Below are 114,076 nucleotides of genomic sequence, written 5' to 3'. Positions count from 1 at the left end.
GTAGGACAACCCTTCGACGTAGGCGAGAAATACCGTTTCACGCTGGGCCTCGGGCAAGGCATCGACGCGGCGGATGACCTGTGCCGCCAACACGTGGGTCTGGGCCACGGACTCTCCATCGAACGACAAGGCCTGGTCGGCATCCACTTGGCCCTGGCCTTGTCGCACCCGCTGGGCACGGACTTCGTTGAGCCAGATCGAGTGCAGGATGCTCAGCAGCCAGCGGTCCATGCGCGTCCCCGGCTCGTATTGCCCGGCCCGCTCCAGCGCCCGCACGCAGGTGGCCTGTACCAGGTCATCGGCGATATGCCGTTGCCGGGACAACAGCAGGCCGTAGCGCCATAAACGTGCCAAGTGCTGGTTCAGTTCCGTTCGTATTGCCTGATCGCTGGCGATGGCGACCTCCGTCCGCTCGGGTTGTCAGGTTTTCGATGATCCGTTGATGGCTTCGGCCAGGTCCTGGTACTCCTCGCACTGGGTATTGCCGCAGATGGATTTGATCTGCTGCAGTTGCTCCTGCGCAAGGTCCAGCCGGCCCTTGATCACATAGGCCTCGCCCAGGTATTCGCGGACTTGCGCGTATTGCGGGTCGAGTTTTACCGATTGCAGGTAATAACCGATGCCTTCGTCGGTGCGTCCCAGTTTACGCGTGGCGTAGCCGCGATAGTTCAGCGCTATTGCGGTATTTGGCTGTTTCAGCGTGTCGAGCAGGGCCAGGGCTTCTTCATAACGCCCGTCCTTGGCCAGTTGATAGGCATAGTTGGTGCGGTCTTCGTCAGGCACCAGGTTGCTGGTCTGCTTGACGCACCGCTGCGATCTTGAGTCGAGCACCTGTCCTTTCGGGCAGTTGGGTCTGGAGGGCGGCTCGTCACCGCCGCCACCGCCGTTGGCCAGGGCGGGGGAGCCGGACAACGCAACGGTCAGCAACAGCGGGGTCATCAGAACAGCAAAACGACTATTCATGGGCTTTGCTCCACAGGTTCATGGGTTTCAGATCAGGTCGCGCCGGGCCAGGCGCAGTGCAAGGTTGATGTGATGAGAACACCCCAGCATGCACAATTATTCATTATGTTCTGGCGGCCGATTGCGAACGGGCATGGTTTTGTGTGCGCTGAAGATCCCTGTGGGAGCGGGCTTGCTCGCGAAGGCGGAGTGTCAGGCAGCATCAATGTTGATTGACCCACCGCCTTCGCGAGCAAGCCCGCTCCCACAGGGGATTTTTGTTCAACCCAGCAGACGAATTGGTGCACCCGCCGCCCAGGCCTGGATGTCCTCGATCATCTGCGAGAAAAACAGCCGGTAGTTCTGTTGGCTCACATACCCGACATGGGGCGTGGCCAATACATTGTCCAGGGTTCGGAACGGATGATGAGCGGGCAGCGGCTCCTGCTCGAAGACGTCCAGTGCCGCACCGGCCAGTCGTTGCTTCTGCAGCGCCTTGATCAGCGCCGCTTCGTCGACAATCGGTCCACGGGCGGTGTTGACCAGCAGCGCCGTGGGCTTCATACAGCCCAGGGCTTGTGCGTCCACCAGGCCCCGACTGCGGTCGCTGAGCACCAGGTGCACCGACAGCACGTCGGCCTGTTCGAACAGTTCCTGCTTGCTGACACGGGTCACACCGGCTTGCGCCGCACGTTCGGCGGTGAGGTTTTCGCTCCAGGCGATGACCCGCATGCCGAACACCTGGCCGAATTGCGCGACGCGCTGGCCGATGCTGCCAAGGCCGAGGATCGCCAAGGTCTTGCCGTGCAGGTCGCCGCCCAGGCCTTGTTGCCACTGGCCGGCACGCAAGGCATTGGCTTCGGCCACCAGGTTGCGGGTGGCGGCCATGATCAGCGCCCAGGTCAACTCCGGCGCGGCGTGTTTGTAGCTGTCGGTGCCGCTGACCCGGATGCCCAGCGCGGCGGCGGCTTTCAGGTCCAGGGCGGCGTTGCGCATGCCGCCGGTCACCAGCAGTTTGAGCCTGGGCAGGCGGCGCAGCAGGTCTTCGTCGAAGCGCGTGCGCTCGCGCATGACGCAGATCACCTCGAACCCGGCCAGGCGCTCGGCCAGCGTCGGGTTGTCGGCGGGGTAGTCATGGAGAAAACTCACCTGGCCGACGCTGTCCAGCGCCGACCAGTCCACCACATCCCGCGCCACATCCTGCCAATCATCAAGCACTGCAATCTGCACAGGCATCAGCCTTTCCTCTTCAACGCACGGGGTTGGTCTTGTTCAGCCAGGCGAGCAGGGCCTGGTGGAATTGTGCCGGTTCTTCCATCTGTGGCGCGTGGCCCATGCCCGGGAATTCGACCAGCGTGGACCGGGGAATCAACTTCGCCACTTGTTTGCCGAGGACGTCGTAGTGCCCGATCTTCGCCTTGACCTCGGGCGGGGCGATGTCACTGCCGATGGCGGTGGTATCGGAGGTCCCGATCAACAGCAGGGTCGGCATCTTCAGGTCCTGGAATTCGTAATACACCGGTTGAGTGAAGATCATGTCGTAGATCAGCGCCGAGTTCCACGCGACTTGCGTATGCCCAGGGCCTTTGTTCAGGCCGGCGAGCATGTCGACCCAGCGATCGAATTCCGGTTTCCAGCGGCCGCCGTAGTAGGTGCTGCGTTCGTAGTTGCGGATACCGTCGACGCTGAGCTTGAGTTCGCGTTCGTACCATTGGTCTACCGTTCGGTAGGGCACACCGAGGGCTTTCCAGTCTTCCAGGCCGATGGGGTTGACCAGTGCCAGTTGCTCGATCTGTTCGGGGTATTGCAAGGCATAGCGAGTGGCGAGCATGCCGCCGGTGGAGTGCCCCAGCAGGGTGGCTTTCTGAATGCCCAATGCCTTGAGCAGTTGCTGGGTGTTCGTCGCCAGTTGCTGGAATGTGTACTGATAGTGCGCCGGTTTGCTGGAGCTGCAGAAGCCGATCTGGTCCGGGGCGATGACCCGATAGCCGGCGTCGCTGAGGGCTTTGATCGAGCTGTCCCAGGTGGCGCCGCAGAAATTCTTGCCATGCATCAGCACCACGCTGCGTCCATTGGCCTTGCCGTGGGCGGCGACGTCCATGTAACCCATTTGCAGGGACTGGCCCTGGGATTCAAAGGCGAAGTGCTTGAGCGTGTAGGGATAGTCGAAACCTTGCAGCTCAGGGCCGTATTCCGGTGCTTGGGCGTGGGCGATGACGGGCAGGGCGGCGGTCAACAGCAGGCTGGGCAACCAGCGGGGGAAGAGTCGCGACATGGGGAGGCTCCATGGAAAATCCGCCGATGCTGGATCGGCTCGATTAGGGCGGCATTAAACACAGGCAATCGCCGCCCTCGATGGTTCAACCCATCCAGCCCAGCGTCGCCACGGCCAACACGCCGTAACGGGCGCCTTTGGCCAGGGTGACGATCAGCAGGAAGCGCGCCAATGGCTCGCGCATGACTCCGGCGACCAGTGTCAGCGGATCGCCGATCACCGGGAGCCAACTGAGCAGCAATGACCAATGGCCGTAGCGCTGGTAATGCAGCCGGGCTTTTTCCAGGTGCCGGGGGCTTACCGGAAACCAGCGTCGGTCGCGGAACCGTTCGATCCCGCGCCCCAGCCACCAGTTGAGCAGCGACCCCAGCACGTTGCCGAGCGTCGCCACCGCCAGCAGTGCCCAGAGCCAGTAGCGGTCGCTGAGCAGCAGTCCCACCAGCACGGCTTCGGATTGCAACGGCAGCAGCGTGGCGGCACCGAATGCCGCGAAAAACAGCCCGAGGTACGCGCCTGGCATCAATGGGCGGGGTAGTCCGCGACCACCAGGTCAGTGCCGTCCTTTTTCAGGCCTATGACCTGATAGGCATCGCTCATGCCGTCCATTTCCATGCCGGGCGAACCCATGGGCATGCCGGGCGCGGCGACGCCCAACAGATCGTCGCGCTTGCTCAAGGCCAGGACCTGGTCGGCCGGGACGTGACCTTCGACGAATTTGCCATTGATCAACGCGGTGTGGCACGACGCCAGGCGTGGCGGCACGCCGTGCTGTTGCTTGAACTCGCTCATGTTGGCTTCGACGTGGTCTTCGACCTTGAAACCATTGGCTTCAAGATGGCTGATCCATTTTTTGCAGCAACCACAATTGGCGTCGCGATGAACCTCGATCGGAATGAGGTCGGTGGCCTGGGCCAGGGAGGACATGAACAGGGCGCTCAGGGCGATCAGACGCAGAGGGTTTCGCATGGGATTCGTCTCGGCTAACGGGCAAAAAAACGCATTCTGACCCTTTTTATTGGTCAGGCATTCAAGGAGTGTTTCGAATTGCTACGAGGGTCTGCCATTCGATGATGGTAGATCAATGCTGACAGGTAGATGAGGCGGACATTACAAAATTGTCAGGTTGAAGTGCCGAGGTAAGTTTCGGTGTTGATGTAAGCCAATTAGTAAATATGTAGGAAAGGTCTGAAGGGCTATTCGTAAAGGTGCTAAGTTTCGATAAACACTAACTTTTACAGCATGTATCTGAATTGTACGAAAATTGTTAAATCTCTAAATTAAAGTTTTGTGGCGTTAGATTGCAGGTCGATACTCCGGATCACCTAACTTGGCCAGATAAGGAGTTTTCAATGACTATCGGTTATACCGGCGCCTGGACCCCGAAGGCGGGTCTGTTGGTTCGAGAAACCACCAGCAAATCCGAGTCAGTTCCCCAGAGCGTCAAGATCAGGCAGATGCTTGCCCTGGTGGGCGACAATCCAGTCGAGCTGGATACAGTGAAGATGGACAAGATGAAATTGCGCAAGCAGATGAAGGGATTTGATCCCACTAATATTTCAGTCAAATCCATGGGTAGTCTCAGTGTCTTTCTGAAAGAACGTGGCCTGATCAGTGATGTAACGGCAGTCACGCTGAGCAATGCCGGTGACAAGTTCGACCGGTTTGGTATCAAGGACCCTGATGCGAAGTTCAATGCACTGGAATATTTCGCGACGCAACTGGAAAACATCCAGAGCAACAACCTTAAGGGTAACAAGTACGCCAACTACTTGGTTCCCGAGTTCAAAAAAGCGATTTACGTGCTGCAAAACCTGGAAGCCTACGGTAAAAGTAACGGCCCGATGGCGAGACCAGGCAGGGTTATCTCGGAAGAGGCCTGACACTCTGTTGCCCGGCCCGCTCGAGGCATCGAACGGGCCGGCGACCCTTAACGATCGAGCAGTTTCATGACTTCCTCCGGATAACGCAGGCCAGCGGTGGTATTCGCCGCAAAGACCGCGTTCAGCGCCTGCAGTTCTTCAGCGTTCAGCCTCACCTCCAGAGTCGCCACGTTTTCTTCCAGGAATTTGCGTTGCTTGGTGCCCGGAATCGGAATCAGGTAGTCACCTTGGACCAGCACCCACGCCAGCGCCAGTTGGCCCGACGTCACACCTTTCTTTGCCGCGAGCGCCTGGACTTGCTGCACCAGCAGCAGGTTCTTCGCGAATTTTTCGCACCGGAAATGCGGGCTGAAACGGCGATAGTCGTCTGCCGCGAAATCATCCGGGCTTTTCCATGCACCGGTCAGGAACCCTCGGCCCAGCGGCCCAGCGGCCTGTAAGGCACAAAGGCGACGCCCAGACGCCGCACCGCCAGTTATCCCGGCGGGTGCGTGTGTTTGTCGACTGGCTGGTGGAACTCTGTGCCCAGCCCGGCAATGACTTTTACAGGAAGGATTCAGGACGTTGATCAGCGGTTAACGATGGGGGTAGTAACCCGGTCCGCCATGTTCGTAGTAGTGATCGTGATGCCAGCCCCCATGGGGGAAAACAATGCAACCGCTCAGGGGCAGGATGGCCAGCAGGGGAATCAGCAATGTGATTCGACGCAACATTTCAAAGTCCTCATGGTTATCGCCGCAATGAAGCTAAAACTCTTCATCGGCTGTAACATGTGACCCCGCTTGTGGCCGCTTATCCCGGGAACAGGGTATGTGCTTGGCAAGCGTCTTGATACAAACCGGATACATTTTCAGATTCAGGAACCCGCAATGACTCAGTCGCAACGTTTGAAATACTCGATTCTGATCTCCCTGGTGGTGCTGGGGATCATGTTTGGCCTTTCCTGGTTGCAGAACACCGGCGTCATCAGCGAAAAAATGTTCCAGTACATCGCCATTGGCGTGGCGGTGATCGTGGTCGTCATCAATGGCGTGATGCGCCGCAAGGTCAAGCCCTGATCATTCGCTCACTGGTTGCGCAGGATGGCGGCAGCCTGTGGATGCAGGCTGTAGCTTTTGTCGGGGTTTAGCACAATCACGCCTTCAATGCACAAACGCTTGAGCACTTCGCGCACGCTGAGAAAGGACAGGGGAATGTCCAGGTCCAGCAATTGGCTGTGTACGCCACGCACGCCAAGACTGCGGTCGCTTTCGGCGGCCGTCAGCAGGGCATCGATGACTTTCAGGCGGATCAGGCTGGTGCGCAGGCCATAGCTCTTGAGCAGGACCCGGATCCGCTCGTTACCGTGGCGATCGGTATGCGGCTCGAACACGCCGACTTCCATTGAAGTACCCTTTGGCGCGTTGCTACCGTCCGTTGGCAGTTGCGAGTTGTACATTGCAAAACTCCTTTTCAGAGCCTGATCAGGAAAAATGGGGCGCTCTTGCATGTCTAGACGTATGAGCTCCCCAAATCATGAAGGCTCGAATGTAGAAATTTTGTCGACGGCGTGTGATCAGTCTGTCAGTTCGCACGACAAAGCGCGGCAAAACCCTAAATTATTGATGTGAGCTTCGTCCCTACAGGGAGGCACTGCGCGCGTGGGTGCGCGCAACAGCGGCCATCGTTTTTTCGATCAGGAGCGAGCGTGATTATTTCCAGCCAGTTAACCAGGTTGAGCCTGGCGGGTGTGACTCTGGGATTGAGCCTGGGGTTGAGCCTTGCGGCGAGCGCGAGCGATGCGCCTGCGCCAACGAGCGCGGACATCCGCCGAACCAGTTTCGGCGTGCCGCACATCCGCGCCGACAACGAGCGCGGGCTGGGCTACGGCATCGGCTATGCCTACGCCCAGGACAACCTGTGCCTGCTGGCGAACGAGATCACTACGGTGAACGGCGAGCGTTCGCGCTATTTTGGGCCGGACCAGTTCACCGTCGAGGCGCGTGAGAACCTGGTCAGCGATCTGTTCTTCACCTGGCTCAACACCCCGCAAGCCGTCGCCGCTTTCTGGCAGGCCCAGACTCCGCCGGTGCGTGAGTTGATTGAAGGCTATGTGGCGGGGTTCAACCGTTCCCTGAGCGAACGTCGTGCCCAGGGGCTGCCGCAACAATGCCAGGGCGATTGGGTGCGGGACATCACCCCGTCGGATCTGGTCAAGCTGACCCGGCGCCTGTTGGTCGAAGGGGGTGTCGGCCAGTTCGCCGAAGCCCTGGCCGGTGCCACGCCGCCCCAAGCCGTGGCCCGGGCGTCGAACGCCCAGGCAGCGTTCCAGGTGGCCGCCACGCGCATGCAACGGTTTGCCCTGGATCGGGGCAGTAATGCGGTCGCGATCGGCAGCGAACGTTCCTTTAATGGACGCGGCATGTTGCTGGCTAACCCGCACTTCCCGTGGGTGGGCGGCATGCGTTTTTATCAGATGCACCTGACCATTCCCGGCAAGCTGGATGTGATGGGCGCGGCGTTGCCCGGCCTGCCGCTGATCAACATTGGTTTTAATCAACATCTGGCCTGGACCCACACAGTGGATTCGTCCAGGCATTTCACGCTGTACCGCCTGCAACTCGATCCCAGGGATTCGACCCGTTACTTGCTCGACGGCCAGTCCTTGCCGATGGACAAGCAGACCCTGACCGTCAACGTCAAGCAGGCGGACGGGCAGGTCCGGGCGATTTCCCGCGTGGTCTACAGCTCGAAGTTCGGTCCGGTGGTGCAATGGCCGGGAAAACTCGATTGGGATCATCAGTACGCCTTCAGCCTGCGCGACGCCAACCTGGATAACGATCGCGTCCTGCAGCAGTGGTACGCGATGAACCGCGCCGAAAACCTCAGGGATTTCCAGGACTCGGTGCACAGGATCCAGGGCATTCCGTGGGTCAACACCCTGGCGGCGGACGATCAGGGGCAGACGCTGTACATGAACCTCTCGGTGGTGCCCAACGTCAGCGTCGACAAGCTGGCGCAATGCAGCGATCCGCGGATCGGTCTGCAGATGATCATTCTTGACGGTTCCAACAGTGCCTGTGCCTGGGACATCGACCCGCAGGCGCCACAACGGGGCATCTATGCAGCGGACAAACTGCCGCAGCTGCTGCGCAAGGATTTTGTCCAGCACTCCAACGATTCGGCGTGGATGGCCAATCCGGCGCAACCGCTGACCGGCTACTCGCCGCTGATCAGCCAGGACGGCCAGCCTCTGGGCCTGCGTTCACGCTTTGCCCTGGACCGTTTGAGTACGCTGACCGGGGCCGGCAAGGTCGCGGTGGCGGACTTGCAGCACATGGTCATGGACGATCAGGTCTATCAGGCGGCTCAAGTGATGCCGGACCTGCTGCAATTCTGCGCGAAGGATCTCGGTGCCGATGCCAGAACCCTCGCGCCACTGTGCGCCAGCCTCAAGGCCTGGGACCGCAAGGCCAACCTGGGCAGCGGTCTGGGCTTTGTGCACTTCCAGAATGTCATGGAGGCATTGGAGCCGGTGCCGGACGTATGGCGCGTGGCGTTCGATCCGCAAGACCCGCAACACACCCCGAGTGGACTCGCCGTCGATCACCCGTCAGTGGCCAAGGCGCTACGCACAGCGATGCTGGCTTCGGCTGAGCAGGTCAAGGCGTCAGGCCTCAAGCCGGACACTCGCTGGGGCGACATCCAGGTGGTCAGCAGTGGCGGGCAACAGACGCCGATCCATGGCGGGCCGGGCACGCTGGGTGTCTACAACGCGATCCAGAGCGTGCCGCGCAGCGATGGCAAGCGCGAGGTGGTCAGTGGCACCAGTTACCTGCAAGTGGTGACCTTCGACGAAAACGGACCGCAAGCCAAGGGGCTGCTGGCGTTCTCGTTGTCGAGTGACCCTGCTTCGAAATTTTCACGGGATCAGACGCAGGCCTTTTCGCAGAAGCAATGGAGCGTGCTGCCCTTCACCGAACAGCAGATCACGTCCGATCCGCAGTATCAGGTACAGACGATCCGCCAGCAGGATGCCAAGGTCGTCGCGCATTGAGGTAATGTAGTTTTAGTGGAACGCTGAAGGCCGCACCCCGCAAGGGTCGCGGCCTTTTCAGCTTTTCGGGGTCTTTTGCGGGATCGCGTTGACCACCAGATTGCCATTGTCATTGCGGGTCAGGTAGACCGGCAGGACCCGCGGCAGGGACTTCACCAGGCCGTTGATCTCTTTGATGTTGTAGATGCCACCGATATGGATCGAACCGGTGCTGTTGTCGGCGACCATCAGCGGTTTGTCCAGGTAGCGATTGATCAATGGCAGCGCATCGCTCAGCGCCAGATCGTCGAGCACCAGCTTGCCCTGGCGCCAGGCCAGCGAACTGTCATTGTCGTAGGTCTGGCTGATGCGGGGAGTGAAGTCTCCGCCGCGATAACTGGCCTGCATCGCCGGGTCGAGGCGCAAACCGTCGCCGGGCAGGTCGGTGTTGCTGCTGACCAGTACCGAACCCTCGATCAGATTGACCTTGACCTGGTCTTCATACATCCAGACGTTGAATTGGGTGCCGGTCACACGAATCTTGCCTTCGGCCGCCTTGACCACAAAAGGGTGGCGGGTGTCATGGCTGACCCTGAAGTACGCTTCGCCTTTCTTCAGCGTGACTTGCCGCTGATCCTTGTAGTTGCTGTACGTCAGCTCGCTGCCCAGGTTCAGTTCCACCTGGCTGCCATCCTTCAAGGTGACCGTGCGAACATTGTCGGTGGCTTCGAAATGCTGGTACGCGTTCGGTACCCAGCCCAGGTGCCAGCCGGCATAACCGGCCAAAGGCAGCGCCAGGGCACAGACTGCCGCGGCAATGGCCAGGCGGCGCCACGGAGTTTCGGGTTGCGGGCGAACCAGCGGCAGGACGGGCGCGGGGCGGGGCAGGTCGCCGGCGACATCCCATATTTCCAGCATCGCTTCGTATTCGAAGGCATGGAGCGGATGCGCATTTCGCCATTGTTCGAACGCCTGGCGCTCCTGCGTTGTGCAGTCATTGGCGTGCAGACGCATGCACCAATGCGCAGCGGCATCGGTGATGGCGTCGTATTCGGCTTCCGAGAGCGTGTGTTCGGTCATTGGCTCATCCTGATTTCGTGCATTCTAACCTTGGGGACAGTCTGCGAGAACATCAGTCATGGCAATTAACTATCAATGTGTAACTTTTTTTCAACGCCTCGCCTCTGGAATCTCTGCTGGCGTAAAAACAATCAAACTGATTACCCCTGTGCGGTCAGGGCCTTTGAGCGGCGCAGATCCGGGGATCTGCGCCCTGTGATTGGCGGATCAGGTTCCGGAGGCCGATGTGGCCGGCACCGGGTCCAGTTGCCGGCCCATTTCGCAGATCAGGAACGCGAGCGAATCGGCATTGTGCAAAATGACGTCAGCCCTGAAGTTCGCATTTTGCCCGTCCAGGAATGCATCCCGTGCCTGCTCCATGGTCCTGCTGCCCGTTAACCTCAGAATGGCCTTGCCGATGTGATAGGCCGCCGGGATCGAATCCAGGCTGATCCACGATTGCAGGCTGCTGTTCCAACGCGCAAACAGTTCCTCTTTCGGCGTGTTCAGCGACAAGGCTTCGCGCTGGAATTTCAATTGGGACTCTTTCATGGCTTCACCGTAGGCCGTGATCGGCGTCACCAGATCGCTGAACGGGCGCCGGGCTTCAAGGGATGCAATGTCCACGGCTGCGGAAAACAGGTGAGCGAACTCGTGAATCAGCGTGGCGGCCTGGCTGTGGCCGTCGACGTTGAAGGGCTCAGTCAGGCAGGATTTGTACCAGTCGAGCTGTTGATCGAAGAACTTTTCGGTGAAATGCACGTGGCGCTTGAGATCCTTGTCCAGGACAAACGCGATGAGGTTGTCCTGCGGGTCCCGGTTTGAACCCACGATAAAACGATGGGAGTTCATCCAGTCTTCATCGGGGTCGACCAGCGCGTTGCAGATGGGGAGAATGGCGTCCTTGATCTTGTCGAGCAGCGCTGCGTTGACCTGGCCGACACCAAAGAAGCCTTTGAGGAAGGTGTCCAGCCGGGTGCCGGGGACGAATCTGCGCAGTTGCGTCATGTTGTGCAAACTGTTGAACGCGTAATAGCGTGCCATGTCGATGGCCTGCACGATCATTCGGGCTTTATCGGGATGCCTGGCGCGAATGTCTTCCATCCCCCGGGCCTCGATGTTCAGCACCTCTCCGGCGATACGGGCATGAGCAAACTGGTTGTGCATTTTCGACATGGCCTTGCCGAAGTGCACCGTATGAATGTCCGGGTCGATCACTAGTTGCTTGTTTGGCGCCGTCAGTAATACGGGGCCTTGTTCCTTGTCCTTGATCATTCGCCAGGCCGGCCCGGTCTTGTCTACGCCGTAGACCTTGCCGGCGATGGGGGCGTAGGTTTTTTTGCTCGTCGCATCGAGGTAGGTGCCGTCAGCGTTGTTTTTCGTCAGATTCTTGAGTTCGACCGTGGTTTCGAACGGTTGCAGCCGCGTACGCAGCGGTGCCGTCGAATCGATCTCGGACCACTTTGGCGCGATGATCGGTGTGGCGACCGGTGCGCCAGGGTTTTCCTGGGTTGCCTGGGCCGTGTCGGTCCATCCTTCGAGCGACAGCCTGCCCAATGAGATGAGTTGCGCTGCACCGGCGATGAACTCCTCCAGCGCAACTTTCCAGTGATGATCCTGCAGGGCTTCTGCAGAGTTGCGGGCATCCTTGTAGGCGTTCCAGAGAAACTGCGCATAAGCGAGTTTGCCCGGTAACAGGCCGAGGATGCGCTGGATGCCGGAGCCAAACAGGTGTTTGACGGCCTCCCAGTCCGCCTGGCTTGCCGTGTGTAACTGGCTGCCAAGCATTTGCGACAGCAGTCGGGTGTTGTCGTGGAACAGCTGGGTGAGCAAGTTGCCGTCGATGGGGTTGGACCCGAGGGTGATCTCACTCGATTGCCCAACGGTCGAGCTGAACAGGTTGCGGAAGGCGGACTGCTCGCTGTCCGGCAGGCGCCGTAGCAACATGTCCTGCAAGGGGCCCGGCGTGTTCAGCGCCGAGACAAGGCTGGCCTCAGTGTCGAATTCGATAAAAGGCGAGCCGCCAGGGTGGTAAGGGGCATAGAGGATCTGCGGCCCGGCCTTTGCGTTGCCGGGGCCCACCAGGTACAGGCCCAACGCTTTGACAGCGGCGGCGCCGGTGGTCTTGATCAGCTCCAGTGGCCGGGCAATCGCCTGTGCTCCCTGCACGGCTGCTCGGGCCGTGGCGTCCGGCATGTCGAGCACCTGTCGCAGCAAATCGAACGCGCTGCCGGATAGCCTTTGCAGCAGCTTCAGTTCGTGGGCGTGTTGCAGCAGTTGCCAGGGCAGTTGTTTGACGAAACGCTGCATCCGGCTTTCGGCGTCGGCCGTTGTACCGGACAACGTCTGCGTTACCAGTGCTGCGTAGCTTTGCACAATGTTCAAAGACTGCAGCAGTTGACGGACCGCGGCCTGGTCCAGCCCCTCGGGCAGTGCCTGGGTGGTTGTCGAGGAAACCTGGAATCCGGAGCCTTGCGCGACATTGACATGGTTCAGGGCGAACTCGGTAAGGCTGCGGGCGGGACCGGTCAGGTTGAGGTCGGGAATGATTTCAATATCGTCGGGGTCCAGCGTAATGGCCGGGAAGCGATTGCCGAGCAAGGTCGTCAGCCGTCCATGCACATACGACCTGAGGGGTGTGATCCCGTGCAGGTAGTCTTTGTCCTCCTCGACGCTGTTGCGGTATTGCTCCAGCAGCTCAACGTGCAGCCGCTGATCTTCAAGCGGGGCCATTCCAAGCCATGCGGGCAGTGACTGTTGCAGGGTGATCGCCCGGGCGATCGAGGTGGCTCTGCGCAAATGGGTGTTGATCCCGGCCGTAGCCAGCGCTTTCAGCGCCTTTTTCTGCTTCGTGTCGTTCAGTTCCAGGCCGCGCGTGTGTTCGCAGCGAGCCAGAAAGTGATCGATGGAGGATCGTGCGACCTGCTCCAGTACTGATCCTTCAATCAGCCGCAGCGGACCCAGCGAGTAGCGTTGGTGGAAGACGCGTTGGCTCGGGGTGAGGTTTTCCAGTAGCGCCATACGTTGTTGCGGGTCGAGCAGGCGCCGGTTCAGTTCCTGCCTGGCACGGCTGATGTTGTCAAACACCTCCAGCCCCTCGGCGGGCGTCCACAGGATCGTCCGGCCGGAATGCGAGGGGTCGAGTCCGCCGCGCTCGGTCAGGAGCAGGCAATGGGCGAGCGGCAGGACATCCCGCACACCGGAGCACTCAAGGGTCAGTGAATAGGCATCGGGTCGGAACCCCTTCAAGGAGCGACGGTTATGTCTGTCGGCCTGATCCGGGTTGAACACCGTATCGACGATGGCCCGGTCCGCATCCGCCAATGTCGCACTGAGTGTGCGCAAGCTTGCCTCGCCGCGGATGCCGACGGAAAGTGCATGGGCCAGGCGCGGCTGCAGGTTTTCCAGGTAGACCCGCTGCAACGCCAGTGAAGTGATCGGTTGTGCGGCGAAGTCGGCGTTGATCAGCGTTTCGATGTCACTGAAGCTCTTGACGAACGCTGCCGCCGTATCGGCCAGCACCATGGACGGATGCTGGTCGCCGGACAACACCGGCCGCGTGCTCCAGCGTCCGTCGGTCTCCAGCTTCAGCAGCCGCTCGTTGAGCATCGAACGGATATCCAGCGCCTTGTCGAACAGGGCGTGGATGTCGACGGCACCGTCACTGTGGCGGAACACCTGCAGGCTGTATTCGGTGTTCTGCAGTTGCTTGGTGACGATGGCGTCGAAGAGCTTGCTGAAGATCGCGCCGGAGATTGCTTCCCCAGTCACATTCGGCCGGTCAAAACCAATGAATCGCTGGCGTTCGTCCAAGCTCAGCAGGCCATAGAGTTCGTCCTCGTGACCGGCCGCGCCGAACTTGCTGCGCACGGTATCGCGCAAGTCCTGGTAGTCCTTGAGCACCTGCAAACCTTCGGTGGGCGTGTAGAGAAACGCATGACTGGCGCTGACCATCAGTGAACCGGCCAGCTCGACGTAATTGGCCTGGTACTCCCACAGGCGCACGGTTTCGACCGTCATCGATGTGTTCGTCCGGCTGGCCGTCGAGATCAACGCGTGCAGATCCTGGTTTTGCTTCGGGGTGATGATCCCGGCTTCGCGCTTGAGCAGCAGTTGCCCGCGCGCCTGATCGGCGATGACCCGGCCGAAGAGTGCGCGACGCGAGGCGCCATTGGCGCTCGCCGCGTCCCAGTATTGTTCGAGCTGCCCGATCAGCAGGCTGACCAGTTTGCGCGAGACAGTCGTGACCGCCGTCTCCCAGTGTCCCTGATCAGCGTTTGCCGGGGACTTTTTCGGGTGGGAAAACTCATGGGCCTGCCCGGAGGGCCAACGCTGATGGCGATAGTGCAGGAGCACGGCATCACTCAGCGACAGGGAGTTGACCCAAGGTCGCGTCGGACGACTTGCATCCTCGTTACCGTCAGTCGCTGCCAGATAAAAATTCACCCGGGTCTGGCTCTGATCCACACTGGGAAAAGACGCCGTCAGTTGTTCAGCCAGCAATGCATCGAGCAGCGACGTCAAGGACGGTAGCGCCTTGAGTTCATCGAGCAGGGCCTGGTCGTTGAGTTGCTGATGGCGGGAGAGGGTGTTGCGCTGGTCCTCGAACACGTCACCCTCAATGGTCTGATACTCCAGCCCGATATCGGCGGCAGCCACCACGGCCTTGCGTTGTGCTAGCGCCATGAAGGCCAGCAGTTCATTGTCTTCGTTGGCTGCTTCGAGTTGTGCTGCCAAATGTTCGGTCAGGACCGAACGACTGGTGAATTTCTGTATACCGGCGTAGGGGGTGTAGAGAATCACGCCATTGTCATCCGGCGTCGCGGTCAGCAAAAAACTGCCGGCCAGCGCCACGGGTTCCTGGCCAGGGATCTTCAGCAGGATTTTTTTCGCCAGCATGGGCGGCGTCTGCTCATCGCGCAGGGCCTGGCTGGCCAGTTCGATATGGCTGAACCATTCGAAATCCTTTTGCGCCAGCCCGTGGGTTTGGCCAAGTTCTCGCCAGAGGCCGGGCATCGTCAGTGCTTCGGGGAAAAACAGCGGAGTTACGGGTGTAGACATCGTCGAGTCTCGCTCAAGGGGCCACTCAAGGGCGCCTGTGGGTTGAGCATCGAGACTAAAAGCCGGTGCGTTGATGCAGGTGGTAAATAGATAACGCACGGGGCGTGGGCATTGGTGACACGGATATACCTCATCGCCCCCTGAGCGAAAGGTTGACAGGTCGCTCGTCGCGCGTTGTTAATCGGCGGGTCTTTGTACGCTGTTGTTCCCTCCAATAATCATTCTGGAGCTTCAGATGTCTGCGCCACACGATCACGCCTCTACTGCCGTCTCGTCACACCTGTCACTCGAAGCGCTGAGCGCTTTGCTGGAAAAGATTTTTCTGCGTCATGGCACCTCCGCCGAGGTTGCCAGGGTGCTGGCACAAAACTGCGCCGGCGCCGAGCGCGATGGCGCCCACAGTCACGGGGTGTTCCGGATCCCGGGTTATGTTTCGACGCTGCAAAGCGGCTGGGTCAATGGCCAGGCCGTTCCGGTGGTCGAAGATGTGGCTTCGGGATTTGTGCGGGTCGATGCCGATAACGGTTTTGCGCAACCGGCCCTGGCGGCGGCGCGCGAATTACTGGTGCAGAAAGCCCGAAGTGCCGGCATTGCGGTGCTGGCGATCCGTAACTCGCACCATTTCGCGGCCTTGTGGCCGGATGTCGAACCCTTCGCGTATGAAGGGCTGGTGGCGTTGAGCGTGGTCAACAGCATGACCTGCGTGGTGCCCCACGGTGCCGATCGACCTCTGTTCGGTACCAATCCGATCGCCTTCGCCGCGCCCCGGGGTGACGGCGAACCGATTGTCTTCGACCTCGCCACCAGCGCCATTGCCCATGGCGACGTGCAAATTGCCGCACGCCAGGGCGAACGCTTGCCGCAAGGGATGGGCGTGGACAGCCTCGGCCAGCCGACGACCGACCCGAAAGCGATTCTTGAAGGCGGCGCGTTGCTGCCATTTGGCGGACACAAGGGCTCGGCGTTGTCGATGATGGTCGAGTTGCTCGCGGCGGCACTGACCGGCGGCAATTTTTCCTTCGAGTTCGACTGGAACAACCATCCAGGCGCCAAGACGCCCTGGACGGGCCAGTTGCTGATCGTGATTGATCCGGACAAGGCCGCGGGGCAAAGTTTTGCCCAACGCAGCCAGGAACTGGTGCGGCAAATGCACGGTGTCGGCCTGAAGCGTTTGCCGGGTGACCGGCGTCATCATCAGCGCGCCAAATCGCTGGCCAACGGCATTGAACTCGATGCCCGGACGCTGGCGAACCTGCGGGAGCTGGCGGGGGAGTGATTCGGGGTATTGGCAAATAATGTCTAATTAACGCAACCCCTGTAGGAGCGAGCCTGCTCGCGATGGTCGTTAACGATTACGCGGGAAATCTGATTCCCCGCGGTGCCCTCAAGTCCATCGCGAGCAGGCTCGCTCCTACAGGGTTTGCGTTTTTTGATCGGAACGCTCAGCGACGCCCCAGCAACAACCCCACCACCAGACCAAACCCGGCGGAAATCGCCACGGTTTGCCATGGATGCCCGCCGATATAGGTTTCAGTGGCCTCGACCGCCGGCAGGGTGCGGTTGCGCACGCTGGTCACCGAATCCCTGGCCTGCTGGAGTTTCAGGGCGATTTGTCCGCGAAGGGTGTCCGCTTCTTCCCCGACCAGTGAGGCGCTGCTTTTCAGCAGTTTTTCCGACTCTTCGATCAACGATTGAAGTTCGCTGAACGCTTGATCCTTGATTTGATCTTCGGCAGCTTGCGCGGCGGTTTTGCGGGCCATTGAAGTACTCCTTGCGGGTAAGTGGACAGTGAACAATGGAGTCTGCGGCCGTCGGAAAAGTTGCAGCTATTTTGCCCGGGAAGGTCATCTTGCTGAAAAACCGGCGCAGGACATTTCGCCCTACAGTGTAAGATGTCGCCAATTTTACGCAGCAGGAAATTCCCATGAGCTTCAATCTGGCCGACAAACCCCTCGCCGAGCGCGCTGCGCTTGAAGACGAGAAATCCCGTCTGTTCGAACTCTGGCAAAACAACCTGGGCAAAGCCAAGGGCGAGGCCGCACGGTTGTTTGGTGAACGGGCCAAGCGCAAAGGCAAGTGGGCCGAATGGGTGCGTGCCGAACTGGACGGCATGTCGCCCCCGGAATACGCCAACATGGTGCGCAGCGAAGTCAATCGCCTGATGGCGGCCAACAAATAACATTGGTTGTCAGGCGAAACTCGCGACAATCGCCTCGCGCACTTTCAAAACGACCGGGTCAAGCTGGGTGCTGGTGCGCCAGCCCAGTTCGATCGGGTAGCGCGGCAAGGCCAAGGGGCAGGGCAGCAGTGCCAGGCCGCTGAGCGTCGCGATGCTTCGGGCGGCATGGGCCGGAATGGTCGCCACGGCCTGGCTGCCCTTGAGCAAATGCGGCAGCGCGGCAAAATGCGTGGTCGAGGCGCACACCCGCCGACTCAGGCCCAGCGCCGCCAATCCTTCATCGGTAATCCCGATAAAACCGCCGGACGACACCAGGATGTGCTCGCGGGCCACAAACTCCTCAAGACTGATGCTGCACTGGCCCTTGACCAGGCTCGACGGGTCCGCCAGGCACAGATAACCACCTTCTCCCAGCACCTGGCGGCTAAGCAGCCGCTCGGCAAAGCCGCCTGCGGTGATCGCCAGATCAATGCTGCGCTCCATCAACGCCTGGGCAACGATCTGGCTGTGGGTCTGGCGAAAAATCAGGCGCAACTTCGGCGCGCTCCGGGCGATTTCCTCGATCAGTCGTCGGCCGTAGGCAATTTCGAAATCGTCCGACATGCCCACGGTGACCGAGCGGCCTTCGTACTGCTGCGCAGCCGGGTCAACCATCGCCAGGCTCTGCCGGCATTTATTAAGGGCCTCGCTGACCACCGGCTTGAGCTGATTGGCCTTGAGCGAAGGCGCCAGGCCGCGCCCGGTGCGCACGAACAGTTGATCGCCATACACCTCGCGCAAGCGGCGCAAGGCTGCGCTGACGGCCGATTGCGTCACGCCCAGGCGCAAGGCGGCCCGGCTGGCGCTGGACTCTTCGTGCAGCGCTTCGAAGACTTTGAGCAGGTTGAGGTCGATGTTGGTGATATTCATCTGGTTCATATCATTCAGCAGTGAATCGGTCTTTATTGATGATCACGTGGCGCCGGAGAATGAGCAACCCCTGATGCGAATGGAGATTTCGTGATGCCCAAATCAATCGTTGCGGCTTTGCAGATTGGCGCCTTGCCCGGTGGCAAGGCCGATACCCTGGAACAGATCCTGTCCTATGAGCATGCGATCATCGAGTCCGGTGCCGCGCTGGTGGTCATGCCGGAAGCGCTGCTGGGCGGTTATCCCAAGGGCGAGGGTTTTGGCACCCAGCTTGGTTTTCGGCTGGCGCAAGGTCGCGAAGCCTTTGCCCGCTATTTTGCCAACGCCATCGACGTGCCCGGCGCGGAAACCGAGGCGCTGGCCGGCCTGTCCGCACGCACCGGGGCGAATCTGGTGATCGGCGTCATCGAACGCGCCGGTAGTACCTTGTACTGCACGGCCTTGCACTTTGATCCGCAGGCCGGGCTGCTGGCCAAACACCGCAAGTTGATGCCCACCGGTACCGAACGGCTGATCTGGGGCAAGGGCGATGGTTCGACGCTGCCGGTGATCGACAGCCAGGTCGGGCGCATCGGTGCGGTGGTGTGCTGGGAAAACATGATGCCGCTGCTGCGCACGGCAATGTACGCCAAGGGCGTGGAGGTGTGGTGCGCGCCGACCGTGGACGAACGGGAGATGTGGCAGGTCAGCATGCGCCACATCGCCCATGAGGGGCGTTGTTTCGTGGTCAGCGCCTGTCAGGTCCAGGCATCGCCCCAGGCCCTGGGCCTGGACATCGCCAACTGGCCGGCGGATCGGCCGTTGATCGCCGGCGGCAGCGTGATCGTAGGGCCCATGGGCGACATCCTCGCCGGGCCGTTGCGAGATGGCGCCGGTCTGCTGACCGCGCAGATCGATACTGACGACCTCGTGCGCGCCCGCTACGACTATGACGTGGTCGGTCACTACGCTCGCCCGGATGTGTTCGAGCTGACCGTGGACGAGCGCGCTAAACCGGGGGTGCGCTTCACTTCCTGAGGCTTGAGGGCTTTGGCCAAACCAGTCAGACAACTTGATAACTTTGACCATTGCCCGCCACCCCACGCAGAGCGAGTATTTCCCTGTTGATTACGGTTCCCCACAACCTAATAAGAAACACAGGGATTCTGGCAATGCGCGATTACTTGTCTGCTACAGATCAGTTCAACTATCAGCACACCGTCGACGCCGCACTCGCAGGCGATCTGACGGCGCTCAACGCCTGCGTCGAATGCTGTGACCGGCATGCCTTGCCGGGTCGCATCGCGCTGTTCTGGGAGGGGCGCGACGGCGCCAGTGCGAGCTACACCTTCACTGATTTGCAGGACAAGGCCGCGCGTTTCGCCAATTACCTGCTGGCCCAGGGCGTGAAGAAGGGCGACAAGGTCGCCGGCCTGCTGCCACGCAACATCGAATTGCTGATCACCGTGTTTGCCGCCTGGCGCATTGGCGCGGTGTATCAACCGTTGTTCACCGCGTTCGGCCCCAAAGCCATCGAGCACCGCCTGAGCTGCTCTGGCGCCAAAGTGGTGGTGACCGACGCGGTGAACCGGTCGAAACTCGCCGAAGTCGCCGACTGCCCGGCCATCGTTACCGTCACTGGCCCCAAAGGGCAGGGCCTGGTGCGTGGCGATTGCAGTTTCTGGGCCGAGCTGTCCAACTATTCCGCCCACTGCGAACCCGTGCTGTTGACCGGCGAAGATCCGTTCCTGCTGATGTTCACCTCAGGCACCACCGGCCCGTCGAAAGCGCTGTCTGTGCCGCTCAAGGCCATCGTTGCGTTCAAGAGCTACATCCGCGATGCGGTAGATCTGCGTCCTGAAGACGCCTTCTGGAACGTCGCCGACCCGGGTTGGGCCTACGGCATTTACTACGGTGTCACCGGGCCCCTGTCGATGGGGCATCCGATCACCTTTTACGATGGCCCGTTCACCCTCGAAAGCACCTGCCGGGTGATCAACAAGTACGGGATCACCAACCTCACCGGTTCACCGACGGCCTACCGTTTGCTGATTGCCGGCGGCGATGAGTTCGCCAGATCGATCAAGGGCAAGCTGCGCATCGTCAGCAGCGCCGGCGAGCCGCTGAACCCGGAAGTGATCCGCTGGTTCGCCGACAACCTCGACGTGGTCATCCACGACCACTACGGCCAGACCGAGCTGGGCATGGTGCTGTGCAACCACCACGGCCTTGAACACCCGATTCACATGGGCGCCGCCGGTTTTACTTCGCCGGGCCACCGCATTGTGGTCCTCGATGACGAATACAAGGAACTGGGTGTTGGCCAGCCCGGCATCCTGGCCATCGACCGCAGCCAGTCGCCGATGTGCTGGTTCGCCGGCTACGAAGGCGGGCCGACCAAGGCCTTTGTTGGCCACTATTACTTGAGTGGCGACACCGTCGAGTGGAACCCGGACGGCAGCATCAGCTTCGTCGGTCGCAGCGATGACGTGATCACCACCTCCGGCTACCGGGTCGGTCCGTTCGACGTGGAAAGTGCGCTGATCGAACATCCGGCAGTGGTCGAGGCCGCCGTGGTCGGCAAGCCCGATCCTGAGCGTACCGAACTGGTCAAGGCGTTCGTCGTGCTCAGCCCGCAATACCGCGCAGAACCTGCGTTGGCCGAAGAGCTGCGCCAGCACGTGCGCAAGCGCCTGGCGGCGCATTCGTACCCCCGTGAAATCGAATTTGTCAGCGAGTTGCCGAAAACCCCAAGCGGCAAATTGCAGCGCTTTATCTTGCGCAACCAGGAAATCGCCAAGGCTCAAGAGGCTGCGGCGAAGAACCTTCCAGCTTGAAAGGGAAACAATGATGCAGATCGAGAACAAGATTTTTATCGTCACCGGTGGCGCTTCCGGCCTCGGTGCAGCGACGGCCGAGGTACTGGTCGCCGCTGGCGCGAAAGTGATGCTGGTGGACATGAACGCCGAGGCCGTTGCCGCCCAGGCCCAGCGCCTTGGCGCGCACAGTGTGGTGGCGGACATCAGCAACGAAGCGGCGGCCGAAGCGGCTGTGCAGGCGACGGTCGAAGCCTTTGGCGGCCTCAATGGCCTGGTCAATTGCGCCGGCATCGTGCGTGGCGAGAAGATTCTCGGCAAGAACGGTCCGCACTTGCTGTCCAGTTTCAGCCAGGTGATCAACGTCAACCTGATCGGCAGCTTCAACATGCTGCGCCTGGCGGCAGCGGCGATTGCGCAAACCGAAGCGGATGCCGATGGCGAGCGCGGCGTGATCATCAACACCGCGTCTGCTGCGGCATACGACGGTCAGATCGGCCAGGCGGCCTACTCGGCGTCCAAAGGGGCCATCGTCAGCCTGACGTTGCCGGCGGCCCGTGAACTGGCGCGCTTCGGTATCCGCGTGATGACCATCGCCCCGGGCATATTCGAGACACCGATGATGGCCGGCATGACCCAGGAAGTCCGCGACTCCCTGGCCGCTGGTGTGCCATTCCCGCCGCGCTTGGGCAAACCGGGCGAGTATGCCGGGCTGGTGAAGCATATTATTGAAAACAGCATGCTCAACGGCGAGGTGATCCGTCTCGACGGTGCCTTGCGCATGGCCGCCAAATAAGGAGGATTTGTCATGACACTGTCCAACGATCCAATTGTAATCGTCAGCGCCGTCCGCACCCCCATGGGTGGGTTCCAGGGCGAACTGAAAAGCCTGACCGCACCGCAACTGGGTGCTGCCGCGATCAAAGCCGCCGTTGAACGTGCCGGCGTTTCCAGTGACGGTATCGACGAAGTGCTGTTTGGCTGCGTTCTGCCGGCGGGCCTTGGCCAGGCCCCTGCGCGCCAGGCGGCACTGGGTGCCGGGCTGGATAAATCGACCCGCTGCACCACCCTGAACAAGATGTGCGGTTCGGGCATGGAAGCGGCGATTCTGGCCCACGACATGCTGGTGGCCGGCAGTGCCGACGTGGTGGTCGCCGGTGGCATGGAAAGCATGTCCAACGCGCCTTACCTGCTGGACCGCGCCCGTGCCGGTTACCGCATGGGCCATGGGCGGGTGCAGGACTCGATGTTCCTGGACGGCCTCGAAGACGCCTACGACAAGGGCCGTCTGATGGGCACCTTCGCCGAAGACTGCGCCGAAACCAACAGCTTCAGCCGTGAGGCCCAGGACGCGTTCGCCATTGCCTCGACCACCCGCGCGCAACAGGCGATCAAGGACGGCAGCTTCAAGGCCGAAATTGTCCCGCTCACCGTGACAGTCGGCAAAGAGCAGGTGGTGATCAGCAACGACGAGCAGCCGCCAAAAGCCAAACTGGACAAGATCGCTTCGTTGAAACCGGCGTTCCGCGAAGGCGGCACGGTGACGGCGGCCAACTCCAGTTCGATCTCCGACGGTGCGGCGGCATTGGTGCTGATGCGCCAGTCCCAGGCACAGAAACAAGGCCTGAAGCCGTTGGCGGTGATCCATGGCCACGCCGCGTTCGCCGACACCCCGGGGCTGTTCCCGGTGGCGCCGATTGGCGCGATCAAGAAATTGATGAAGAAAACCGGCTGGTCGATCAATGACGTCGATCTGGTGGAAGTCAACGAAGCCTTCGCCGTGGTCGGCATGGCCGCGATGACTCACCTGGAAATCCCCCACGAGAAACTCAACGTGCACGGCGGCGCTTGCGCCTTGGGCCACCCGATCGGGGCGTCCGGTGCGCGGATTCTCGTGACCTTGCTGTCGGCCCTGCGCCAGAAAGGCCTGAAACGCGGCGTCGCGGCGATCTGCATCGGTGGCGGTGAAGCGACGGCAATGGCCGTGGAATGCCTGTATTAAGACCTCTGTAGGAGCTGCCGCAGGCTGCGATCTTTTGATTTTTTGGCAGTCTCGAAACCGCTAAAGAATCAAGGTCAAAAGATCGCAGGCTTCGCCAGCTCCTACAGGTGGCAATTAAATTCTAAGGATTCACCATGATCCCCAATGACGACCAGCAACAAATCCGCGACATGGCCCGGGATTTTGCCCAGGAACGGCTGAAACCCTTCGCTGCTGAGTGGGACCGCGAACACCGCTTCCCCAAGGAAGCCATCGGTGAGATGGCCGGTTTGGGCTTCTTCGGCATGTTGGTGCCGGAGCAGTGGGGCGGATGCGACACCGGTTACCTGGCCTACGCCATGGCGCTGGAAGAAATCGCCGCCGGCGATGGCGCCTGTTCGACCATCATGAGCGTGCACAACTCCGTGGGTTGTGTGCCGATTCTCCACTACGGCAACGACGAGCAGAAGGAGCGCTTCCTCAAGCCGTTGGCCAGCGGCGCGATGCTCGGCGCTTTCGCCCTGACCGAGCCCCAGGCGGGTTCCGACGCCAGCGGCCTGAAAACCCGAGCGCGCCTGGAAGGTGATCACTACGTGCTCAACGGCTGCAAGCAGTTCATCACCTCCGGGCAGAATGCCGGGGTGGTGATCGTGTTTGCGGTGACCGACCCGAACGCCGGCAAGCGTGGCATCAGCGCGTTTATCGTACCGACCGATTCGCCGGGCTATAAAGTCGCGCGGGTCGAGGACAAGCTCGGTCAGCACGCCTCCGACACCTGCCAGATCCTCTTCGAGGACGTGAAGGTGCCGGTGGCCAACCGTTTGGGCGAGGAGGGCGAAGGCTACAGGATCGCCCTGGCCAACCTGGAAGGCGGCCGCGTCGGCATCGCCTCGCAATCGGTGGGCATGGCCCGCGCCGCGTTTGAAGCGGCTCGCGACTACGCCCGTGAGCGCGAGAGCTTCGGCAAGCCGATCATCGAGCATCAGGCCGTGGCGTTCCGCCTGGCGGACATGGCCACCCAGATCGCTGTGGCGCGGCAAATGGTGCACTACGCCGCCGCCCTGCGCGACAGTGGCAAGCCGGCCCTGGTCGAGGCATCGATGGCCAAGTTGTTCGCCTCGGAAATGGCCGAGAAGGTATGCTCCTCGGCGCTGCAAACCCTCGGCGGATATGGTTACCTCAACGACTTCCCGCTGGAGCGGATTTACCGTGACGTGCGGGTGTGCCAGATCTACGAAGGCACCAGCGACATTCAGCGCATGGTCATTTCGCGCAACTTATAAAAAAGCAGGCCCTCTGTAGGGGCTGCCGCAGGCTGCGATCTTTTGATCTTTAAAATCAAAGTCAAAAGATCGCAGCCTGCGGCAGCTCCTACAAGGGATCTGGCCTTATGTGAAACAGGAGTTGTTTATGAGCTACGAAACGATTTTGCTGGAAACCCACGGCCGCGTTGGCCTGATCACCCTCAACCGCCCTCAGGCGTTGAACGCGTTGAACGCGCAGATCGTCAGCGAGCTGAACCAGGCCCTCGATGGTTTCGAGGCGGATGCGAACATCGGCTGTATCGTCCTGACCGGTTCGAAAAAGGCGTTTGCCGCGGGTGCGGACATCAAGGAAATGGCCGAGCTGACCTACCCGCAGATCTACCTCGACGACCTGTTCAGCGACAGCGACCGCGTCGCCAACCGCCGCAAGCCGATCATCGCGGCGGTCAACGGTTTTGCCCTGGGTGGCGGTTGTGAGCTGGCGCTGATGTGCGACTTCATTCTGGCCGGCGACAACGCCAGATTTGGCCAGCCGGAAATCAACCTGGGCGTGTTGCCGGGCATGGGCGGCACCCAACGACTGACCCGCGCCGTGGGCAAGGCCAAGGCCATGGAAATGTGCCTGAGCGGGCGTTTGATCGATGCCGTGGAAGCGGAGCGTTGCGGCATTGTGGCGCGGATCGTGCCAAGCGATGAGCTGCTGGACGAAGCGCTGAAAGTCGCGGCGTTGATCGCCAAAAAGTCGCTGCCGATTGCGATGATGGTCAAGGAAAGCGTCAACCGTGCCTTTGAAGTGAGCCTGGCCGAAGGCGTGCGCTTTGAGCGTCGGGTGTTCCATGCGGCGTTTGCGACGCAGGATCAGAAGGAAGGCATGGCGGCGTTCATTGCCAAGCGTGAGGCGGAGTTCGTCGGTAAGTAATGCGGCGTCTTCGCTGACGCTATCGCTGGCAAGCCAGCTCCCACAGGGTCCGGGGTGTACACAACATGTGTGAACAACCGCGAACATTGTGGGAGCTGGCTTGCCAGCGATGCCTTTAAGGCTTCAAACCAGTTTACAGCTAAAAGATCGCAGCCTTCGGCAGCTCCTACAGGGCTTTGTGTAGGAGCTGCCGAAGGCTGCGATCTTTTGCTTTTAAACCAGGTAATTCTTCAGTTCGCGGGCAATCACCATCCGCTGAATCTCGCTCGAGCCTTCGTAGATCTGCGTGATCCGCGCATCCCGGTAGTACTTCTCCACCGGATAGTCTTCCAGATACCCATACCCGCCATGAATCTGAATCGCGGACGAGCAGACCTTTTCCGCCATTTCCGATGCAAACAGCTTGGCCTGTGACGCCTCCGACAGGCAGGGCTTGCCGGCCGTGCGCAGGCGCGCGGCGTGCAGGATCATCAACCGTGCGGCGTTGAGTTGCATGTGCATGTCGGCCAGCAGGTTGGCGATGCTCTGGTGCTCATTGATCGTCTTGCCAAATTGCACCCGGTCCCTGGAATAGGCCAGCGCCGCTTCGAACGCCGCGCGGGCGATGCCCAGCGCCTGGGCGGCGATGCCGATACGGCCGCCTTCGAGGTTGGACAGGGCGATGGCCAGGCCTTTGCCGCGTTCACCCAGCAGGTTGGCTTCGGGGATGGTGCAGTTGTTCAGGGTGACGGCACAGGTGTCGGACGCGCGGATACCCATTTTGTGTTCAGTGCGGTCAACGATAAAACCGGTGGTATCGGTCGGTACCAGGAACGCCGAGATGCCACGTTTGCCCAGGTCCGGATCGGTCACGGCAAATACAATCGCCAGCTTGGCCCGCTTGCCGTTGCTGACGAATTGCTTGGCACCGTTGATCACCCATTGGCCGTCGCGCAGTTCGGCGCGGGTGCGCAGGTTGTGCGCTTCGGAACCGGCCTGGGGTTCGGTCAGGCAGAAGCAGCCGATGACCTTTCCGCTGGCCAGGTCCGCCAGCCAGGTCTGCTTCTGTTCTTCGCTGCCGTAGTTGAGCACCGGCCCGCAGCCCACGGAGTTGTGGATGCTCATGAAGGCGCCGGTCGCACCGTCGCCGGCGGAAATCTCCTCTACCGCCAACGCATAGGCCACGTAGTCGACATAGGTGCCGCCCCATTCCTCGGGGACCACCATGCCCAGCAGGCCCAGTTCACCCATCTTCGCCACCAGACCGTCATCGATCCAGCCGGCCTTTTCCCAGGCCTGGGCATGGGGCGCGATTTCGCCACGGGCAAAATCCCGGGCCATGTCGCGGATCATCACTTGCTCTTCGCTCAATTCGATATCGTGCATGGCTCAGCCCTCGTTCCGGTCAAACCCGCTGAAGAAGCTCGCCACGTGTTCGGCGTCCAGCGCCTGAAGAGTGGGCGGGTTCCAGCGTGGTGTCTTGTCTTTGTCGATCAGCAAGGCGCGCACGCCTTCGATCAGGTCGCCGCGCTCGAACCACTGGCGGTCCAGGTGCAGCTCAAGGGCGAAACATTGTTCAAGGGGCAGCTCGCGTCCGCGACGGAGCATTTCCAGGGTGACGCCCATGGCCAGGGGCGAACGGGTTTCCAGCAGGTCGGCGGTGGTGACGGCCCACGCATGGCTGTCGGCGACCGTGACCTGGCGCAGTTGCTCCACAATACTCGGCACGTCGGGTTGGGCGAAGAAGTGGTCGATGGCCGGACGCAACGCATTCAACGGCGCGTCGGGCAGTTGCTGCACGGCGAGTGTTGCCAGCAGGCCTTGCAGGTCTTTAAGCGGCGTGTCGTGCCATTCGAGCTGGTCGAGTTTTTCGTCCAGAGTGCCCAGTTTGTCGCTTTCGAGGTACCAGTCGGCCAGGCCGCAATACAGCGCATCGGCGGCACGAATCTGTACGCCGCTGACGCCCAGGTAAATCCCCAGTTCACCGGGAATGCGCGGCAGGAAGTAACTGCCGCCGACGTCCGGGAAATAGCCGATGCCGACTTCCGGCATCGCCAGACGGCTTTTTTCGGTGACCACGCGCAAGTCTGCGCCTTGCACCAGACCCATGCCGCCGCCGAGGACAAAACCGTCCATCAGCGCCAGCACCGGTTTGCGGTAATGGTGGATCGCGAGATCGAGGGCGTATTCCTCGACGAAGAAATCTTTGTGCAGGGTGTCGCCGCTTTTGAAGCTGTCATGCAGCGAACGAATGTCGCCGCCGGCGCAGAAAGCTTTTTCGCCGGCACCGCGCAGGACCACCGCATGCACGTGCGGGTCGTGGGCCCAGGCGTCGAGCTGGCGCTGCAGGTTGCGCACCATGTCCAGAGTCAGGGCATTGAGGCCGGCGGGGCGGTTGAGGGTCAGGTGACCGATGTGGTTGCGAACCTCGGCCAGCACTTCGTTTTGCATGGCATCCATGGACAGCGGCCCATTCGATGTAACCTGAGCAGTCATCACTAACTCCCTGCTTTTATTGTTCTTTATCGAGATGCTCGCGCGCGAGCGATGGCGGATCGTATCAGTGCAAATTTGCCTTGTACAAGCCGGATAAGCGCAGGTTATCTGTGCATTTTTGCATGCAGATGTCCGGCATTGTTACAGCGTAGACCACGGCGGTTTCAGGCAAACGCCGCGAGCAGATCCTCTTCGAAGGCCTTCTGCGCATCCCCGGCCACCTGCGCCCGGTGCCGGGCCAGGTGAAACGCGACGTCGAAACTCATGTCGTTGCGCACCGACCGCAGCAATCCCTTGTCTTCCCAAGAGCGGGCAAAGTGGCTGGGCAGATAACCGATATGCTTGCCGGACAGGATGAAGGCGAGGGTGCCTTCGACCTGTTCCGAACGGGCCGAACACCGCTCGCCCTGAAAGGGCTCGTCACTGCGCAGGAAACGGTAAGGGTGACCGACCCGGTCGCTGGCCTGCAGGTCCTGGTCGTCCGGGTTCGCGTGGGTGAACAGTGGATGGCCGGGGGCGCAATATAGGTGCTGGGTTTCAATGAACAGTTCGCGGTAGTCAAACGCGCTTTGCACCTGCGAGAAGTAGCCGATGGCCAGGTCCAGCCGCTGTTGCAGCAGCAAGCGCTCCATCTCGCCGGGCATGGCGCTGATCAGCTCGATGCGCACCGACTCGTCCCGTTCACGAAAGCGCCGGATCGCCTCGGCCACCCGCTGCAGCACCGACTGATCCAGCGCCTCGGACAGGCCAAGGCGCACTTCGCCGATCAAGCGCCCGGCGACGCCGTTGGATTGATGGCGGAAGGCTTCGATGGACTCGAACAAGCCACGGGTGGCGCTGAGGAGTTGCTCGCCCTTGGGCGTGATCCTGAAGCCGCCTTTACCGCGACTGCACAGTCGATAGCCGAGGCGGGTTTCCAGCTTGGCCATTTGCTGGCTGATGCTCGACTGGCTCAACCCCAGTTGGCCCTGAGCGGCGCTGAAACCGCCGCACTCCACCACGCTGACAAACAGACGCAACAGGTGCAGGTCCAGATCATGCAGTTGGCCGAGCATCAAACATTACTCCGTCATAAAGTCAGGTTAATTAACTTGATATTTCACCAATGTATCCGACGACGCATCCTGCAACCACTTCCTCTGGTCAGGTGTTCGTCATGGCTCCCATGTTCAAGCTGTGTTTACCCGCGTTATTCCTTGCCATGGCCGCATCGGTCCAGGCCGAGGACAAGGTGGTCAATCTGTACAGTTGGGCCGATTACGTCGCCCCCGAAACCCTGCAACGGTTCGAGCAGGAAACCGGCATTCATGTGCGCTATGACACCTTTGATTCTTCGGAAGTGCTGGAGACCAAGTTGCTCACCGGCGGCAGCGGTTATGACGTGGTGGTGCCGTCCTCCAGCGTACTGGCCCGGGGCCTTGCCGCTGGGGCGCTGAAACCGATTCCCCACGAAGGCCTCAAGGGTTACGCCAACCTCGATCCGGATTTGCTGGAAAAGCTCGCCGCCGTCGATCCCGGCAACCGCTACGGCGTGCCTTATACCTGGGGCACCCTGGGTTTGGGCATGAATGTCGAGGCGCTCAAACAGCGCTTGCCGGACGTACCGCTCAACAGCCTGGATCTGCTGTTCAAACCCGAGTACGCGAGCAAGTTGAAGGATTGCGGCATCGCCATTCTCGATTCGCCCCAGGAGGTGATCGGGCTCGCTCTGCATTACCTGGGTAAAGATCCCTACAGCACCGACAAGAACGATCTGTCAGCCGCCGAGGCGTTGTTGCATCAGCTGCAGCCTAACGTGCTGTACGTCGCCACCGGGCGGCAGATCAGCGACCTGGCCAATGGCAGCGTGTGTTTGGCGTTGACCTACAACGGTGACGCGAGCATGGCTGCCGACCAGGCGCGCAAGGCCAACAAACCCTATGAAATTGCCTACCGGATTCCCAGGGAGGGCACCCTCGTCTGGCAGGACAACCTGGCGATTCCCAAGGACGCGCCGCACCCCGAAGCCGCCCGTGCCTTTATCGAGTTCATGTTGCGCCCCGAGTCCGTGGCGGCGCTGACCAACACCCTGTTCTTCGCCACGGCGAACCAGGCCGCCACGCCGCTGGTGGATGAAGCGGTGCGCACCGACCCGGACATCTATCCGTTGGCCGATGTGCGCGAGCGGCTGTACGCCGACCGCAGCATGAACCTCAAGGACCTGCGTCAGCGAACCCGCCTGTGGACCACTTTCCGTAGTCGCCAATAACAAAAAAGGAGCCTTCAATGGACGTCCCGATGCAGAACGATCAAGCCCTTACCCGTGACAGCCTCTATGGCACGGCCGCCGAAAGTACCTACGCCGGCATCACCAGTTTCATGCGTCGCCGCTACAGCCGTGACTTGCGCGGGGTCGACGTGGCGGTCAGCGGTGTACCCTTCGACACCGCCACTAGCAACCGTCCTGGCGCACGCTTCGGACCACGGGGCATTCGCGCCGCCTCCGCCGGGATCGCCTGGGAGCGGCACTGGCCGTGGGCCTTCGATCCGTTCGACCATCTCGCGGTGATCGACTACGGAGATTGCAATTTCGATTACGGTTCGCCGCAATCGACGCCGGAATGCATCGAGGCCCACGCCGAGCACATCCTCAACGCCGGCACGGCCATGCTGACCTTTGGCGGCGACCATTTCATCACCTATCCACTGCTCAAGGCCCATGCCCGCAAGCACGGGGCATTGTCGCTGATCCACTTCGATGCCCACAGCGACACCTGGCCGGACGAAGAGGGCAAGCGCATCGACCACGGCACCATGTTCTGGCACGCGGCCAGGGAAGGGCTGGTGGATCCGTCGCGCTCGGTGCAAATCGGCTTGCGCACCACCAATGACGATCACCAGGGCTTTCAAGTGCTGGATGCGCGACAGGTGCATCGCCGTGGTTGCGAAGCGATTGTCGAAGCGATTCGCGCGCGGGTCGGCGATAACCCGGTGTACCTGACCTTCGACATCGACTGCCTCGATCCGGCATTCGCTCCGGGTACCGGAACACCGGTGTGCGGCGGCCTGAGCACGGTGCAGGCGCTGGAGATCCTCGGCGGCCTGCGCGGGATCAATCTGGTGGGCATGGACGTGGTGGAAGTGGCGCCGGCCTATGACAGTGCAGAGATCACCTCGCTGGCGGCCGCGATGCTGGCGATGGAGATGTTGTGTCTGTATGCGGCCAGGCATAAGGTCGATAAGTAGTACAGGGTCGAAATGTGGGAGCGGGCTTGCTCGCGAAAGCGGTGTGTCATTCAACGACAATGTCGACTGATACGACGCCTTCGCGAGCAAGCCCGCTCCCACAGTTTGGATTTGTGTCAGGCGACGGGAACGATTGGCAGATCGAGAATCCGGCCACCGCTGAAGCGTGCAGATGACCCGTTAATGGATTCGTGCGGCACACCTTTGGACACTTCACTGCCGCCGTCCAGTCGCGCCATTTGCTCAGCACTCAACTGCACATCCAGCGCCCCCAACGTGGCGTCCAACTGTTCACGTGTCCGCGAACCGAGGATCGGAATCAGCGCCGTGGTCGAGCGTTTGGCCTTTTCCCGCAACCAGGCAATGGCCATGTGGGTCGGGCTGGCGTCGAGTTCGGCGGCGACGTCGATCAAGGTGTCGAGCAGGGCGGTTTCGCGGGCACTTTTTTCAGAATGAATCAGCACGCCGAGCTTGTTCGCGCGGTTGGCGCCTTCGCTGTTGCGATATTTACCGGTCAGGAAGCCGCCACCCAGCGGCGACCACAGTGTCGCGGCCAGGCCAAGGGCTTCGGCCATCGGCAGCTGTTCGCGCTCGGCGGTGCGTTCGGCGAGGCTGTACTCGACCTGGATCGCAGCGATCGGCGCAAAGCCACGTACTTCGGCCAGCAGGTCGGCGCGGGCGATGCGCCACGCGGGGAAGTTCGACAGCCCGGCGTAGTGGATCTTGCCGGCACTGACCAGGTCGTCGAAGCCGCGCAGGATCTCTTCCATGGGGGTGACGCCATCGCTCATGTGGGCCCAGAACAGGTCGATGTGATCGGTCTTCAGTCGTTTAAGGCTCTCTTCGACGGCGCGCACCATGTTCTTGCGGCTGTTGCCGGTGTGGGAAATACCGGCCGCCGGTGTAGTCCCCAGGGTGTATTTGGTGGCGATGACCAGGCTATCCCGTTCCGCCTGGATGAATTCGCTGAGCATGGCCTCGGACTGCCCGCCCTGATAGCCATTGGCGGTGTCGATGAAGTTGCCGCCGGCTTCCAGGTAGCCATCAAAAATGCGCCTGGCTTCGTCACGCTCGGCGCCATGGCCCCAGCCGGTACCGAAATTACCGGCGCCCAGGGCCAGTTCGGACACTCTCAAGCCGGTTTTACGACCGAAAACTTTGTAATGCATGGGATAACTCCAGAGGGATGACGACAGGATTTATAGATGATGCATGACATGTATAAAATATGATGCCAATCATTTAAATCGTCAAGGTGCATTTCTTTCCTGCACAAAACCGCCGATCGCCGGTCACGACATCAATGCGCAATGGCATACTGCCGCCCATGACTATCGAATCCCCCTTAAGCGCCTGGCAGCACGCGATCGAGCAAAAGGGCTTCGTCCAGGACGAGGCCCAGGAGCATGCCGTGTGGGCGCTGCAAAAATGCCACGAAGCGCTGCATGAAGGCCGCTCAGCCGTTTCCGGCGTGTACCTGTGGGGGCCGGTGGGGCGGGGTAAGACCTGGTTGATGGACCAGTTCTACCAAAGCCTGCGAGTACCGGCGCGGCGCCAGCACTTTCACCACTTCATGGGCTGGGTGCACCAGCGTTCGTTTCAACTGACCGGCACCGCCGACCCGCTCAAGGCGTTGGCCCGTGAGTTGTCCGAAGAAGTGCGCGTGCTGTGTTTCGACGAGTTGTTCGTCAATGACATCGGCGACGCGATCATTCTCGGGCGCCTGTTCCAGGTGATGTTCGAGCAGGGCGTCGTGGTGGTCTGCACCTCCAACCTGCCGCCGGACCAGTTGTACGCCGACGGCTTCAATCGCGACCGTTTCATGCCCGCCATCGCCGCGATCAAGCAACACATGCAGGTGATCGCGGTGGATGGCGGGGAAGACCATCGCCTGCATCCGGGGGCCGCTTCCCAGCGCTATTGGGTGTCCGAGCCGGGCACGCCCGGTGCGCTGGGTGAGGTGTTCCAGGCGTTGAGCGACGGCCAGTCGGAATCGTGCGAGCCGGTCCCGGTCGGTTACCGCTCGCTGGAGGTGGTCAAGGCCAGCCCGACCGTACTCTGGACCCGCTATGCCGCGCTGTGCGAGCAACCCTTCGCGGCCATGGATTTCATCGCCCTGTGCGATACCTACGGCGCTATTCTGTTGGGGGACGTACCCAACCTCAGCGCGCAAAAACGTGCCGGGCGCATCGCCCGCGGTACCGAGGACGGTGTCGAGCGGGTGGAAGCGGGGGACCGCGAGCTGCCGCAATTGTCGGTGCATGACGACGGCGTAAGACGTTTCATCGCGCTGGTGGACGAGTGCTACGACCGCAAGGTGCCGCTTTACCTTGAGGCGCAAGTGCCGATGGCAGCACTTTACACCGAGGGTTATCTGGAATTCCCGTTCCGCCGCACCCTCAGTCGATTACAGGAAATGCAGTTGCAACGGTTTGCCGAAGTCTGATCGGGAGCAGCACACATGAATCAGCCCCTGTCGCACCACCTGCTGACCATGGCTTATCAGAATGCCTGGGCCAACCACCGACTGGCCAAGGCCTGGAGGCAGTTGAGCCCGCAGGAGTTGATCGCCGCACGGGTCAGCTTCTTCCCCAGCATCCGTGCGACCCTCAACCACATCCTCACCTGCGACTGGTTTTATGTGGATGCGCTGGAGCGCGAAATGCGCGGCGATGATCCGCATCCCGATTGCCGGGTGTTTTTCAAGGAAGACGAACCCTGCCTCATCGCGTCGGACCTGGTTCGTGAACAGGCCCATGTCGACCGTCGATTGATCGCTTACTGCGAGCAACTGCGTGACGCCAGCCTAGGCAAAATCGTGACCATCGCCCGCGACACGCCGCAACACGACAGCCGTTTGCGCCTGCTGTCCCATTTGTTCGAACACCAGATCCATCATCGCGGGCAGGTTCACGCCATGCTCAGCGGCACCACGGTCAAGCCGCCGCAACTCGACGAGTTTTTCTGCTCCGGCGAGTCACACTTGCGGGCCGAGGATTTTGCCGAGCTGGGGTGGACGGAAGCGTTGATCTGGGGCGTTTGAACGCCAAAGAATTGCGCGGTGGTGATTGTAGATACCCGGGTGCTCGCGCTATGGTCCGCCGGTACTCCAGCGTGAAATACAGGCTGGGGGCTACTTCATGTGTGATCGAGGATGGAAATGGACTCCGCAGAAATTCTTGTGCTTCAGGCCAGTTACACCAATCCGGTGCATGCCGAGGCTATTTGTCTGGTGTTGAACCACTACGCCGAGGACCCGATGGGGGGCGGCCAGCCGTTGCCGGCCCATGTCCTGGAGCAACTCCCGGCAGAGCTTGCCAGGCGTCCCCACGCTTTCAGTGTGCTGGCCTTTGTCGGGGGCGAGCCGGCCGGGCTGGTCAACTGCTTCGAGGGCTTCTCGACCTTTGCCTGCCGGCCGTTGGTCAATGTGCACGACGTGTCGGTGGTAAAAAAATTTCGCGGCCTGGGCTTGAGCCAGAAGATGCTGCAAAAGGTCGAGGACATCGCGCGTCAGCGTGGCTGCTGCAAGCTCACCCTGGAAGTGCTGGAAGGCAATGCCGTGGCGCAGGGCTCGTATGAAAAAGCCGGTTTCGCCGCCGGCATGTTCGACCCGGCCCATGGACGCATGCTGTTCTGGACCAAGAGCCTCTAACTCGACAGAACGTTTTTTTGGGTTTTTCACTTTTCTCGTGGGTGCGGTTTCCCTGTAGGAGCTGGCGTAGCCTGCGATCTTTTGATCTTCAAACGTCAAAAGATCGCAGCCTTCGGCAGCTCCTACGGGATTGGCGTACGCCCTTTAATCACGGGTGTACGCGGTCAATGTAGGAGCTGGCGCAGCCTGCGATGGTCGTTAACGATGACGCGGGTGAGCGGGATGAACGCGGCGCACTTGGGCCCATCGCCAGCGAGCTGGCTCCAACAGTTACCCGGGAATGCGTGAGCCCCCAAAAAAAGGGCGTCCATCAGGACGCCCAAACGTTCTTCTGCGACGGTAGAGCCGCAGTCAGAGGATCATTTCGGTCTGTAGGTTTCTGTCATTTGTGCGGTTTGATCGTCAGGCACCCGTAGTCCGATGCTCGGGATCGGATGGCCGAGGGCTGCTTGCTGGGCCAGTCGCAGACTTTCGAAGTAATAGCGCATGCGTTCGGCTCCACCTTCGGCGAATGCGCTGGTCGAACCCAACGCCATCAGGCCGGCGAGGATCACGGCGGTGCGTTTCATGGTATGCCTCCCACTAAAGTTGTCGGATGCCTTTCGTCCATGAATCAATGAAGCAGTGTCGAAATGGCATTATCCGCCGATTCGCTTAAATGGGAATGGATTTCACCGCTGGCCTTGCCATGAAAAAGGGGCCGGAACCGGCCCCTGAAAGGATTACTGCTGAACGACCGCGGGTGACGTTTTCGGCTTCATCAGGCTGAAGTCGATCAGCGCGCGCTGCTCGCGCTCATAGGGGTTGCCGATCATCAATGGCCGGGGCTTGAAACTGTCGCTGACCACACTCTTGCTGCGATCGAGTTCGTCGAAGCTCAGGCCTGCCAGATCGGCCCAGGTGTGGATCAGGTGCGAGCTGCTGTAAGGACGCGACAGATCGCCGGCGAGGTTCCAGTCATGGCTTGCCCGCCATTTCGGCGAAGCCCAGGCCATGAACGGAATGGTGTACATCGGAGCCGTCGGCTTGTTCTCGTTGCGCCCCAGGGTACTGTGACCCGCGGAATCGAACACGTCTTCGCCATGGTCGGAGAGGTACAGCAGGAAGCCGTTCGGATCAGTTCTGGCGTAGTCCTTGATCAGGCTGGACACCACGAAGTCGTTGTACAGCACGGCATTGTCATAGCTGTTGTACGTCGGCACCTGATCGTCACGTACGCCGGCCGGAACGCCGTTGCGGTCCTGGAACTTGTCGAAGGCCTGTGGGTAGCGGTACTGGTAGCTCATGTGCGTGCCGAGCAGATGCACGACGATGAGTTTGCGCGGCGCCGCGTCGGCCAGGGCCTTGTTGAACGGCTCGATCACGTCGCCGTCGTACTGCGCGGCGTTCTGGTTGCGGTTGTTGTTCAGGTACACCTGTTCGTCGGCCTGTTCGGAGAAGGTCGTGAGCATGGTGTTGCGCTTGGTCATGGTCTGTTGGTTGGTGATCCAGAAGGTTTTGTAACCGGCCTGTTTCATCATGCTGACCAGCGATGGCGTCGACAGGTACAGGTCCGGGTTTTCTTCATCGGCGAAGGTCAGGACCTGTTGCAGCGCTTCAATGGTGTAGGGGCGCGGGGTGATGACGTTGTCGAAAACGTCCAGCTGATCCTTGAGCTTGTCCAGTTCCGGCGTGGTTTGCCGTGGGTAACCGTACAGGCTCATGCGCTGACGGTTGGTGGACTCGCCGATCACCAGCACCAGGGTCGCAGGCGTGTTGACCATGGCATCCTTGAGGTTGTGCAGCGGTGGAATCCTGCTGGCGCTGTTGAGCATGTCCTGCATGCCGGCCAGGGTTTCCAGGTAACGGTGATAGGCCACGGCCATCTGCCATGGCACCGCCGGCTCGATGCGGGTTTCGAACTTGTCGAAGCCTTCGGCGAAACTGCCGGTGCGTAAGGTTTGCTTGATCAGCGGATAACCGACCACCGCCACGACAATGGCCAGCGCTGCCGCGATGGCCTTGCCACGGGGCAGGTACACCGGGCGCAGGCGAGTCCACAGGAAATAGGCAAATGCGGTGTGGGCCAGGAACGCCGGGATCATCCACCAGGCAAAGTACTGGGTCATGTACTCACCGGCTTCAGCCACGTTCGACTCGAACATGATGAAGATGACGCTCTGGGAAAATTCCTGCTGGTAAATGAAGAAGTAGCCCAGGCTCGCCATGGAGCACGCCCACAGCACAACGCCGATGACGGCGGCCATGACACGGGTCTGTTTGGGGAACAGCAGCATCGGTGCCAGCCAGATCGCGCTCATGACGAAGGCCTGGCGGAATCCGGTAAACCCGGAGGTGCCCGTCAGTTGGATCAGTAGTTGGGTGATGCCGGAAAAGTACCAGAAGAATACAAACAGCCAGACGAATCCGGCCCAATCAAAACCTGCCGCAGTCGTTTTGCTGCGTTCGAACAAAGACATTCAGCGCTCCAGCCGAGAATTCACTACCACCGCCGGGACTTGGAGATCGCGGACGACGAACGAGGGCCGCACGGAACCGGGCGGCCTGGAACTTGTAATTATCGTGAGACAATTGTGAAAATTTCGTGAGTTGCCGGAGGCGGCAGGGCATGAGCCGGTGCGGAAGCAGTGCAGACTGCTCCCGCTAGAGAAGGGGGAATCAGGCGAGTGGGGCGCGTTGCACCGCAGCCAGGGGCTGCGTCTGACCCGTTTGCAGCAGCAGTCGCAACTGCGCCAGCTCCTGTTTCAATTGATCGCGTTCGTCCTTCAACTGACGCAATTCATCGCGACGGATAGTGACGTAAAGGGTTTGTGCTGGCAGTGCGGTATGTACTGTGCCCATTGCTCACCTCGCAAATGGCGTGTCTCAACTGTAGAGCCGCGTCGAAATCAACGGCTGATCTACTATCGGCGCCAATTTTGATTTCTTTTGCTCCCGAAGGGAACTTTTTTATTTTTCATTGTCGTTGTGTCTTCGGCTTGATTCCCGACGTTATCCATCAGGATCGGGCACAATGCCCGGAAACTTCACGCCAACGCTCTGGACTAACCTCATGAGTCGCGTTGGGCTATAACCTTTGACACACATTTTATTTGTAGTAGGGAGCATCAGCACATGCAACTCGGGATTATTGGACTGGGCCGCATGGGCGGCAATATTGCGCGGCGCCTGATGCTCAACGGGCACACCACCGTTGTTTACGACCGCAATACCGCCTTTGTCGAAGCCTTGTCCGCTGAGGGCTCCACCGGCGTCGCCGATCTGCCGGCCCTGGTCGCTGGCCTGGCCAAACCGCGTGCGGTGTGGGTCATGCTGCCGGCAGGCGCACCGACCGAAGAGACCATCGACACCCTGAGCACCTTGCTCGAAGCCGGCGACACCATCATCGACGGCGGCAACACCTTCTATAAGGACGATATCCGCCGGGCCAAAACCCTGTCGGAAAAAGGCCTGCATTACATCGACGTCGGTACATCCGGCGGCGTCTGGGGCCTGGAACGTGGCTACTGCATGATGATCGGCGGCGATGCCGCGACCGTTAAGCGTCTCGACCCGCTGTTTGCAACCCTGGCCCCGGGCATGGGTGACATCCCGCGTACCAAGGACCGCAAGTCCGACGACGACCGTGCCGAGCGTGGCTACATTCACGCAGGTCCCGCCGGCGCCGGGCATTTCGTGAAGATGATCCACAATGGCATCGAATACGGAATGATGCAGGCTTTCGCCGAAGGCTTCGACATCCTGCAAACCAAAAACAGCGAGAGCCTGCCAGCCGACCAGCGTTTCGACCTGAACGTCGCCGACATCGCCGAAGTCTGGCGTCGTGGCAGCGTGGTGTCCTCGTGGTTGCTCGATCTGACGGCCGACGCCCTGGCCAGTGATCCGAAGCTCGACGGTTTCTCCGGGTCGGTGGCCGACAGCGGTGAAGGCCGCTGGACCATTGAGGCGGCGATGGAGCAAGCGGTGCCGGTGCCGGTGCTGTCGAACTCGCTGTTTTCCCGCTACCGCTCGCGCGGCCAGGGTACCTTTGGCGACAAGGTTCTCTCGGCCCAGCGCTTCGGCTTCGGCGGTCATGTGGAGACCTCGAAAAAATGACCCACGTGATCCGCAGGAAATCCAAGACTGAGCCCGCACCCGCGACGACGCTGTTTCTGTTTGGCGCCCATGGTGACCTGGTCAAGCGTCTGTTGGTGCCGGCGCTGTATAACCTCAAGCGCAACGGGCTGCTCGGGGATGGACTGCGGATCATCGGCGTTGACCACAACGCCATCAGCGATGAAGGTTTTGCGCAAAAGCTCGAAGACTTCATTCGAAACGAGATGGCTGGCAAGGGTGATCACACCCTTGATCCAGTGGTCTGGTCCAAACTTGCCAAAGGCATCAGCTACGTCCAGGGCGATTTCCTGGACGACAGCACTTATCAAGCGCTGGCGGCGAAAATCGCCGACAGTGGAACCGGCAATGCGGTGTTCTACCTGGCCACCGCGCCGCGTTTCTTCAGTGAGGTGGCGCGCCGACTCGGTGCCGCCGGCTTGCTGGAAGAAACCCCCGAGGCCTTCAGAAGGGTGGTGATCGAAAAGCCCTTCGGCTCCGACCTGCAAACGGCCGAGGCCTTGAATGCCTGCCTGCTCAAGGTGATGACGGAAAAGCAGATCTACCGGATCGATCACTATCTGGGCAAGGAGACCGTACAGAACATTCTGGTCAGCCGGTTCTCCAACAGCCTGTTCGAAGCGTTCTGGAACAATCACTACATCGATCACGTGCAGATCACCGCCGCTGAAACCGTCGGCGTGGAAACCCGTGGCAGTTTTTATGAGCACACGGGCGCGCTACGCGACATGGTGCCCAATCACCTGTTCCAGTTGCTGGCGATGGTGGCGATGGAACCTCCCGCCGCGTTTGGCGCCGATGCGGTGCGCGGCGAGAAAGCCAAGGTCGTCGGCGCGATCAGGCCCTGGACGGTCGAGGAGGCCCGCGCCAACTCGGTACGCGGTCAATACGCCGCGGGTGAAATCGACGGCAAGGCGCTGCCGGGCTATCGCCAGGAAGAGAAGGTCGCACCCGACAGCAATACCGAAACCTATGTGGCCCTCAAGGTCATGATCGATAACTGGCGCTGGGTCGGGGTGCCGTTCTACCTGCGCACCGGCAAGCGAATGAGCGTGCGTGACACCGAGATCGTCATCTGTTTCAAGCCGGCGCCCTATGCGCAGTTTCGCGATACCGAGGTCGATGAGCTGCAGCCGACTTATTTGCGCATTCAGATCCAGCCGAACGAAGGCATGTGGTTCGACCTGTTGGCCAAACGTCCCGGTCAGGCCCTGAAAATGGACAACATCGAGCTAGGGTTTGCCTACAAGGACTTTTTCGAGATGCAGCCGTCCACGGGCTACGAAACCCTGATCTACGATTGCCTGACCGGCGATCAGACGTTGTTCCAGCGCGCCGACAACATCGAAAACGGCTGGCGCGCCGTGCAGCCGTTCCTCGATGCCTGGCAGCAGGACGCCAGCGTGCAGAGCTATGCCGCCGGGGAAAACGGCCCGAAGGCCGGCGAAGAATTGCTCACCCGTGACGGTCGCGTCTGGCACCGCCTCGGATAATGTGGGAGCGAGCTTGCTCGCGATAGCGGTCTGTCAGGCACTTGGATGTGAATGTGCCGCCGCCATCGCGAGCAAGCTCGCTCCCACAGGGTTGGGGGGTTACAGCCAGTAACTCACCGCATACCAGCCCAATATCCCCATCACCACGGTGTACGGCAACGCCATCCAGACCATCCGCCCGTAAGACAGGCGCACCAGCGGTGCGATCGCCGAGGTCAGCAAGAACAGGAACGCCGCCTGGCCGTTGGGCGTCGCCACGCTCGGCAGGTTGGTGCCGGTGTTGATTGCAATGGCCAGCGTCTCGAAATGTTCGCGGGTCATCTCACCCGCCATGAAGGCGCGCTTCACTTCGGTGATGTAAATGGTCGCGACGAATACGTTGTCACTGATGGCTGACAGCAGGCCGTTGGCAATGAACAGCATGCCCGGTTGTTGGTCCGCCGGCAGCGCGAGTACCCAATGGATCAGCGGCGAGAACAATTGCTGGTCGTGAATCACCGCGACCACGGCGAAAAACACCACCAGCAAGGCGGTAAACGGCATGGCGTCCTTGAACGCGGTGCCAAGGCGGTGTTCGTCGGTGATGCCGGTAAACGCGGTGATCAAGACGATCACCATCAAGCCGATCAAGCCCACTTCGGCGATGTGAAACGCCAGCCCGGCAATCAGAATCAATGCGGCAACGCCTTGTACCAGCAGTGCGGCCCGTTGGCGGGCGGTGCGCTCGGCTTTGTCTTCGGCGGCGTAGTTGGCCAGCACCGCACGGACGTTATCCGGCAGCAGAGTGCCGTATCCGAACCAGCGCAGCTTTTCCAGCAGGACGCATGTCACCAGGCCTGCAACCAGTACCGGCAGGGATACCGGCGCAACCTTGGTGAAGAATTCGGAGAAATGCCAACCCATTTCATGGCCGATCAGCAGGTTCTGCGGCTCGCCGACCAGCGTACACACACCGCCCAGTGCGGTGCCTACGGCACCGTGCATCAGCAGGCTGCGCAGAAAGGCGCGGAACTGTTCGAGATCGCCTTGATGCAGGGTCGGCAGGTGTTTGTCGTCGCTGTACTCGCTGTCCTGGCGCGGGTCGTTACCCGAGGCGACGCGGTGATACACCGAGTAAAAGCCTACGGCGGCACTGATGATCACGGCGGTCACGGTCAAGGCATCGAGGAACGCCGACAGAAAGGCCGACAGGAAGCAGAACATCAGGGCCAGCGTAGCCTTGGAACGAACCCCCAACAGCAGGCGCGAGAACAGGTACAGCAGCAAGTCCTTCATGAAGTAGATACCGGCCACCATGAACATCAACAGCAGGATCACCGGGAAGTTGTGCAACAACTCGTCATACAGCGCCTGGGGCGTGGTCATCTTCAGCAGCAGGGCTTCGACCAACAACAGGCCGCCGGGCATCAGCGGATAACACTTGAGCGCCATGGCCAGGGTGAAGATGAACTCCAGCACCAGCAGCCAACCGGCCGCCACCGGACCTGCGGTCCACATTACCAGGGCATTGAGAATCAGAAAGCCGACGATGCAGGCCTTGTACCAACGGGGCGAATGCCCGAGAAAGTTGTGCGCGAACGCTTGGGCCATTGAACCGGACATCGGCTGCTCCTTGTTTTAAGAAGCGCGCAACTTGCCGCAAGCGGGTGAGAAGATCAAGCGCAGGAAAATGCACGTGCTTACCCCTGATAGCGAGCGATGACCGCCTTGTAGTTTCCATGCAGTGAATAGCCGCCGACGACGATGTTTCCATCGGCCTGCGCCGCGACACAGGTGGCGGTATCCAGGCTCGGGCCGAGGCGGGTACGCGTATAGCCGCGGCCATTGCCAAAGCGTTGATCGGGACGGCCGTTGGGCAGGTATCGACCGACCAGGAAGTCTGCTTCGATGCCGCCGATGGTTGCGCCCGCCGTGAGCACACCGCCATCGGGCTGTAGCTGCGCGGTATTCCACTGGCAGCCGTTGTGGCCAATGACCAGGCGTTGCGGCTGGCCGCCGTTGCAGTGATTGTCGGGGCGGCCGTTGCTGTGCATCTTGAACGTCAGGCAGTGCATCGGCTCGCGACTGCAACCAAAACACAAGACGTCTCCATTGATTTGCTGGACCACCTGACTGACCTGGGCGCCATGCCCCTGCGCCTTGAACGTCAGAAATCCGTCCACGGCGAAGCTGTCGTCGAGGCGGCCGTCGGCGTGGTAGCGCGCCAGCAAGCCTTCTTCAGGGAAGTTGATCGATCCACCCACCAGAACCCGGCCGTCATTCTGTACTGTCAGGCTGCTGAGCCAGGTATTCATCAGCAGGTGCCGGACCACCACAAAGCCACGGCCATTGAACGAGCAGTCCAGCGAGCCTTCGACATCCAACCGTATCAACAGGCCGACGTGATCGGCCAGTTCGAAGTGATGGTTGGCCAGTATGAGGATCCGGCCGTCTCGCTGTACGCCCACATCACAGGCTTCAGCGCCCGGCACACCGGGAGGCAGCCAGATATCGCGCACACCGAGGGACAGACCGCCAGGCAATCGCACGACGCGGCGGCCATTGTCGCCAAAGCTTCGAACCAGGCGACCCTCTTGGTCGAACAATGCCAGGCCCGGGAGCGTGCGGTGTGCGTTATCGTATTGCAGGCCGGCCAACAGGATATTGCCATCGGGCATGAGCAGAACCTTGGCGCCCATGGCTTCGAACCCGGGCTCGAATTGCCCGATGACGCTGCCTTGCCTGCCGAAGGCAAGGTCTGCCGAACCATCCTCCAGCAAGCGGGCCAAGCCAAAGCGGCTGCCATCGGCCATGGTGACCTTTGCCGCCACCAGCATACGGCCCCGGGCATCGATTGCGACGTCGTTGGCCATGCCGGAGAGGCTGTCGGCGAAATACACCTGGGTTTTGCCGTTGCCTGCAAACGTCGTATCGAGAGTGCCGGCAGTGTTCCGGACGGTGGAGCAGGCAATGGCGGACTGGATTGACATGAACCGCATCTCCTTGCGAGTCGTCCTGATCCAGAAGTTTGGGTGGCGACTTTATAAGAAGAATATTCAATCCCTGAATGGGGAGATGCACAACGGTATGAACTAACAGACGGAGAGTCGTTGTGTGCCACAACAGTGTCTTTTCGAACCATTGGCAAGCCTGCAAAGTATCAGGCGCACAAAAGTTCAAACTAACAGTGCAATGAGTGCGTATGGGCGAGAACGATCAGCCCAACTAAAAGAAGGGGAAGGGCGCGGATTACCCCGGGGTAATCCGCAAAACGATTAGTGCGGCATCGACCACGACTGCAGTGTGTAACCTTCCTCGCTCAATTCGGCGCGGGCCTGTTCCAGCAGCAGTTCGAGTTGTGCGGGATCGGAATAAGCGCTGCTTGGGATCTGCTTGCGGCCGATGCTGGTACTGGTGCGGTCGATAACGGTCAGGCTGAGTTCGCCATTACCGTCTTGTGGAGCCCAGGCCACGCATTTGAATGGTTTAAATGCACGGTCGGCAATCAAAAGTGCTTCGTTGATACGGAGCGGGGCGTTCATAGGGTCTTCTCTCTGTGTGCCCAATCAAGTGATGTGCCGTCGGTTGGGCTTACCGTTCGGCTGGTTACTTGTACTGATGCCCGCAACCGGGGTCCGGGTCACACACAATCAAAAGAAATTTCGACTTTATTTCATTGGCTCAAGAATGAACCCGGCATTGAAAGCTGAATGAAAGGAAAGAGTCGTTAGGTAACTATCAAAGTCGCTTCTTATAACTGGATGTATCGCAATCCTATAGTCAAACGGTACAAGGAGCTGTCAAGTTCTTGCTAATGTTACAGTCAGGTCCGCCAAATGATTGTTTTTAATAAATTTTCTAATTTTTGGCGCCAAGGAACAGTCATGAGCGATGTGCCAGCTTCACGACGTCTATTAGTGGTGGACCCCTGTGACGATTGCTATCGTCTGCTCCCTGGATTGCGCGCTATCGGTTGGGATGTTGACAGCTGCACGCTGGAGCACGCCGCTGACCGAACCTGTGACGTGGGCTTGATACGCCTGCAGCCGTATCACCTTGAGCACCCGGAGCCCGTCAAGGAATTGATCGGCCGCAGTGGGGCAGAGTGGATAGCCGTACTCAATCAGGAAGTGCTGCGACTGAAAAATGTCGGCGACTTTGTCTGTGAGTGGTTCTTTGACTTTCATACCTTGCCGTTCGATGTGTCCAGGGTGCAGGTTACGCTGGGTCGGGCATTCGGCATGGTGCGGTTGCGCGGGCAGGGTACGGTGCATGTCGACCAGCCCGAGCACGAATTGCTCGGCGACAGCAAACCTGTGCGTGAACTGCGAAAACTCTTGAGCAAACTGGCTCCGACCGAATCTCCGGTATTGATTCGCGGTGAAAGCGGCACTGGCAAGGAATTGGTCGCACGAACACTGCATCGTCTGTCCCAGCGTCACAGCAAACCCTTCATCGCAATCAATTGTGGTGCGATTCCCGAACACTTGATCCAGTCCGAGTTGTTCGGCCATGAGAAAGGCGCATTTACCGGTGCACATCAACGCAAGGTCGGACGAATAGAAGCCGCAAACGGTGGCACCCTGTTTCTCGACGAGATCGGTGACCTGCCACTGGAGTTACAGGCCAATCTGCTGCGGTTCCTCCAGGAAAAACACATCGAGCGGGTGGGCGGCAGTCAGCCGATTCCGGTCGATGTGCGGGTGCTGGCGGCGACGAATGTCGACCTTGAAGCGGCTATTGCGAAGAAACGCTTTCGCGAAGACTTGTATTACCGCCTGAACGTACTGCAAGTGGTGACCGTTCCGCTGCGCGAGCGCTATGGCGACTTGTCGATGCTGGCCAATCACTTCTCCCATTTCTACAGCCGTGAAACCGGACGTCGCCCCCGCAGTTTCAGCGAAGATGCCTTGATTGCCATGGGCAAACACGACTGGCCTGGCAATGTTCGTGAGCTGGCCAATCGCGTTCGTCGTGGATTGGTATTGGCCGAAGGCCGGCAGATCGAGGCCCGCGACCTGGGGTTGATCAGTCAACACGCGATTGCCGCGCCGATGGGCACCCTCGAAGAATACAAGACCCGGGCCGAACGGCAGGCGTTGTGCGATGTATTGAACCGCCACAGCGATAACCTGAGTGTCGCCGCCAAAGTATTGGGCGTGTCGCGTCCGACGTTCTACCGGTTGTTGCACAAGCATCAGATTCGTTGAATTCCCGCTTCAAACAAAAAGACCGCTGCAATAAAAATTGCGGACGCGGCGCGCTTGAGTCCATCGCCAGCGAGCTGGCTCCTACAGTTTCAGCGTGGGCATGGCCTGTGTGGGAGCTGGCCTGCCAGCGATGGTCGTTAACGATAACGCGGGTGATCTGGATGATCGCGGCGCACCGGAGTCCATCGCCAGCAGGCTGGCTCCTACAGGTTCAGCGTGGGCATGGTCCTCTGTGGGAGCTGGCTTGCCAGCGATGGTCGTTAACGATAACGCGGGTGGACTGGATTAGCGTGGCGCACTGGAGTCCATCGCCAGCAGGCTTGCGTGAAGAGCCGGGTCAGAAGTAGTAAGGGAATTTCAGGCTGAACTGGAAGTCCGGGGCGTCGTCCGTCATGCCAATGGACAGGTTGGGTACGATGGTCAAGTTGTCGGTGGCTGCAATGGTCATGCCGATGTTGAAGTAACCGGCGTTGGCATCGCTGGACACCACCGATTGCCAATCCCCGCCATCTTCCTTGAGCTGGCTTTTGCGTTGCACCAGGTCAGAGACCGAGAACGACATGCTCATCTTTTCGTTCAAGGCGAACGCAATGCCGGCGCCAATCTGGAAACTGTCGCCAATGCGAACTTTGCCCGGCGTCTTGAGCACCGGGTTGGAGCTGATGTCGTCGAAAGACTCTTCCAGGTTGTGCGTGTACGAAAGGCTGCCGAACAGCACTGCCGGATCGAACGTCTTGACCAGAGAGATCCCCGGCGTGATCGACCAGACGCCGTTGCCGGTAGGCAAGGATTCAGGCACGGCCAGGTTGGAGTTGGCGTCCACCCGGACCAGCTTGATGCCGAACGGGTCTTTGCCGGTCGGTGCCTTGACGCGCAAGGTCAGCACGGCATCCGGCGTGTTGGCCGACTCGTCGAGGAATTTGTAGGCGATACCGAAGTTGACGTCGCCAATGGCCGGGTCTTCCTTGACGGTGTCTTCAGTCGTGACGTTGGCGGCGCCGTTATTGCCACCACCGGACTGGTACGTGGACTGACGGTAAACCACCGGCACGTTCAGGTCGAACTGCCAGCGATTGTTGAAGTTGTAGCGGCCGGTGAGGTCCAGCGTCCAGGTGTCGGCCTTGATCCGGTCCAGGTTGATGGCACCGAGAAAGATCGAGTCCAGGGCGAGAAAACCGTTGAGGACCAGTTGGCGGGTATCGTACCGGGAGTAGGTTATCCCGGTTTCGACGCTGAACTTGCCACCGCCGAAGAACCCGCTGGCCTCGTCATAAAGGTTTGAAACGCTTTGCGCCGGTTGTGAGTCATCGGCCAGCGATTGTCCATACGAGCTGCCGCTGCCCCCGGCGGCACCCCCTGAAGCCGCCGCGGCACCGGTGCCGGTGGCGACGTTTGGATTGCCCTTCAGGTCCGCTGGCGACTTGGCCAGGCGTTTGGGAGGGGGGGGAGCGGGCTGCTCTTCGACCTGGCGGACCCGTTGTTCGAGAACCGCCAGGGCTTTTTGCTGGACTTCGTATCGTTGTTTCAACTCCAGAAGCTCTCGTTTGAGAGCCTCCAGTTCCGGGTCTGGTGCTGCCTGCACCAACGCCGCCGGCAGTAGAGTGCACAAGCATATAACTGTACGCATTGATACCGATCGGTACATGAAAAAACCGTCCATTTGTGCCCAATGGTCGTGGTTCAGCGTAGTTCAATACCCCAAGGTCCGTAATGCAGTGAGTTGGTTCAGGTTGTAGCCCAATGCACCAGCACTCGGGCTTTTATTGTCGAGCACGACGTTGAGTCGCGTCATGTTGTTGACCACATTGCTGTTGCCCAGCAACCGGGTGTCTTGCAGTAACCCGCCCTGGGCGACTTGTTGCAGGCTTGAGCCTTGGTTGTTGTTGGCGGTAATGGCCACCTGAACGCCGCCGCCGGTCGCGGACACGGCGACACTGCCCGCAGCATTGCTGCCGGTGATGGTTTGACCGGCTATCAGCGCCTGGCCACGGCTCGGCACCGGCGCAGGGGCCGTGCTGGCCTCTTTGACGTTGATGGCGATCTTGTTGTTTGCACTGTTGCCATCGCCAGCGGCTCGTGTGACCTGGGTGACGCCCTGGGAGGTGCTCAGTCCCGCACCACCCGTTACGTTACCGGTGCCCGGGGCGGTGCCCGAAACGGTGCCTGAGCCGTGGCTCGAACCGGTACCTGAGTTGGGCGAACTGCCTTTACCACTGTGATTGAAGGTTGAAACATAGAACTCGGGCTTGACCGTTTCGGCCTGAAGACGCATCGAGGTGGTCGCCCCGATCAGATCACCACTGGCGTTGCGCCAGGTACTGCTCATGACAACGCCGAAGCTGATGATCCGCCCCGGCATCACATACCGGCCACGCAACTCGGCCAGTTCCTGGTCCTTGATTTCGATGGGTCTGAACTCATCAGCAAAACCTGAAGTGGTCGCTGCCAGACAGGCAGTGACCACCCAATACGAGGTTTTCATTTGCTGCTCCCGGAGCATCCTGCCCCCTGTCATCTTGTTGGCGATTAAAAGAAGTCGCTCTGTATGAAACCGAAATCCATCAATTCGGCATCTTTGACCGGGTTGAAATTATCCATCTTGTTCTTGGCAGTCAGCGGTTCCGGTGGACTGCGTAAAGCATTGGTTTTGTCATAACCGGGACCGATGATAGCGAAGACAATGCCATTCCAGCCTTTGACAAAGTCGTCATGGGTGTAGCGTTTGTGACCGAGCACCGGGTCGCCGATGTACACCCAGTTCTTGTCCGCCCGCTGCAACACCACGAAGTGCTTGTAGCCGCGAATTTCCATCAGTACTACTACCGGAATCGTCACGGCATCGAGTCTTTCAGGCGGGATCTTGTAGCCCCGGGCGCGCATGCCGATGCTTTCTATGTAGCGCTTCATGTCCAGCATGGAAAAACCCTGGGTACGGACCAGGTCCTGGTCGGCGAAGACCAGCATGCCCTTGATGATGTGCTCCTCATCGACGTCGAGCCAATAGGCCTGGCGCAGTATCGTTGCCAGCGCGGCGGCGCCGCAGCTGAAGTCGGTTTTCTGTTCGACGATGTCGCTGAACTTGCGCTCACGCAAACTCTGTACGTGCTTGTACACCAGCACGCCGCCCGGCAGGGCGGCAACCGGCATCTGTGCAGCCTGGGTCAGGCCAGACAGGCAGAGCAGGGCGAAAAGGGCCGTCTTACGCATGGACGATACGCCTTCAGACCGAGGAAAAGCGTCGTCGCCGAGGCTTTCATGGCGGTCGCGATTATGGGCATGATTTGCAGCCTGCGGCGATCGACAGCGAGTTGCTTTGCTGGTTGCCGACGCCGGACGATACGTTGGCTCCGCCGTTGCCTGAGAAGTTGTTCATCGAGCCCGTGATCGAAGCATTGTTGGTTACAGGGGGTCTCCAGCCTTCTGGCGTCATCACTTGTTGAGTGGTTATGCCGGACAGACCGAGTACACCTACGGGTACGAACTCAGGCCTGGCGTTGTTGGTGACTTTCAGCCCGGACGTGCTTTGGTTGGCCGCCGCGGCGGCAACTGCTACACGGCCGCCGGAAACGGCAATCGCCAGGTTGTTTTTCTGTTGGTTGAAGTCGCCGGTGGTCACGTTGATGCCGATGTTGCCGGAACCGCTGTTGCCAGCGTTATTGAGCGTTGTGTTGTTGGTGTTGGAGTGGTTCCTGGCGGTGTTGCCGGTGCTCCTCTGAGTCGCGCTGGAGACGGTGACGGCGGAGCCGAAGATGAAGGCTTCGTCCGCCGTGGCAAGGGCGGCGGCGTTGTCTTGCTGGTTGCCGTTACCGGCTGCAACGTTGGCGCCCATGTTGCCGTTGGAGTTGTTCAGGGAGTTATCGATTTTGGCGTCGTTTTGGGTGCCCCGGTTCACTACCCCGCTGTCACTGCTTTCCTGCGAGTCCAGCACGGCGGCCCCGGCGCCTGAGCTAATCTGCAGAATCTGATCCAGCGACGGGCCATTGGACTGTTGGTTGCTGCCCTGTCCATTTCCCTGCACGGGATCAGCCTGGGCTGCGAATGCCATCACTGCTGCCAGGGCGAAAGCCAGTGGTTTGAGAGCAGTTGTCGGGTTCATGGTGATTCTCCGTGCTCATTGGTAGTTCAAGTGTTGGTACTTCCCCATTCGCGCTGTATCGGGGTCAGTCAGAGACCCGGATACTCAGGGTGTTAGCCATTCGGTTCCCCACCCCGGCACTCTGGTTCACCTGGATCACGCCCCGGCTGCCGGTGAAGGCCTGGTCGCTTGTCACGACCTGGCGACTGCCGATTGGGCTGCCATCTGCTCCCGAGTTCGGTAGCAACGCCACGTTCTGTTGAGAAAGAGCACTGTCGTCGATGGCTTGCGGTGCAGCGCCGATGCTGATGCGCAGGGCATTGGCCATCTGGTTGTTCGCCCCGGCACTCTGGTTGACGCCCAGTACGCCGTTGCCATGACTGAAAGAGGTGCCGCCGATAGTGGCCGTCGCATCCATCGACGGATTGGCGGGCGTGGTGATGCTCTGCCTGACGCTGGTGGTTGCACCGGCTTGGGCACCAATGGCGATCGCGCGGACGTTGGCCTGCTGCTGTTGATCACCCGCCGCCTGGTTGACGCTGAAGTTGCCTCGGTATTGGGTACCGGAATCCAGGAGGGTGGCGTTGTTCACCGAACTGACGCCCGAATCGGCCATCGCGCTGGTGCCGCCGAGCAGGGCAAGCAACAGGGCAGGTAAAAGGGCAGGTAAAAAAAGGGAGCGATCCATCTCATTGACCTCCCGCCATTCTGCCCAGTGAGCCGAGGCCGGTGCTCATGGCGCGGTTGATGGTTCCGGAAATGGCGCCGCCACTGCCACCACCGTGGCCGACGGACATGCCTGGTAAACCGTTGGGGTTGGTGATGACATTCAGGCCTTGCATGCCGCCCGGGTTTTGCCCGAAGCTGTTATGAGGGGTCGTTCCGGTGGTTACCCCGGCGATATCGGCGTCGCTGAGTTCGCCGGTGACGCGGGCAGAAGGGTTGGCACTGATGGTGGCCGGGTTCGGATCCCTGCCGCCGCCGCGACCGATGAGCGTTGAGTGAACGGTACGATCAAGCACGATGACACCGTTGCCTTCGGCTTGAACGGTGAAACTGAGAACAGTGCCGGCAGCGCTCACGATCAGCAGGAGGCACATCAAGCCTTTTTTTTTGAATATCTCCACGACATTCATTCCTTCATTTGTAAGCTGGCCCCGGTCAGCCGTGTGATGAATAGAGCGAAAGCTGTGCCGCCTTTTGAATATCGAGTTGATTCAATGGCTTACAGACTTGGATCGGCAACCTTTTGTCGGGGGTGTACCAACGGTGAGACAAAACCCTGAGCAGGCAGCCCGTAATTGCGGACCAACCCCTCTGGAACAAGGGTTCTAGCGTTGTTGTAACAATGTCCTAACACCTGCGGTGAGCAAACGAGGAGGAGCGTTGAAATGGGTGGTTTCAGGCAGGGAGGGTGTTTCAGGATCGGACACTTCCCCCCCTCAGCAGGGGCAAGATGGGGGAAATGCCCCAAACGCCGGTCAGGCGCCGAGCAATCGGGTCACGGCGTTCAGTGCCTGGATTCGGCGTTCTGTCCAATCTCCGTGCAGCACATGAACCGGTTGTGCGTGGCGTTCAAGCCAGGCCAGGGTCTGTTCGAAAAATGCCTGGCGCTCACTCAATCGGGGCTGGCAACGCTGGCCGTCATCCGTCCACTCGACGTGCTCCGGTGACAGCAGCAGGTGCAAGTCGTAATGCCGGGCCAGTAGTGCTTGTTCAATCCAGGCGGGGCAATCGCCGAACAGGGTCTGGCTCCAGAGAATATTGCTCAGCAGGTGCGTGTCGAGGATGAGCAAGGGTGGCTGTTGCACCCGCGCCTGGTCTTCCCATGCCAGTTGACCGCGTGCGATGGGCGTAATGTCGGCCAACGTGGTGTCCCGAGGATTCTGCTCGATGAACCGACGCACGTACTCATCAACCAGCATCCCGCCAAAGCGCTGTTGCAACTCAGTCGCCAGCCAGCTTTTACCACTGGATTCAGGGCCTGTGAGGACCAGGACTTTCATGCGCGCAATGCCGGATCGGCACGCCATTCGCGCCAGCCCTGTACGGCGATGACGGCGAACAACCCGTACAGGGTGGCGGTCAGGTACAGGCCTTTATAGACGAATAACCCGACGAATATCACATCCAGAGCAATCCACAACGGCCAGCACTGGACACGTTTTTGCGCCATCCAGACCTGCGCTACCAGGCTGAACCCGGTCAGCGCCGCATCAAGCCAGGGTTGTGCCGCGTCCGTCCAGTTGGCCATGGCCGCGCCCAGCAACAGACTGCCGACTGCACCGATGGCCAGACTCAACACCAGGGTTCGAGCATCGAGGCGACTGACTTCGCGGCCATGGGTCGTGTCGCCACCCCGTGTCCACTGCCACCAGCCGTAAAGCTGCAAGGCGGCATAGACGACTTGCAGCAGCATGTCGGAATACAGCTTCACTTCAAAAAAGATCCAGCTGTAGAGCAGCACCATGACCAGGCCGATAGGCCAGCACCAGGGGTTCTGTTTGACCGTCAGCCAGACGGCAATGACACCGAGGGCGGCGGCAAACAGTTCAAGCCCGGACATGGAGATACCTTGGGGTAGTCGAAGAGGGGCGGATTGTAACCGCCGATCGGACTTGTCTGATAGGATTTCGCCCCCCGCACGGGTAAAGCTGATTCAAGCTGTTTTTTTCACAGGATTTTAACGGTTCTGTGGTGATCCTTGATGCGCGGGACCTCAGCTACGCTGAGCGCAATGAAAGCATTTGAAAAAATATTAATGGGGCATGCCGGCGCGCATAGCCTTTTGGGGGATTGATGGATCTTTGGACCGCCTTTCAGGCATTGATTCTTGGGGTTGTAGAAGGGCTGACCGAGTTCCTGCCCATTTCCAGTACCGGCCACCAGATCATCGTGGCCGACTTGCTCGGCTTCGGGGGCGAGCGGGCGATGGCGTTCAACATCATCATTCAGCTGGGTGCCATCCTGGCGGTGGTGTGGGAGTTTCGACGCAAGATCCTTGACGTGGTCATCGGTCTGCCAACCCAGCCGGGTGCCCGGCGGTTTACCGCAAACCTGTTGATCGCGTTCTTGCCGGCGGTGGTGTTGGGCGTGATCTTCGCCGACCTGATCCACCATTACCTGTTCAATCCGATCACCGTGGCAACCGCGCTGGTCGTGGGCGGGATCATCATGTTGTGGGCCGAACGCCGCCAGCATGAAGTACACGCCGAATCCGTGGATGACATCACCTGGAAAGATGCCTTGAAAGTCGGCCTGGCCCAATGCCTGGCGATGATCCCGGGCACTTCGCGTTCGGGCTCGACCATCATCGGCGGTCTGCTGTTCGGCCTGTCGCGCAAGACCGCTACCGAGTTCTCGTTCTTCCTGGCGATGCCGACCATGGTTGGCGCGGCGGTGTACTCGGGCTACAAGTACCGTCAGTTGTTTGTCCCGGCGGATTTCCCGGTGTTCGCCATCGGCTTCGTCACCGCGTTCATTTTTGCGATGATTGCGGTCCGCGGGTTGCTCAAGTTTATCGCCAACCATAGCTATGCGGCGTTTGCCTGGTATCGCATTGTGTTCGGCCTGATCATCCTGGCGACCTGGCAGTTCGGCTGGGTCGACTGGAGCGCGGCCAAGCCGTGAGTGACTCGCGCTCGCGCAACAACCCCGGACGCCCGTCCGGGGGACAGATCCGCCATTCACGGTTGAAGTGGCTGTTGTTTGCAGTCCTGTGCGCGTTGCCGCTGTCGGGTTCGCTGTCGTTATGGCTGCACGGGGAGTCGCTGATTCCCCTTGCGGCCTACGGCATCGTCAGCGTCGTGACGTTTTTCCTGTACTGGAGCGACAAGCGCAAGGCGCGCGCCGAGCAATGGCGTACGCCGGAAAACGTCTTGCATGCGTTGGAGCTCGCCGGCGGCTGGCCCGGAGCGTTGCTGGCCCAGCAGGCGTTTCGCCACAAAACCCGCAAAGTCTCGTACCAGTTGGTGTTCTGGATCATCGTGCTATTGCACCAGGTGTTCTGGATCGATCACCTGTTTCTCGGCGCACATGTGTTCGCCTTGACCTGATAGACAAAGCCCTAAAGCAACAGTCCGACTTGAGTGCGCCTGGGCAGTCTGCTCACCACCAATTGGTGGGAGCGCTGCAGCAAGCCCTGCAGTTCTTCGCTGCCGAGCGGGTAGGGCGTTTGCATGATGATCCACTGGGCGCGGGCCAGATACGGCGCCGGATGAATGCCCGGGCGGTCGCAGTGACCGAGAAACAGATCCTTGTCGACCTTGAAGGCCAGGGAGTCACCCCTCAGGCCCTGCAAGGCGAACATCTTGTTCCCGGCAATCGAAAATACTCGCACGCCTCCCCATTTATAATCCTCCCGCGCACCGGGCAGGGCGAGGCAGAAGTTCGCGACGTCCTCTTCGCTCATCCGTCCAGCTTTCATAACAATCGTTCCCCACAGGCATTGAAGGATTCGACCAGGTGGTCAATCCAGGCGCGTACCGCCGGCATTACCCCGCGTCGATGAGGATAGACCGCTTGCAGCCAGCCACCGGGCAACGACCACTCGGGCAACAACTGCACCAGTGAGCCGTTTTCCAGCTCCTGTTCGCAATACATCATGGGCAGCATCGTAAAGCCGATGCCGGAGAGGGTGCTGGCCTTGCGCACGATAAAGTCATCGATGCCCAGCCGGGCCTCGAGCGCAAGTTCACAACGCTTGCCCTGTTGATCCAGCAGGCGGATGTGCACCATGCGGTCGGCTTCCAATGCGCCAAGCACCGGCAGGCTTTTCAGATCTTCGGGGTGATTGATCTCACGTCCCGCGAGGAAACCGGGGCTGGCGACCATCAGCATCTGCGCCTGACGCAGGCGGCGAGTGACCAGCAGCGGGTCTTCGTCGCCCAGTTCCCGTACACGCAGGGCAACGTCAATGCCTTCGTTCACCAGGTCAACCCGGCGGTTGAGCAGCATGACTTCAAGCTGGACTTGCGGAAAGCGTTCGAGAAAGTCACTGATCACCCCCGGTAATATTTCGTGGGCCAACCCGACCGGGCAGGACACCCGCAAACGCCCGCGGGGTTCACTGGACATGCTGGCCACGGCCTCGTCGGCCATTTCCGCTTCCAGCAGCATCGCCTGGCAGTGCCTGAGGTAGCGCTCTCCCACAGCGGTCAGTTTCAGCTGTCGTGTGGTGCGTTGCAGCAAACGTGCACCCAGGCGTTCTTCCAGTTCGGCAATGCGCCGCGACAGTCGGGACTTGGGGATGCCCAGCAAGCGTCCGGCTGCCGCGAATCCCCCGGCTTCCACGACTTTGGCGAAGTAATACAGGTCGTTGAGGTCTTGCATGATGTGAATCCGATTGTTCTATCAGTGAGACGAACTATCGCATTGTTGCCGACTAATCAGCTATTGGTTTCGTCTGTAGGATTAGTCCCATCAGATCGCCCTTGTGGGCGATCCTCACTTGGAGATCCCACATGAAATTGCTGCATATCGATTCGAGCATCCTGGGCGACAACTCGGCTTCCCGTCAGTTGAGCGGTGAAGTCGTCAAGGCCTGGCAAGCTGCCGAGCCGACCGCCGTAGTGACCTACCGCGACCTGGCCGCTGACGCCATCAGCCATTTCTCTTCCACTACCCTGGTCGCCGCCGGCACCACCGCTGAACTGCGCAACGCCGCACAAGAGCACGAAGCCGAACTGAGCGCCTCGACCCTGGCCGAATTCCTGGCTGCCGATGCCGTAGTGATCGCTGCACCAATGTACAACTTCACCATCCCGACTCAGTTGAAGGCCTGGATCGATCGCATTGCCGTCGCCGGCCAGACCTTCCGCTACACCGAAGCCGGCCCTGAAGGCCTGTGCGGCGGCAAGAAAGTGGTGATCGTTTCGACTTCCGGCGGCATGCACGCCGGTCAGGCAACCGGTGTTGCCCACGAAGAATATTTGAAGTTGCTGTTCGGTTTCATCGGTATCACCGACATCGAAATCGTCCGCGCCGAAGGCCTGGCTTACGGTGACGACGTACGCAGCAAAGCCATGAGCGCTGCTCACGCGCGAATCAGCGAGCGGTTGTTCGCCGCTGCGTAAGGCTTGCGTAAAAGTTAGCAACCGTTCAGGTAAAGCCCAAAAAACTCTGTATTCTGGTTACGCAAGTACCAGCTACGGAGTTTTTTGTTTCTGGTCGTTTCAGGTGTGGCCCGACTTATGCAGTCCAGGGTGTACGTCTCAAGTCCGGTAACAAGGTGGGGCATCCCATGGTGCGTCTTTGTGCAACTTTACTGATTTGCCTGCTCAGCAGCTTGAATACAGTGCACGCCGCGCCTGCACCGCATCCGCATTGGAGCGTCGGCTTCCATGAGATGACGTTTCTCGACCCACTGGACCTGCAGCCGATGCGCGCCATCGCCTTCTATCCTTCCAGTGATTGGGAGCACACCAGCAAACTCGAGGGTTATACCGTCGAAGCCGGGGAGGACACCAAGGTCGCCATTGGCCGGTTCCCGATGCTGATGCTGTCCCACGGCAACACCGGCACCCCCCTGGCGTTGCACGACCTCGCCACCTCGCTGGCACGCAAGGGTTTCGTCGTGGTGGCGGTGATCCACCCCGGTGACAACTCCAGGGACCACAGCCGCCTCGGTACTTTGAGTAACCTGTACGGGCGGCCGATCCAGATTTCCGAAGCCATCACGGCCACCCTGGGCGACCGCATGCTGTCCCCCTTCGTCAATGCCGATCAGGTCGGTGTCATTGGTTATTCGGCCGGTGGCGAGACCGCATTGATTCTGTCCGGCGCCACGCCGGACCTCGATCGCCTGCGCCGTTATTGCCAGGAACGTCCGGACGACCGCGATGCCTGCAACACTCAGGGTGAATTGATTGTCGATCGCGACGACCTGCAGCCGGTGGCGGACCCACGCGTGCACGCCTTGATGCTGATGGCGCCGCTAAGTCTGAAGTTCGGTCGCCACACCCTGGCCGATGTGCACGTGCCGGTGCTGCTTTACAGCGGCGATGGTGACAAGCTGGTAGCGGTCGACAAGAACGCCGCGGCACTGGCGCGCAAGTTGCCGACGGCGCCTGACTTCAAGTTACTGGCGGGAGCAGGGCACTTCGTTTTCATGGCGCCGTGCAATGACGAGCAGTTCGCGATCATGCCCGCGCTGTGTACCGATGCCGATGGCGTCGATCGGCAAGACATCCACCGCAATCTGATCTCTGAAGCCGGAAGTTTCTTCTCACGCACCCTGGGCAGGGCGACCCGGGCCGGGATGCAGACCGCCGATCAATAGATTCTTTTGTAGGAGCTCAAGCCAAGGCGCGGTGCTTGAGCAGCAGAGTCAGTCCCAGTCCGGTCACCGACAACAACGCCGCACTGAAGAATATCCACGAATACCCCAAGTTCAATGCAATCGCGCCCATCAGCGGGCCGGCAATCGCCAGCGCCAGGTCGAAAAACACCGCATAGGCACTCAAGCCTGCGCCCCGGCTGGAATTGGGCACCTGTTTGATGGCCTCGACGCCCAGCGCCGGGTACACCAGCGACAGGCCGAAGCCGGTCAGGCCGGCGCCAATCAGCGCGTACCCGGTCGACGGGGCCAGCCACAGCAGTACCAGGCCCACCGTCTCGATGCACATGCAGGCAATGGCGCAGGTGAACCCGCCGAACCGGTTGATGGCGGAAATGAACAGCAGCCGCGACAGAATGAAACAGACCCCGAACACGGTCAGGCAATAGGCGGCACCGGTCCAGCCGCGATTGACGTAATACAAGGTGATAAAAGTCGTCAGGGTGCCGTAGCCGATGGAAGCCAGGCTCAGGCTCGCGCCAAACGGCGCAATGCGTCCGAACACCGCCCAAAACGGCAGGCGTTCACCGCGTACCACTGGTACGGAGGGCTTGTTGCGAATCAGTAACAATGCAGCCAGGGCCAGCAGCGACAGGGCGATGCCCAGGCTGGCGAAACCGAGTTGTTGCACCATGACCACGCCCAGTGGCGCCCCAATCGCAATCGCACCATAGGAGGCGATGCCGTTCCAGGAAATCGACCGCGCGGTGTGCTCGGCGCCCACCTGACCCATGCACCAACTGATGGTGCCGACGCCGATCAAGCCTTGGGCAATGCCCAGCAACAAGCGCCCGGCGATGAGGACCAGCAGGCTGAGCAACGGAAAGTCTTGCAACAGGGTCGACAGCAGCGTCAGCAGGCCACTGAGCACAATCCCGGACAAGCCATAGATGATCGCCCGCTTGGTGCCGACGCTGTCCGACATGCGCCCGGCCATGGGGCGGCTGAGCAGGGTAGCGAGGTATTGCGAGCCGATGGTCAGCCCGGCCACGATGGCGCTGAACCCCAGTTGTTCGTGGACATAACCCGGCAATACCGCAATCGGCAAACCGATGCAGAGGAAGGCAATAAAGGTGTAGAACACGATGGAGACGATCTGCAGGGTGATCGCCATGGCGCTTTGCGGGGGCACTTGCTGCACAGACATGAGGGCTCGTTCGCGGGCGGCGGTGGGAGAACTGCATCATGGCGCGGCGGTAGGATAAAAGGAAGCAGGCTAACTAATTATCGCTGTTCTTGAAGGCCACTTCGCGAGCAAGCCCGCTCCCACATTTGGAACGCATTCCCCTGTGGGAGCGGGCTTGCTCGCGAAGGATTCGGCACCCAACAAAATCCTGGCCATGAAACACAAAAAGCCCCGTCACATGGACAGGGCTTTTAACTTGCCGCTTGTAGCTTGAAACCAATAGCTGCCCTTAGAACACCACACCCTGGCTGCGCAGGTAATCATCATAGGTGCCGCTGAAGTCGGTCACGCCGTTCGGGCTCAACTCGATGATGCGGGTGGCCAGGGACGATACGAACTCACGGTCGTGGCTGACGAAGATCAGCGTGCCCGGGTAGTTTTCCAGCGCCAGGTTCAGCGCCTCGATGGATTCCATGTCCAGGTGGTTGGTCGGTTCGTCCATCACCAGAACGTTCGGCTTTTGCAGGATCAGCTTGCCGAACAGCATGCGGCCTTGCTCACCACCGGAAATGACCTTGACCGACTTGAGGATCTCGTCGTTGGAGAACAGCATGCGACCCAGCGTGCCACGGATGATCTGCTCGCCCTGGGTCCACTGGCCCATCCAGTCAAACAGGCTGACGTCGTCTTCGAAGTCATGGGCATGGTCCTGGGCGTAGTAGCCCAGTTCCGCGCTTTCGGTCCATTTCACGGAACCGGCGTCCGGGGTCAGCTCACCCATCAAGGTACGCAGCAGGGTGGTCTTGCCGATACCGTTCGGGCCGATGATCGCCACGCGCTCGCCGGCTTCGACGGTGAAGCTGAAGTTCTTGAACAGGGTCTTGCCGTCGAAGCCCTTGGACATCTGCTCGATGGTCACGGCCTGGCGGTGCAGTTTCTTGGTCTGTTCGAAGCGGATGAACGGGCTCACGCGGCTCGATGGCTTGACTTCGGCCAGCTGGATCTTGTCGATCTGCTTGGCGCGGGAAGTGGCCTGCTTGGCTTTCGAGGCGTTGGCCGAGAAGCGGCTGACGAACGTTTGCAGTTCGGCGATCTGGGCTTTCTTCTTGGCGTTGTCCGACAGCAGTTGCTCGCGGGACTGGGTCGCCGCGGTCATGTACTCGTCGTAGTTGCCCGGGAACAGGCGCAGCTCGCCATAGTCCAGGTCGGCCATGTGGGTGCAGACACTGTTGAGGAAGTGACGGTCGTGGGAAATGATGATCATGGTGCTGTTACGCACGGTGAGAATCGATTCCAGCCAGCGAATGGTGTTGATGTCCAGGTGGTTGGTCGGTTCGTCGAGCAACAGCACTTCCGGATCGGAGAACAGCGCCTGGGCCAGCAATACGCGCAGTTTCCAGCCCGGAGCCACTTCAGACATCGGACCAAAATGCTGTTCCAGGGGAATACCCAGGCCCAGCAGCAGTTCACCGGCGCGGGATTCGGCGGTGTAGCCATCCATTTCGGCGAATTCGGTTTCCAGCTCGGCCACGGCCATGCCGTCTTCTTCGCTCATTTCCGGCAGCGAGTAGATGCGGTCGCGCTCGGCCTTGACCTTCCACAGCTCTTCGTGACCCATGATCACGGTGTCGATCACGGTGAATTCTTCGTAGGCGAACTGGTCCTGGCGCAATTTACCCAGGCGCACGTTCGGCTCCAGCATGACCTGGCCGCCGGACGGCTCGAGGTCGCCGCCGAGGATCTTCATGAAGGTCGACTTGCCGCAACCGTTGGCGCCGATCAGGCCGTAACGGTTGCCACCGTTGAACTTGACCGAAACGTTTTCGAAGAGCGGCTTGGCGCCGAACTGCATCGTGATGTTAGCTGTAGAAATCAAAGGTTTTTCCTGCGAAGCATTCAGAGTAGCTAGGGTTGCGGCAGTACCGGTTCAGTACCCGTTTCCACTGTCCGGACCTCAGGATATTCATCCCGATCGGCAGTGGAAGTTCCATCTGGCATTAAGTGGACAGCAGCATGTGGCGCGCCTGACCCGAGTCAACGTGCGCTGAAAGGGGATTTTTCCGCTTTCAACCTGGGGGGGCGTAAAGTTTGGCGGCGATTGTACTGGTCTGGCTCTTTAAACGATAGGGCGTTGAGGCCGCAGTGACGTTTCGGCGGATTTTGTAGACAGTTTTTCACAGTTACAGGTTAACTATTGGTTACAAACTGTGGCTAAAATGCCATCCGTCAGCTGAGCGCCGATCGTCGGAGCAGCTCGATGGCGCTACAGGGCCGCTGTTTCGTTTTCAGCCGCTGCACAAGACCTGGGGACCGGCACGCCGGTACAGGGCGCAGTTTGTTTTCTTCTGACGTGTGACGATTTCCGTGAAACTGATCATTACCGTTATCTACGTTGTCTCTATTGCGTATGTCCACCTGCGTGGCCAAGTGCGCCATAAGCTGGGCCGCCAGTTGAGTGATCACTCGACGTTTCTGGCGCCGATCAATTGCTTTCTTTATCTGTTTTCGAAAATCCCCAACAAACCCTATCTCGATCCGGCCGACTTCCCCGACCTGAGTCCGCTGCAGGCGCACTGGGAAGAAATTCGTGCCGAAGGCCAGAATTTGCTCCGGGCCGGCGAGATCAAGCGTTCGGACCAATTCGATGACGTCGGTTTCAACTCGTTTTTCAAGACCGGCTGGAAGCGCTTCTATCTCAAGTGGTACGGCGACAGCCATCCATCGGCCATGAAGCTCTGCCCGCGCACCACGGAGCTGGTGCAGGGCATTGGTTCGATCAAGGCGGCAATGTTCGCCGAGTTGCCACCGGGATCCAGGCTGGTGCGCCACCGCGACCCGTATGCCGGTTCGTACCGTTATCACCTGGGGCTCGAAACCCCCAACGCCGAGGGTTGCTACATCAATGTCGATGGCCAGGACTACCATTGGCGTGATGGCGAAGCGGTGATGTTCGATGAGACCTACATTCATTACGCGGAAAACACCACGCAGCAGAACCGAATCATTTTGTTCTGCGACGTCGAGCGGCCGATGAAATACAGGTGGGCAGCGGCATTCAATCGCTGGTTCAGTCGGCATGTCATGTCGGCGGCGGGTGCGCCCAACGAGGCGGGCGACAGGACCGGCGGCCTCAACCGCCTGTTCGGCAAGATCTACAAGGTTCGCCTGTATGGCAAGCAACTGAAAAAGCGCAACCGCAAGCTTTACTACCTCGAAAAGTGGTCGATCTTCGCCGGCTTGCTGGTGGTCATCATTCTGATCTGAGGGGTATGTCCGGGCGGCGTTCAGTGGGTGAAGCCGGGACATCCAGCCAATCACTTAGTGGCTTTCTTCTTCGCCGCCGGTTTGCTGCTCGCCTTCGGCCTGGCCGTTGCCTTCCCGGTACCCTTGCTGCCCAGGCTTCGCTTGAGCAGCTCGGTCAGGTCAATGACATCCGCCGTTTTCCGTAGCTCTTCACCCGAGGCTGTCTCGACGTCTTCGATCTTGCCTTCATGGGCCTTCTTGTCCACCAGGGCCATGATCTTGTCCTCGAAACCATCCCGATAGTCTTGCGGCGTCCACTGGGCGCTCATGTCCTCCACCAGGCGCCTGGCCATGTCCAGTTCGCCCTTGGCCAGTTCCGGCCGGGTCACTTCGCTGCCCAGCGCCAACTCATCGAGGCTTCGGACTTCCGCCGGCCAGCGCAGCATCACCAGCACCAGCGCAGACTCCAGCGGCATCAGCGCGGCCAGGTGCTGGCGGGTATGCAGTACCACATGGGCGAGGGCGACCTTGCCGGTTTTGCTCAGGGTTTCGCGCAGCAGTGCATAGACTTTGCCGCCGCGCTTGTCGGGCGCCAGATAGTAAGGCGTGTCGATGTTCTGCAAGGGAATCTGCTCGCCGTCGACAAAGGAAAAAATGTCGATGGTCTGGGTCGACAGCGGGTGCGCGCTGCGGATCTCCTCCTCACTGAGCACCACGTACCGGCCCTTTTCGTATTGTACGCCCTTGACGATGTGCTCCTTGGGGACTTCCTTGCCCGTGACCTTGTTGACACGCTTATAGCCCACCGGGTCCATGCTGCGGCTGTCGAGCCAGTCGAAATCGACGCCTTGGGAGGACGTTGCCGAGACCAGCGCCACGGGGATATGCACCAGTCCGAAGCTGATTGCGCCTTTCCAGATTGCCCGTGCCATGGTCGTCTACTCGCGAGTGATGTTCAGGTGACCTGCGGCCTCGAGCAAAAGTTTCCGTGGTCTGTGGGGCCGTTCCTTTAATCGGATCAACGTCGTGTTACATCTTGCCGGGGAGGTTTTTGTTAACAAATACGAACCCCGGGCGTAGCGTGATATCGAAGTCCTTATCCACGTGACGTAGCGAGGCCCTTCCATGAACCGATACGTGTCTGGCGCCATTGCGCTGGCCTTGAGTGCCATGCTGGTGCCACTGGTCGAGGCCGACACCTCTGCTTTGTTGCGCGTGGCCCAGAACCTGCCGGGCAGCACCAACAACAATCCTTACAGCAGCCCGATCAACCGGGCCAACCCCAACAGCATGCAAGGCACCCGTCCCAGTGCCCCGGCCATTCGCGGGCCCAATACCGTGCCGGTCCCGCGCCCGCCGACACTGGACAACGGCGGCATCGGCAATCGATATCCCGAGCGGAGCGCTCCCGCCAGCCCGCCGACATTCATTCCCAATCCTGCGCCACGCGACGCCGGCACCGGCAACCGTTGAGTGGCCGGCATGACGCGTGGCCACTATTTTTTCAGACCCCATGGGTCATCAGAAAAGGAGTCTGCATGTTGCTCAAAAACCCATTGGCAATACTCTGTGCCAGCGTATTGATCACCGCCACTGTTCCTGTGCTTGCCGCGCCCACCCAGACAATGAAAAGCGAAGAAGGCACACTCGAGGTGACCACCGTCGTGACGGGGTTGGAGCACCCTTGGGCACTGGCATTCCTGCCGGATGGTAAAAACATGCTGGTCACCGAGCGTCCCGGCAACCTGCGGCTGGTCAGCGCCGATGGCAAGCTGTCGGCACCGCTCAATGGCGTGCCGACGGTCTGGGCCAAGGCCCAGGGCGGCTTGCTCGACGTCGCTTTGTCACCCGATTTCAAACAGGACCGGATGGTCTATCTGTCCTATGCCGAAGGGGGTGGAGAGGATAACAAGGCCGGTACTGCGGTGGGGCGCGGCCGGCTCTCCGACGACCTGACGGCCATCAAGGACTTCCAGGTGATCCTGCGCCAGGAACCCAAACTCTCGGAAGGCAACCATTTTGGTTCGCGAATGGTGTTCGACCGCGACGGCTATCTGTTCGTGACGCTGGGGGAAAACAACGAGCGCTCGACCGCCCAGGATCTCGACAAGTTGCAAGGCAAGGTGGTGCGAGTCTACCCGGACGGCACGGTGCCCAAGGACAACCCCTTTGTCGGCCAGGCCAACGTGCGCCCGGAAATCTGGTCCTACGGCCAGCGTAACCCGCAAGGCGCGGCGCTCAACCCGTGGAACGGCACACTGTGGGAAAACGAACATGGCCCTCTGGGCGGCGATGAAATCAACATCATCGAGCGGGGCAGGAATTACGGCTGGCCACTGGCGACCCATGGCATCAACTACTCCGGTAAACCGATTCCCGAAGCCAGGGGGGAAACCGTTGAAGGTACCGTTGCCCCGAACCATGTCTTGGAAAAGTCCCCGGGCCTGAGCGGCATGGCGTTCTACGATTCCGATCGTTTCAAGGCCTGGCAAGGCAACGTGTTCATCGGTGCGTTGGTCAGCCAGGAGCTGATCCGTCTCGAGTTCGATGGCGACAAGGTGGTGCACGAGGAGCGTTTGCTCGGAACGTTGAGAAAGCGCATTCGCGACGTGCGACAGGGGCCGGATGGGTATTTGTATGTGTTGACCGATGAAGAGGATGGTGCGTTGTATAAAGTCGGATTGAAGTGAGGCCCACACGCTGCCTTCGCGAGCAAGCCCGCTCCCACAGGGGAATGCATTTCAAGTGTGGGAGCGCGAAGGCGGTGTGAGAACCAGCACAGAAATAGCGACTACTTCTGTCCATACACAATCACAGCCGCCCTCAATTTGTCCCGGCCAAAGCTACACATCTTCTCGAACTCCCCATGGCTGACCGGCAGGTGCTGGCAGTCCATGGCCTGGCGATGCTGGCTGTGGTCCACATCGGGATCGTGCAGGTAGACAAATTCGTCATCGCAATCGGTCACTATCACCCAGTGCGGCGATTTGGAGCGGGTCAGGCGATAGCTGCTGATCAGCACCAACGGTTGCCCGCCATGCTCCAGCAGTTGTGCAAGATTCAGTGGCCCGCCGATCTCGCACACGACGTCACTGGCAAGCAGCTGCGCGGTGAACTCTTCGTGCACCAGGCGCATTACGTCTTTTTTATGCTCATCGCGCACCCCGTCAAGGAACAATGGCCCGGCCTTGCTCAGTTGCAGGCGCACCCGAAACTCGCGGCGCCAGGCCGCCAATGCCAGACCTTGCGGGCTGCAACCCCCGTGGCCGGAGGTCATGAACACGGTGGTTGCCTCGCGCCAGATTTGCAGTTCTTCACGCCGCTCCAGCAAACGCCCCGGCTGCAACGCGCCCATGGCCATGAGCAGGCAGGCCGGACCGCAGGTGAAATCGGTGGTCTGCGGGTAGTAGGGCACTTGAATGTTGCGTGATTCGCGGTGCTGGAGGATGCGTTTTTCCAGGCGCAACGCATCGGCGTGGTCCTGATAGTAGTCGTGGATCAGGGCAAAGCGCCGGTACCCGTTACGTTCATACAGGGCAATCGCCGCCGGATTGTCGAGACGCACCTCCAGACGCAAATAGGCGCAATCGTGTTCCAGGGCAATGGCTTCAGTGCGATCGAGCAGCTGCTTGCCCAGGCCATTGCCCCGCGCCTGAGCCGCGATGGCGATCGAATAGAGACGCGCCAGCGACGTACCTCGATGGAAAAGCACCAGGGCGTAACCCAGCAGATGTTCGCCGCGCTGGGCCACGAGCAGTTGCCCGTTGGCGCGGCTGATCATCCATTGAAAGCTGCGGCTGTTGAGCCGGTCGGTGGTAAAGCATTGCTCTTCAAGTTGCAGCAGTGCGGGTAAGTCCTCTATTACCGCTAAACGAAAAACTGTATTCATAATGACCGCCGTAAAAGTTGCGTAACGAAACGGGACTTTCGAAAAAGTTCGTGCTTAATAGGAAAGGTCTTGTTCTCCAACGGATCAATCACTATGTCAGCGGTACAAGGTCATTGGCGCGAAGTATCCGAGCAAACTTTGCCGACGGCAATCACTTCGGCAACTTATTTAAATGATTCCAATAAAACTTCCAGCCAGTTGATTATCATCGTCGAACGCAAGGAAGACTGGGTCTCCTATTTTCCCAGCGAGGACATCGTCACGGCCCAGGAATATCTGGAGCGAACCCGCGACAATGAGCAGGGCAAGCGCGTGCAGGTCATCAACCTGTGCCGCAGTTACAAGTACCTGGGGCACGGTTACTACTGCTCGCTGCTGGCTGAAGCCCGTGGGCACAAGGTCATTCCGTCGGTGCGAACCATCAGCGAACTGACCCGCAAATCCCTTTATGGCCTGGCGCTGGACGACCTGGATAAAACCCTGGAAAAAGCCCTCAGTCATCATGCCTACAGTGACACCGAAGGGTTTACCCTGACGTTGTATTTCGGCAAGACCAATATCGAACCTTTGCAGGATTTGGCCAGGCAATTATTTGAAGTGTTTGCCTGTCCGATCTTGTTAGTTGAATTTCGCCGAACTAACGGCTGGCATATCGAAGGCATCAAGTCGGGTGCATTGCACAAGTTGCGGGAAGACCAGGAAGATCAATTTGCCCATTCCCTCGACAGTTTCAGTCGCAAGATCTGGCGCCTGCCACGCTCACGACGGCTGGCCCGCTACGACCTGGCCATCCTGCACGATCCCGAGGAAGCCCTGCCACCGTCGAATGCCAGGGCGCTGGACAATTTCGTCCGGGTCGGCAGGACCCTGGGCATCGACGTCGAACTGATCGAGCGCAAGGACTATGCACGGATTGCCGAATACGACGGTTTGTTGATCCGCGAGACCACCAGCGTCGACAACCATACTTATCGCTTCGCCAAGAAAGCCGAGAGCGAAGGGCTGGTGGTGATGGACGACCCGACGTCGATCCTGCGCTGCACCAACAAGGTGTATCTGACCGACCTGCTCAAGAGTCATCAACTGGGCATGCCCGCCACTGAAATCCTCTACAAGGAGCGACCGGAAGACTTCGAACGGGTTGGCGAACGACTGGGCTTTCCGCTGGTGTTGAAGATCCCCGACGGTTGTTTCTCCCGGGGCGTGATCAAGGTCGAGAGCCAGCAGTTGTTGCTCGAAGCCACCGCCGAACTGTTCGAACACTCGGTGCTGCTGCTGGCCCAGGAGTTCTTCTACACCGAGTACGACTGGCGCATTGGCGTGCTCAACCGCAAACCGATCTTTGCCTGCCAGTACTTCATGTCCAAGGGCCACTGGCAAATCTACAACCACAAGGCCAAGGGCCAGGACATCAATGGTGAATGCCGCACCCTGGCGGTTCACGAAGCGCCGCGGGCGGTGGTGGAACTGGCGGTGAAGACGGCCAACCTGATCGGCGACGGCCTCTACGGGGTCGACCTCAAACAGTCCGGCGACAAAGTGGTGGTGATCGAGGTCAACGACAACCCGAACATGGACGCCGGCATCGAGGACGCCTACCTGCAGGACGATCTGTATTCACTGGTGCTGGAGGAGTTCGTTCGGCGCCTGGAGCTTAAACGTCGCGGCCAGGCCTGGTGAAGCTGCGATGATCAAGAGTTTTCAGTTGAGCGGTGGAACGCTGCAGGCCGTCGAGCGACTGGACGCCGAGGTGATGCTGTTCAGTCATCCCGATGCGGCCGAGCGCGACCTGCTGCACAGTCATTTCAAACTCGACGAACACGCCTTGGCCTCGGCGCTGGACCCTGACGAGGTGTCACGCATCGAGTTCCATCCCGACAACCTGTTCCTCATCTGGAAGCGTCCGGACAGTTACTCCGGCGCCGACAACCTGGGGTTTCAGGTGTCGTCCTGTGGCCTGCTGTTTTCTCCGGGGCGCTTGCTGGTGATCGCCACCGATGACGCACCGCTCAACGGGCTCGGCAAGCGCCAGGCGCTCGACACGCCACTGGATGTCCTGCTGGATCTGCTGTTCAACAACATCCACCACTATCTGGGGCACTTGAAGGTGATCAAGTTGATCGCCCGGGAATTGCAGCAGAAATTCAACGCCTCGATGCAGAACCAGCATCTGATCCAGATGTTCAACCTCAGCGAAAGCCTGATCTATTACATCAATGCGATTCACAGCAATGGCGCTGTGCTGAACCGACTACGCAATCATGCGCAAAAGCAGGGCTTCAACGCCGAGGCCATCAGCCTGATCGATGACCTGATCATCGAAAACAACCAGTGTTACAAGCAGGCGGAAATCTATTCAACGGTGTTCTCCGGCCTTATCGACGCCCGGGGCAACCTGATGAACAACAGCATGAACAACCTGCTGCGCAAGCTGACGTTGATCAACGTGGTGTTTTTGCCCTTGAACCTGATTGCGAGCATCGGCGGCATGTCCGAGTTCAGCATGATGACGGCTGGAACGCCGTGGTGGGTTTCCTACCCCTTGCTGCTGTCGACGATGATGATCGGGGCGGGGGCGATGGTGGTGGGGCTCAAGCGGTTGGCGAAGTGATGGCGGTGAATCAGGCAAATGAAGATGTCGAATCTGACGACCCCTTCGCGAGCAAGCCCGCTCCCACAGGGGATTTCAGTGGGCGCAAGACCCGTGTGGGAGCGGGCTTGCTCGCGAAAGCAATTTCAAGGCTTCTACAACTGTCGAGTCGTAGCAGGCAATTTTCGGCGATCCTGAACCCCGCGTACCACCAGATACAACAACGGCCCAACCGACACAAACACAGCGGTGATCAATAGATAAGGCACCACCGCAACCGCCGACAGCCCGCGCTTGCGTGCATCCCGGTACATCCAGATACCCGCCAGCGTCGCCAGCAAGTACAGATCGATCACCACTTGCGCAGTATCGGGACGTGACATCAGGCTGATGCCGAAGTCGATCAGCGATTGTTCGGCCCGGAGCATCACCGAAAGGGTATAGCCGGCAAAGGCGAACAGGGCGATAAGGGGCAAGGCAATGGCATTCATGTGTTCCTTCCTTGGGCAATGACTGGAATCGGCAGCCTAGAGGGATCTGCACAAATTTGCCATTGACTTGCCATCAACGCCCGGCTAATTTCGAGCCATGACTTCCACCGTACTGCGCTGCCAGCCAAGCATTATTACCGCCATTCCTCATTTGGCGGGCTAGCTCACGACTGCAGCACCCAACCCGCCCTCGAGGCGGGTTTTTACTTTCTGTCTCCCGGGCCCGATCAATGTCAGGAGACGACCATGAGTTTTACAACCGACCAGCAAGCCCTGCTTGAGCGCTACGTCAAAAAAATCCTTGCCGCGCCGGTGTATGAACTGGCGGTGCGCACGCCGTTGCAAGCGGCACCGGCCTTGTCTGAGGCGCTGGGCAACCAGATCCTGCTCAAGCGCGAAGACCTGCAACCGACCTTTTCCTTCAAGATCCGCGGCGCCTACAACAAGCTGGTGCAACTGAACGATATGCAAAAGGCTCGCGGCGTGATCACGGCTTCTGCCGGTAATCATGCCCAGGGTGTGGCGCTGGCAGCGCGGGAGTTGGGGATCAGCGCCACCATCGTAATGCCTTGCACGACGCCGCAATTGAAGGTGATCGGGGTCCGCAGTCGGGGCGCCGGTGCGGTATTGCATGGCGAAAGTTTTCCGTTTGCACTAGCCCATGCACTGGCGTTGGCCGGGGAAAGCGGTGGCACCTTTGTTTCGCCCTTTGACGATCCGGATGTGATCGCAGGCCAAGGCACGGTGGCCATGGAAATCCTGCGTCAGCATCAAGGTCCGCTGGATGCGATCTTCGTGCCAGTGGGTGGTGGTGGGCTAATCGCCGGCATCGCCGCTTACATCAAATACCTGCGGCCGCAGGTACGTATCGTTGGCGTCGAATCGGAGCATTCAGCGTGCCTGCAAGCCGCGTTGCTGGCCGGTGAGCGAGTCATCCTGCCCAAGGTCGGTACCTTTGCCGATGGGGTGGCGGTGGCGCAGATCGGCGCTTACGGTTTTGAGGTCTGCCGGTTTTGCGTTGATGAGGTGGTGACGGTCAGCAATGACGAGCTTTGCGCCGCCATCAAGAATATCTACGACGATACCCGCTCGATCACCGAACCTTCCGGTGCGCTGGCCGTGGCCGGAATCAAGCAGTACGTGGCACGCAGCGGGGCCCACGGGCAGACCCTGGTCGCCATCGACTCCGGTGCCAACATCAACTTTGACAGCCTGGGGTATGTGGCCGAGCGCGCCGCGTTGAGCGGCGCGCCGGCATGACCCTGGTGCAGGCCGGCCGGGTTATTCCCGAATGGCCTTCTCGACCTTGTTCGACGCCGACCAGATTCGGTAGCGCACTTCGATGTCCTTGGGCACGTACAGCACGAGCGGCAGCTTGCTGTTGTAACGCAGCAGGAAGCCGTCACCGACCACCGGTACAAAATCCTGTTTGCTGGTGCCGTCCGGGCAGGCCATCAGCGTACTCATCGGGCCAATGACTTTTTCCAGGCGATAGAAGGGGTAGCCCCAACCCTCGAGGTTTTTCTCTTCGAGAATGCCGCCCAGACGCGGGCGGTTGCAGTCCACGGTCATGGTTTTACCGGCCAGGATCTCGACCTGGAAGTCGTCTTCCCGGGGCTGTGGCGCGAGGTGAATCACCTGGCGGGTAAAACCGCTCTCGGCTTTCGGATAGGGCGCGGTGTCTTCGAGTTTGGCGGCGTGCGCCGTATTGGCAAGCCCCAGTGCGAACAGCGCTGCGCAAGCGTTAACGGTCAAAGAACTCATGATGCCTCCTTGCTTGAAGTGAAGGGCGGCATTTTCACTGTCATGTGCGGCGAATGCAAACCCGCGGCGTCCAACGTGCAAATTGCAGAGATGTGAGGGGCGTATAATGCAAACTGCACGGCAGCTTTTACAGGTGACAGGCCTAAACCCTTGATTTGCCGATGAGCTGCGCAGCGAAATTCGGGGCATGTTTTATGCTGTAGCTGTCCTTGAAGCTTGCCACGCTTTTATATGAGCGAGCATTGATCGTTATTGGCAGTCTCACAAAAGGAGAGGGTCGCCATGTTTCTTTCTGCCTTGGAACTACGCAATATCATCGAAAGCAGCTTTTTGCCCAAGCGCTGCGAATGCACGTTGTCACCGGATCTGTCGATGACCGTGAAGATCTATGCCGACGGGCAAACCGATCAGCTCGATCTGATGGTCACCGGCATCGATGCCTCCGGACTCAATGGTTGTCGGGAAATAAACGAGTTGATTGCCCAACTGCGTTCCAGGCAGCTTCATGTAGAAGTCGAGCCACACTCGATGCTGGGCAAAGCGCTTTAACTTGCAATTTCGAGTTCCACCGACACGCGCCGGGTCTGGAAGAACGCCAGGCCCAGCGCCAGTTCAAGCCCGACAGCCAGCAACATGCCCGGCCCGACATGGCCGGCGAGCCATTCGGCAAAACCCAGCACGGCCAATCCCCAGCAGCCGACGACGAAGCCGAGGCTCAGCGCATGGCGGGTTGCGCAAGGGGGGGCGTTGCGAACCAGGTAAGAGATCACGCTAAACGCTGCGAACAGCACGGCGGTGCGGCGCGCGACCAATCCGGCCACGAATGAAAACTCGATACCCCAGATCGACAGTAGCCATTGCGGTGCCAACCCCCAGACCAGGCTCAGCAAAAGGCATAAGGCGGCGGTAAACATCGACAACGTGCGAAACGAAAACTGCATGGCCAATCCTTGCGGGCAGTGAGGGAGGCGCTAGAGCATAGCGCCGCCGCCCTCAAAGGAACACCGCCAAGTATCAAATCAGACGTTTCGGTCAGCCTTGGTTCTCGCAGGCGTCGGAAAGTTTACGGTAGGTGATTTCTGCGGGTTTCCCCGTTTCATCGATGTACTTCATGTCGGCCTTCACCACTTTGCAATCCAGGGTGTCCGGCTCGGTTAGTGAAATCACTTTGCTGACATGCAATGGCATGCCGTAGTGGTAGGGCACGGCCTGAGCGGTCGTGGTGTCATTGGCCTGGGCCAGACCGGCAAACGCGGTGCAGGCGAGGGTGGCGGTAACCAGCAAGATGCGAGCGTTCATCAGCGATCTCCAGTGCGTACGGGAAGTCAGTTCGATGTGTGGCCTGTCGAACCTGCCGCACCGGGCGTCAGAACAGTCTGAGGGCGTGCGGTCCAGTGAAGTGTTGGATCGCACGGTTAAACGAGGGTTAACCCGGCTGAACGCCGCCTGTCGCGAAGGCGCGATCCTGTGTATCAGTTAAGACCATCGCGAGCAGGCTCGCTCGCACATTGCCCAAGCGTCGACACAAATGTCATGAACGCCCCGCAACCCTGTGGGAGCGAGCCTGCTCGCGAAGAGGACCTCGAATTCAGCGCAGATCCAACTGCTCCCGATAAGGCAGATCCGGTCCGGTCTTGCTGCACGTCAACGCCGCCGCCTGCACCGCGAACTTCAGCATGCCGTCAATCTGCTCGCGGCCAAGCTGCTTTACACCCTCCACCGAATCCAGTTGCTGCTCGGTCAACCAGGCAATCAACGCCGCTTGAAAGGTATCGCCTGCGCCCACGGTGTCGGCGATTTTTACCGCGCAGGCCGGAGCCGACCACGAGCCGTGAACCCGGCTGAACACGGTCGCGCCTTCGCCGCCCCGGGTCAGGAACGCCAACTGGCAGCGATGCTGCATCCAGCCCTCGATCACTTGTGCCGGATCCTGGCCTGGGTACAAAAGATGCAGGTCCTCGTCGCTGACCTTGATCAGGTCGGCCAATTCCACCAGGGTTGCGATCCGTTTACGCCACCGTTCAATGTCCGGTTCCGGGTTCAGGCGCACGTTCGGGTCGAGGCTGATCAGGCGTTTGCCGCTTTCCCGGTGCACCAATGCCAACAGGGTGTCGGCAATCGGCTGTACCACCAGGGAAAACGAGCCGATATGCAGGCCGCGCACTTCAGGCCCGAGTGTCGGCAGGTGCTCCGGCTGCAACTGTCGATCGGCGCAGCCTTCGCCACGGAAGCTGTATTGCGGCGAGCCATTGGCGCCCACGGCGACCATCGCCAAGGTGGTCGGCGCGGCGAAATCCAGCAGGAAGTCCTGGCGCACACCTTCACCCTGCAGCACCTGCAACAGACGCCGGCCCAGGTAGTCGGTGGACAACCCGGCCAATAGCGCCGAATCCACGCCCAACCGGCGCAATCCCACGGCCACGTTGAACGGCGAGCCACCGGCGATGGCTTTGAAATTGACTTTGGACGCCAAACCGCCGGCGTCGTCTTCACTGAAAAAATCGAACAGCGCTTCGCCACACACCAGGTACATAGTTGTCCACTCTTCAAAGGGTTGCGACATGTTGTCGATAGCGTTCATAAGCCTGCTGACTGGCTCGTACATTGTCGGCGACCGGCAGGGTTTCGCTGGCCGGGTCGAGCTTCACGCAGCGCTCGCACAAGTCCGCCAGGCTGAGTTCGTTCCCTGTCGCCCGGGATTCGCACCAGGCCGCCTGGATCGCCGCACCCAGGGCCGCGGCCTCGCTTTGTTCAGTGCAGATCACGGGGGTATTCATGGTATCTGCGACGATCTGCCGCCACACCGCGCTTTTCGAACCACCACCGATCAGCCGGATGCTGCGGCTTTGTAAGCCATTGTGGCGTAGCAGGTCCAGTCCGTAACGCAAACCGAATGTCGTGCCTTCGACGACCGCGCGGCACAGGTTGGCCCGGGTCAGGTTGATCATGGTCAGGCCCGACAGGCTGCCGCTGGCATGGGGCAGGGCGGGCACCCGCTCGCCGTTGAAGAACGGCAACATGCTCACGCCTTCGGCACCGATGGGCGCTTTGGCAACCAGTGCGTTGAACTGATCGATGTCGAGGTCCAGCAGGTCGCGAACCAGGCCGGTGGCATTGGTCAGGTTCATGGTGCAGATCAATGGCAGCCAGCCGCCACTGGAAGAACAGAACGTGGCGACTGCGGCATCCAGGGCAACGTTCGGCCGGTCGGCATAGGCGTACACCGTGCCTGACGAGCCGAGGCTCATGGTGATTGCGCCGGGCTGGATATTGCCGGTGCCGATGGCCCCCATCATGTTGTCGCCGCCGCCACTGGAGACCTGTGCCCGCGGATTGATGCCCAGGTGCCCGGCAATCCCCGGCAGGATCGTGCCGACCGCCTGGTGCGCATCGATCAGCTCGGGCAGCGCGGCTTGCAGGCGTCCGCTGGGGTCGATGTCGCACAACAACTGCACATCCCACTGCCGGGTACGCACATTGAAATACCCGGTGCCCGAGGCATCACCGTATTCGCTGCAACTACGGCCGGTGAGCCAATGGTTAAGGTAGTCGTGGGGCAGCAGGATATGGGCGATTCGGGAAAACACTTCGGGATGCTGCTCTTTGGTCCAGAGCAGCTTGGATACGGTATAGCCCGGCGCGATGACCACGCCGAGGCGATCCAGCGAAGCCTTTACGCCGCCGAGGTGGGCCAGGAGACGATCATTCTCCGGCGTGGTCTCGGTGTCGCACCAGAGCTTGGCCGGACGCAGCACCTGGCCCTGATCGTCGAGCAGCACCAGGCCATGCTGCTGGCCGGACACGCCAATGCCGAGGATCGACTGACCATCGACCCTGGCCGCGAGCAACGCGCGGCGGGTGGCCGTGGCGAAGGCTTCCAGCCACTGATGGGTGTCTTGTTCGCGGCGGCCATTGGCCGCGCTGATCAGGCTATGACTGGCCGCGCCCTGGCCGAGCACTTCACCACTGACCGAGTCGAGGATGATGGCCTTGGTGCCCTGGGTACCGCAGTCGATGCCGAGGAAGAGTTGTTGGTTTGGCATAGTGGATCCTTGGATCATTTAACATGGATGTCGCCTGTCAGGCCGCCTTCGCGAGCAAGCCCGCTCCCACAGGGGAATGCATTTCAAGGGTGGGAGCGGGCTTGCTCGCGAAGACGGCAGCAGCTCCGCCGCAGGACTTACGCCAACACCCGCTCCAGCGTCCGCGACACCCCCACCTCACGCAAACTGTTGCAGCACCACTCGAACGCCGCGACAAACTCAGCCGAGCAGGGTATCGCTGTACCAAAGATCTCCTCGACCGCGAGTAAGCGCTGGGTAATCAGCACGTCATCGGCCACCAGCGACTGGCAGAACCCGGCACGAGGATCGGGAATGCTGTACGTGTCGCCATGTTCGTCCACGCCCTTCAGGTACAAGGCCCACGCCGCCACCACCAACGCCGCGCGTTTGGTTTCGCGGCCATCGGCGATCAGGCGGTTGATGGTCGGCACGGTGAATTTCGGAAGCTTCGAAGAGCCGTCCGAACACACCCGCTCAAGCTGGTCGGCAATCGCCTGATTGGAGAAACGCGCCACCAGGGTGTTCTTGTACTCGGTCAGGTCGATTCCCGGCACCGGGGCCAGTTGCGGCGTCACGTCCAGATCCATGTAGGCGCGCATGTAGCGTACGAACAACGGATCGTTCATGGTCTCGTGGACGAAACGGTAACCCTTGAGGAATCCCAGGTAGGTCAGCGCCAGATGGCTGCCGTTGAGCAGCTTGATCTTCATGTCTTCGTACGGCGTGACGTCGTCGGTGAACTGCACGCCGACCTTTTCCCAGGCCGGGCGACCGTTGACGAACTTGTCTTCCAGCACCCATTGCACAAAGGGTTCGCAGACCACCGGCCAGGCATCGTCTACCCCATGCTGGTCCGCCAGTTGCAAGCGGTGCGAGGTGCTGGTCATCGGCGTGATGCGGTCGACCATGGCGTTGGGGAAACTGACGTGGGTGTCGATCCAGTCGCGCAGTGGGATGTCGTGCAAGGCGGCGAAGGCCAGCAGGGCCTTGCGGGTGACGGCGCCATTGTGCGGCAGGTTATCGCAGGACATCAGGGTGAAGGCTGCTGTGCCGGCGGCGCGGCGCCTGGCCAGTGCGGCACAGAGCAAGCCGAACACGGTCGTTGGCGTGTCGGGGTGCGCGAGGTCATGCCGGATCTGCGGCAAGTGCGCCATGAACTCACCGGTGCTGTCGTCAATGCAATAACCGCCCTCGGTGATGGTCAGCGAGACGATGCGGATCTCGGGACTGGCCAGTTTGTCGATCAGCGCCCGGGTGTCGTCTTCGGCCAGCAGCATGTCGCGGATGGCCCCGATCACCCGCACTTCGGTGTCGTCGCCATCGCCGAGCTCGAACAGGGTGAACAGGTAGTCCTGATCCTTGAGATCGTCACGGGCGCGACGGTCCTCGGCACGCAGGCCGACGCCACAAATGGCCCAGTCCAGGCCTTCACCGGTGTTCATCAGCGCATCGGTGTAAAACGCCTGGTGGGCGCGATGGAAACCGCCGACGCCGATGTGCGCAATGCCTTGACGGGTATCGCCCAGCGCGTAGGCGGGCAGGGCCACTCCGGGGGCGAGGCGGTTGAGGTTCTGTTTATTGAGTTTCATCACAGTCTCTCTGGGATCAGGCGGCAACGCGCAATGGGCGGGTCAACGCCACACCGTCGGCATCGAATAAATGGCAGTGTTGCGCGTCCAGGTGCAGGCTCAGGGTTTCGCCGTAGCGGCTGGCCAGGTCGCCGCGAACGCGCATGGTCAGGGCTTCGCCGGAGGAAGTCCGGACGTGGCAGAACGTGTCGCTGCCCAGGCGTTCGCTGACATCGGCGGTGACCTGCAAGGTGCAATCGCCGGGTTTGGCCAGTTCCAGGTGTTCCGGGCGAATGCCCAGGGTCACTGCGCTGCCGACGCTCAGATTGGCGCCGCTCAGAGCGAGCCTGATGCGGGGTCCGGCGTCCAGTTGCACCTCGCAGCCCCGGCTGTCGACGCGGGTGACCTTGCCCTTGAGGAAGCCCATTTTCGGCGTGCCGAGGAAACCGGCGACGAACAGGTTGGCGGGCTGGTGATAGAGATCCAGCGGCGAGCCGACTTGCTCGATCTTGCCGCCGTTGAGCACAACAACTTTGTCGGCCATGGTCATGGCTTCGACCTGGTCGTGGGTGACGTAGATCATCGTCGCTTGCAGGTCTTTGTGCAGGCGCAGCAATTCCAGGCGCATCTGCACCCGCAGGGCCGCGTCGAGGTTGGACAGCGGTTCGTCGAACAGGAAGATTTTCGGGTTGCGCACGATGGCCCGGCCAATCGCCACGCGCTGGCGCTGGCCGCCGGACAATTGCTTGGGCTTGCGCTCCAGCATCGGCCCCAGTTCGAGGATGCGCGCCGCTTCGCTGACCTTTTTCTCCACTTCGGCTTTGGCCACGCCGGCAAGGTCAAGGGCGAATGACATGTTCTTGCGTACGCTCATGTGCGGGTACAGGGCGTAGGTCTGGAACACCATCGCCAGGTCGCGCTTGGCCGGGCTCACTTCGGTGATGTCGCGGCCATCGAGTTCGATGGTGCCGCCGCTGACTTCTTCGAGCCCGGCGATCAGGCGCAGCAGCGTGGATTTGCCGCAGCCCGACGGGCCGACGAAGACCACGAATTCCTTGTCGTTCACTTCAAGGTCGATGCCCTTGATGATGGAAAAACCTTCGAAGCCTTTTTGCAGATTCTTGATTTTCAGGTTGGCCATGGTGATGGGCCTCCGGTTGTTATTTTTTTAAGATCAAAAGATCGCAGCCTGCGGCAGCTCCTACACAGAGCCCCCAGGCAACGCGACTGCCCTGTAGGAGCTGCCGAAGGCTGCGATCTTTTGCTTTTGATTCATTTCACGGCGCCGAACGACAGGCCGCGGACCAACTGTTTCTGGCTGATCCAGCCGAAGATCAGGATCGGCGCGCAGGCCAGGGTCGAGACCGCCGACAACTTGGCCCAGAACAGCCCTTCGGGGCTTGAGTAGGAGGCAATCAAGGCGGTCAGTGGCGCGGCTTTCGACGAGGTCAGATTCAGCGACCAGAAGGCCTCGTTCCAGCACAGGATCAGCGACAGCAGCACCGTGGACGCCAGGCCACCCTTGGCGATCGGCAGCAATACCCGGAGCATCTCCTGGACCAGCGTTGCGCCGTCCAGCCGTGCGGCTTCGAGGATGTCCCTGGGGATGTCCTTGAAGTAGGTGTAAATCATCCAGACCACGATCGGCAGGTTGATCAGCGTGTAGATGACGATCAGCGCGATCCGCGTGTCGAGCAGGCCGAAACTCTTGGCCAGCAGGTAGATCGGCATCAGCACGCCCACCGGCGGTAGCATCTTGGTCGAGAGCATCCACAGCAGCGTGCCTTTGGTGCGCCGGGTTTCGTAGAACGCCATCGAGTAGGCCGCCGGCACCGCGATCAGCAGGCACAGGGCCGTGGCGCTGAAGGAAATCACCACCGAGTTCCAGGCGAAGCTGAAATAGTCGCTGCGCTCGTTGATGTGCAGGTAGTTCTCCAGCGTCGGCGTGAAGATGAACTGTGGCGGCGTGGCGAAGGCCTCGATTTCGGTCTTGAAGCTGGTCAGTACCATCCAGAAGATCGGGAAGAAGATCAGGATCGCAATGGCCCAGGCCAACGTACCGAGCAACAGGCTTTGCAAACGACGGGATTGTTGAAGAGTCATGGCAGGCCTCAGGCTTTGTCGGTCAGGTTTTTGCCGATCATCCGCACCAGAATGATCGCCGCGATGTTGGCAATGACCACCGCGATCAAGCCGCCCGCCGAGGCCATGCCGACGTCGAACTGCACCAGCGCCTGGTTGTAGATCAGGTAGGCGAGGTTGGTCGAGGCGTAGCCGGGGCCGCCGTTGGTGGTGGTGAAGATTTCGGCGAACACCGAGAGCAGGAAGATGGTTTCGATCATCACCACCACCGCAATCGGTCTTGCCAGGTGCGGCAGGGTCAGGTGCCAGAAGATCGCGATGGGGCCGGCACCGTCCAGGCGTGCGGCCTCTTTCTGTTCCTGGTCGAGGGACTGCATCGCGGTCATCAGGATCAGGATGGCGAACGGCAGCCATTGCCACGAGACAATGATGATGATCGACAGCAGCGGGTAGTGCGCCAGCCAGTCCACCGGTTGTGCGCCGAACAGTTTCCAGACGTAGGCGAGAATCCCCGACACCGGGTGGAAAATCAGGTTCTTCCAGATCAGCGCGCCGACCGTGGGCATGATGAAAAACGGCGAGATCAGCATGACCCGCACGATGCCGCGACCGAAAAACTCACTGGCCTCCAGCAGTGCACTGATCAGTACACCGAACACCACGCTGATCAACAGCACGCTGCCCACCAGCAACAGGGTGTTGGTGGCGCCGGGCAGGAAGCCTGAATCGGTGAGGAAGTAGGTGAAGTTCTCCAGCCCGACGAACGCGTTCTCGCCGGGGTCGAGCAGGTTGTAGCGAATCGTCGAGAAGTAGAGGGTCATGCCCAGCGGCACGATCATCCACAACAGCAGCAGTGCCACCGAAGGGCTGACCAGAAACCAGCCGGGATTGGCCACGCGGCTTTTGCGCAGGGGTAGGGCAATGTCCATGTGAGCTTTGGCAGTTGATGTATTCATGGTGATCAGAACCAGTCGAGTACGGGCAGATGAAAATCAACTGTGGGAGCGGGCTTGTGTGGCGAGGGGGCTTGCCCCCGTTGGGTCGCGAAGCGGCCCCAAGCTTTGCGACTGCTTCGCAGCCGAACGGGGGCAAGCCCCCTCGCCACACAAGCCCGCTCCCACATGGGTGACGGGGTTACTTGGGATACCCGGCGCGCTTCATCTCGCGCTCGGTGGTTTGCTGGGCCGCCGCCAATGCCTGGTCGACCGTGGTCTGGCCGATCAGCGCCGCCGAGAAGGATTTGCCGACCTGAGTACCAATGCCCTGGAACTCGGGAATGGTCACCAACTGGATGCCGATGTAAGGCACCGGTTTCAGCGTCGGCTTGCCCGGGTCCGCGGCCTTGAGTGATTCCAGCGTAACCCTGGCGAACGGCGCGGCACTCATGTAGGCCTCGCTGTAGGTCGAGGCCCGCGTGCCCGGCGGCACGTTGGCGATGCCGTCTTTTTCCGCGACCAGTGCACTGTATTCCCGGGAGGTGGCCCAGGCGCTGAAGGTTTTCGCCGCGTCCTTGGCCTTGGAACTGGTCGGAATGGCCAGCGCCCAGGAATACAACCAGGCCGAGCCCTTGTCAGTGACCTGATGCGGCGCATAGGTGAAACCGACGTGATCGGCGACCTTGCTCTGGGCCTTGTCGGTGACGAACGAGCCGGCGACGCTGGCATCGACCCAGATCGCGCATTTGCCGCTGTTGAACAGCGCCAGGTTTTCGTTGAAACCGTTGCTCGATGCACCAGGCGGGCCGGATTTTTTCATGGTATCGACGTAGAAGTTCAGCGCATTCTTCCACTCGGGCCCGTTGAATTGCGGCTGCCACTTTTCGTCGAACCAGCGCGCGCCATAGGCGTTGGCGACGGTGGTGATCAGCGCCATGTTCTCGCCCCAGCCGGCCTTGCCCCGCAGGCAGATACCGTACTGTTCCTGGTCTGGTTTGTTGAATTTGGCGGCGAACTCACCGATCTGTTCCCAGGTCGGGCGCTCGGGCATGCTCAGGCCGGCGTCCTTGAACAGGTCGGTGCGGTAATAGGTGATCGAGCTTTCGGCGTAGAACGGCAGGGCGTACAGCGAGCCTTTGACCGACAGGCCTTCGCGCACCGACGGGAACACGTCTTCCAGGGCATAGCTGCCCGGCAAATCCTTCATCGGCTCCAGCCAGCCCTTGGCGCCCCAGAGTGCCGCTTCGTACATGCCGATGGTCAGCACGTCGAATTGCCCGCCCTGGGTGGCGATGTCGGTGGTCAGGCGCTGGCGCAGGACGTTTTCCTCGAGCACCACCCAATTGAGCTTGATGTCCGGGTGCTCGGCCTCGAAGGTTTTCGAGAGCTTTTGCATGCGGATCATGTCGCTGTTGTTGACGGTGGCGATGGTCAGGGTCTGGGCGCCAAGGCTGACGCTGCTGAGGGTCATGCAGGTGAGGGCAAGCAGGGCTTTTACCGAAGGTTGCATCGTGCACTCCTTTTCTGCACCCGGCGGGATACAGAAGGACAGTTATTGTTTTTGTGTCTTCCGAAGGCAGGAAGAATGTGCACGGATTACAACCTTCATTGGAGGGCGAGACAAATCATCCATCGCACTTCAACTGATACTTTTTTGCACTGGTATTTATGACTGTAGACGCAGGGAAGGGCTTTTCAGCAATGGGGTGGAATTGAATCTGTACAGGTTTTATGGATTTAAAAGCAAAAGATCGCAGCCTTCGGCAGCTCCTACAGGAGGGTGTAGGAGCTGCCGAAGGTTGCGATCTTTTGATTTTTACCCGAGGTTTTGCTCGGTAAGACGCTGCACCACCAGCCGCCGGTAATGCGAAGGCGTCATGCCCTTGAGCTGCTGGAAGCGCCGGTTGAAGTTGGAAATGTTGTTGAAACCGGATTCGAAGCACACGTCCGTGACCGGTTTATCGCCATCGGCCAGCAACTCGCAGGACTTGCTGATGCGCAGGCGATTGACGAATTCGATGAAATTGCGCCCGGTGGCCTGCTTGAATACGCGGCTGAAATACGTGGGCTTCATGCCCAGATGTTCGGCGACCTCTTCCAGCGGCAATTCCCGGGCGTAATGGGCGAAGATGTAATCCACCGCGCGGTTGGTGCGATCGACGTTGTTCTCGTCGGCCAGTTGCGGCGTCGTGGCGCCGGAGAGCAATTGGTAGTCGTCGGTGGCCGCGAGCAACTCCAGCAGAATGAAAAAGTGCCCGAGACGGGTCGCACCACTGGTGTCGGCGATGCGCTGCATCAGATCCATCGCCTTGGCGATAGTGTGCTTGCCGCGAAACTCGATGCCGTACTGCGCGCGCTCCAGCAAGGGTGCCAGTGTCTTGAGCTCGGCGAACACTTGATAGCCGCTGTCGAACAACTCGTCGGTGAAGTTGACCAGCATGTCGCGCTTGGGCACCACTTCGTCCTCGGCCACCTGGCTGATCCAGTTGTGGGGCAGGTTGGGGCCCGTCAGGAACAGGGATTGCGGATAGAAGTTGCCGATGTAATCGCCAATGAACACCTTGCCGGAACTGGCGACGATCAGGTGCAGCTCGTATTCCTTGTGGAAATGCCAGCGCACCAGCGGGCAGGGAAAACCGTGCTGGCGGTAGATGATGGACAAACCATTGTGGTCGTCCATCAACTCATAGGAGGGATCGGTGACTCTGGCGGTGCGGGTCATGTCCAGGGTGGTCTTGTTGTTTTTCAGGCGCCAATCATGCACCCCCGCCCAGGACAGTTCCAGTTCCCCGGCCTTACTTCTTGTTCTGTCCCCTGGAAAGGTTGATTTCCCGGCAATAGCTGACCAGTTGTGTCGCTCCAATAAAGTCGGCACTGATGATGCTGCACTTCTGTGTCCATCCAGTGTCCGGAGCAAACCACTCGTTCAATTCCCGGGTGATTCGTTTTACACCGGCCAGTTCTCCATAACTGGTAGCGGATAACGACCAGAGCGCGCTTTCGTCGGGCGGATTATTCAGTGTTCTTTCAATGTACTGCCTTAACTCTTCGGGAGAAGTAAAGTCGTTGCCACTCCACTCAACCGGGATTTTTGGCCAATAGAGGGGAGAGTTGAAGTCCGGATGCCAATCGGCGGCAAGTACGATTCTTTGCAGGGGATTTATTTTCTTTAGTGCGCCCAGTGTCAAATAACGGTTTTCTCGCGGAATCAATCGCCTGCCCAGTTCACTCATGATGGCCTCATCAAAGCCTGTGTAGTCGAAACTCTTTTCATCAAGGCCTTTGAGTTCGCGCATATCCAGCACGACGAACTCATCCGGGTTTTCATTGAGGAAAAAGTCCAGGCTCTTGAACAACTCACTCAACGATCGCCCCCTGAGCAGCTTGAAGCCGTGAAACGTATGGAACTTCCTGACTCCCAGCCAGTGCTCGTCTGAATGGAATCGCAAGTCCAGTACCCGGACACCCTCGTTGAGCTGCTGGATAAAGGGTCCATCCTGGCAGACGAACCAGTGACTGACGGGTTGAACGTGGATCGGGTAAGAGAAGTCATAATCCACTCCCGCATTATGGGCGCCGGGCCAGACCAGTTCCGGGAGGGTTAACTTGTCAATGGAAGAAGTCGCCGACATCCAGTTTTTGTAGGGGTAAGTATTTGTCATCGTGCAGTCCGTTGCTAATTAAGAATAAAAAACGCCCGACTATCAGGTTTGATGTCGGGCGATTTATTCTTGGTCGCAAGTCAGGCACTGCACAAGTTGTCAGTGTTTCGGGATATTGTTATTGCTGGCTGTTTTTCGCCTCTATCCATTGCGCCATGTATTGAGTGCTCTTGTGCTGATGATGACGCAGCATGCTGCCGGTAAAGTTGTCTCGCCTGATGTTGGCCAGATCCCGTTGACAATCGACCAGCCGCTGGATCAAGGCCGGGCCATGAACGGATTTGCGGTAGCGACTGGCAAGCAGGGTTTGCCCGTGCGCCTGGGCTTCGAGCCAGCGCGTCTTGTCGTTGTGCAGTTGCACGGCCTGATCGGCGAACTCCCGTGCCGAACGGGTCACTGCACCGGGCCACGCGTGTTCGCCATGCATCGCTTCCGCACCGACGGGCGTTGTCACATTCGGTGTGCCACAGAGCATCGCATCGACAATCTTGCCTTTGATTCCCGCGCCAAAACGCAGAGGCGCCATACAGACCCGTGTCGACGACATGACCTGCAGGGCGTCCTGCGCCCAGTTCATCACATGAAAACCCTGGGCCGGGTTATGCAGGGCGGTCGCCTTGGGTGGTGTATAGGCACCATAGATATGCAATTGGGCACCGGGCAACTGCTCACGAATCAGCGGCCAGATAGCGGTTTTCAACCAGAGCACCGCATCCCAGTTGGGCGCATGGCGAAAATTGCCGATATGAAGAAAGTGTGCCCGGTCTTCGTACGCTACCGGCGCACGGGTCGGCAGGTCGACCATCAATGGGCACCAGTGCAGCAAGTTGCGCGGAATTCTGAACTGCTCGACCAGCAATTCGATTTCCACTTCGGAAACCATCAGCGTCAAATCACAACGATAAAACGACGCGATCTCACGCTTGGCCAGATCGGTATTGGCCATGTGTTCAAACTCTTCACGCGACGCCGGGGCGAACAGGCCGCTGAAGTCATTGTTGTCCTGACTGGCCTTCAAGCGCTCCTTGAGGCGTTGATGCCGACCCTGCCTGAGGCTTTGCAAGTCGCAACTTTCCAGTACGCGTAAAGCGCCGGGACAATACTTCTCGACCCGCCACCCGAACTGTTCCTCCATCATGAATTGATCGAACAACACGATGTCCGGCGCCAGTTCACTGATGAAGGTGTCGAAACTGCTGTTGTTCAGCTCGATGGGCACTTCACGAATACCCAGCGCCGTCAGGTCTGCGCGCTGTTCGCCGAAACCTGCCGGGCTGCTGAAGGTGATATCCCAGCCTTGCTGCAGGAAAACCTCGAGAATCTGCATGACATGCCCGCTGGCCGCAGAAGAGCGGGGCTCGGGCCAGACGTAACCAATGACCAGGACTTTGGTTGCGCGGGGCTCAATCATGTACGGAATTTCCTTGAAGCGAAGACAGGGCAGGGACGAAAAAGGCGCGCATTAAACCACAGTGGATCGCCAGGTCACTCGAGAATGCTTTTGACCTTGTCGCGCAACTGATCAATGGAGAAGGGTTTGCCGATCACGTGCATGTCGGCGGGCACCTCGATGCTTTCGGCATAACCGCTGGCAAACAGGATGGGCAGGTCGGGGCGTATCGTGCGGGCGAGGGTGGCCAGCTCGCGACCATCCATGATCGGCAGACCGACATCCGTCATCATCAGGTCAATGTGTTGGTTCGAGTCCCTGAGCATCTCCAGCGCCTGTTCGCTGCCATCGGCTTCCAGCACCTCGAACTCCAGTTCCTCCAGTACGTCGACAATCAGCATGCGCACGATGGCATCGTCTTCGACGACGAGGATGGTGTAGGCGTTGGCGGATGACATAGTGGACTTCCTGAAAAGATTGGCATTGCCGGACGCTGGAAATCACCGGCCTCTTGCATCAGTAAGTGGCAGATCCAGACAAGTTCCCGAGGTGGCGCAAAAAAGAATGCGGCAGGTCAGCAAGGATAACCTGCCGTTTTGCGCGGGCGCAGCGGAATGTAGGAGTTTGCGCGAAAACATGTCAGAAAAATGGATCCATGTGCCAGTTTTGGGGCAAACTCCTTGCATTCTGACAGTTCGACAAGGCCTGCCCCATGACCTCCGCGTCCTCGGTTGATGAGCAACGATTTCGTAAACTCCTGAGCCGCAATATCAGCCTGCCGTTGGGGCTGGGCCTTATCAGCGCGGTGTTCTTCGTTTCGCTGATCAGCTATCTGCTGTCGACGATCCAGTGGGTGGAACACACCGACCGGGTGATCAATAACGCCAATGAAGCGGTCAAGCTGACCGTGGACCTGGAAACCGGCATGCGCGGTTTTCTGCTCAGTGGCGACGAGCATTTCCTCGATCCCTACGAAACCGCCAAGCCGCGGGTTGCCGTGGCCCTCAACACCTTGCTCGAGCTGACGGCCGACAACCCGGTGCAGACTGACCGCTTGCTGCGGTTGCAGGCATTGCAACAGGAGTGGGCCAGCTATGCGCAATCGATGATCGATTTGCAGCGCAGCAGCGGTGATTATCGCTCGGTGGTGAAGGCCGGGCGCGGCAAACGCCTGACCGATGAAATTCGCAAGCAGTTCGAGGAGGTGATCGATACCGAACAACAGTTGCGCGCCACGCGCAATGATGAGGTGCGCCGCACCACGGTCTGGAGCATCAGCCTCTATCTGTTGTTCATTGCCGGTGTCAGTGGTTTGCTGGCGTACGTCGGGCGGCGTGATTTGCTCAGCCTGTCGCAAAGCTACAGCGTCAATCTCGCAGCCCAACAAGCCAGTGCCCAGCGCCTGGAGCAACAGGCCTGGCTGCGCAACGGTCAGACCGAGCTCGCCGAGCAGGTGCTGGGACAGTTGAGCCTGAACCTGCTGGGGCGCAACATCCTGCAGTTTTGCGCGCAGTACCTCGGTAGCGCCGTGGCGGCGATCTATGTTCGGGAAGACCACGGCGGTCTCAGACGCATCGCCAGCTACGGTTTTTCCCGCGAACAGGAAGAGCGGGATCAGCAGATTTACAGCGATGAAGGCATTGTCGGCCAGGTGGCGCAGCAGGCGCGGCTGATTCGCCTGGACGAGGTGCCGGGGGATTATTTCAAGGTCAGCTCCGGCCTCGGAGACGGATTGCCGCGCAGTGTGCTGGTGGTGCCGACCAGCGACGACGACCGGGTCAATGGTGTGATCGAGTTGGGTTTCCTGCGTCCGCTGGATGACCGCGATGTCGCGTTGCTCGAGTTGATTGCCAGCAACATCGGCACGTCCATCGAGGCCGCACGCTATCGTCAGCGCTTGCAGGAAGTACTGGCCGAAACCCAGCAGCTCAATGAAGAGTTGCAGGTGCAGCAGGAAGAACTCAAGACCGCCAACGAAGAGCTCGAAGAACAGTCGCGGGTGCTCAAGGAGTCCCAGGCGCACCTGGAAACCCAGCAGGTGGAGCTGGAGCAGACCAACGAACAACTCGCCGAGCAGGCAGAAGTGCTGGCCGAGCAACGCGACGCCATGGACCTGAAGAACACCGAACTCAATCAGGCGCAGAACCAGCTCGAAGAGCGCGCGCTGGAATTGCAGCGTTCGAGCAAGTACAAGTCCGAATTCCTCGCCAACATGTCCCACGAGCTGCGCACTCCGCTCAACAGCTCGTTGATCCTGGCCAAGCTGCTGGCGGAAAACCCGGAAGAAAACCTCACGGCCGAGCAAGTGAAGTTCGCCGAGTCGATCTACTCCGCCGGCAATGACTTGCTCAACCTGATCAACGACATTCTGGACATTTCCAAAGTCGAGGCCGGCAAGCTGGAAATCCGTCCGGAGAACACCAGCGTGGCGCGCCTGGTCGATGGCCTGCGCGGCCTGTTCCAGCCATTGGCCACGGACAAGCAGCTGGATTTCCAGGTGGAGTTGCTGGACGGCGCGCCGCAGATGCTGTTCACCGACCGCCAGCGCCTGGAGCAGGTGCTCAAGAACCTGTTGTCCAACGCCGTGAAGTTCACTGAAAGCGGCAGCGTCAGCCTGTCCGTCGCTGCGGCGCCGAATGACGGCATCGCGTTCAGCATCCGCGATTCCGGGATCGGCATCGAGGCGGATCAGCACGACAGCATTTTCGAAGCCTTCCGTCAGGCCGATGGCACCACCAATCGGCGTTACGGCGGCACCGGGCTGGGCTTGTCAATCTCCCGTGATCTGGCCGCGTTGCTCGGCGGCTCCATCAGCGTGACCAGCAAACCGGGGCAGGGCAGTGTGTTCACCCTGGTCATGCCGCAGCAGTACGTGGAACCGGGCGAGGTGCCTGTCGAACCGATGCGAGCCGTTGCGGTGGCGGCTGCACCGACTGCAGTGCCGCCCACGTTGTCACCGCCATTGGTGGCCGAAGTCGACATTGCGCGTTTCGACGACGACCGCCACAAGGGGCCTTTCACCAGCCGCTGCATTCTGGTTGTGGAGGACGAGTCGAATTTTGCGCACATCCTCTACGACCTTGCCCATGAACTGGGTTATCAGTGCCTGGTGGCCCACGGCGCCGACGAAGGCTACGACCTGGCCAAGGCGTTCATCCCCGATGCGATCCTGCTGGACATGCGCCTTCCCGATCATTCCGGCCTGACCGTGCTGCAACGCCTGAAGGAACACGCCGAAACCCGACACATCCCGGTGCATGTGATTTCAGTCGAAGATCGGGTCGAAGCGGCGATGCACATGGGCGCCATTGGCTATGCGGTCAAGCCCACTACCCGCGAGGAGCTCAAGGACGTGTTTGCGCGCCTGGAAGCCAAGCTGACCCAGAAGGTCAAGCGTGTGCTGCTGGTCGAGGACGACGACTTGCAGCGCGACAGCATTGCCCGCCTGATCGGCGACGATGACATAGAGATCACCGCCGTTGGCCTGGCGCAGGAGGCACTGGACCTGCTGCGCACGTCGGTCTTCGATTGCATGATCATCGACCTCAAGTTGCCTGACATGCTCGGCAACGACTTGCTCAAGCGCATGTCCACCGAAGACATCTGCTCCTTTCCGCCCGTCATCGTCTATACCGGGCGCAACCTGACCCGCGATGAAGAGGCTGAACTGCGCAAGTATTCGCGTTCGATCATCATCAAGGGCGCGCGCTCACCGGAGCGGTTGCTGGACGAGGTGACACTTTTTCTGCACAAAGTCGAATCGCGGTTGTCCCATGACCGGCAGAAGATGCTCAAGGTCGCCCGCAGTCGCGACCGGGTCTTCGAAGGCCGCAAGGTGCTGCTGGTGGATGATGATGTACGCAATATTTTCGCCCTCACCAGCGCGCTGGAGCAAAAGGGCGCAGTCGTGGTTATTGGTCGCAACGGCCGGGAAGCGATTGAACGACTCAATGAAGTGGAGGACATCGATCTGGTGTTGATGGACGTGATGATGCCGGAAATGGATGGCTTTGAAGCCACTGTTGAAATCCGCAAGGTCCCGCGTTGGCGCAAATTGCCGATCATCGCGGTGACGGCCAAGGCCATGAAGGACGATCAGGAGCGCTGCCTGCAAGCCGGCGCCAACGATTACCTGGCCAAACCCATCGACCTGGGCCGCCTGTTTTCGCTGATTCGCGTGTGGTTGCCGAAGATGGAACGCATCTAGTGGAGCGCCATTTTTCAGGGGAGCGCAGCAGCGAAATCGAATTGCGCCTGTTGATCGAGGCGATTTACCTCAAGTACAGCTACGATTTTCGCGATTACTCCGGCGCGTCGATCAAGCGTCGGGTCAATCATGCGTTGAGTCAGTTCGAGTGCCAGACCATCTCGGCGCTGCAGGAAAAGGTCCTGCACGATCCGGCCGCTTTCATGCAATTGCTGCAATTGCTGACCATCCCGGTCAGCGAGATGTTTCGTGACCCCTCGCACTTCCTGGCCATCCGCAAGGAAGTGGTACCGCTGCTGCGAACCTACCCCTCGATCAAGATCTGGATCGCCGGATGCAGCACCGGGGAAGAGGTGTATTCGATGGCCATCCTGCTGCGCGAAGAGGGCTTGCTCGACCGTACGATCATCTACGCGACCGACATCAATCCGCGCTCTCTGGAAAAAGCCAAGCAAGGGATATTCTCGATGGAGAACGTCCGCGCCTACACTGCTAATTACCAGCAGGCAGGTGGCCAGTGTTCGTTTGCCGACTACTATACGGCGGCCTATGGGTACGCGATTTTCGACAAGACGCTGCGCGAGAACGTGACCTTCGCCGATCACAGCCTGGCGACGGACAGTGTGTTCTCCGAAACTCAATTAATTTCATGTCGTAACGTATTGATTTATTTTAACAAAAAACTCCAGGATCGAGCTTTCGGACTGTTTCATGAGTCCCTCTGCCATCGCGGATTCCTGGTGTTGGGCAGCAAGGAAACCCCGGATTTCTCGGCTTTTGGCGATGAATTCGAGCCGCTGGTCAAACAAGAACGGATCTATCGAAAAACATGAACAGTGCAACGAACCTGCCAGCTATCGAAGCGATCGTGATCGGTGCCTCCGCCGGTGGCGTGGAGGCGCTGTTGAACATCCTCGGCCCGCTGCGCGAAGGTTTTGCGTTGCCGATCATTGTCGTGCTGCACCTGCCGGACGAACGCCGCAGCCAGCTGGCGGATGTGTTTGCCCGCCGAGTTGCGATGCCGGTGCTGGAGGCGTGCGACAAGACTGCGGTCGAGGCCGGCACGCTGTATTTCGCCGCGCCCGGTTATCACCTGTCGGTGGAGCGGGACCGCAGCTTTTCCCTGAGCCTGGAGCCTCGAGTGCATCATTCGCGACCCGCCATCGATTACCTGTTCGAATCGGCTGCCGATGCCTACGGCACCGGGCTTGCTGCAGTCTTGCTCACAGGCGCCAACCGCGATGGCGCGCGCGGGCTGGCCCAGGTCAAACAAAACGGTGGCATGACCATCGTGCAAGACCCGCAAGAGGCTCAGGTCGCCACCATGCCCCAGGCTGCGCTGGATATGCACCGGCCAGACCACATACTTTCTGTACGCGGCATCGGCCGTCTGCTTGTCGAGCTGGAACGAATCGCATGCTGAGTAATATCCAGGCCAAACTGCTGATCGTGGACGATCTGCCGGAAAATCTGCTGGCGCTCGAAGCGCTGATCAAGCGTGAGGACCGGATTGTGTACAAGGCGCTGTCCGCCGACGAAGCCCTGTCACTGCTATTGCAGCACGAATTCGCCATGGCCATCCTCGATGTGCAGATGCCGGGCATGAATGGCTTCGAGCTGGCCGAGTTGATGCGCGGCACCGAAAAAACCAAGAACATTCCGATCGTTTTCGTCAGCGCCGCCGGGCGTGAAATGGAGTACGCGTTCAAGGGCTATGAAAGCGGTGCCGTGGACTTCCTGCACAAACCGCTGGACATCCACGCGGTCAAGAGCAAGGTCAATGTGTTCGTCGACCTGTACCGTCAGAGCAAGGCGATGAAGGAACAAGTGCTGGCCCTTGAGCAAAGTCGCCGCGAACAGGAAGCCCTGCTCGAGCAACTGCAGAACACCCAGCTGGAACTGCAGCAGGCGGTGCGCATGCGCGACGACTTCATGTCCATCGTCGCCCACGAAGTGCGCACGCCGCTCAACGGCCTGATCCTTGAAACCCAGCTGCGCAAGATGCACCTGGCCCGGGACAACGCCGCCGCCTTCACCCTGGACAAGATGCACGCCATGGTCGACCGCGACGAGCGACAGATCAAAAGCCTCATTCGCCTGATCGAGGATATGCTCGATGTCTCGCGCATTCGCACCGGCAAGCTGTCGATCCGACCGACTCGGTTCGATCTTTCGACGCTGGTTCGCGATTTGCTGCACAACTTTTCCCGGCAGATCGACGCCGCCGAGACGTCGGTGACCCTTGATGCCGAGCAACCGGTGATCGGAAACTGGGATGAGTTTCGTATTGAGCAGGTCATATCCAACCTGTTGACCAATGCCTTGCGCTACGGGGCCAAGAGCCCGGTCACGGTGAAGGTATACAGTGAAGGAGGCCAGGCGCTGGTAGACGTGCGCGACCAGGGGATCGGGATCGACGAAGAAAACCAGAAGCGCATATTCCAGCAGTTCGAGCGCGTATCGGCCAGGCAGGCCGTCGCCGGATTGGGCCTGGGATTGTTTATTTCAGAACAGATCGTCACCGCCCATGGCGGTACAATTACCGTCCAGAGCCGGATTGGCGAAGGCGCCTTGTTTCGCGTTTGTCTGCCGCTGTAGGAAAACAGCCAGATAAACGCAACCTCTGATCGACCCCATGGTCGTATCAGCAGCAATTGAACGAACAAAGGCTTCCCATGAGCGAAGATGCACAAGACGTAGTACTCGTTGTCGAGGACGATCCGTCGATTCTGATGGTGCTGTCCGCTTATCTGTCGGGTGAGGGTTATCGCGTACTTCAGGCCGAAAACGGCGAACAGGCGTTTGAAATCCTGGCGAGCAAACCCCACCTGGACATGATGATCACCGACTTCCGCCTGCCCGGTGGAATCTCCGGTGTGCAGATCGCCGAACCCGCCGTGAAGCTGCGACCGGAACTCAAGGTGATCTTCATCAGCGGCTACGCCCAGGAAATCCGTGAGACCGACAGTCCGATCACGCGCAAGGCGCCGATCCTGGACAAGCCATTCGATCTGGATAAATTGCAGGAACTGATGCAGGACATGCTTTCGTAAGCATTCAGGCGCTGATCATCTCCCGCACCTTCGCCGTCAACAGATCGAAGGTGAACGGCTTGGTGATCATCTGCATGCCCGGATCGAGGAACCCGCCGCGCACGGCGGCGTGCTCGGCGTAGCCGGTGATGAACAGCACCCTGAGATCGGGCCGCAACTGCCGGCCGATTTCCGCCAGTTGCCGGCCGTTCATGCCGGGCAGGCCGACATCGCTGATCAGCAGGTCGATGCGCTGCGCCGAATCGAGTATCGGCACCGCGCTATCGCCATCACAGGCTTCGACGAAGGCATAACCCAGGTCGCTCAACACCGTGCTGACCAGCACCCGCACCGCCGGATCGTCCTCGACGATCAATACCGTCTCGCCGTTGTTGGCGAAGGGCGAGTGTTCGACATTGACCGGATGCTCCTGAGGCAGGTCACCCCCGAAGCGTGGCAGAAACAGACTCACCGTGGTGCCTTCGCCCACTACGCTGTGGATGACGACATGACCGCCTGACTGCTTGCTGAAGCCATAGATCATGGACAAGCCCAGCCCGGTGCCCTGGCCGATGGGCTTGGTGGTGAAGAACGGGTCAAAGGCGCGGTTGACGATGCTTTGCGCCATGCCGCAACCGGTGTCGGTGACGCTGAGCACGACGTAATCACCGGCATCGAGATTGCTCTGGGACTGGGCAAAGTCCTCGTCGAGGTGCCGGTTCGAGGTAGAGACCACCAGCCTGCCGCCATTGGGCATGGCATCGCGGGCGTTGATCACCAGGTTGAGCAGGGCGCTTTCCAGTTGATTGGGGTCGGCTTCGGCTACCCAGAGTTGCTCATCGAGTTGCATGTCCAGGCGAATGCTTTCGTTGATGCTGCGTTGCAGCAGTTCATCCATGGAGATCACCAGGGCGTTCATCTCCACGGGTTTGGAATCCAGCGACTGGCGGCGGGAAAACGCCAGCAGGCGGTGAGTCAGGGCCGCCGCGCGGTTGGCCGAGGTCACCCCCAGGTCGATCAGGCTGTCCAGATCTTCGGTACGGCCCCGGGCCAGGCGTCGACGCAACAATTCCAGGCTGCCGATGATGCCGGTCAGCATGTTGTTGAAGTCATGGGCGATGCCGCCGGTGAGCTGGCCGACGGCTTCCATTTTCTGCGACTGGCGCAGCGCCTCTTCGTTGTGACGCAGTTGCGCGGTGCGCTCTTCCACCTGCTGCTCAAGGGTTTCGAGGGTGTTTTGCAGGCGCAATTCACTTTGGCTCAGGTCGACCAGCCGATCCCTGGCCTCGTACTGTCGTCGCCGTCCGCGCAAGGCGGTGGTGACCAGACTGATCAGCGTGATCGGGTGAAAGGGCCGTTCGAGGAAGGTGACATTGCCCAATTGCGGGCCGAAACGGGATGCCGGATTCTGTTGCGGGCCGCCATGGTGCGTCATCAACACGATCGGCAGGTCCGACCACGCGGGCTGTTGTTCAATCAGCCGGATCAATGGTTCAAGATCACTGCCCAGCAGCGCTTCACTGGAAATCAGCAGCAGGCCGGCACCGAGCTCCAACTCGGCGCACAGCCCGGGCAGGTCCTGGCTGATCACCCCGTGAAACCCGGCTTCGTTGAGCATCATCAAGGCAATCTGGCTGTCACGCCCTCGCGGCGCAAGGATGAGGGTGCGCTCGGGTGTCGCCAGCACCGCAGTCACCGGATATCTTCCGCAAGCAAGGGGTTGCTGGCCCCGAGATAGGTGGGCACCCCGCGCAGTACGCCCTGGAAGGCTTCCAGCGGTTCACCGATGGTCATGCCCTGGGCGCTGATACGGTATTCACGGATGGTCGATTCATGGCTGCCGGTGCGTTTCTTGATGATCGAAATGGCCCGGCGTACCTTGCCCAGGGCTTCGAAGTAACGCAGCAGGATCACCGTATCGGCCAGGTAGGTGATGTCGACCGGGGCCTGCATGTCGCCGACCAGGCCATGCTGGGCAACCGTCATGAAGGTCGCGGCGCCTTTTCGATTGAGGTACAGCAACAACTCGTGCATGTGCAGCACCAGGGCGTTCTCTTCCGGCATTGCCGCCTGATAGCCATTGATGCTGTCGATCACCACGGTCTTGATATTGCCTTCGTCGACACAGCGCCGGACCCGGTGGGAGAACTCGCCGGGAGACAGTTCGGCGGCGTCCACCTGTTCGACCAGCAAATTGCCGCTGTCTTGCAGGGCCTGCAAATCGATGCCGATGTTCTTCATGCGCTCGTACAGCAACCCCAGCTCTTCATCGAAGATGAACAACGCGGCTTTTTCACCCCGGGCCACCGCCGCGGCGGCGAACACCATGGAGATCAGTGATTTGCCGGTCCCGGCCGGACCGAGAATCAAGGTGCTGGAACCGGTTTCGATACCGCCGCCCAGCAGCGCATCCATTTCCCGGATGCCACTGGTCAATTGCTGGCGCAGGTACTGACCGCGATGTTCGGCGGCCACCAGACGCGGAAATACATGCACGCCGTCGCTGGCGATGGTGAAGTCATGAAAGCCGCCCCGGTATTTCTGGCCGCGGTACTTCACCACGCGCACGCGCCGGCGCTCGGCACCGTAATTGGGTGTCAACTCTTCCAGGCGAATCACGCCGTGGGCGACGCTGTGCACGGTCTTGTCCAGTGACTCGGTGGTCAGGTCGTCGAGCAGCAAGACCGTAGCGTCGTAACGCACGAAATAATGTTTGATGGCCAGAATCTGCCGACGATAGCGCAGCGAGCTCTGTGCCAGCAGGCGAATTTCGGAAAGGCTGTCCAGGACGACGCGGGTCGGTTTGACCCGTTCGACCACTTCGAAAATCTGCCGGGTGGCCTCGCCTAGTTCAAGGTCGGAGGAATACAGCAGCGTCTGCTGCTGTTCGGCATTGAGCAGGTTTTCCGGAGGCGTCAGCTCGAAGATGTGGACGTTGTCGTCCATCTCCCAACCATGGGACAAGGCGCCCTGGCGCAGTTCGCGCTCGGTCTCGGACAGCGTGATGTACAACGAGCGCTCGCCGGCTTGAGCGCCGGCCAACAGGAAATGCAGCGCCACCGTGGTCTTGCCGGTTCCCGGCTCGCCTTCCAGTAAAAACACGTGACCGCGGGACAGTCCTCCATCGAGGATATCGTCAAGGCCTTCGATACCGGTGGCCGCCTTGGTACGGTTCAATTCGTTGGTTAGAGACAAATAAGAGTCCTCTCGTGGCCAGGAGCAATGAGGCAGCCTCTTGGAAGTGCCGCAACGGGCTGCCTTTTCACTTGACCCCTGGCCCGGACGAGCGTTCAACCTTTTTTAACGCAAAAAGATCGCAGCCTGCGGCGTAGATGTAGGAGCTGCCGAAGGCTGCGATCTTTTGGTTTTAGAGCCCCTGTTGCAACGACGGATCATCAGGGTTCATCTGCTCGAGCTGGGCTGTCAGGATCTGCACGTTTTGCAGCTGCCCGCTTTCCTTCCAGTAGTTGATCAGCAGCACCCGTGCCTTGCGATCGTTCGGATGGCGCTGGACGATTTCCTGCAACTGAATCTGCGCCGCTTCGAGTTCCTGCTCACCGCGCAGTGTGGTGGCCAGGTCGTAGCGGTAATCCCGGTTATCGGGTTCAAGCTCGACGGCCTTGGACAGGCCGAGCAGGGCGAATTCGCTTTGGTCGTGATGCAGTAGCCAGAGCCCCAGGGCATGTTGCAGATAGGCCGAGTTGGGCTGTGCCTGCAGTTGCCTGGCCAATAGCTGCCGGGCGGCGTCGTTCTGCCCTTGCTTGTCCAGCACTTCGATTTGCAGCACCAGCGCCGGCAGGTTGTCCGGCGCCAGGCGCAGGGTGTTGTCCAACGCCTGTTGCGCTTCCTTGAGTTCGGCGTTGTGCAGGTGCAGCCGGGCCAGTTGATATTGGTTTTCGGCGCTTTGCGGTTCGCTCTTGAGCACCAGCTCCCAGGCATCGATGGCTTGCTCCAGCGGTCCGAAATACAAGCCGAGTTCATCCGGGGACAACCCCAGCAGCGCGTTGATTGCCGCCAGCCGCACGTTCTGTTCGCTGTCGTCGAGCAATGGCCCCAGCAAAAGACTGCGCTGGCCGTTCGGTACCAGGGCGCTGATGCTTCTGATCGCCGCGATACGCACTTCGGGCGATTCGTTCTGCAAGTCGGCATCCGCCAGTTTAAGGGCCACCGAGCTTGGATAATTGGGCAGCTCGGCATGCAACCAGACACGGCGCTTGGGGGACAGGTCCGGACGCTTCAACTGCTGATAGAGCACCCGCGCGGCACCGGGTTGACCGCCCCGGGCCGCTGCCAGCGCTTCGCTGTAACCGTGTTGGACGGCTTCGGGAACCACTGGCGTGGTATCGCGCAGGGAAAACCATGCAAGGCCGATGACGAGCAGGGCGAAGAGGCTGATAAACAGATAGCGGCGGGACTGGGGCATGCAGGAATCCGGAAGCTGGCGAACTTTTGCAAAGGCGCCAGCTTCGGTCAGGCCAGGCCTTGAGTCAAACCTTGAAGACGTTCACTGACGATTCAAACTGTGGAAAAGCCCTTCCGCCAGCGATCAATGGGCCTGCAAACGGCGTCGCCAGCAAAACCTCTCAAGGCACCGCCACAGTGACTACGCTTGCTGGAAGTGTGTCGACGGGTGTTCCCATGCAAGCGTTGTTGCAGTACTTCAAGGCCATGCTCAACCCCGGCCCCGGGGTATTGCTGTTTGCCTTGCGAACCATCGCGGCGGGGTTATTGACCCTGTACCTGGCGTTTTTGTTCGATCTGGACCAGCCCAAGTGGTCGATCATGGCCGTGGTCATCATCAGCCAGCCACTGGGAGGCATGGTGCTGGCCCGCAGTTTTGGCCAGGTGATCGGCACCACGCTGGGCGCTGCGGTGGCGGTGTTGATCATGGCGATCTTTCCCCAGGCTCCGCTGCCGTTCATCACCACCCTGGCATTGTGGTTGGCGTTGTGCACCGCCGGTGGCACCTTGTTGCGCTATACCAGTTCCCAGGCGTTTGTCCTCAGCGGCTACACCGCCGTGGTGGTGGCCTTGCTGGCGGTGCCGGATCAGGACGGCATGTTTCTGCTGGCGGTGACCCGCGTCACCGAGACCTTGCTGGCAGTGGCCTGCGTGTGTCTGGTCAGCCTGCTGACCGCCAGACCGGAAACCGTGGCCCGTGACTACTTCGCCAGGATCGACCAGATCACCCGGTTGCTGGCCACCCATGCCAGCGCCGTCATCCGCACCGAAGAGAGCGAAGCGGATTTCCAGCAGCGGCAAATGCAGCTGCTGGGCCAGATCAGTGGTCTGGAGGGCGTGCGCCGGCACATGTACTTCGATGCGCCGCGGTTGCGCAGTGCCAACGGCCTGGTGCAACTACTGGGCAACCAATTGGTGTTGTTGACCGCGCGGCTGACAGCCCTGCGCCACCAGCGGCTGCTGTTGACCGAGCGTTGGGAGGGCGAGTTGCCCGAGGAAATTCAACGTTTGCGGGCCGAAGAACTGGCGTTTCTCGATGAGCTGGCGCGGGAGGGGCGTTCGCTGTCCAGTGACAAGCGCCATCACTTCACGTCGTTGCAACAACGCTTTGATGAGCTGGCCTACAGGGCCGAACAATTGACCGAGCCGTTGCCGGCCACCTTGCGCTCGCTGGCCTGGTCACTGCGCTGGGAGCAGGCTCGCCTGCTGCAGCAGCTGGAGCAGATTCTGGAATTGAGTGACGCCATCCAGAGCGGGCGACCGGCCAGCAGCGTGTTTCGCGGGCGGGAAAATCCGCTGCATCTGGACTTCACCCTGGCGACCATGAACGCCATCCGGGCTTTTTCCGCGCTGTTGATTTGCGGCCTGATCTGGATCGAAACCGGCTGGGACGGTGCGCGAGGCGGGATGGTGCTGGTGGGTATCCTTTGCTCGCTGATGTCGACCTTTCCAAGGCCGCTGCTGGCCGTGCAAAGCTACGCGAGGGGCTTCGGGCTGGCACTGGTGGCTTCGGCGCTCCTGCAGTTCATGTTCGTGCCGATGATCAGCAATTTCGAGATGCTTGCCTTGCTGTTGGCGCCCTTGCTCTATGCAGTTGCGGTAGGGCTGGCCAGTCCGGCCACGACAGGCACCGGCATTGGTCTGGGGCTCACGACTTTTCTGCTGCTCGGTCCGTTGAACGTAGGGATCGGTCAAAACACCGCCATCCAGTGGTTCGAATTTGCCGGGGCCTATACCTGCGCGACCGTGCTGGCGTTGAGCGTCTATGCGCTGATCTTTCCGTTCAGGCCGGATTTGCGCATGAGACGGCTCTATAAAGAGAACGGCGAGCAGGTGTACGCCTTGCTGAAAACCGCGCCGACCGATGAACAGCAGTTTGCTTTCGAGAGCCGCATGGTTGATCGCCTGACCATGATGCTGGGGCTGCTGCCGGCAACGCAGGAGCCACAATCCCATGAGCGCTTTCAAGTCAGCCTGGCCTGCATGGCGTTGGGGATTGCCATGAATCAGCTCAGGCAGCAGGGGCAGAACAACGCATTGTTGAGTGCGGATCTGCAAAGTCGCCTGTTTTCCACCGTCCGGGAAACGGGCAGGCTGGTCGCCGGACGTCCCGGGGTCGAAGTGGCACGGGTGCTCGATAGCCTGCACGCCCTGGGCGACGAACTGGATGCCCTGCATACCGATGTCCATGAGCATTTGTGGTCGGTGTTCCGCATGCGCGTGGCGCTGTTGATCGTGGTGTCGTTCGTCGAGCGTTATCGCGGCTACTTTCAACCCTCCGGCATTGAAGGAGACCCTGTCCTTGCCCATTGATCTGGAAGTGGGAGGCGCCTATCTGCCCCCGATCGCCCAGGCGTTGCTGCTGGGTTTGCCGATTTTCCTGCTGCTGGACTGGGGGCTGCGACGCCTCGGTGTGCTGCAGTTCGTCTGGCATGAGGCTTTGTTCGAAGGTGCGTTGTACGTCTGTGTCTGCGCCACGTTGATACTGGTGATGGGAGCCTGATGCCTTGAAGAATATCCTTCCCCGACTCACGACGCTGGCGGTGGTACTGCTGGCCTTGATCCTGGGCTGGTTCGCCTGGGAGCATTACACCCGTGCCCCCTGGACCCGGGATGCCCGGGTGCGTGCCGATGTGGTGACCTTGTCCGCCGATGTCTCGGGGCGAATCGTCAGCCTGTCCGTGCAGGACAACCAACATGTGAACAAGGGCCAGGCGCTGCTGGAGATCGATCCGGCGCGTTACACGCTGGCGGTGGAGCATGCCAAGCGTGCCGTCGAGGTGTCGAAAGCCTCGCTCGGGCAGGCCCAGGCGTCCATTACCGCCAGCGAGGCCTTGCTCAAGCAGCGTCAGAGCGAGGAGCAGCGGCGGCGCACGCTCAAGGATCGTTCGGCGATTTCCGGCGAAGAGTGGGAAAAAGCCAACACCGATGTGTCGGTGGCCCAGGCGGATCTGCTGCGAAATCAGGCCAACCTGGTGCTGGCCCAGGCCAACGTGCAGCTGGCCATCGCGGCCTTGACCCAGTCGGAGCTCGATTTGCAGCGCACCCATGTCGTCTCCCCGGTGACGGGCTATGTCACCAATCTGCTGACCCGGGAAGGCGACTATGCTTCCGCCGGGGGGCCATTGCTGGCGCTGGTGGACAGCGATTCGTTCTATGTCAGCGGTTACTTTGAAGAGACCAAGTTGCCACGGATCGGCGAGGGCGACCGGGTCAGGATCGAGTTGATGAGTGGCGAAACCTTCGGCGGCAAAGTACAGAGCATTGCCTTTGCCATTGCCGACCGGGAAAACCTGCCGGGCGGTCGCCTGCTGGCCAACATCAACCCCAGTTACACCTGGGTCAAACTGGCGCAGCGGGTGCCGGTGCGGATCGAGATCGATGCCGACTATGCCGGCAAAGACAAACTCAGGGCGGGGACCACGGCCACCGTGACCGTCCAGGAAAAGCCAACGGACTGAAGATCACCGCTAACCCTTGTGGGAGCGGGCTTGCTCGCGAAGGCGGTCTGACAGTCACCATCCAAGTTGGCCGACACACCGCCTTCGCGAGCAAGCCCGCTCCCACAAAGGATTTACATTGCCTTTTAAAAGGCAAAAAAAGCCCCGCGACCGAATGAGACGCAGGGCAAAGGAATTGGTTGGTTGCGGCCAACCAAAGGAGCGCTTTAAACCATCGGGTTAATTGCTGGCGACTGTCTCAGGCTGCCAGCCGCCACCGAGGGCCTTGTAGATGGCGACGATGCCGCGATACAGATCGACTTCGGCCTGGGCCTGGGTGTCTTCGGCCGCCAGGCGTTCACGCTGGGCGTCGAGCAGCACGAGGAAGTCGGCGGTGCCTTCGCGGTAGCGAATCTCGGCGAGATCGGCAGCCGAACGGCTGGACTCGCTCTGGCGAATCAGCGAAATCAGGCGCTGCTGGCGCTTGCCGTAGTCGCTGAATGCGTTTTCCGATTCTTCCAGGGCCAGCAACACTTGCTGCTCGTAAGTCGCCAAGGCGCCCTCGGCATCGGCGTCGGCGGCGCGCAAACGGGCGCGCACACTGCCCAGGTCAAACGCTGCCCAGGTGATGCTCGGGCCGAGCGCCCAGGCGTTGGCCGCCGAGGAACCGATTTGTGAACCACGCCCGGCGGTGAAACCAAGGAAGCCGCTGAGGCTGACTTGCGGGAACAGGTCGGCCTTGGCCACGCCGATCCGCGCCGTTGCCGAAGCTAGTTTGCGCTCGGCACTGCGAATGTCCGGCCGGCGTTGCAGCAGTTCACCCGGATTACCGATCGGCAAGGCCTTGGCAATCGCCGGCAAGTCTTTCGGGCTCAAATCCACCGTCAGCTTGTCCGGACGCTCGCCCAGCAGCGTGGCGATACGGTTCTTCTCCCGAACCTGTTCGGCCTGCAATTGCGGCACGCTGGCTTCGACCGACGCCAGGCGGGCATCGGCACGCTCCACATCGAGCTGATCGCCGACGCCGGCATCGCGCAGGTTGATGGTGATCTTGCGCGACTCCTGCTGGTTCTCCAGGTTGGCCAGGGCGATCTTTTCCCGCAGTTGCGCGCCGCGCAGTTGACCGTAGGCATCCACCAGTTCGGCAATCATGCTCACCTGCAGCTGGTACAGATCGGCTTCAAGCGACTGTTGCTCGGCATTCGCCGATTCCAGGTTGCGCTGGATACGCCCAAACAGGTCGATCTCCCAGGCCATGTCCAGGCCCAGGTCGTAGCGTTCGCTATTGACCCGGTCGGTGGTCTGGCCAGGAATCTGGCCCTTGCCCAAGTCACTGCTGACACGGCTGGTGACGACCGGCAAGTTGTCGTTACTGATGTCATCGCGGATCGCCCGTGCGGCTTTCCAGCGTGCAAAAGCGACGCGCAAATCACGGTTGCCCTTGAGCGATTGCGTCACCAACTGGTTGAGGGTCGGGTCTTCGAACTGCTGCCACCAGATGCCTTCGAAACGCGAACGGTCAAAGTTCTTCTGGCCGGCGGCGCCATCGGTGGCGGCCGTGATGGTGGCCGCCTCGGTGTTGGGCGTCTGGTAATCCGGACCCACGGCACAGGCACTCAAGGCCAGGACCAGCAGGCTCGGCAGGAAGGCTTTCAAACTCATCAGTGCGACTCCAGCTTCAGGTTGACCTTGGCGGCTTTGCGCGCCTGGCCACGCTCGACAAAGTTACGAATCAATACGTAGAACACTGGCGTCAGCAACAGACCGAAGAAGGTCACCCCGAGCATCCCGGAGAACACCGCCACACCCATGGCGTGACGCATTTCGGCACCGGCACCGCTGGAGAACACCAGCGGCACAACCCCCATGATGAACGCGAAAGAGGTCATCAGGATCGGCCGCAGACGCAGGCGGCAAGCTTCCAGTACCGCAGCCAGCGGGTTGAGGCCCTCCAGTTGCTTGTCCTTGGCGAACTCGACGATCAGGATCGCGTTCTTGCACGCCAGGCCTACCAGTACGATCAGGCCGATCTGGGTGAAGATGTTGTTGTCACCGCCGGAGGCGATCACACCGGTGATGGCTGACAGCAGGGTCATCGGTACGATCAGGATCACCGCCAGTGGCAGGCTCCAGCTTTCGTACTGGGCCGCCAGTACCAGGAACGCCAGCAGGACGCAGAGCGGGAACACGAACAGCGCGGTGTTGCCGGACAGGATCTGCTGGTAGGTCAGGTCGGTCCATTCGTAGGTCATGCCGTTCGGCAGTTCTTCCTTGAGCAGCTTCTCGATGGCTTTTTCGGCCTGGCCGGAGCTGTAGCCGGGGGCCGCCGCACCATTGATTTCAGCGGTGATGAAGCCGTTGTAGTGCATCACGCGGTCCGGGCCCGAGGTGTCGCTGACCTTGATGAAGGTCGCCAGCGGGATCATCTCGCCTTTGTTGTTACGCACTTTCAATTGGCCGATCTGGTCGGACTCGAGGCGGAACTGTTGCTCAGCCTGAACGTTGACCTGATAGGTGCGGCCAAAACGGTTGAAGTCGTTGGCATACAGCGAACCCAGGTAGATCTGCAGGGTGTCGAAGATGTCGCTGACGGCCACGCCGTGGGTCTTGGCCTTTTCCCGGTCGATGGCGGCATCGACCTGCGGCACGTTGACCGTGTAGCTGGTGAACAGGCCGGCCAGTTCCGGCACGTTGTGGCTCTTGGCGATGATGTTCATGGTTTCCTTGTACAGCTCTTCATAGCCCAGGTTGCCCCGGTCTTCGATCTGCAGGCGGAAACCACCAATGGTGCCCAGGCCTTGCACCGGCGGCGGCGGGAAGATCGCCATGTAGGCTTCCTGGATGTTCGCGTACTGGCCGTTCAAGGCACCGGCAATCGCACCGGCGGACATGCTCGGGTCTTTACGCTCGTCGAACGGCTTGAGGGTCACGAACACGATGCCGGCGTTCGGGCTGTTGGTGAAACCGTTGATCGACAGGCCAGGGAAGGCCACCGCGCTCTCCACGCCTGGCTGTTTCAGGGCCAGGTCGGACATGCGCTTGATCACGTCTTCGGTACGGTCCAGGCTTGAGGCATCCGGCAATTGTGCGAAGGCCACCAGGTATTGCTTGTCCTGGCCGGGTACGAAACCGGTCGGGGTGCTGGAGAAACCGAAGAAGGTCAGGACCATCAGGCCGGCGTACAGCAGCAGGGCGATGCCGCTTGAGCGGATCACACGGGCGACGGTGCCGACATAACCATGGCTGGCCTTTTCAAAGAAACGGTTGAACGGACGGAACAGCCAGCCGCCAAACATCTTGTCCAGCACCCTTGAGAAGCGGTCTTTCGGTGCGTCATGGCCCTTGAGCAATACCGCGGCCAACGCCGGCGACAGGGTCAGTGAGTTGAAGGCCGAGATCACCGTGGAAATCGCAATGGTCAGGGCGAACTGCTTGTAGAACTGACCCGTCAGCCCGGAGATAAATGCCGCAGGAACGAACACCGCACACAGCACCAGCGCCGTGGCAATGATGGGACCTGTCACTTCACGCATGGCGCGTTTGGTGGCTTCCACCGGGGTCAATCCGAGCTCGATGTTCCGCTCGACGTTCTCCACCACCACGATGGCATCGTCCACCACGATACCGATGGCCAGTACCAGACCGAACAGCGACAGGGCGTTGAGCGAGAAGCCGAACAGGTGCATCACGGCAAAGGTACCGATCAGCGAAACCGGCACAGCCACCAACGGAATGATCGAGGCGCGCCAGGTCTGCAGGAACAGGATCACCACCAGTACCACGAGGATCAGTGCTTCGAATAGGGTGTGAACCACCGCCTCGATGGAGCCGCGCACGAAGATCGTCGGGTCATAGACGATGCTGAAGTCCATGCCTTCGGGGAAGTTCTTCTTCAGTTCGGCCATTTTCGCCCGGACTTCGTTGGAGATCTCGATGGCATTGGAGCCAGGGCGCTGGAAGATCGGGATCGCCACCGCCGGCTGATTATTCAGCAGCGAACGCAGGGCGTACTGGCTGGAACCCAGCTCGACGCGAGCGATGTCCTTGAGGCGAGTGATTTCACCGTTGTCGCCAGAGCGAATGATGATGTTCTCGAACTCTTCCTCACTGACCAGACGGCCCTGAGTGTTGACCGACAGCTGGAAGCTTTGGGCATTCGGGGCAGGGGGAGCGCCCAATGCACCGGCGGCCACCTGGCGGTTCTGCTCACGAATGGCGGTGACCACGTCAGTGGCGGTCAGGTTGCGCGAAGCGGTCTTGTTCGGGTCGAGCCAGACACGCAGCGAGTAGTCGCCCATGCCGAACAGTTGCACGTCACCGACACCACCCAGCCGCGCCAGCTCATCCTTGATGTTGAGGATCGCGTAGTTGGACAGATAGAGCATGTCGTAGCGTTTGTCCGGCGAGGTCAAGTGCACAACCATGGTGAGGTCGGGCGATGCCTTGTCCACGGTGATACCGATACGCGTCACTTCCTCGGGAAGTTTCGGCTCGGTCCGGGTCACGCGGTTCTGCACCTGCACCTGCGCGTTGTCCAGGTCAGTACCCAGAGCAAAGGTGATGGTCAGGGTGATCTTGCCGTCGGCGGTCGACTGCGAGGACATGTACAGCATGTTCTCGACGCCGGTGATGGCCTGCTCCAGTGGAGCGGCCACGGTTTCACCGATGACCTTGGGGTTGGCACCGGGGAAGTTGGCGCGTACCACCACGGTCGGCGGCACGACTTCCGGGTATTCGCTGATCGGCAACTGGAACAGCGAGATCGCACCGGCGATCAGGATCAGCAGCGAAAGCACCGCTGCGAAGATCGGCCGCGAAATGAAGAATTGGGAAAAATTCATCGTAAAAATCCCTTAACCGCGTGGGGTCGTGGCAGCCAGTTTCACAACCGTGCCCGGCGCAACCTTGGCAGGCGCGACTTGGGGCAGGTTGCTGGCTTCCAGCGCTTGGCGTTGTTGTGCGAGTGCCGCGAGGGTCTGTTCGCTGGCCATCGGAATCACTTCAGGGGTGACCGGTGAGCCGGGACGTACCCGTTGCAGGCCCTTGACGATGATGGTGTCGTCCTTGTTCAGACCACTGCGCACGATGCGCAAACCTTCGATCTTCGGCCCCAGTTCCACCGCGCGATAGGCAGTCTTGTTGTCGCCGTCCATCACGATCACGAACTTCTTGCCCAGGTCGGTACCCACCGCTTCATCGTTGATCAGCATGGCGCTGTAGGTACCGCTGCCCACCAGTTTCAGGCGTGCATACAGGCCCGGGGTGTAGCTGCCATCGCTGTTGTCGAACACGGCGCGGCCACGGATGGTGCCTGTCTTGGGGTTGACCTGGTTGTCGACGAAGTTCATCACGCCCTGGTGCGGGTTGCCGTCCTCGTTGGACAGGCCCATGTAAACCGGGGTGGTGGCGCCGCGTTTGCCCTGGCGAGCAAGCTCGGTGTACTTGAGGAACACACGCTCGTCAGCGTCGAAGTAGGCGTAGACCTTGTCCGTGGAGACCACGCTGGTCAGCGGCGTGGTGTCGGCGGTCACCAGGTTGCCGGCGGTGATTTCCGCACGGCTGACACGGCCACTGATCGGTGCGGTGACGCGGGTGAAACTCAGGTTGAGCTTGGCCAGGTCGAGCTGTGCCTGAAGCGCACCGACGGCGGCGCGGGCCTCCTGGGCGGCGCTGGTGCGCGAATCGGCCAGCTCGGCGGAAATGGCATTGCTGGTGCGCAGGCGCTCACCGCGCTGGGCTTCGTTTTCACTGCGAGTGGCATTGGCGCGCGATTGTGCAACCAGGGCTTCGAGGCGGCGGACCTCAGCCTGGAACGGACGCGGGTCGATCTGGAACAGCAGGTCGCCTTTCTTGACCAGGGCGCCTTCAGTGAACGCCACTTCATCGATCTGGCCGGAGACCCGTGGACGAATCTCGACCGTTTCCGGGGCTTCCAGGCGCCCGGTGAATTCGTCCCACTCGTTGACCGGTTGTTCCAGCACCTTGGCCACGCTGACCTTGGCTGCCGGCATCGTGGCGGCGGTTTCCGGGGCCTTGCCGCAAGCGCTGATCACCACTACGGCCAACAAAGCCAACGGGAAGCGCAAATGTTTGAATGACTGTTCCATGGATGCATCCGCCAATGTGTTGAGATTGGCGAATGATGCGCGGCGGGTTTGTATCTCACGAATCGAATGGGGCGAAGGTAACTATCATTCGGAATGATATGAGGCCCGAGCCAGCCCTCTAGCCTGCGCCTTGCGTTCGGTCGTCATCAACTGGATTGATGACAATTGTGTGTTGCATTGGATGCAATAGTCAGACTTGAAACCGTGTTGCGGCCATCGCGAGCAGGCTCGCTCCCACAGGGGATCATGTACACCACAGAACCACTGTGGGAACGGGCCTGCCCGCGAAGAGGCCAGCCTTCTACACAATCAGGATCAGGGACCCGTCATCAGCCATTGGTTTAACGGGGTCCACCTGCCCGCGCTGTGCCAATTTCGTCACCGCCACTGCCCAAACCCATCAAGCCATGACGCCTCGGATAGACCACTCTGACCGGTCTGTCCAAGGAGATGACCATGATCCGACTGACCCTGATCGAAGCTCGTGAGTGGGCTGAATCGATCTTGTTGCACAACGGTTTTAACCTGGCCCATGCACAAGCGGTGGCGGCGACGGTGATTGCTGGCGAACGTGATGGCTGTGCCTCCCACGGTTTGTACCGGATTCTGGGGTGTGTGAATTCCCTGCGGGCCGGCAAGGTGTCGGCCGATGCCGAGCCACAGGTGATCGACCAGGCGCCGGCGATTGTGCGGGTGGATGCTGGCGGTGGGTTTTCGCAGTTGGCGTTTCAGGCGGGGTTGCCGTTGCTGGCGCAGAAAACCCGGGCCAACGGCATTGCGGCGTTGGCAATCAACCGCTGTGTACATTTCTCGGCGCTGTGGGTGGAGATCGAGCAACTGACGGCCGCTGGTCTGGTGGCGCTGGCGTGTAATCCGAGCCACGCCTGGGTGGCGCCGGCTGGAGGACGACTGCCGGTGTTCGGCACCAATCCCATTGCCTTCGGTTGGCCGCGTGCGGGGCAAGATCCGTTTGTGTTCGACTTCGCCACCAGCGCGATTGCCCGGGGTGATATTGAACTGCACCGGCGTGCCGGCAAGGCGATTCCCGAAGGTTGGGGCGTGGACGCCCAAGGCCAGCCGAGCACCGACGCCAACGTGGTGCTTGATAGCGGCGCGATGCTGACGTTCGGCGGGCACAAGGGTTCGGCTCTGGCGGCGATGGTGGAGTTGATTGCCGGGCCGCTGATCGGTGACCTGACCAGTGCCGAGTCGTTGGCTTACGACGGGGGTAGCAAGTCGTCGCCGTACCATGGCGAGTTGATCATCGCCCTGGACCCTCGGCGCTTTCTGGGGGACGCCACTGAAGAACATTTGGCCCGGGCCGAAACGTTGTTCCAGGGCATTGAAGGGCAGGGCGCACGCTTACCGTCGCAACGACGTTACGCGGCGCGGGTGCGCAGCCTGGTGGAAGGCGTGCAAATTCCCGAGGCGCTGTACAACGACCTGAAAGCACTGCTGGCTTGAATGGAATGGGCGCGCCCACTCCTGTGGGAGCGAGCTTGCTCGCGATGAGGGCATCAGATTCAACATTTTCGTCGACTGACACACCGCTATCGCGAGCAGGCTCGCTCCCACAGGAGGTCGTGTTGTTAAACCGGCTCGCGTTGGCTGCTGCCATCCACCAGCCGTGCAATCCCCAGTGGGTTGGCGTTTTTCAAAGCGTCGGGTAGCAAGGTGTCCGGGCAGTTCTGGTAGCACACCGGACGCAGGAATCGCTCGATGGCCAGGCTGCCAACCGATGTGCCACGGGCGTCGGAGGTTGCAGGGTAAGGCCCGCCATGGACCATGGCATCGCAGACTTCGACCCCGGTGGGGTAACCGTTGAACAGTACCCGGCCGACTTTTTGTTCGAGCAGTATCAGCAGATCCGCATGGGTCTGAAGATCCGCTACTTCGCCAATCAATGTCGCGGTCAGTTGCCCGTGTAAGCAGTTCAACGCCTGCCGCAGCTCAACCTTGTCCGCCACTTCAACGACAATGGTGGTCGGCCCGAACACTTCTTCCTGTAGCAGCGGATCTCCATTGAGCAGCAGGCTGACGTCGGCCTTGAACAGTTGCGGCCGCGCCTGATTGCCCTGCTGGTCGTGGCCCGCCAGGTGCGTCACGCCCGGATGCTGGAGCAAGGCCTGCACCCCTTTTTCATAGCTGCCGAGGGTGCCAGCATTGAGCATGGTTTGCGCCGGTTGTTCGGCCATCAGGTTGCTTAGTTGCGCAGTGAACGCCGTCCATTCAGGCGTGCGAATACCAATGACCAACCCCGGATTGGTGCAGAACTGCCCGCAACCCTGGACCACCGATGCCACCAGCTCACCGGCGATTTTCTCGCCCCGCGCGCGCAAGGCTTCGGGCAATACCAACACTGGATTGATGCTGCTCATCTCGGCGAACACCGGGATGGGTTGTTGTCGTGCAGCGGCCATGTCGCAAAGGGCACGGCCACCTTTGAGCGAGCCGGTGAAACCAACGGCCTGAATCGCCGGGTGCTTGACCAGCGCTTCACCGACACCAGCGCCGTAGATCATGTTGAACACACCCTTGGGCATGTCGGTCTGTTCGGCGGCGCGCAGGATCGCATTGGCCACGCATTCGGCGGTTGCCATGTGCCCACTGTGGGCCTTGAACACCACCGGGCAACCGGCGGCCAGTGCCGCTGCGGTATCGCCACCAGCCGTCGAAAAGGCCAACGGAAAATTGCTGGCGCCGAACACGGCCACCGGGCCGACGCCGATCCGGTACTGGCGCAGGTCAACCCGTGGCAGCGGCTGACGCTCCGGCAGGGCGCGGTCGATGCGCGCGCTGTAGAAATCGCCCCGACGCAGGACCTGAGCGAACAGACGCATCTGGCTGCTGGTGCGGCCGCGCTCGCCCTGAATCCGGGCGCTGGGCAGGGCGGTCTCGCGCGTCACCAGGGCAACGAACTCGTCATCCAGGGCATCCAGTTGCGCGGCGATGGCGTCAAGAAATTGTGCCCGGCGCGTCGCCGGCAAATTACGAAAGGCTGGATAGGCGGCCGCAGCGGCCTGGGCGGCCGCGTCGACTTCTTGCGCGGTGGCTTGCACGAAAGAGTAGGGCAGTGCTTCGCCGGTGCTGGCGTCATGGCTTTTCAGGATGATGCCGCCGGCGGCGCTGCGCGCTCCGCCGATATAGTTGTGGCCAAGGATCTCAGACATCAAAAAAGCTCCTGTCGAAAAATGGGGTAGCAACACAAAACCTTTGTGGGAGCGAGCTTGCTCGCGATGAAATCAAAGACGCCGCGGGGTATCAGGTTCCCCGCGTTATCGTTGACGTCCATCGCGAGCAAGCTCGCTCCTACGCCAGAGAATCGGCCCGGCGTGGGCTAGTCGAGGCTGGGTCCAGTGCAGCAACCCGCGCCGCCGACTCGGCATCCACCTGGCGCAATGACTTGCCACGGGTCTCGCGGGTCAGGCCGACAGCCACCACGGAAATCAGTGCGGCGCCCACCAGATACCAGGCGATCGGAGTCGAGCTTTGGTACTTGTTGAGCAAGGTGATGGCGATCAGCGGTGCCAGGGAACCGGCGAAGATCGGCGCCACCTGGTAGCACAGGGACAGAGCGGTGTAGCGTACGTGGGTCGGGAACAATTCGGCCATCAGCGCCGAGTAAGGCGCATAAGTCATCGACTCGATGGCCAGGCCCAGGGTGATGGCGGCCATGATCAGCCAGTTGTTGCCAGTGTCCATCATCGGGAAACCGATGAAACCCCAGAACGCTGTGAGCACCGCGCCGGTCAGGTACACCGGCTTGCGCCCGATGATGTCCGACAGATAGCCCATCAGGGGAATCAGGAAAAAGTGCACCAGGTGCGCGCCGAACATCAGCAGCAGAATTTGCGAAGTGTCCTTGTGCACCACCAGTTTCAGATAGGTAATCGAGAACGTCACTACGGTGTAGTAGAGGATGTTCTCGGCAAAGCGAGCGCCGATTCCCACCAGCACCGAACGCCAGTGATGGCGCAGCACTTCCACCACACCGAGCTGTTGCTGTTTGGTCTGGGCCTGACGGGCCTGGGCTTCCTTGAAGATCGGCGCGTCATCGACGCTGGTGCGAATCCAGTAACCGATCAACACGACTACCGCCGAGAACCAGAACGCCACGCGCCAGCCCCAGGCAAGGAACTGTTGCTCTGACAGGTTCGACGACAACAGCAGCAGGGCGAGCGTGGCCACCAGGTTGCCAGCCGGCACCCCGGCTTGCGGCCAACTGGCCCAGAAGCCCCGACGATTGTCCGGGCAGTGTTCGGACACCAGCAGAATCGCGCCGCCCCATTCGCCACCGAAAGCGAAGCCCTGGATCAGCCGCAACAGCACCAGTAGCACCGGCGCTGCGTAACCGATCTGGTCGAAGCCAGGCAGGCAACCCATCAGGAAGGTGGTGATGCCGACCACTACCAGGCTCAGTTGCAGCAGGCGTTTGCGGCCGAATTTGTCACCGTAGTGACCGAATACCAAACCGCCTAACGGCCGGGCGAGAAAGCCGACCGCGTACAAGGCGAAGGCGGCAATGATGCCGTCGATGGGGCTGTCGGTCTGGCGGAAGAACAGCTTGCCAAAAACCAATGCCGAGGCGGTGCCGTAGAGAAAGAATTCATACCATTCGGCGACGGTGCCAGCCATGGCGGCGGCCACCACGCGTTTGAGTCCCGAGGGTGTGGTTGCGCTTTGCGTGTGTTGAGGATTCGACATGCTGACGTACCTTGTTGAGACGCAAAAAACGGGCAGCCGGGCGGGGCCAGTACAGACCCGCCCGGCAATCGCTCAGAGACCGACGTCCGGCAGTTCCGGGCGGTTGGCCAGCGCCTTGGCCATGATCTGCTCGACGAATACGCGGTCGGCTTCCGGCAGGGCGAGGCGTGGCGGACGGGTCAAGGCGCTGCCGCGACCGGCAATGGCTTCACATAGTTTGATGCACTGCACCAGGTCGGCACGGGCATCGAGGTGCAGGATCGGCATCAGCCATTCGTAAATCGGCATGGCTTCGGCGAAACGACCGGCCTTGGCCAGGCGGAAGATGGTTTCGCCTTCTTTGGGGAACACGTTGGACATGCCCGAGACCCAACCTTCGGCACCCACGGCGATGCTTTCCAGCACCACGTCGTCGAGGCCGGCGAACAACACGAAACGGTCACCGACTTCGTTGCGCACGTCGATGAAGCGGCGGGTGTCGCCGGAAGAGTCCTTGAAGCACACCACGTTGTCGCAGTCGGCCAGGGAAATCAGGATGTCCGGGGTGACGTCGTTCTTATAGATAGGCGGGTTGTTGTAGACCATCAGCGGCACGTCGGCGTTTTTCGCCACGTAGCGGTAATGCTCGGCGGTTTCGAACGGCTTGGAACCGTAGACCAGCGCCGGCATCAGCATCACGCCATCGACGCCGACCCGGCGTACGGCATTGGCGACCTTGGCCGCTTGTAGGCTGGTGAACTCGGCCACGCCGCAAATCACCGGTACGCGACCGCGGGCGGCATCGACAGCGACTTCAGTCACGGCGATTTTCTCTTCGGCACTCAGCGAGGTGTTTTCACCCACCGAGCCGCAGACCACCAGGCCTGACACGCCGTCGCGGATCACGTTGGAAATCACCTGATGGGTTTTTTCCAGGTTGATGGAGAAGTCATCGTTGAATTGAGTGGTCACCGCGGGGAAGACGCCACTCCAGTTAATGCGCTTGCTCATTGTTGCCTCCGGTTCGTTAATTGTATTTCGTATACGATATTTAAAATGACAATGCTCGGCTAGTGCTTTTTTGGGTTTTTCTGGGGTTTTTACTGGCCGTTGGTCTGGGGGGCTGGGATTGCGTGATCAGGCGCCGGGCCAGGTGTCGGACAGGCGATAGCCTTGTGGCCACGGATCGCTTGGGTCGAGCAGTAATTGATGGGTGCCGGTGATCCACGCCCGGCCGGAAATGCACGGGTAAATCGCGGCACGGCCGGCGACTTCGGTCAGCGAATCAATGCGGCAGTGGAACTCGGAGCCGATAATCGAGCGGCCGACAAAGCGCTCGCCAACCTGCATCAAGCCTTTGGCCTGCAACACCGCCATGCGCGCCGAGCAACCCGTGCCGGTGGGGGAGCGGTCGATCTTGCCCGGTTGAATCACCACCGCATTGGCGCCGGTGGCGATACCGTTCTCATGGACGATGGGCGCGGCGATCTGGCAGAAGGAAATGTGCGACCACTCGGGATTCAGCGGATGCACGAAGCCCAGTTGTTCGTTGGCCGCTCGAGTGATTTTCAGCCCCACCGCGACCAGATCGGCCGCTTCATCCGGGCGGATGGAGAAACCCAGGCCTTTGGCATCGGCAATCACAAAACTGTCGCCACCGTAAGCGGTGTCAACCTTCAGCGAGCCGATGCCTTCGACTTCAATCCACGCATCCAGTCGATCAGCGAAGGACGGCACGTTTTTCACTTCCACCCGTTGCACCTTGCCATCCCGGCAGTCGGCCACGGCTTCGATCAGGCCGCCGGGCGCTTCCAGCACCAGGCGGGTTTGCGGCTCGGTCATGGGCAGGATGCCGCTGTCGAGCAATACGGTGGCGACGCACAACGAGTTGGAGCCGGACATCGGCGGGGTGTCCGCCGGCTCCATGATGATCCAGGCCATCTGCGCCCGTGGGTCCTTGGCCGGGACCAGCAAGTTGACGTGGCGGAACACGCCGCCGCGGGGTTCGTTGAGGACGAAGTTGCGCAGGGTTTCGTCCCGGGCGATCCAGCGTGACTGTTCCCACACGGTGGCGCCGGGCGGCGGGGCGACACCGCCGACGATCACGTCGCCGACTTCGCCTTCGGCGTGGCAGCTGACTACATGAATGACTTTTGATGAGCGCATGGTTTGCTCCTTGTTTTGTCTGTGAAGGCCTCATCGCGAGCAAGCTCGCTCCCACACTGATTTTGTGTACACCATCAAACCCTGTGGGAGCGGGCTTGCTCGCGAAGGGGCCATCCGCTACTTCACTGATTTCAGAAACGCCGCAGTCTCCGCATGCACCGGATTGCCAATCACCTGATCCGGCGACCCAATTTCATGCACCAGGCCATTGCGGAAGAACGCCACACGGTCGGACACGTCCCGGGCAAAGCGGATTTCGTGGGTCACCAACACCATGGTCATGCCGTCTTCGGCGAGCATGCGCATGGTGTCCAGCACTTCACCGACCAACTGCGGGTCGAGGGCCGAGGTGGCTTCGTCAAACAGCATGTAGTCCGGTGACATGGCCAGGGCGCGGGCGATGGCCATGCGTTGTTGCTGTCCACCGGACAGCTTGCCAGGGAACGTCTTGAGCTTGTCGCCCAGGCCGACGTGGGTCAGTTGCTTTACCGCCAGTGCTTCAGCTTCAGCCTTGATTTTGCCCAGCACTTTGCGCGGCGCGAGCATGACGTTTTCCAGCACCGTCAGGTGCGGGAAGGCATTCCATTGCTGGAACACAATGCCGATTTTCTGCCGCAGGCGATTGAGGTCGGTGGCGCTGTGATGGACCTCGACGCCGTCAACGCGGATGTTGCCTTTCTGGATCGGTTCCAGGCCGTTGATGCACATCAGCAAGGTCGATTTGCCGGAGCCGGAGCCGCCGATGATCGACACCACTTCGCCCTTGTTCACCGTCAGGTTGACGCCCTTGACCACCTCGAGGTTGCCGAAGGATTTATGTACGTTGTCGATCTCAATCATTTTCTTGCCACCTTCTTTCCAGACGAGCGCCCAGGCGTGCGACCACCAGGCTCATGACGTAGTAGATAAGGCCCGCGATGCACAGCACCAGCAACGGTTCCTGGATGCGGGTGACGATGGTTTGCGAGGCGCGCAGCAGTTCGACGATGCCGATCCACATCACCAGCGCGGTGTCTTTCATTACACCGAGCACCAGGTTCAGCCAGCCGGGGAACGCTACCCGGGTGGCCATCGGCAGGACGATCCAGCGCAAATCCTGCAAGAAGCTCAGCCCCAGCGACCGGCTGGCCCGGCGCACGGTGAACGGCACCGCCAGCACGCCGGCCCGCACGATCTCGGTGAAGTACGCCGCTGCGTAAACCCCCAGCACAATGCAGCCGACGCTGAAGGCGCTGATGTTCAAACCGATGATGCTTTTGAGTGAGTTGAACAGTACGAACTGGATCAGCAACGGCACGCTGCGAAACACGTCCAGCACCCAGGCCAGTGGCTGGCTGGCCCGTGGCAACAAGGCCCGCAGCAGGCCGAAGAACAACCCGGCCAAGGAGCCGAGGATGATCGACCAGAACGTCAGTTGCATCGTGACCCACGCACCGTTGAGCAGGAACATCAGGTCATTCGAGGAAAAATCAGTGGAAAACATGGACAGCTCCTCAGTAACGGAACAACCGCCAGGCCATCAGCCGGGCTGCCGCGACGATCGCCTTGGCAATCAAGTAATACAGCACCGCTGCGATGGCGAAATACTCGAAGGTGCGGAAGGTTTTGACGTTGTATTCCTGGGTCACACCGGTCAGGTCATTGTTCAGTCCGACGATCACCCCCAGCGACGTCATCAACACCGCCCAGACCATCTGATTGGTCAGCGGGTAGAACACGATCCGCAGCAGTTGCGGGACGATGATCATGCGGTAGGCCTGGAAGGCACTCATGCCGAGGGAACGCGCCGCACGCACCTGCGTGTCAGGCACGGCCTTGAGGCCGCCGCGAAAGTTCTCCGCCAGATACCCGGCATTGTTGAAGGTGATCCCGGCCAGCAGGGCGAACCAGGAACTGACGTGCAGGTTCAGCGAACCGAGGCCGAAGTAGAGGATGTAGATCTGGAACAGCGACGGGGTGTTGCGGGCAATCGACACCCAGCCGTTGCCGAAACCGCGCAGCAGAGGGTGCTTGGCCTCGCGCATCACCGTCAGGGCCAGGGCGATCAGCACGCCGAAGATCATCGACAGCGCGGCGGTTTCGAAGGTGACGATGGCACCGGCAAGCATGTCCGGCAGGGCGCGCAGGGCGGAGCGCCATTGGAAGCTGTAGTCAAACATGCGCAGGGCTCTCCAGTAGGGCAGCAGGTTGTAGCCAGGCCGGCAAACGTCCGCTGGCCGTTGCGGTGCAGGCCGTGTCGACGCATTCGGCAAGGCTGGCGAAGTGCACCTTGCGGCCGACCAGGCCCGGTGCGTAGTGGGCGTATTTGCCCGAGTTGGTCATCAGGGTTTTAGCCGTC

104 protein-coding genes and 2 pseudogenes (2 of these 106 only partly in view) are annotated in these 114,076 nt (G+C 60.3%); 40 read left to right on the top strand and 66 right to left on the bottom strand.

The annotated features are described in order from the left end of the window. The 6 genes from KW846_RS07220 to KW846_RS07195 form a co-directional block, all read right to left on the bottom strand. Nucleotides 1-354, bottom strand: partial view of an RNA polymerase sigma factor gene (locus KW846_RS07220; protein ID WP_256356638.1) — the 5' portion only. 129 nt of this gene lie to the left of the window's left edge; 354 of the gene's 483 nt are visible here — the first part of the coding sequence; it begins with the start codon at nt 352-354; its stop codon lies off the left edge, out of view. A gap of 66 nt (nt 355-420) precedes the next feature. Further along, the gene (locus tag KW846_RS07215) at nt 421-963 is read right to left on the bottom strand and encodes a tetratricopeptide repeat protein (RefSeq protein ID WP_218481777.1); all 543 of its coding nucleotides are present in this window, start codon (nt 961-963) and stop codon (nt 421-423) included. 261 nt (nt 964-1,224) lie between these two features. Then, complete coding sequence (locus tag KW846_RS07210; RefSeq protein ID WP_218481776.1) at nt 1,225-2,178, bottom strand: D-2-hydroxyacid dehydrogenase family protein; 954 nt, start codon at nt 2,176-2,178, stop codon at nt 1,225-1,227. 13 nt (nt 2,179-2,191) lie between these two features. Beyond that, nucleotides 2,192-3,217, bottom strand: coding sequence for an alpha/beta fold hydrolase (locus tag KW846_RS07205; RefSeq protein ID WP_218481774.1), 1,026 nt, complete (start codon nt 3,215-3,217; stop codon nt 2,192-2,194). 85 nt (nt 3,218-3,302) lie between these two features. Continuing rightward, nucleotides 3,303-3,737 carry a YqaA family protein gene (locus KW846_RS07200; protein WP_218481773.1) on the bottom strand — a complete coding sequence of 145 codons (435 nt, stop codon included), beginning with the start codon at nt 3,735-3,737 and terminating at the stop codon, nt 3,303-3,305. After that, nucleotides 3,737-4,183 carry a DUF411 domain-containing protein gene (locus tag KW846_RS07195; RefSeq protein WP_218481772.1) on the bottom strand — a complete coding sequence of 149 codons (447 nt, stop codon included), beginning with the start codon at nt 4,181-4,183 and terminating at the stop codon, nt 3,737-3,739. Before KW846_RS07195 ends, KW846_RS07200 begins: the two co-directional genes overlap by 1 nt. A 383-nt stretch (nt 4,184-4,566) precedes the next feature. On the opposite strand from KW846_RS07195, the gene KW846_RS07190 reads away from it, so the two are divergent. Further along, complete coding sequence (locus KW846_RS07190; RefSeq protein WP_218481771.1) at nt 4,567-5,097, top strand: hypothetical protein; 531 nt, start codon at nt 4,567-4,569, stop codon at nt 5,095-5,097. A 47-nt stretch (nt 5,098-5,144) separates the two neighbouring features. On the opposite strand, the pseudogene KW846_RS07185 reads toward KW846_RS07190, so the two are convergent. After that, nucleotides 5,145-5,569 (bottom strand): annotated as a pseudogene (locus KW846_RS07185) (aldo/keto reductase); the annotation flags it as partial. Between KW846_RS07185 and KW846_RS30325 the strand changes: the two are divergent. Continuing rightward, nucleotides 5,561-5,665 (top strand): annotated as a pseudogene (locus tag KW846_RS30325) (LysR family transcriptional regulator); the annotation flags it as partial. The pseudogenes KW846_RS07185 and KW846_RS30325 overlap by 9 nt on opposite strands. 7 nt (nt 5,666-5,672) lie before the next feature. Here KW846_RS30325 and KW846_RS07180 read toward each other — a convergent pair. Next, entirely contained in the window at nt 5,673-5,810 is a 138-nt protein-coding gene (locus KW846_RS07180; protein WP_218481770.1) for a hypothetical protein, read from the bottom strand. A gap of 156 nt (nt 5,811-5,966) precedes the next feature. Here KW846_RS07180 and KW846_RS07175 point away from each other — a divergent pair, with 156 nt between their 5' ends. Further along, entirely contained in the window at nt 5,967-6,155 is a 189-nt protein-coding gene (locus tag KW846_RS07175; protein WP_007970993.1) for a hypothetical protein, read from the top strand. Nucleotides 6,156-6,163: 8 nt separating this feature from the next. On the opposite strand, the gene KW846_RS07170 is transcribed toward KW846_RS07175, so the two are convergent. Then, nucleotides 6,164-6,535 (bottom strand): fe2+ zn2+ uptake regulation protein, encoded by a 372-nt coding sequence (locus KW846_RS07170; RefSeq protein WP_116580447.1) that lies wholly within the window; start codon nt 6,533-6,535, stop codon nt 6,164-6,166. 249 nt (nt 6,536-6,784) lie between these two features. Here KW846_RS07170 and KW846_RS07165 point away from each other — a divergent pair, with 249 nt between their 5' ends. After that, nucleotides 6,785-9,133, top strand: a complete 2,349-nt coding sequence (locus KW846_RS07165) for an acylase (RefSeq protein ID WP_218481769.1) — start codon at nt 6,785-6,787, stop codon at nt 9,131-9,133. A gap of 57 nt (nt 9,134-9,190) precedes the next feature. On the opposite strand, the gene KW846_RS07160 is transcribed toward KW846_RS07165, so the two are convergent. Beyond that, nucleotides 9,191-10,192 (bottom strand): FecR family protein, encoded by a 1,002-nt coding sequence (locus KW846_RS07160; protein ID WP_116580445.1) that lies wholly within the window; start codon nt 10,190-10,192, stop codon nt 9,191-9,193. Between the two features lie 207 nt (nt 10,193-10,399). Continuing rightward, nucleotides 10,400-15,232, bottom strand: a complete 4,833-nt coding sequence (locus KW846_RS07155; protein WP_218481768.1) for a dermonecrotic toxin domain-containing protein — start codon at nt 15,230-15,232, stop codon at nt 10,400-10,402. A gap of 235 nt (nt 15,233-15,467) precedes the next feature. Between KW846_RS07155 and KW846_RS07150 the strand changes: the two genes are divergently transcribed. Beyond that, the gene (locus tag KW846_RS07150) at nt 15,468-16,508 is read left to right on the top strand and encodes an Ldh family oxidoreductase (RefSeq protein WP_218481767.1); all 1,041 of its coding nucleotides are present in this window, start codon (nt 15,468-15,470) and stop codon (nt 16,506-16,508) included. A 166-nt stretch (nt 16,509-16,674) separates the two neighbouring features. Here KW846_RS07150 and KW846_RS07145 read toward each other — a convergent pair whose 3' ends face one another. Further along, nucleotides 16,675-16,992 carry a YqjD family protein gene (locus KW846_RS07145; protein ID WP_015094973.1) on the bottom strand — a complete coding sequence of 106 codons (318 nt, stop codon included), beginning with the start codon at nt 16,990-16,992 and terminating at the stop codon, nt 16,675-16,677. 164 nt (nt 16,993-17,156) lie between these two features. Here KW846_RS07145 and KW846_RS07140 point away from each other — a divergent pair, with 164 nt between their 5' ends. Further along, nucleotides 17,157-17,411 (top strand): hypothetical protein, encoded by a 255-nt coding sequence (locus tag KW846_RS07140; RefSeq protein ID WP_007970091.1) that lies wholly within the window; start codon nt 17,157-17,159, stop codon nt 17,409-17,411. Between the two features lie 9 nt (nt 17,412-17,420). Here the strand turns inward: KW846_RS07140 and KW846_RS07135 are convergent, their stop codons facing one another. Further along, entirely contained in the window at nt 17,421-18,329 is a 909-nt protein-coding gene (locus KW846_RS07135) for a LysR family transcriptional regulator (protein ID WP_218481766.1), read from the bottom strand. Between the two features lie 84 nt (nt 18,330-18,413). Here KW846_RS07135 and KW846_RS07130 point away from each other — a divergent pair, with 84 nt between their 5' ends. From KW846_RS07130 to KW846_RS07105, 6 genes are all read left to right on the top strand, one after another. Next, nucleotides 18,414-19,337, top strand: coding sequence for a carbon-nitrogen hydrolase family protein (locus KW846_RS07130; protein WP_218481765.1), 924 nt, complete (start codon nt 18,414-18,416; stop codon nt 19,335-19,337). Between the two features lie 134 nt (nt 19,338-19,471). Then, on the top strand, nt 19,472-21,136 hold the full coding sequence (locus KW846_RS07125; RefSeq protein ID WP_218481764.1) for an AMP-binding protein: 1,665 nt from the start codon (nt 19,472-19,474) through the stop codon (nt 21,134-21,136). A 13-nt stretch (nt 21,137-21,149) separates the two neighbouring features. Further along, the gene (locus KW846_RS07120) at nt 21,150-21,911 is read left to right on the top strand and encodes an SDR family NAD(P)-dependent oxidoreductase (RefSeq protein WP_033047337.1); all 762 of its coding nucleotides are present in this window, start codon (nt 21,150-21,152) and stop codon (nt 21,909-21,911) included. 12 nt (nt 21,912-21,923) lie between these two features. Next, nucleotides 21,924-23,117, top strand: a complete 1,194-nt coding sequence (locus tag KW846_RS07115) for an acetyl-CoA C-acyltransferase (protein ID WP_104447253.1) — start codon at nt 21,924-21,926, stop codon at nt 23,115-23,117. Nucleotides 23,118-23,251: 134 nt separating this feature from the next. Then, a complete protein-coding gene (locus tag KW846_RS07110; protein ID WP_007970101.1) occupies nt 23,252-24,379 on the top strand; it encodes an acyl-CoA dehydrogenase in 1,128 nt (375 codons plus the stop codon). A gap of 127 nt (nt 24,380-24,506) precedes the next feature. Next, nucleotides 24,507-25,280: an enoyl-CoA hydratase gene (locus KW846_RS07105; RefSeq protein ID WP_007970103.1), complete on the top strand. Its 774-nt coding sequence runs from the start codon at nt 24,507-24,509 to the stop codon at nt 25,278-25,280. 213 nt (nt 25,281-25,493) lie between these two features. On the opposite strand, the gene KW846_RS07100 is transcribed toward KW846_RS07105, so the two are convergent. The 3 genes from KW846_RS07100 to KW846_RS07090 all read right to left on the bottom strand — a co-directional run bounded on the left by KW846_RS07100 (nt 25,494) and on the right by KW846_RS07090 (nt 28,810). Then, complete coding sequence (locus tag KW846_RS07100; protein WP_218481763.1) at nt 25,494-26,645, bottom strand: acyl-CoA dehydrogenase family protein; 1,152 nt, start codon at nt 26,643-26,645, stop codon at nt 25,494-25,496. Between the two features lie 3 nt (nt 26,646-26,648). Then, nucleotides 26,649-27,755 (bottom strand): enoyl-CoA hydratase/isomerase family protein, encoded by a 1,107-nt coding sequence (locus KW846_RS07095; RefSeq protein ID WP_218481762.1) that lies wholly within the window; start codon nt 27,753-27,755, stop codon nt 26,649-26,651. 164 nt (nt 27,756-27,919) lie between these two features. After that, entirely contained in the window at nt 27,920-28,810 is an 891-nt protein-coding gene (locus KW846_RS07090; RefSeq protein WP_218481761.1) for a LysR family transcriptional regulator, read from the bottom strand. 101 nt (nt 28,811-28,911) lie between these two features. Between KW846_RS07090 and KW846_RS07085 the strand changes: the two genes are divergently transcribed. After that, entirely contained in the window at nt 28,912-30,003 is a 1,092-nt protein-coding gene (locus tag KW846_RS07085; RefSeq protein ID WP_218481760.1) for a polyamine ABC transporter substrate-binding protein, read from the top strand. A gap of 17 nt (nt 30,004-30,020) precedes the next feature. Continuing rightward, nucleotides 30,021-30,980: an agmatinase gene (gene speB, locus KW846_RS07080; protein WP_218481759.1), complete on the top strand. Its 960-nt coding sequence runs from the start codon at nt 30,021-30,023 to the stop codon at nt 30,978-30,980. Nucleotides 30,981-31,096: 116 nt separating this feature from the next. Here speB and KW846_RS07075 read toward each other — a convergent pair whose 3' ends face one another. Beyond that, nucleotides 31,097-32,149 (bottom strand): aldo/keto reductase, encoded by a 1,053-nt coding sequence (locus tag KW846_RS07075; RefSeq protein WP_218481758.1) that lies wholly within the window; start codon nt 32,147-32,149, stop codon nt 31,097-31,099. Between the two features lie 158 nt (nt 32,150-32,307). Between KW846_RS07075 and zapE the strand changes: the two genes are divergently transcribed. The 3 genes from zapE (at nt 32,308) to KW846_RS07060 (ending at nt 34,632) form a co-directional block, all read left to right on the top strand. Continuing rightward, nucleotides 32,308-33,426, top strand: coding sequence for a cell division protein ZapE (zapE, locus tag KW846_RS07070; protein ID WP_218481757.1), 1,119 nt, complete (start codon nt 32,308-32,310; stop codon nt 33,424-33,426). Between the two features lie 15 nt (nt 33,427-33,441). After that, a complete protein-coding gene (locus KW846_RS07065; RefSeq protein WP_126045733.1) occupies nt 33,442-34,023 on the top strand; it encodes a DinB family protein in 582 nt (193 codons plus the stop codon). A 117-nt stretch (nt 34,024-34,140) separates the two neighbouring features. Then, on the top strand, nt 34,141-34,632 hold the full coding sequence (locus KW846_RS07060; protein WP_015094987.1) for a GNAT family N-acetyltransferase: 492 nt from the start codon (nt 34,141-34,143) through the stop codon (nt 34,630-34,632). Between the two features lie 359 nt (nt 34,633-34,991). Here KW846_RS07060 and KW846_RS07055 read toward each other — a convergent pair whose 3' ends face one another. From KW846_RS07055 to KW846_RS07045, 3 genes are all read right to left on the bottom strand, one after another. Then, a complete protein-coding gene (locus tag KW846_RS07055) occupies nt 34,992-35,201 on the bottom strand; it encodes a hypothetical protein (RefSeq protein WP_007970116.1) in 210 nt (69 codons plus the stop codon). A gap of 153 nt (nt 35,202-35,354) precedes the next feature. Beyond that, on the bottom strand, nt 35,355-37,091 hold the full coding sequence (locus tag KW846_RS07050) for a phosphoethanolamine transferase CptA (RefSeq protein ID WP_218481756.1): 1,737 nt from the start codon (nt 37,089-37,091) through the stop codon (nt 35,355-35,357). Between the two features lie 199 nt (nt 37,092-37,290). Further along, nucleotides 37,291-37,473 carry a DUF6026 family protein gene (locus KW846_RS07045; protein WP_007970071.1) on the bottom strand — a complete coding sequence of 61 codons (183 nt, stop codon included), beginning with the start codon at nt 37,471-37,473 and terminating at the stop codon, nt 37,291-37,293. Nucleotides 37,474-37,722: 249 nt separating this feature from the next. On the opposite strand from KW846_RS07045, the gene gnd reads away from it, so the two are divergent. Together gnd and zwf are read left to right on the top strand one after the other, a co-directional pair. Continuing rightward, nucleotides 37,723-38,727 (top strand): phosphogluconate dehydrogenase (NAD(+)-dependent, decarboxylating), encoded by a 1,005-nt coding sequence (gene gnd, locus KW846_RS07040; protein WP_371321732.1) that lies wholly within the window; start codon nt 37,723-37,725, stop codon nt 38,725-38,727. Next, on the top strand, nt 38,724-40,238 hold the full coding sequence (gene zwf, locus KW846_RS07035; RefSeq protein ID WP_218481754.1) for a glucose-6-phosphate dehydrogenase: 1,515 nt from the start codon (nt 38,724-38,726) through the stop codon (nt 40,236-40,238). The genes gnd and zwf overlap by 4 nt, the downstream gene beginning before the upstream one ends. A 99-nt stretch (nt 40,239-40,337) precedes the next feature. On the opposite strand, the gene nhaB is transcribed toward zwf, so the two are convergent. The 3 genes from nhaB to KW846_RS07020 form a co-directional block, all read right to left on the bottom strand. Further along, nucleotides 40,338-41,840 (bottom strand): sodium/proton antiporter NhaB, encoded by a 1,503-nt coding sequence (gene nhaB, locus KW846_RS07030; RefSeq protein ID WP_218481753.1) that lies wholly within the window; start codon nt 41,838-41,840, stop codon nt 40,338-40,340. Between the two features lie 77 nt (nt 41,841-41,917). Next, nucleotides 41,918-43,207 carry a hypothetical protein gene (locus KW846_RS07025; protein ID WP_218481752.1) on the bottom strand — a complete coding sequence of 430 codons (1,290 nt, stop codon included), beginning with the start codon at nt 43,205-43,207 and terminating at the stop codon, nt 41,918-41,920. Nucleotides 43,208-43,492: 285 nt separating this feature from the next. Beyond that, nucleotides 43,493-43,759 carry a hypothetical protein gene (locus KW846_RS07020; RefSeq protein ID WP_007970062.1) on the bottom strand — a complete coding sequence of 89 codons (267 nt, stop codon included), beginning with the start codon at nt 43,757-43,759 and terminating at the stop codon, nt 43,493-43,495. Between the two features lie 342 nt (nt 43,760-44,101). Between KW846_RS07020 and KW846_RS07015 the strand changes: the two genes are divergently transcribed. After that, a complete protein-coding gene (locus tag KW846_RS07015; RefSeq protein WP_218481751.1) occupies nt 44,102-45,427 on the top strand; it encodes a sigma-54 dependent transcriptional regulator in 1,326 nt (441 codons plus the stop codon). A 337-nt stretch (nt 45,428-45,764) separates the two neighbouring features. Here KW846_RS07015 and KW846_RS07010 read toward each other — a convergent pair whose 3' ends face one another. The 8 genes from KW846_RS07010 to pnuC form a co-directional block, all read right to left on the bottom strand. Then, nucleotides 45,765-47,072, bottom strand: a complete 1,308-nt coding sequence (locus tag KW846_RS07010) for a transporter (RefSeq protein ID WP_218481750.1) — start codon at nt 47,070-47,072, stop codon at nt 45,765-45,767. Between the two features lie 45 nt (nt 47,073-47,117). After that, the gene (locus KW846_RS07005) at nt 47,118-47,927 is read right to left on the bottom strand and encodes a hypothetical protein (RefSeq protein WP_218481749.1); all 810 of its coding nucleotides are present in this window, start codon (nt 47,925-47,927) and stop codon (nt 47,118-47,120) included. Between the two features lie 26 nt (nt 47,928-47,953). Next, complete coding sequence (locus KW846_RS07000) at nt 47,954-48,634, bottom strand: C39 family peptidase (protein ID WP_218481748.1); 681 nt, start codon at nt 48,632-48,634, stop codon at nt 47,954-47,956. 61 nt (nt 48,635-48,695) lie between these two features. After that, nucleotides 48,696-49,523, bottom strand: coding sequence for a heme utilization protein (locus KW846_RS06995; RefSeq protein ID WP_218481747.1), 828 nt, complete (start codon nt 49,521-49,523; stop codon nt 48,696-48,698). A 64-nt stretch (nt 49,524-49,587) separates the two neighbouring features. After that, the gene (locus KW846_RS06990) at nt 49,588-50,190 is read right to left on the bottom strand and encodes an adhesin (protein ID WP_218481746.1); all 603 of its coding nucleotides are present in this window, start codon (nt 50,188-50,190) and stop codon (nt 49,588-49,590) included. Nucleotide 50,191: 1 nt separating this feature from the next. Then, on the bottom strand, nt 50,192-50,638 hold the full coding sequence (locus KW846_RS06985; RefSeq protein WP_218481745.1) for a hypothetical protein: 447 nt from the start codon (nt 50,636-50,638) through the stop codon (nt 50,192-50,194). 345 nt (nt 50,639-50,983) lie between these two features. Beyond that, complete coding sequence (locus KW846_RS06980) at nt 50,984-51,508, bottom strand: AAA family ATPase (RefSeq protein ID WP_218481744.1); 525 nt, start codon at nt 51,506-51,508, stop codon at nt 50,984-50,986. After that, a complete protein-coding gene (gene pnuC, locus KW846_RS06975; RefSeq protein WP_218481743.1) occupies nt 51,505-52,068 on the bottom strand; it encodes a nicotinamide riboside transporter PnuC in 564 nt (187 codons plus the stop codon). The genes KW846_RS06980 and pnuC overlap by 4 nt, the downstream gene beginning before the upstream one ends. A gap of 233 nt (nt 52,069-52,301) precedes the next feature. Here pnuC and KW846_RS06970 point away from each other — a divergent pair, with 233 nt between their 5' ends. Together KW846_RS06970 and KW846_RS06965 are read left to right on the top strand one after the other, a co-directional pair. Continuing rightward, nucleotides 52,302-53,132, top strand: a complete 831-nt coding sequence (locus KW846_RS06970; RefSeq protein ID WP_104447227.1) for an undecaprenyl-diphosphate phosphatase — start codon at nt 52,302-52,304, stop codon at nt 53,130-53,132. Beyond that, complete coding sequence (locus tag KW846_RS06965; RefSeq protein WP_218478535.1) at nt 53,129-53,557, top strand: DUF1294 domain-containing protein; 429 nt, start codon at nt 53,129-53,131, stop codon at nt 53,555-53,557. The genes KW846_RS06970 and KW846_RS06965 overlap by 4 nt, the downstream gene beginning before the upstream one ends. 11 nt (nt 53,558-53,568) lie before the next feature. On the opposite strand, the gene KW846_RS06960 is transcribed toward KW846_RS06965, so the two are convergent. Then, on the bottom strand, nt 53,569-53,928 hold the full coding sequence (locus KW846_RS06960) for an MmcQ/YjbR family DNA-binding protein (RefSeq protein WP_218478533.1): 360 nt from the start codon (nt 53,926-53,928) through the stop codon (nt 53,569-53,571). Continuing rightward, the gene (locus KW846_RS06955; RefSeq protein ID WP_218481742.1) at nt 53,925-54,833 is read right to left on the bottom strand and encodes a LysR substrate-binding domain-containing protein; all 909 of its coding nucleotides are present in this window, start codon (nt 54,831-54,833) and stop codon (nt 53,925-53,927) included. Before KW846_RS06955 ends, KW846_RS06960 begins: the two co-directional genes overlap by 4 nt. A gap of 131 nt (nt 54,834-54,964) precedes the next feature. Here KW846_RS06955 and KW846_RS06950 point away from each other — a divergent pair, with 131 nt between their 5' ends. After that, complete coding sequence (locus tag KW846_RS06950; protein ID WP_218481741.1) at nt 54,965-55,576, top strand: FMN-dependent NADH-azoreductase; 612 nt, start codon at nt 54,965-54,967, stop codon at nt 55,574-55,576. Nucleotides 55,577-55,743: 167 nt separating this feature from the next. After that, complete coding sequence (locus KW846_RS06945) at nt 55,744-56,781, top strand: dienelactone hydrolase (protein WP_218481740.1); 1,038 nt, start codon at nt 55,744-55,746, stop codon at nt 56,779-56,781. A gap of 16 nt (nt 56,782-56,797) precedes the next feature. On the opposite strand, the gene KW846_RS06940 is transcribed toward KW846_RS06945, so the two are convergent. Continuing rightward, nucleotides 56,798-57,985, bottom strand: coding sequence for an MFS transporter (locus KW846_RS06940; protein ID WP_218481739.1), 1,188 nt, complete (start codon nt 57,983-57,985; stop codon nt 56,798-56,800). Nucleotides 57,986-58,253: 268 nt separating this feature from the next. Next, complete coding sequence (locus tag KW846_RS06935; protein ID WP_033044478.1) at nt 58,254-59,840, bottom strand: ABC-F family ATPase; 1,587 nt, start codon at nt 59,838-59,840, stop codon at nt 58,254-58,256. Between the two features lie 488 nt (nt 59,841-60,328). Between KW846_RS06935 and lpxO the strand changes: the two genes are divergently transcribed. Continuing rightward, the gene (gene lpxO, locus KW846_RS06930) at nt 60,329-61,228 is read left to right on the top strand and encodes a lipid A hydroxylase LpxO (protein WP_218481738.1); all 900 of its coding nucleotides are present in this window, start codon (nt 60,329-60,331) and stop codon (nt 61,226-61,228) included. A 50-nt stretch (nt 61,229-61,278) separates the two neighbouring features. On the opposite strand, the gene KW846_RS06925 is transcribed toward lpxO, so the two are convergent. Continuing rightward, nucleotides 61,279-62,139, bottom strand: a complete 861-nt coding sequence (locus KW846_RS06925; protein ID WP_218481737.1) for a Ku protein — start codon at nt 62,137-62,139, stop codon at nt 61,279-61,281. Nucleotides 62,140-62,332: 193 nt separating this feature from the next. Between KW846_RS06925 and KW846_RS06920 the strand changes: the two genes are divergently transcribed. Both KW846_RS06920 and KW846_RS06915 read left to right on the top strand, forming a co-directional pair. After that, nucleotides 62,333-62,680 carry a hypothetical protein gene (locus KW846_RS06920; RefSeq protein WP_218481736.1) on the top strand — a complete coding sequence of 116 codons (348 nt, stop codon included), beginning with the start codon at nt 62,333-62,335 and terminating at the stop codon, nt 62,678-62,680. Between the two features lie 65 nt (nt 62,681-62,745). Next, entirely contained in the window at nt 62,746-63,897 is a 1,152-nt protein-coding gene (locus KW846_RS06915) for a PQQ-dependent sugar dehydrogenase (RefSeq protein ID WP_218481735.1), read from the top strand. 101 nt (nt 63,898-63,998) lie between these two features. Here KW846_RS06915 and KW846_RS06910 read toward each other — a convergent pair whose 3' ends face one another. After that, on the bottom strand, nt 63,999-65,096 hold the full coding sequence (locus KW846_RS06910; RefSeq protein ID WP_218481734.1) for a GNAT family N-acetyltransferase/peptidase C39 family protein: 1,098 nt from the start codon (nt 65,094-65,096) through the stop codon (nt 63,999-64,001). A 93-nt stretch (nt 65,097-65,189) separates the two neighbouring features. Between KW846_RS06910 and KW846_RS06905 the strand changes: the two genes are divergently transcribed. After that, nucleotides 65,190-66,776, top strand: coding sequence for a RimK family protein (locus KW846_RS06905; RefSeq protein ID WP_256356637.1), 1,587 nt, complete (start codon nt 65,190-65,192; stop codon nt 66,774-66,776). A 7-nt stretch (nt 66,777-66,783) separates the two neighbouring features. Then, the gene (locus KW846_RS06900; RefSeq protein ID WP_104447215.1) at nt 66,784-67,707 is read left to right on the top strand and encodes a magnesium transporter CorA family protein; all 924 of its coding nucleotides are present in this window, start codon (nt 66,784-66,786) and stop codon (nt 67,705-67,707) included. A gap of 134 nt (nt 67,708-67,841) precedes the next feature. Here the strand turns inward: KW846_RS06900 and KW846_RS06895 are convergent, their stop codons facing one another. Further along, nucleotides 67,842-68,177 carry a DUF2834 domain-containing protein gene (locus KW846_RS06895; RefSeq protein ID WP_218481733.1) on the bottom strand — a complete coding sequence of 112 codons (336 nt, stop codon included), beginning with the start codon at nt 68,175-68,177 and terminating at the stop codon, nt 67,842-67,844. Between the two features lie 246 nt (nt 68,178-68,423). Between KW846_RS06895 and ilvA the strand changes: the two genes are divergently transcribed. Further along, complete coding sequence (gene ilvA / locus KW846_RS06890) at nt 68,424-69,437, top strand: threonine ammonia-lyase, biosynthetic (RefSeq protein ID WP_218481732.1); 1,014 nt, start codon at nt 68,424-68,426, stop codon at nt 69,435-69,437. Nucleotides 69,438-69,458: 21 nt separating this feature from the next. On the opposite strand, the gene eco is transcribed toward ilvA, so the two are convergent. After that, complete coding sequence (eco, locus tag KW846_RS06885) at nt 69,459-69,941, bottom strand: serine protease inhibitor ecotin (protein WP_218478500.1); 483 nt, start codon at nt 69,939-69,941, stop codon at nt 69,459-69,461. A 282-nt stretch (nt 69,942-70,223) separates the two neighbouring features. On the opposite strand from eco, the gene KW846_RS06880 reads away from it, so the two are divergent. Then, nucleotides 70,224-70,490 (top strand): DUF1652 domain-containing protein, encoded by a 267-nt coding sequence (locus KW846_RS06880; RefSeq protein ID WP_007970021.1) that lies wholly within the window; start codon nt 70,224-70,226, stop codon nt 70,488-70,490. Here the strand turns inward: KW846_RS06880 and KW846_RS06875 are convergent. The 13 genes from KW846_RS06875 to KW846_RS06815 form a co-directional block, all read right to left on the bottom strand. After that, nucleotides 70,487-70,882, bottom strand: a complete 396-nt coding sequence (locus KW846_RS06875; protein WP_007970019.1) for a hypothetical protein — start codon at nt 70,880-70,882, stop codon at nt 70,487-70,489. The genes KW846_RS06880 and KW846_RS06875 overlap by 4 nt on opposite strands. Nucleotides 70,883-70,973: 91 nt before the next feature. Beyond that, nucleotides 70,974-71,240 carry a DUF2790 domain-containing protein gene (locus KW846_RS06870; protein WP_007970017.1) on the bottom strand — a complete coding sequence of 89 codons (267 nt, stop codon included), beginning with the start codon at nt 71,238-71,240 and terminating at the stop codon, nt 70,974-70,976. Nucleotides 71,241-71,529: 289 nt separating this feature from the next. After that, a complete protein-coding gene (locus KW846_RS06865; protein ID WP_218481968.1) occupies nt 71,530-72,474 on the bottom strand; it encodes a carbohydrate kinase in 945 nt (314 codons plus the stop codon). Nucleotides 72,475-72,487: 13 nt separating this feature from the next. After that, entirely contained in the window at nt 72,488-73,984 is a 1,497-nt protein-coding gene (gene xylB / locus KW846_RS06860) for a xylulokinase (RefSeq protein WP_218481731.1), read from the bottom strand. A gap of 137 nt (nt 73,985-74,121) precedes the next feature. Then, the gene (locus tag KW846_RS06855) at nt 74,122-75,594 is read right to left on the bottom strand and encodes a mannitol dehydrogenase family protein (protein WP_218481730.1); all 1,473 of its coding nucleotides are present in this window, start codon (nt 75,592-75,594) and stop codon (nt 74,122-74,124) included. 16 nt (nt 75,595-75,610) lie between these two features. After that, on the bottom strand, nt 75,611-76,714 hold the full coding sequence (locus KW846_RS06850) for an ABC transporter ATP-binding protein (protein WP_218481729.1): 1,104 nt from the start codon (nt 76,712-76,714) through the stop codon (nt 75,611-75,613). A 131-nt stretch (nt 76,715-76,845) separates the two neighbouring features. Further along, entirely contained in the window at nt 76,846-77,676 is an 831-nt protein-coding gene (locus KW846_RS06845; RefSeq protein ID WP_007970567.1) for a carbohydrate ABC transporter permease, read from the bottom strand. Between the two features lie 8 nt (nt 77,677-77,684). Next, nucleotides 77,685-78,611, bottom strand: coding sequence for a carbohydrate ABC transporter permease (locus KW846_RS06840; protein ID WP_033047392.1), 927 nt, complete (start codon nt 78,609-78,611; stop codon nt 77,685-77,687). A 178-nt stretch (nt 78,612-78,789) separates the two neighbouring features. Next, nucleotides 78,790-80,100, bottom strand: a complete 1,311-nt coding sequence (locus KW846_RS06835) for a sugar ABC transporter substrate-binding protein (RefSeq protein ID WP_218481728.1) — start codon at nt 80,098-80,100, stop codon at nt 78,790-78,792. Between the two features lie 306 nt (nt 80,101-80,406). Next, entirely contained in the window at nt 80,407-81,312 is a 906-nt protein-coding gene (locus KW846_RS06830; protein WP_033047396.1) for an AraC family transcriptional regulator, read from the bottom strand. Between the two features lie 73 nt (nt 81,313-81,385). Next, complete coding sequence (locus KW846_RS06825) at nt 81,386-82,252, bottom strand: phospholipase (protein WP_218481727.1); 867 nt, start codon at nt 82,250-82,252, stop codon at nt 81,386-81,388. 118 nt (nt 82,253-82,370) lie between these two features. Beyond that, nucleotides 82,371-83,663: a glycosyltransferase gene (locus KW846_RS06820; protein WP_218481726.1), complete on the bottom strand. Its 1,293-nt coding sequence runs from the start codon at nt 83,661-83,663 to the stop codon at nt 82,371-82,373. Nucleotides 83,664-83,737: 74 nt separating this feature from the next. Beyond that, complete coding sequence (locus KW846_RS06815; protein WP_218481725.1) at nt 83,738-84,100, bottom strand: response regulator; 363 nt, start codon at nt 84,098-84,100, stop codon at nt 83,738-83,740. Nucleotides 84,101-84,354: 254 nt separating this feature from the next. Here KW846_RS06815 and KW846_RS06810 point away from each other — a divergent pair, with 254 nt between their 5' ends. From KW846_RS06810 to KW846_RS06790, 5 genes are all read left to right on the top strand, one after another. After that, nucleotides 84,355-87,849, top strand: a complete 3,495-nt coding sequence (locus tag KW846_RS06810) for a response regulator (protein WP_218481724.1) — start codon at nt 84,355-84,357, stop codon at nt 87,847-87,849. After that, on the top strand, nt 87,849-88,682 hold the full coding sequence (locus tag KW846_RS06805; RefSeq protein WP_104447198.1) for a protein-glutamate O-methyltransferase CheR: 834 nt from the start codon (nt 87,849-87,851) through the stop codon (nt 88,680-88,682). Before KW846_RS06810 ends, KW846_RS06805 begins: the two co-directional genes overlap by 1 nt. Then, nucleotides 88,679-89,272 (top strand): chemotaxis protein CheB, encoded by a 594-nt coding sequence (locus KW846_RS06800; protein ID WP_007970580.1) that lies wholly within the window; start codon nt 88,679-88,681, stop codon nt 89,270-89,272. Before KW846_RS06805 ends, KW846_RS06800 begins: the two co-directional genes overlap by 4 nt. Beyond that, nucleotides 89,266-90,447: a hybrid sensor histidine kinase/response regulator gene (locus KW846_RS06795; RefSeq protein ID WP_007970581.1), complete on the top strand. Its 1,182-nt coding sequence runs from the start codon at nt 89,266-89,268 to the stop codon at nt 90,445-90,447. Before KW846_RS06800 ends, KW846_RS06795 begins: the two co-directional genes overlap by 7 nt. 77 nt (nt 90,448-90,524) lie before the next feature. Beyond that, nucleotides 90,525-90,902: a response regulator gene (locus tag KW846_RS06790; protein WP_007970583.1), complete on the top strand. Its 378-nt coding sequence runs from the start codon at nt 90,525-90,527 to the stop codon at nt 90,900-90,902. Nucleotides 90,903-90,906: 4 nt separating this feature from the next. Here the strand turns inward: KW846_RS06790 and KW846_RS06785 are convergent, their stop codons facing one another. From KW846_RS06785 to KW846_RS06775, 3 genes are all read right to left on the bottom strand, one after another. Next, on the bottom strand, nt 90,907-92,577 hold the full coding sequence (locus KW846_RS06785; protein ID WP_218481723.1) for a response regulator: 1,671 nt from the start codon (nt 92,575-92,577) through the stop codon (nt 90,907-90,909). Continuing rightward, a complete protein-coding gene (locus KW846_RS06780; protein ID WP_007970585.1) occupies nt 92,574-94,076 on the bottom strand; it encodes an ATPase domain-containing protein in 1,503 nt (500 codons plus the stop codon). Before KW846_RS06780 ends, KW846_RS06785 begins: the two co-directional genes overlap by 4 nt. Nucleotides 94,077-94,248: 172 nt before the next feature. Beyond that, the gene (locus KW846_RS06775; protein ID WP_218481722.1) at nt 94,249-95,304 is read right to left on the bottom strand and encodes a tetratricopeptide repeat protein; all 1,056 of its coding nucleotides are present in this window, start codon (nt 95,302-95,304) and stop codon (nt 94,249-94,251) included. A 215-nt stretch (nt 95,305-95,519) separates the two neighbouring features. On the opposite strand from KW846_RS06775, the gene KW846_RS06770 reads away from it, so the two are divergent. Genes KW846_RS06770 through KW846_RS06760 form a run of 3 tightly spaced genes read left to right on the top strand, consistent with a single transcriptional unit; the run spans nt 95,520 to nt 98,803 of the window. Continuing rightward, on the top strand, nt 95,520-97,655 hold the full coding sequence (locus KW846_RS06770; RefSeq protein WP_218481721.1) for an FUSC family protein: 2,136 nt from the start codon (nt 95,520-95,522) through the stop codon (nt 97,653-97,655). Next, nucleotides 97,645-97,845 (top strand): DUF1656 domain-containing protein, encoded by a 201-nt coding sequence (locus KW846_RS06765; protein WP_218478420.1) that lies wholly within the window; start codon nt 97,645-97,647, stop codon nt 97,843-97,845. The genes KW846_RS06770 and KW846_RS06765 overlap by 11 nt, the downstream gene beginning before the upstream one ends. Before the next feature lie 4 nt (nt 97,846-97,849). Next, nucleotides 97,850-98,803: an HlyD family secretion protein gene (locus KW846_RS06760; protein ID WP_218481720.1), complete on the top strand. Its 954-nt coding sequence runs from the start codon at nt 97,850-97,852 to the stop codon at nt 98,801-98,803. A gap of 219 nt (nt 98,804-99,022) precedes the next feature. Here the strand turns inward: KW846_RS06760 and KW846_RS06755 are convergent, their stop codons facing one another. From KW846_RS06755 to mexE, 3 genes are read right to left on the bottom strand one after another with little or no spacing between them, the layout of a single operon-like run. Further along, nucleotides 99,023-100,444: an efflux transporter outer membrane subunit gene (locus tag KW846_RS06755; protein ID WP_218481719.1), complete on the bottom strand. Its 1,422-nt coding sequence runs from the start codon at nt 100,442-100,444 to the stop codon at nt 99,023-99,025. Further along, complete coding sequence (locus KW846_RS06750) at nt 100,444-103,623, bottom strand: efflux RND transporter permease subunit (RefSeq protein ID WP_218481718.1); 3,180 nt, start codon at nt 103,621-103,623, stop codon at nt 100,444-100,446. Before KW846_RS06750 ends, KW846_RS06755 begins: the two co-directional genes overlap by 1 nt. 12 nt (nt 103,624-103,635) lie before the next feature. Beyond that, complete coding sequence (gene mexE / locus KW846_RS06745) at nt 103,636-104,889, bottom strand: multidrug efflux RND transporter periplasmic adaptor subunit MexE (protein WP_007970593.1); 1,254 nt, start codon at nt 104,887-104,889, stop codon at nt 103,636-103,638. 456 nt (nt 104,890-105,345) lie between these two features. On the opposite strand from mexE, the gene KW846_RS06740 reads away from it, so the two are divergent. Then, nucleotides 105,346-106,353 (top strand): Ldh family oxidoreductase, encoded by a 1,008-nt coding sequence (locus KW846_RS06740; protein ID WP_218481717.1) that lies wholly within the window; start codon nt 105,346-105,348, stop codon nt 106,351-106,353. A gap of 125 nt (nt 106,354-106,478) precedes the next feature. On the opposite strand, the gene KW846_RS06735 is transcribed toward KW846_RS06740, so the two are convergent. The 8 genes from KW846_RS06735 to KW846_RS06700 form a co-directional block, all read right to left on the bottom strand. Next, on the bottom strand, nt 106,479-108,059 hold the full coding sequence (locus tag KW846_RS06735) for an aldehyde dehydrogenase (NADP(+)) (RefSeq protein WP_218481716.1): 1,581 nt from the start codon (nt 108,057-108,059) through the stop codon (nt 106,479-106,481). A 139-nt stretch (nt 108,060-108,198) separates the two neighbouring features. Beyond that, nucleotides 108,199-109,593: a fosfomycin efflux MFS transporter AbaF gene (gene abaF, locus KW846_RS06730; RefSeq protein WP_218481715.1), complete on the bottom strand. Its 1,395-nt coding sequence runs from the start codon at nt 109,591-109,593 to the stop codon at nt 108,199-108,201. A gap of 72 nt (nt 109,594-109,665) precedes the next feature. Further along, entirely contained in the window at nt 109,666-110,583 is a 918-nt protein-coding gene (locus KW846_RS06725) for a dihydrodipicolinate synthase family protein (RefSeq protein ID WP_102701650.1), read from the bottom strand. A 126-nt stretch (nt 110,584-110,709) separates the two neighbouring features. Then, nucleotides 110,710-111,738, bottom strand: a complete 1,029-nt coding sequence (locus tag KW846_RS06720; RefSeq protein WP_008018645.1) for a proline racemase family protein — start codon at nt 111,736-111,738, stop codon at nt 110,710-110,712. Between the two features lie 117 nt (nt 111,739-111,855). Further along, nucleotides 111,856-112,578 carry an amino acid ABC transporter ATP-binding protein gene (locus tag KW846_RS06715; RefSeq protein ID WP_218481714.1) on the bottom strand — a complete coding sequence of 241 codons (723 nt, stop codon included), beginning with the start codon at nt 112,576-112,578 and terminating at the stop codon, nt 111,856-111,858. After that, nucleotides 112,571-113,221, bottom strand: coding sequence for an amino acid ABC transporter permease (locus KW846_RS06710; protein ID WP_007997727.1), 651 nt, complete (start codon nt 113,219-113,221; stop codon nt 112,571-112,573). Before KW846_RS06710 ends, KW846_RS06715 begins: the two co-directional genes overlap by 8 nt. Before the next feature lie 10 nt (nt 113,222-113,231). Next, entirely contained in the window at nt 113,232-113,897 is a 666-nt protein-coding gene (locus KW846_RS06705; protein ID WP_007997725.1) for an amino acid ABC transporter permease, read from the bottom strand. Then, a protein-coding gene (locus KW846_RS06700; RefSeq protein WP_218481713.1) for an aconitase X crosses the window boundary here: on the bottom strand, nt 113,890-114,076 show its end. 1,592 nt of this gene lie beyond the right edge of the window; the window shows 187 of its 1,779 coding nt (coding positions 1,593-1,779); its start codon lies beyond the right edge, outside the window — the gene reads right to left on this strand; the stop codon is at nt 113,890-113,892. The genes KW846_RS06705 and KW846_RS06700 overlap by 8 nt, the downstream gene beginning before the upstream one ends.

The organism is Pseudomonas sp. PDM32, from assembly GCF_019219225.1.
Lineage (GTDB): Bacteria > Pseudomonadota > Gammaproteobacteria > Pseudomonadales > Pseudomonadaceae > Aquipseudomonas > Aquipseudomonas laurylsulfatiphila.
Note: the sequence above shows the minus strand (reverse complement) of the source record. Positions and strands in the feature narration are given on the sequence as shown.

Excerpts from the sequence above, each read along its gene's own strand:
- KW846_RS07215 (WP_218481777.1), bottom strand. The coding sequence starts at position 963 with ATGAATAGTCGTTTTGCTGTTCTGATGACCCCGCTGTTGCTGACCGTT.
- KW846_RS07210 (WP_218481776.1), bottom strand. The coding sequence starts at position 2,178 with ATGCCTGTGCAGATTGCAGTGCTTGATGATTGGCAGGATGTGGCGCGG.
- KW846_RS07205 (WP_218481774.1), bottom strand. The coding sequence starts at position 3,217 with ATGTCGCGACTCTTCCCCCGCTGGTTGCCCAGCCTGCTGTTGACCGCC.
- KW846_RS07200 (WP_218481773.1), bottom strand. The coding sequence starts at position 3,737 with ATGCCAGGCGCGTACCTCGGGCTGTTTTTCGCGGCATTCGGTGCCGCC.
- KW846_RS07195 (WP_218481772.1), bottom strand. The coding sequence starts at position 4,183 with ATGCGAAACCCTCTGCGTCTGATCGCCCTGAGCGCCCTGTTCATGTCC.
- KW846_RS07190 (WP_218481771.1), top strand. The coding sequence starts at position 4,567 with ATGACTATCGGTTATACCGGCGCCTGGACCCCGAAGGCGGGTCTGTTG.
- KW846_RS07180 (WP_218481770.1), bottom strand. The coding sequence starts at position 5,810 with ATGTTGCGTCGAATCACATTGCTGATTCCCCTGCTGGCCATCCTGCCC.
- KW846_RS07175 (WP_007970993.1), top strand. The coding sequence starts at position 5,967 with ATGACTCAGTCGCAACGTTTGAAATACTCGATTCTGATCTCCCTGGTG.
- KW846_RS07170 (WP_116580447.1), bottom strand. The coding sequence starts at position 6,535 with ATGTACAACTCGCAACTGCCAACGGACGGTAGCAACGCGCCAAAGGGT.
- KW846_RS07160 (WP_116580445.1), bottom strand. The coding sequence starts at position 10,192 with ATGACCGAACACACGCTCTCGGAAGCCGAATACGACGCCATCACCGAT.
- KW846_RS07155 (WP_218481768.1), bottom strand. The coding sequence starts at position 15,232 with ATGTCTACACCCGTAACTCCGCTGTTTTTCCCCGAAGCACTGACGATG.
- KW846_RS07150 (WP_218481767.1), top strand. The coding sequence starts at position 15,468 with ATGTCTGCGCCACACGATCACGCCTCTACTGCCGTCTCGTCACACCTG.
- KW846_RS07145 (WP_015094973.1), bottom strand. The coding sequence starts at position 16,992 with ATGGCCCGCAAAACCGCCGCGCAAGCTGCCGAAGATCAAATCAAGGAT.
- KW846_RS07140 (WP_007970091.1), top strand. The coding sequence starts at position 17,157 with ATGAGCTTCAATCTGGCCGACAAACCCCTCGCCGAGCGCGCTGCGCTT.
- KW846_RS07135 (WP_218481766.1), bottom strand. The coding sequence starts at position 18,329 with ATGAACCAGATGAATATCACCAACATCGACCTCAACCTGCTCAAAGTC.
- KW846_RS07130 (WP_218481765.1), top strand. The coding sequence starts at position 18,414 with ATGCCCAAATCAATCGTTGCGGCTTTGCAGATTGGCGCCTTGCCCGGT.
- KW846_RS07125 (WP_218481764.1), top strand. The coding sequence starts at position 19,472 with ATGCGCGATTACTTGTCTGCTACAGATCAGTTCAACTATCAGCACACC.
- KW846_RS07120 (WP_033047337.1), top strand. The coding sequence starts at position 21,150 with ATGCAGATCGAGAACAAGATTTTTATCGTCACCGGTGGCGCTTCCGGC.
- KW846_RS07115 (WP_104447253.1), top strand. The coding sequence starts at position 21,924 with ATGACACTGTCCAACGATCCAATTGTAATCGTCAGCGCCGTCCGCACC.
- KW846_RS07110 (WP_007970101.1), top strand. The coding sequence starts at position 23,252 with ATGATCCCCAATGACGACCAGCAACAAATCCGCGACATGGCCCGGGAT.
- KW846_RS07105 (WP_007970103.1), top strand. The coding sequence starts at position 24,507 with ATGAGCTACGAAACGATTTTGCTGGAAACCCACGGCCGCGTTGGCCTG.
- KW846_RS07100 (WP_218481763.1), bottom strand. The coding sequence starts at position 26,645 with ATGCACGATATCGAATTGAGCGAAGAGCAAGTGATGATCCGCGACATG.
- KW846_RS07095 (WP_218481762.1), bottom strand. The coding sequence starts at position 27,755 with ATGACTGCTCAGGTTACATCGAATGGGCCGCTGTCCATGGATGCCATG.
- KW846_RS07090 (WP_218481761.1), bottom strand. The coding sequence starts at position 28,810 with ATGCTCGGCCAACTGCATGATCTGGACCTGCACCTGTTGCGTCTGTTT.
- KW846_RS07085 (WP_218481760.1), top strand. The coding sequence starts at position 28,912 with ATGGCTCCCATGTTCAAGCTGTGTTTACCCGCGTTATTCCTTGCCATG.
- speB (WP_218481759.1), top strand. The coding sequence starts at position 30,021 with ATGGACGTCCCGATGCAGAACGATCAAGCCCTTACCCGTGACAGCCTC.
- KW846_RS07075 (WP_218481758.1), bottom strand. The coding sequence starts at position 32,149 with ATGCATTACAAAGTTTTCGGTCGTAAAACCGGCTTGAGAGTGTCCGAA.
- zapE (WP_218481757.1), top strand. The coding sequence starts at position 32,308 with ATGACTATCGAATCCCCCTTAAGCGCCTGGCAGCACGCGATCGAGCAA.
- KW846_RS07065 (WP_126045733.1), top strand. The coding sequence starts at position 33,442 with ATGAATCAGCCCCTGTCGCACCACCTGCTGACCATGGCTTATCAGAAT.
- KW846_RS07060 (WP_015094987.1), top strand. The coding sequence starts at position 34,141 with ATGGACTCCGCAGAAATTCTTGTGCTTCAGGCCAGTTACACCAATCCG.
- KW846_RS07055 (WP_007970116.1), bottom strand. The coding sequence starts at position 35,201 with ATGAAACGCACCGCCGTGATCCTCGCCGGCCTGATGGCGTTGGGTTCG.
- KW846_RS07050 (WP_218481756.1), bottom strand. The coding sequence starts at position 37,091 with ATGTCTTTGTTCGAACGCAGCAAAACGACTGCGGCAGGTTTTGATTGG.
- KW846_RS07045 (WP_007970071.1), bottom strand. The coding sequence starts at position 37,473 with ATGGGCACAGTACATACCGCACTGCCAGCACAAACCCTTTACGTCACT.
- zwf (WP_218481754.1), top strand. The coding sequence starts at position 38,724 with ATGACCCACGTGATCCGCAGGAAATCCAAGACTGAGCCCGCACCCGCG.
- nhaB (WP_218481753.1), bottom strand. The coding sequence starts at position 41,840 with ATGTCCGGTTCAATGGCCCAAGCGTTCGCGCACAACTTTCTCGGGCAT.
- KW846_RS07025 (WP_218481752.1), bottom strand. The coding sequence starts at position 43,207 with ATGTCAATCCAGTCCGCCATTGCCTGCTCCACCGTCCGGAACACTGCC.
- KW846_RS07020 (WP_007970062.1), bottom strand. The coding sequence starts at position 43,759 with ATGAACGCCCCGCTCCGTATCAACGAAGCACTTTTGATTGCCGACCGT.
- KW846_RS07015 (WP_218481751.1), top strand. The coding sequence starts at position 44,102 with ATGAGCGATGTGCCAGCTTCACGACGTCTATTAGTGGTGGACCCCTGT.
- KW846_RS07010 (WP_218481750.1), bottom strand. The coding sequence starts at position 47,072 with ATGTACCGATCGGTATCAATGCGTACAGTTATATGCTTGTGCACTCTA.
- KW846_RS07005 (WP_218481749.1), bottom strand. The coding sequence starts at position 47,927 with ATGCTCCGGGAGCAGCAAATGAAAACCTCGTATTGGGTGGTCACTGCC.
- KW846_RS07000 (WP_218481748.1), bottom strand. The coding sequence starts at position 48,634 with ATGCGTAAGACGGCCCTTTTCGCCCTGCTCTGCCTGTCTGGCCTGACC.
- KW846_RS06995 (WP_218481747.1), bottom strand. The coding sequence starts at position 49,523 with ATGAACCCGACAACTGCTCTCAAACCACTGGCTTTCGCCCTGGCAGCA.
- KW846_RS06990 (WP_218481746.1), bottom strand. The coding sequence starts at position 50,190 with ATGGATCGCTCCCTTTTTTTACCTGCCCTTTTACCTGCCCTGTTGCTT.
- KW846_RS06985 (WP_218481745.1), bottom strand. The coding sequence starts at position 50,638 with ATGAATGTCGTGGAGATATTCAAAAAAAAAGGCTTGATGTGCCTCCTG.
- KW846_RS06980 (WP_218481744.1), bottom strand. The coding sequence starts at position 51,508 with ATGAAAGTCCTGGTCCTCACAGGCCCTGAATCCAGTGGTAAAAGCTGG.
- pnuC (WP_218481743.1), bottom strand. The coding sequence starts at position 52,068 with ATGTCCGGGCTTGAACTGTTTGCCGCCGCCCTCGGTGTCATTGCCGTC.
- KW846_RS06970 (WP_104447227.1), top strand. The coding sequence starts at position 52,302 with ATGGATCTTTGGACCGCCTTTCAGGCATTGATTCTTGGGGTTGTAGAA.
- KW846_RS06960 (WP_218478533.1), bottom strand. The coding sequence starts at position 53,928 with ATGAAAGCTGGACGGATGAGCGAAGAGGACGTCGCGAACTTCTGCCTC.
- KW846_RS06955 (WP_218481742.1), bottom strand. The coding sequence starts at position 54,833 with ATGCAAGACCTCAACGACCTGTATTACTTCGCCAAAGTCGTGGAAGCC.
- KW846_RS06950 (WP_218481741.1), top strand. The coding sequence starts at position 54,965 with ATGAAATTGCTGCATATCGATTCGAGCATCCTGGGCGACAACTCGGCT.
- KW846_RS06945 (WP_218481740.1), top strand. The coding sequence starts at position 55,744 with ATGGTGCGTCTTTGTGCAACTTTACTGATTTGCCTGCTCAGCAGCTTG.
- KW846_RS06940 (WP_218481739.1), bottom strand. The coding sequence starts at position 57,985 with ATGTCTGTGCAGCAAGTGCCCCCGCAAAGCGCCATGGCGATCACCCTG.
- KW846_RS06925 (WP_218481737.1), bottom strand. The coding sequence starts at position 62,139 with ATGGCACGGGCAATCTGGAAAGGCGCAATCAGCTTCGGACTGGTGCAT.
- KW846_RS06920 (WP_218481736.1), top strand. The coding sequence starts at position 62,333 with ATGAACCGATACGTGTCTGGCGCCATTGCGCTGGCCTTGAGTGCCATG.
- KW846_RS06915 (WP_218481735.1), top strand. The coding sequence starts at position 62,746 with ATGTTGCTCAAAAACCCATTGGCAATACTCTGTGCCAGCGTATTGATC.
- KW846_RS06910 (WP_218481734.1), bottom strand. The coding sequence starts at position 65,096 with ATGAATACAGTTTTTCGTTTAGCGGTAATAGAGGACTTACCCGCACTG.
- KW846_RS06905 (WP_256356637.1), top strand. The coding sequence starts at position 65,190 with ATGTCAGCGGTACAAGGTCATTGGCGCGAAGTATCCGAGCAAACTTTG.
- KW846_RS06900 (WP_104447215.1), top strand. The coding sequence starts at position 66,784 with ATGATCAAGAGTTTTCAGTTGAGCGGTGGAACGCTGCAGGCCGTCGAG.
- KW846_RS06895 (WP_218481733.1), bottom strand. The coding sequence starts at position 68,177 with ATGAATGCCATTGCCTTGCCCCTTATCGCCCTGTTCGCCTTTGCCGGC.
- ilvA (WP_218481732.1), top strand. The coding sequence starts at position 68,424 with ATGAGTTTTACAACCGACCAGCAAGCCCTGCTTGAGCGCTACGTCAAA.
- eco (WP_218478500.1), bottom strand. The coding sequence starts at position 69,941 with ATGAGTTCTTTGACCGTTAACGCTTGCGCAGCGCTGTTCGCACTGGGG.
- KW846_RS06880 (WP_007970021.1), top strand. The coding sequence starts at position 70,224 with ATGTTTCTTTCTGCCTTGGAACTACGCAATATCATCGAAAGCAGCTTT.
- KW846_RS06875 (WP_007970019.1), bottom strand. The coding sequence starts at position 70,882 with ATGCAGTTTTCGTTTCGCACGTTGTCGATGTTTACCGCCGCCTTATGC.
- KW846_RS06870 (WP_007970017.1), bottom strand. The coding sequence starts at position 71,240 with ATGAACGCTCGCATCTTGCTGGTTACCGCCACCCTCGCCTGCACCGCG.
- KW846_RS06865 (WP_218481968.1), bottom strand. The coding sequence starts at position 72,474 with ATGTACCTGGTGTGTGGCGAAGCGCTGTTCGATTTTTTCAGTGAAGAC.
- xylB (WP_218481731.1), bottom strand. The coding sequence starts at position 73,984 with ATGCCAAACCAACAACTCTTCCTCGGCATCGACTGCGGTACCCAGGGC.
- KW846_RS06855 (WP_218481730.1), bottom strand. The coding sequence starts at position 75,594 with ATGAAACTCAATAAACAGAACCTCAACCGCCTCGCCCCCGGAGTGGCC.
- KW846_RS06850 (WP_218481729.1), bottom strand. The coding sequence starts at position 76,714 with ATGGCCAACCTGAAAATCAAGAATCTGCAAAAAGGCTTCGAAGGTTTT.
- KW846_RS06845 (WP_007970567.1), bottom strand. The coding sequence starts at position 77,676 with ATGACTCTTCAACAATCCCGTCGTTTGCAAAGCCTGTTGCTCGGTACG.
- KW846_RS06840 (WP_033047392.1), bottom strand. The coding sequence starts at position 78,611 with ATGAATACATCAACTGCCAAAGCTCACATGGACATTGCCCTACCCCTG.
- KW846_RS06835 (WP_218481728.1), bottom strand. The coding sequence starts at position 80,100 with ATGCAACCTTCGGTAAAAGCCCTGCTTGCCCTCACCTGCATGACCCTC.
- KW846_RS06830 (WP_033047396.1), bottom strand. The coding sequence starts at position 81,312 with ATGACCCGCACCGCCAGAGTCACCGATCCCTCCTATGAGTTGATGGAC.
- KW846_RS06825 (WP_218481727.1), bottom strand. The coding sequence starts at position 82,252 with ATGACAAATACTTACCCCTACAAAAACTGGATGTCGGCGACTTCTTCC.
- KW846_RS06820 (WP_218481726.1), bottom strand. The coding sequence starts at position 83,663 with ATGATTGAGCCCCGCGCAACCAAAGTCCTGGTCATTGGTTACGTCTGG.
- KW846_RS06815 (WP_218481725.1), bottom strand. The coding sequence starts at position 84,100 with ATGTCATCCGCCAACGCCTACACCATCCTCGTCGTCGAAGACGATGCC.
- KW846_RS06810 (WP_218481724.1), top strand. The coding sequence starts at position 84,355 with ATGACCTCCGCGTCCTCGGTTGATGAGCAACGATTTCGTAAACTCCTG.
- KW846_RS06800 (WP_007970580.1), top strand. The coding sequence starts at position 88,679 with ATGAACAGTGCAACGAACCTGCCAGCTATCGAAGCGATCGTGATCGGT.
- KW846_RS06795 (WP_007970581.1), top strand. The coding sequence starts at position 89,266 with ATGCTGAGTAATATCCAGGCCAAACTGCTGATCGTGGACGATCTGCCG.
- KW846_RS06790 (WP_007970583.1), top strand. The coding sequence starts at position 90,525 with ATGAGCGAAGATGCACAAGACGTAGTACTCGTTGTCGAGGACGATCCG.
- KW846_RS06775 (WP_218481722.1), bottom strand. The coding sequence starts at position 95,304 with ATGCCCCAGTCCCGCCGCTATCTGTTTATCAGCCTCTTCGCCCTGCTC.
- KW846_RS06770 (WP_218481721.1), top strand. The coding sequence starts at position 95,520 with ATGCAAGCGTTGTTGCAGTACTTCAAGGCCATGCTCAACCCCGGCCCC.
- KW846_RS06755 (WP_218481719.1), bottom strand. The coding sequence starts at position 100,444 with ATGAGTTTGAAAGCCTTCCTGCCGAGCCTGCTGGTCCTGGCCTTGAGT.
- KW846_RS06750 (WP_218481718.1), bottom strand. The coding sequence starts at position 103,623 with ATGAATTTTTCCCAATTCTTCATTTCGCGGCCGATCTTCGCAGCGGTG.
- mexE (WP_007970593.1), bottom strand. The coding sequence starts at position 104,889 with ATGGAACAGTCATTCAAACATTTGCGCTTCCCGTTGGCTTTGTTGGCC.
- KW846_RS06740 (WP_218481717.1), top strand. The coding sequence starts at position 105,346 with ATGATCCGACTGACCCTGATCGAAGCTCGTGAGTGGGCTGAATCGATC.
- KW846_RS06735 (WP_218481716.1), bottom strand. The coding sequence starts at position 108,059 with ATGTCTGAGATCCTTGGCCACAACTATATCGGCGGAGCGCGCAGCGCC.
- abaF (WP_218481715.1), bottom strand. The coding sequence starts at position 109,593 with ATGTCGAATCCTCAACACACGCAAAGCGCAACCACACCCTCGGGACTC.
- KW846_RS06725 (WP_102701650.1), bottom strand. The coding sequence starts at position 110,583 with ATGAGCAAGCGCATTAACTGGAGTGGCGTCTTCCCCGCGGTGACCACT.
- KW846_RS06720 (WP_008018645.1), bottom strand. The coding sequence starts at position 111,738 with ATGCGCTCATCAAAAGTCATTCATGTAGTCAGCTGCCACGCCGAAGGC.
- KW846_RS06715 (WP_218481714.1), bottom strand. The coding sequence starts at position 112,578 with ATGATTGAGATCGACAACGTACATAAATCCTTCGGCAACCTCGAGGTG.
- KW846_RS06710 (WP_007997727.1), bottom strand. The coding sequence starts at position 113,221 with ATGTTTTCCACTGATTTTTCCTCGAATGACCTGATGTTCCTGCTCAAC.
- KW846_RS06705 (WP_007997725.1), bottom strand. The coding sequence starts at position 113,897 with ATGTTTGACTACAGCTTCCAATGGCGCTCCGCCCTGCGCGCCCTGCCG.